Source organism: Ensifer sp. 2TAB8 (genome assembly GCF_052115125.1).
In the GTDB taxonomy this organism is placed as follows: Bacteria; Pseudomonadota; Alphaproteobacteria; order Rhizobiales; family Rhizobiaceae; genus Ensifer.
This window is the reverse complement of the sequence record NZ_JBFRGB010000002.1, coordinates 220,876-335,120: the sequence shown is the minus strand read 5'-3', so window position 1 is coordinate 335,120 and position 114,245 is coordinate 220,876. Positions and strand designations below refer to the sequence as shown.

Annotated in this window: 97 protein-coding genes, 1 other RNA gene and 1 pseudogene (2 of these 99 only partly in view); 62 read left to right on the top strand and 37 right to left on the bottom strand. The window is 63.4% G+C overall.

Features of this window, described 5'->3' with window-relative positions; translation table 11 throughout:
* Together AB4Z53_RS07335 and AB4Z53_RS07330 are read right to left on the bottom strand one after the other, a co-directional pair.
* A protein-coding gene (locus tag AB4Z53_RS07335) for an ABC transporter substrate-binding protein (RefSeq protein WP_113540349.1) crosses the window boundary here: on the bottom strand, positions 1-988 show its 5' portion. It extends 119 nt beyond the left edge of the window; 988 of the gene's 1,107 nt are visible here — the first part of the coding sequence; its start codon is at positions 986-988; its stop codon lies beyond the left edge, outside the window.
* Between the two features lie 204 nt (positions 989-1,192).
* Positions 1,193-2,071 (bottom strand): MurR/RpiR family transcriptional regulator, encoded by an 879-nt coding sequence (locus AB4Z53_RS07330; RefSeq protein ID WP_113540347.1) that lies wholly within the window; start codon positions 2,069-2,071, stop codon positions 1,193-1,195.
* Positions 2,072-2,246: 175 nt separating this feature from the next.
* On the opposite strand from AB4Z53_RS07330, the gene AB4Z53_RS07325 reads away from it, so the two are divergent.
* From AB4Z53_RS07325 to AB4Z53_RS07290, 8 genes are all read left to right on the top strand, one after another.
* Positions 2,247-3,020 carry an N-formylglutamate amidohydrolase gene (locus tag AB4Z53_RS07325; RefSeq protein ID WP_113540458.1) on the top strand — a complete coding sequence of 258 codons (774 nt, stop codon included), beginning with the start codon at positions 2,247-2,249 and terminating at the stop codon, positions 3,018-3,020.
* A 113-nt stretch (positions 3,021-3,133) separates the two neighbouring features.
* The gene (locus AB4Z53_RS07320; RefSeq protein ID WP_223724985.1) at positions 3,134-4,681 is read left to right on the top strand and encodes an amino acid permease; all 1,548 of its coding nucleotides are present in this window, start codon (positions 3,134-3,136) and stop codon (positions 4,679-4,681) included.
* A gap of 194 nt (positions 4,682-4,875) precedes the next feature.
* Entirely contained in the window at positions 4,876-6,240 is a 1,365-nt protein-coding gene (locus AB4Z53_RS07315; protein ID WP_441595404.1) for a glutamine synthetase family protein, read from the top strand.
* An 85-nt stretch (positions 6,241-6,325) separates the two neighbouring features.
* Complete coding sequence (locus AB4Z53_RS07310) at positions 6,326-7,711, top strand: aldehyde dehydrogenase family protein (protein ID WP_441595403.1); 1,386 nt, start codon at positions 6,326-6,328, stop codon at positions 7,709-7,711.
* Complete coding sequence (locus AB4Z53_RS07305) at positions 7,708-8,853, top strand: iron-containing alcohol dehydrogenase (protein ID WP_441595402.1); 1,146 nt, start codon at positions 7,708-7,710, stop codon at positions 8,851-8,853. The genes AB4Z53_RS07310 and AB4Z53_RS07305 overlap by 4 nt, the downstream gene beginning before the upstream one ends.
* Before the next feature lie 236 nt (positions 8,854-9,089).
* A complete protein-coding gene (locus AB4Z53_RS07300; RefSeq protein ID WP_441595401.1) occupies positions 9,090-9,836 on the top strand; it encodes an AAA family ATPase in 747 nt (248 codons plus the stop codon).
* A 188-nt stretch (positions 9,837-10,024) separates the two neighbouring features.
* Positions 10,025-10,744, top strand: coding sequence for an AAA family ATPase (locus AB4Z53_RS07295; RefSeq protein ID WP_441595400.1), 720 nt, complete (start codon positions 10,025-10,027; stop codon positions 10,742-10,744).
* A 367-nt stretch (positions 10,745-11,111) separates the two neighbouring features.
* Positions 11,112-12,632, top strand: coding sequence for a methyl-accepting chemotaxis protein (locus AB4Z53_RS07290; protein WP_441595399.1), 1,521 nt, complete (start codon positions 11,112-11,114; stop codon positions 12,630-12,632).
* Between the two features lie 328 nt (positions 12,633-12,960).
* Here AB4Z53_RS07290 and AB4Z53_RS07285 read toward each other — a convergent pair whose 3' ends face one another.
* Positions 12,961-14,592 carry a winged helix-turn-helix domain-containing tetratricopeptide repeat protein gene (locus AB4Z53_RS07285; protein WP_441595503.1) on the bottom strand — a complete coding sequence of 544 codons (1,632 nt, stop codon included), beginning with the start codon at positions 14,590-14,592 and terminating at the stop codon, positions 12,961-12,963.
* 70 nt (positions 14,593-14,662) lie between these two features.
* Between AB4Z53_RS07285 and AB4Z53_RS07280 the strand changes: the two genes are divergently transcribed.
* Entirely contained in the window at positions 14,663-15,100 is a 438-nt protein-coding gene (locus AB4Z53_RS07280) for a cupin domain-containing protein (RefSeq protein WP_113540760.1), read from the top strand.
* Between the two features lie 186 nt (positions 15,101-15,286).
* Here AB4Z53_RS07280 and AB4Z53_RS07275 read toward each other — a convergent pair whose 3' ends face one another.
* The 3 genes from AB4Z53_RS07275 to AB4Z53_RS07265 all read right to left on the bottom strand — a co-directional run bounded on the left by AB4Z53_RS07275 (position 15,287) and on the right by AB4Z53_RS07265 (position 18,232).
* Complete coding sequence (locus tag AB4Z53_RS07275; protein ID WP_441595502.1) at positions 15,287-15,769, bottom strand: GNAT family N-acetyltransferase; 483 nt, start codon at positions 15,767-15,769, stop codon at positions 15,287-15,289.
* A 265-nt stretch (positions 15,770-16,034) separates the two neighbouring features.
* A complete protein-coding gene (locus AB4Z53_RS07270) occupies positions 16,035-16,565 on the bottom strand; it encodes a dihydrofolate reductase family protein (protein WP_441595398.1) in 531 nt (176 codons plus the stop codon).
* A 377-nt stretch (positions 16,566-16,942) separates the two neighbouring features.
* A complete protein-coding gene (locus AB4Z53_RS07265; RefSeq protein ID WP_441595397.1) occupies positions 16,943-18,232 on the bottom strand; it encodes an NAD(P)/FAD-dependent oxidoreductase in 1,290 nt (429 codons plus the stop codon).
* An 84-nt stretch (positions 18,233-18,316) separates the two neighbouring features.
* Between AB4Z53_RS07265 and AB4Z53_RS07260 the strand changes: the two genes are divergently transcribed.
* Complete coding sequence (locus tag AB4Z53_RS07260; RefSeq protein WP_113540756.1) at positions 18,317-18,586, top strand: hypothetical protein; 270 nt, start codon at positions 18,317-18,319, stop codon at positions 18,584-18,586.
* Between the two features lie 42 nt (positions 18,587-18,628).
* Here AB4Z53_RS07260 and AB4Z53_RS07255 read toward each other — a convergent pair whose 3' ends face one another.
* Positions 18,629-20,077 carry a L,D-transpeptidase family protein gene (locus AB4Z53_RS07255; RefSeq protein ID WP_113540755.1) on the bottom strand — a complete coding sequence of 483 codons (1,449 nt, stop codon included), beginning with the start codon at positions 20,075-20,077 and terminating at the stop codon, positions 18,629-18,631.
* Between the two features lie 164 nt (positions 20,078-20,241).
* Here AB4Z53_RS07255 and AB4Z53_RS07250 point away from each other — a divergent pair, with 164 nt between their 5' ends.
* From AB4Z53_RS07250 to AB4Z53_RS07240, 3 genes are all read left to right on the top strand, one after another.
* Positions 20,242-21,087 (top strand): DUF4432 family protein, encoded by an 846-nt coding sequence (locus AB4Z53_RS07250; protein WP_441595396.1) that lies wholly within the window; start codon positions 20,242-20,244, stop codon positions 21,085-21,087.
* A 76-nt stretch (positions 21,088-21,163) separates the two neighbouring features.
* Positions 21,164-21,502 (top strand): TIGR01244 family sulfur transferase, encoded by a 339-nt coding sequence (locus AB4Z53_RS07245; protein ID WP_113540753.1) that lies wholly within the window; start codon positions 21,164-21,166, stop codon positions 21,500-21,502.
* Between the two features lie 53 nt (positions 21,503-21,555).
* On the top strand, positions 21,556-21,909 hold the full coding sequence (locus tag AB4Z53_RS07240) for a cupin domain-containing protein (RefSeq protein ID WP_441595395.1): 354 nt from the start codon (positions 21,556-21,558) through the stop codon (positions 21,907-21,909).
* Positions 21,910-21,967: 58 nt separating this feature from the next.
* Here the strand turns inward: AB4Z53_RS07240 and AB4Z53_RS07235 are convergent, their stop codons facing one another.
* From AB4Z53_RS07235 to AB4Z53_RS07225, 3 genes are read right to left on the bottom strand one after another with little or no spacing between them, the layout of a single operon-like run.
* Positions 21,968-23,614, bottom strand: coding sequence for a thiamine pyrophosphate-binding protein (locus tag AB4Z53_RS07235; protein ID WP_441595394.1), 1,647 nt, complete (start codon positions 23,612-23,614; stop codon positions 21,968-21,970).
* Between the two features lie 45 nt (positions 23,615-23,659).
* Complete coding sequence (locus tag AB4Z53_RS07230) at positions 23,660-24,613, bottom strand: DMT family transporter (RefSeq protein WP_441595393.1); 954 nt, start codon at positions 24,611-24,613, stop codon at positions 23,660-23,662.
* A gap of 11 nt (positions 24,614-24,624) precedes the next feature.
* The gene (locus tag AB4Z53_RS07225) at positions 24,625-25,560 is read right to left on the bottom strand and encodes an alpha/beta fold hydrolase (protein ID WP_441595392.1); all 936 of its coding nucleotides are present in this window, start codon (positions 25,558-25,560) and stop codon (positions 24,625-24,627) included.
* 185 nt (positions 25,561-25,745) lie between these two features.
* Between AB4Z53_RS07225 and AB4Z53_RS07220 the strand changes: the two genes are divergently transcribed.
* The 4 genes from AB4Z53_RS07220 (at position 25,746) to metF (ending at position 30,657) form a co-directional block, all read left to right on the top strand.
* Entirely contained in the window at positions 25,746-26,528 is a 783-nt protein-coding gene (locus tag AB4Z53_RS07220; protein ID WP_291151172.1) for a ribonuclease T2, read from the top strand.
* A gap of 168 nt (positions 26,529-26,696) precedes the next feature.
* Complete coding sequence (ettA, locus tag AB4Z53_RS07215; RefSeq protein WP_113540747.1) at positions 26,697-28,346, top strand: energy-dependent translational throttle protein EttA; 1,650 nt, start codon at positions 26,697-26,699, stop codon at positions 28,344-28,346.
* A 338-nt stretch (positions 28,347-28,684) separates the two neighbouring features.
* The gene (locus tag AB4Z53_RS07210) at positions 28,685-29,704 is read left to right on the top strand and encodes an ArsR/SmtB family transcription factor (protein WP_113540767.1); all 1,020 of its coding nucleotides are present in this window, start codon (positions 28,685-28,687) and stop codon (positions 29,702-29,704) included.
* A gap of 2 nt (positions 29,705-29,706) precedes the next feature.
* Positions 29,707-30,657: a methylenetetrahydrofolate reductase [NAD(P)H] gene (metF, locus tag AB4Z53_RS07205; protein ID WP_441595391.1), complete on the top strand. Its 951-nt coding sequence runs from the start codon at positions 29,707-29,709 to the stop codon at positions 30,655-30,657.
* Positions 30,658-31,192: 535 nt separating this feature from the next.
* On the opposite strand, the gene AB4Z53_RS07200 is transcribed toward metF, so the two are convergent.
* From AB4Z53_RS07200 to AB4Z53_RS07180, 5 genes are all read right to left on the bottom strand, one after another.
* Entirely contained in the window at positions 31,193-32,098 is a 906-nt protein-coding gene (locus AB4Z53_RS07200) for a DMT family transporter (RefSeq protein ID WP_441595390.1), read from the bottom strand.
* Positions 32,099-32,440: 342 nt separating this feature from the next.
* Entirely contained in the window at positions 32,441-33,670 is a 1,230-nt protein-coding gene (locus AB4Z53_RS07195) for a lytic murein transglycosylase (protein WP_441595389.1), read from the bottom strand.
* Between the two features lie 253 nt (positions 33,671-33,923).
* Positions 33,924-34,709 carry a glycoside hydrolase family 25 protein gene (locus AB4Z53_RS07190; RefSeq protein WP_223724965.1) on the bottom strand — a complete coding sequence of 262 codons (786 nt, stop codon included), beginning with the start codon at positions 34,707-34,709 and terminating at the stop codon, positions 33,924-33,926.
* Between the two features lie 262 nt (positions 34,710-34,971).
* Positions 34,972-35,640, bottom strand: coding sequence for a class I SAM-dependent methyltransferase (locus tag AB4Z53_RS07185; RefSeq protein WP_441595388.1), 669 nt, complete (start codon positions 35,638-35,640; stop codon positions 34,972-34,974).
* Positions 35,641-35,644: 4 nt separating this feature from the next.
* On the bottom strand, positions 35,645-36,895 hold the full coding sequence (locus tag AB4Z53_RS07180) for a DUF3419 family protein (RefSeq protein ID WP_441595387.1): 1,251 nt from the start codon (positions 36,893-36,895) through the stop codon (positions 35,645-35,647).
* 282 nt (positions 36,896-37,177) lie between these two features.
* On the opposite strand from AB4Z53_RS07180, the gene AB4Z53_RS07175 reads away from it, so the two are divergent.
* Positions 37,178-38,629 carry a putative bifunctional diguanylate cyclase/phosphodiesterase gene (locus AB4Z53_RS07175; RefSeq protein ID WP_441595386.1) on the top strand — a complete coding sequence of 484 codons (1,452 nt, stop codon included), beginning with the start codon at positions 37,178-37,180 and terminating at the stop codon, positions 38,627-38,629.
* A gap of 224 nt (positions 38,630-38,853) precedes the next feature.
* A complete protein-coding gene (locus tag AB4Z53_RS07170; protein ID WP_441595385.1) occupies positions 38,854-40,215 on the top strand; it encodes a serine hydrolase domain-containing protein in 1,362 nt (453 codons plus the stop codon).
* Positions 40,216-40,254: 39 nt separating this feature from the next.
* On the opposite strand, the gene AB4Z53_RS07165 is transcribed toward AB4Z53_RS07170, so the two are convergent.
* The 3 genes from AB4Z53_RS07165 to AB4Z53_RS07155 all read right to left on the bottom strand — a co-directional run bounded on the left by AB4Z53_RS07165 (position 40,255) and on the right by AB4Z53_RS07155 (position 43,488).
* On the bottom strand, positions 40,255-41,292 hold the full coding sequence (locus AB4Z53_RS07165; protein ID WP_291151194.1) for a lytic transglycosylase domain-containing protein: 1,038 nt from the start codon (positions 41,290-41,292) through the stop codon (positions 40,255-40,257).
* Between the two features lie 116 nt (positions 41,293-41,408).
* Entirely contained in the window at positions 41,409-42,044 is a 636-nt protein-coding gene (locus AB4Z53_RS07160) for a LysE family translocator (protein WP_441595384.1), read from the bottom strand.
* A gap of 226 nt (positions 42,045-42,270) precedes the next feature.
* Entirely contained in the window at positions 42,271-43,488 is a 1,218-nt protein-coding gene (locus tag AB4Z53_RS07155; protein WP_113540737.1) for a pyrophosphate--fructose-6-phosphate 1-phosphotransferase, read from the bottom strand.
* Positions 43,489-43,907: 419 nt separating this feature from the next.
* Between AB4Z53_RS07155 and AB4Z53_RS07150 the strand changes: the two genes are divergently transcribed.
* From AB4Z53_RS07150 to murB, 18 genes are all read left to right on the top strand, one after another.
* On the top strand, positions 43,908-44,615 hold the full coding sequence (locus AB4Z53_RS07150) for a TerB family tellurite resistance protein (RefSeq protein ID WP_441595383.1): 708 nt from the start codon (positions 43,908-43,910) through the stop codon (positions 44,613-44,615).
* Positions 44,612-45,376 (top strand): N-acetylmuramoyl-L-alanine amidase, encoded by a 765-nt coding sequence (locus AB4Z53_RS07145; RefSeq protein ID WP_113540735.1) that lies wholly within the window; start codon positions 44,612-44,614, stop codon positions 45,374-45,376. The genes AB4Z53_RS07150 and AB4Z53_RS07145 overlap by 4 nt, the downstream gene beginning before the upstream one ends.
* A 224-nt stretch (positions 45,377-45,600) precedes the next feature.
* Positions 45,601-46,128 (top strand): lytic transglycosylase domain-containing protein, encoded by a 528-nt coding sequence (locus AB4Z53_RS07140; RefSeq protein WP_441595382.1) that lies wholly within the window; start codon positions 45,601-45,603, stop codon positions 46,126-46,128.
* Between the two features lie 253 nt (positions 46,129-46,381).
* On the top strand, positions 46,382-47,572 hold the full coding sequence (locus AB4Z53_RS07135) for an NAD(P)/FAD-dependent oxidoreductase (protein ID WP_291151205.1): 1,191 nt from the start codon (positions 46,382-46,384) through the stop codon (positions 47,570-47,572).
* Between the two features lie 107 nt (positions 47,573-47,679).
* Positions 47,680-48,079, top strand: an RNA gene (rnpB, locus tag AB4Z53_RS07130) — RNase P RNA component class A.
* 76 nt (positions 48,080-48,155) lie between these two features.
* Positions 48,156-48,722: a hypothetical protein gene (locus tag AB4Z53_RS07125; RefSeq protein WP_162768947.1), complete on the top strand. Its 567-nt coding sequence runs from the start codon at positions 48,156-48,158 to the stop codon at positions 48,720-48,722.
* Positions 48,723-49,223: 501 nt separating this feature from the next.
* The gene (gene mraZ / locus AB4Z53_RS07120; protein ID WP_441595381.1) at positions 49,224-49,664 is read left to right on the top strand and encodes a division/cell wall cluster transcriptional repressor MraZ; all 441 of its coding nucleotides are present in this window, start codon (positions 49,224-49,226) and stop codon (positions 49,662-49,664) included.
* 14 nt (positions 49,665-49,678) lie between these two features.
* Positions 49,679-50,704 carry a 16S rRNA (cytosine(1402)-N(4))-methyltransferase RsmH gene (gene rsmH, locus AB4Z53_RS07115; protein ID WP_291151211.1) on the top strand — a complete coding sequence of 342 codons (1,026 nt, stop codon included), beginning with the start codon at positions 49,679-49,681 and terminating at the stop codon, positions 50,702-50,704.
* Positions 50,705-50,710: 6 nt separating this feature from the next.
* Entirely contained in the window at positions 50,711-51,097 is a 387-nt protein-coding gene (gene ftsL / locus AB4Z53_RS07110; protein WP_113540729.1) for a cell division protein FtsL, read from the top strand.
* The gene (locus AB4Z53_RS07105) at positions 51,097-52,845 is read left to right on the top strand and encodes a peptidoglycan D,D-transpeptidase FtsI family protein (protein WP_113540728.1); all 1,749 of its coding nucleotides are present in this window, start codon (positions 51,097-51,099) and stop codon (positions 52,843-52,845) included. The genes ftsL and AB4Z53_RS07105 overlap by 1 nt, the downstream gene beginning before the upstream one ends.
* 66 nt (positions 52,846-52,911) lie before the next feature.
* Positions 52,912-54,375, top strand: a complete 1,464-nt coding sequence (locus AB4Z53_RS07100) for a UDP-N-acetylmuramoyl-L-alanyl-D-glutamate--2,6-diaminopimelate ligase (RefSeq protein WP_441595380.1) — start codon at positions 52,912-52,914, stop codon at positions 54,373-54,375.
* 1 nt (position 54,376) lies between these two features.
* Positions 54,377-55,816, top strand: a complete 1,440-nt coding sequence (locus AB4Z53_RS07095; RefSeq protein ID WP_291151219.1) for a UDP-N-acetylmuramoylalanyl-D-glutamyl-2,6-diaminopimelate--D-alanyl-D-alanine ligase — start codon at positions 54,377-54,379, stop codon at positions 55,814-55,816.
* Positions 55,817-56,051: 235 nt separating this feature from the next.
* On the top strand, positions 56,052-57,152 hold the full coding sequence (mraY, locus tag AB4Z53_RS07090) for a phospho-N-acetylmuramoyl-pentapeptide-transferase (protein WP_113540725.1): 1,101 nt from the start codon (positions 56,052-56,054) through the stop codon (positions 57,150-57,152).
* A gap of 7 nt (positions 57,153-57,159) precedes the next feature.
* A complete protein-coding gene (gene murD, locus AB4Z53_RS07085; protein ID WP_441595379.1) occupies positions 57,160-58,551 on the top strand; it encodes a UDP-N-acetylmuramoyl-L-alanine--D-glutamate ligase in 1,392 nt (463 codons plus the stop codon).
* Between the two features lie 97 nt (positions 58,552-58,648).
* Complete coding sequence (gene ftsW / locus AB4Z53_RS07080; RefSeq protein WP_113540723.1) at positions 58,649-59,803, top strand: putative lipid II flippase FtsW; 1,155 nt, start codon at positions 58,649-58,651, stop codon at positions 59,801-59,803.
* 3 nt (positions 59,804-59,806) lie between these two features.
* Positions 59,807-60,931, top strand: coding sequence for an undecaprenyldiphospho-muramoylpentapeptide beta-N-acetylglucosaminyltransferase (murG, locus tag AB4Z53_RS07075; RefSeq protein WP_441595378.1), 1,125 nt, complete (start codon positions 59,807-59,809; stop codon positions 60,929-60,931).
* Entirely contained in the window at positions 60,928-62,337 is a 1,410-nt protein-coding gene (gene murC, locus AB4Z53_RS07070) for a UDP-N-acetylmuramate--L-alanine ligase (RefSeq protein WP_441595377.1), read from the top strand. The genes murG and murC overlap by 4 nt, the downstream gene beginning before the upstream one ends.
* A gap of 2 nt (positions 62,338-62,339) precedes the next feature.
* Entirely contained in the window at positions 62,340-63,314 is a 975-nt protein-coding gene (gene murB / locus AB4Z53_RS07065; protein ID WP_113540720.1) for a UDP-N-acetylmuramate dehydrogenase, read from the top strand.
* A 285-nt stretch (positions 63,315-63,599) separates the two neighbouring features.
* Here the strand turns inward: murB and AB4Z53_RS07060 are convergent, their stop codons facing one another.
* Positions 63,600-64,910 (bottom strand): MFS transporter, encoded by a 1,311-nt coding sequence (locus AB4Z53_RS07060; RefSeq protein WP_113540719.1) that lies wholly within the window; start codon positions 64,908-64,910, stop codon positions 63,600-63,602.
* A gap of 527 nt (positions 64,911-65,437) precedes the next feature.
* Between AB4Z53_RS07060 and aqpZ the strand changes: the two are divergent.
* From aqpZ to ligA, 9 genes and pseudogenes are all read left to right on the top strand, one after another.
* Positions 65,438-66,123 (top strand): annotated as a pseudogene (aqpZ, locus tag AB4Z53_RS07055) (aquaporin Z).
* Positions 66,124-66,431: 308 nt separating this feature from the next.
* The gene (locus AB4Z53_RS07050; RefSeq protein ID WP_113540716.1) at positions 66,432-67,358 is read left to right on the top strand and encodes a D-alanine--D-alanine ligase; all 927 of its coding nucleotides are present in this window, start codon (positions 66,432-66,434) and stop codon (positions 67,356-67,358) included.
* A complete protein-coding gene (ftsQ, locus tag AB4Z53_RS07045) occupies positions 67,346-68,296 on the top strand; it encodes a cell division protein FtsQ (protein ID WP_113540715.1) in 951 nt (316 codons plus the stop codon). Before AB4Z53_RS07050 ends, ftsQ begins: the two co-directional genes overlap by 13 nt.
* On the top strand, positions 68,293-69,624 hold the full coding sequence (ftsA, locus tag AB4Z53_RS07040; protein ID WP_113540714.1) for a cell division protein FtsA: 1,332 nt from the start codon (positions 68,293-68,295) through the stop codon (positions 69,622-69,624). Before ftsQ ends, ftsA begins: the two co-directional genes overlap by 4 nt.
* A gap of 109 nt (positions 69,625-69,733) precedes the next feature.
* On the top strand, positions 69,734-71,524 hold the full coding sequence (gene ftsZ, locus AB4Z53_RS07035; protein ID WP_441595376.1) for a cell division protein FtsZ: 1,791 nt from the start codon (positions 69,734-69,736) through the stop codon (positions 71,522-71,524).
* Between the two features lie 334 nt (positions 71,525-71,858).
* Positions 71,859-72,812 (top strand): UDP-3-O-acyl-N-acetylglucosamine deacetylase, encoded by a 954-nt coding sequence (lpxC, locus tag AB4Z53_RS07030; RefSeq protein ID WP_113540712.1) that lies wholly within the window; start codon positions 71,859-71,861, stop codon positions 72,810-72,812.
* Positions 72,813-72,985: 173 nt separating this feature from the next.
* Positions 72,986-73,852 (top strand): outer membrane protein assembly factor BamD, encoded by an 867-nt coding sequence (locus AB4Z53_RS07025; RefSeq protein WP_113540711.1) that lies wholly within the window; start codon positions 72,986-72,988, stop codon positions 73,850-73,852.
* A 36-nt stretch (positions 73,853-73,888) separates the two neighbouring features.
* Positions 73,889-75,562 carry a DNA repair protein RecN gene (gene recN, locus AB4Z53_RS07020; RefSeq protein WP_113540710.1) on the top strand — a complete coding sequence of 558 codons (1,674 nt, stop codon included), beginning with the start codon at positions 73,889-73,891 and terminating at the stop codon, positions 75,560-75,562.
* Positions 75,563-75,726: 164 nt separating this feature from the next.
* Entirely contained in the window at positions 75,727-77,880 is a 2,154-nt protein-coding gene (gene ligA, locus AB4Z53_RS07015) for an NAD-dependent DNA ligase LigA (RefSeq protein WP_441595375.1), read from the top strand.
* Positions 77,881-77,901: 21 nt separating this feature from the next.
* On the opposite strand, the gene AB4Z53_RS07010 is transcribed toward ligA, so the two are convergent.
* From AB4Z53_RS07010 to AB4Z53_RS06995, 4 genes are all read right to left on the bottom strand, one after another.
* Positions 77,902-78,555: a CatB-related O-acetyltransferase gene (locus tag AB4Z53_RS07010; protein WP_113540708.1), complete on the bottom strand. Its 654-nt coding sequence runs from the start codon at positions 78,553-78,555 to the stop codon at positions 77,902-77,904.
* 202 nt (positions 78,556-78,757) lie between these two features.
* On the bottom strand, positions 78,758-79,168 hold the full coding sequence (locus AB4Z53_RS07005; protein WP_113540707.1) for a VOC family protein: 411 nt from the start codon (positions 79,166-79,168) through the stop codon (positions 78,758-78,760).
* Between the two features lie 305 nt (positions 79,169-79,473).
* Entirely contained in the window at positions 79,474-80,715 is a 1,242-nt protein-coding gene (locus tag AB4Z53_RS07000) for an MFS transporter (protein ID WP_441595374.1), read from the bottom strand.
* Position 80,716: 1 nt separating this feature from the next.
* Positions 80,717-82,123, bottom strand: a complete 1,407-nt coding sequence (locus tag AB4Z53_RS06995; protein ID WP_441595373.1) for an amidase — start codon at positions 82,121-82,123, stop codon at positions 80,717-80,719.
* Between the two features lie 179 nt (positions 82,124-82,302).
* On the opposite strand from AB4Z53_RS06995, the gene gcvA reads away from it, so the two are divergent.
* Complete coding sequence (gene gcvA / locus AB4Z53_RS06990; RefSeq protein ID WP_291154637.1) at positions 82,303-83,211, top strand: transcriptional regulator GcvA; 909 nt, start codon at positions 82,303-82,305, stop codon at positions 83,209-83,211.
* 170 nt (positions 83,212-83,381) lie between these two features.
* On the opposite strand, the gene AB4Z53_RS06985 is transcribed toward gcvA, so the two are convergent.
* Positions 83,382-83,681, bottom strand: coding sequence for a hypothetical protein (locus tag AB4Z53_RS06985; protein ID WP_291154639.1), 300 nt, complete (start codon positions 83,679-83,681; stop codon positions 83,382-83,384).
* 246 nt (positions 83,682-83,927) lie between these two features.
* Between AB4Z53_RS06985 and panC the strand changes: the two genes are divergently transcribed.
* The 4 genes from panC to AB4Z53_RS06965 all read left to right on the top strand — a co-directional run bounded on the left by panC (position 83,928) and on the right by AB4Z53_RS06965 (position 86,903).
* Positions 83,928-84,803 (top strand): pantoate--beta-alanine ligase, encoded by an 876-nt coding sequence (panC, locus tag AB4Z53_RS06980; RefSeq protein ID WP_291154641.1) that lies wholly within the window; start codon positions 83,928-83,930, stop codon positions 84,801-84,803.
* A gap of 1 nt (position 84,804) precedes the next feature.
* Positions 84,805-85,626 carry a 3-methyl-2-oxobutanoate hydroxymethyltransferase gene (gene panB / locus AB4Z53_RS06975; RefSeq protein WP_441595372.1) on the top strand — a complete coding sequence of 274 codons (822 nt, stop codon included), beginning with the start codon at positions 84,805-84,807 and terminating at the stop codon, positions 85,624-85,626.
* A 246-nt stretch (positions 85,627-85,872) separates the two neighbouring features.
* Positions 85,873-86,586 carry an AzlC family ABC transporter permease gene (locus AB4Z53_RS06970; RefSeq protein ID WP_441595371.1) on the top strand — a complete coding sequence of 238 codons (714 nt, stop codon included), beginning with the start codon at positions 85,873-85,875 and terminating at the stop codon, positions 86,584-86,586.
* Positions 86,587-86,588: 2 nt separating this feature from the next.
* Positions 86,589-86,903 carry an AzlD family protein gene (locus tag AB4Z53_RS06965; RefSeq protein WP_113540699.1) on the top strand — a complete coding sequence of 105 codons (315 nt, stop codon included), beginning with the start codon at positions 86,589-86,591 and terminating at the stop codon, positions 86,901-86,903.
* A gap of 82 nt (positions 86,904-86,985) precedes the next feature.
* Here AB4Z53_RS06965 and AB4Z53_RS06960 read toward each other — a convergent pair whose 3' ends face one another.
* The 4 genes from AB4Z53_RS06960 to AB4Z53_RS06945 form a co-directional block, all read right to left on the bottom strand.
* Positions 86,986-88,821 carry an aminopeptidase P family protein gene (locus tag AB4Z53_RS06960; protein WP_441595370.1) on the bottom strand — a complete coding sequence of 612 codons (1,836 nt, stop codon included), beginning with the start codon at positions 88,819-88,821 and terminating at the stop codon, positions 86,986-86,988.
* An 802-nt stretch (positions 88,822-89,623) separates the two neighbouring features.
* Positions 89,624-90,499, bottom strand: coding sequence for a 50S ribosomal protein L11 methyltransferase (locus tag AB4Z53_RS06955; RefSeq protein ID WP_113540697.1), 876 nt, complete (start codon positions 90,497-90,499; stop codon positions 89,624-89,626).
* A 168-nt stretch (positions 90,500-90,667) separates the two neighbouring features.
* Entirely contained in the window at positions 90,668-91,267 is a 600-nt protein-coding gene (locus tag AB4Z53_RS06950) for an SCO family protein (RefSeq protein ID WP_113540696.1), read from the bottom strand.
* A 234-nt stretch (positions 91,268-91,501) separates the two neighbouring features.
* Positions 91,502-91,660, bottom strand: a complete 159-nt coding sequence (locus AB4Z53_RS06945) for a hypothetical protein (protein ID WP_291154647.1) — start codon at positions 91,658-91,660, stop codon at positions 91,502-91,504.
* 365 nt (positions 91,661-92,025) lie between these two features.
* Here AB4Z53_RS06945 and AB4Z53_RS06940 point away from each other — a divergent pair, with 365 nt between their 5' ends.
* The 3 genes from AB4Z53_RS06940 (at position 92,026) to AB4Z53_RS06930 (ending at position 95,144) form a co-directional block, all read left to right on the top strand.
* Entirely contained in the window at positions 92,026-94,125 is a 2,100-nt protein-coding gene (locus AB4Z53_RS06940; protein WP_441595369.1) for a methyl-accepting chemotaxis protein, read from the top strand.
* A gap of 2 nt (positions 94,126-94,127) precedes the next feature.
* Positions 94,128-94,592 carry a chemotaxis protein CheW gene (locus tag AB4Z53_RS06935; RefSeq protein ID WP_113540693.1) on the top strand — a complete coding sequence of 155 codons (465 nt, stop codon included), beginning with the start codon at positions 94,128-94,130 and terminating at the stop codon, positions 94,590-94,592.
* A 249-nt stretch (positions 94,593-94,841) separates the two neighbouring features.
* The gene (locus AB4Z53_RS06930) at positions 94,842-95,144 is read left to right on the top strand and encodes a hypothetical protein (RefSeq protein ID WP_113540692.1); all 303 of its coding nucleotides are present in this window, start codon (positions 94,842-94,844) and stop codon (positions 95,142-95,144) included.
* Positions 95,145-95,288: 144 nt separating this feature from the next.
* Here the strand turns inward: AB4Z53_RS06930 and AB4Z53_RS06925 are convergent, their stop codons facing one another.
* Positions 95,289-95,786 (bottom strand): CreA family protein, encoded by a 498-nt coding sequence (locus AB4Z53_RS06925; protein ID WP_113540691.1) that lies wholly within the window; start codon positions 95,784-95,786, stop codon positions 95,289-95,291.
* Between the two features lie 186 nt (positions 95,787-95,972).
* Positions 95,973-97,217, bottom strand: coding sequence for a diguanylate cyclase domain-containing protein (locus AB4Z53_RS06920; protein ID WP_441595368.1), 1,245 nt, complete (start codon positions 97,215-97,217; stop codon positions 95,973-95,975).
* Positions 97,218-97,616: 399 nt separating this feature from the next.
* Here AB4Z53_RS06920 and AB4Z53_RS06915 point away from each other — a divergent pair, with 399 nt between their 5' ends.
* From AB4Z53_RS06915 to AB4Z53_RS06905, 3 genes are all read left to right on the top strand, one after another.
* Positions 97,617-98,285, top strand: coding sequence for a phosphoribosyltransferase (locus tag AB4Z53_RS06915; RefSeq protein ID WP_441595367.1), 669 nt, complete (start codon positions 97,617-97,619; stop codon positions 98,283-98,285).
* Between the two features lie 170 nt (positions 98,286-98,455).
* A complete protein-coding gene (locus tag AB4Z53_RS06910; protein ID WP_113540689.1) occupies positions 98,456-99,094 on the top strand; it encodes a cysteine hydrolase in 639 nt (212 codons plus the stop codon).
* A 44-nt stretch (positions 99,095-99,138) separates the two neighbouring features.
* Positions 99,139-99,600: a GNAT family N-acetyltransferase gene (locus AB4Z53_RS06905; RefSeq protein ID WP_113540688.1), complete on the top strand. Its 462-nt coding sequence runs from the start codon at positions 99,139-99,141 to the stop codon at positions 99,598-99,600.
* A 27-nt stretch (positions 99,601-99,627) separates the two neighbouring features.
* Here AB4Z53_RS06905 and AB4Z53_RS06900 read toward each other — a convergent pair whose 3' ends face one another.
* The 4 genes from AB4Z53_RS06900 to AB4Z53_RS06885 form a co-directional block, all read right to left on the bottom strand.
* On the bottom strand, positions 99,628-100,878 hold the full coding sequence (locus tag AB4Z53_RS06900; RefSeq protein WP_441595366.1) for an adenylate/guanylate cyclase domain-containing protein: 1,251 nt from the start codon (positions 100,876-100,878) through the stop codon (positions 99,628-99,630).
* Positions 100,879-101,031: 153 nt separating this feature from the next.
* Positions 101,032-103,497 (bottom strand): ATP-dependent helicase, encoded by a 2,466-nt coding sequence (locus AB4Z53_RS06895; RefSeq protein WP_441595365.1) that lies wholly within the window; start codon positions 103,495-103,497, stop codon positions 101,032-101,034.
* A gap of 133 nt (positions 103,498-103,630) precedes the next feature.
* On the bottom strand, positions 103,631-104,038 hold the full coding sequence (locus tag AB4Z53_RS06890; RefSeq protein WP_113540685.1) for a carboxymuconolactone decarboxylase family protein: 408 nt from the start codon (positions 104,036-104,038) through the stop codon (positions 103,631-103,633).
* Positions 104,039-104,161: 123 nt separating this feature from the next.
* Positions 104,162-104,521 (bottom strand): hypothetical protein, encoded by a 360-nt coding sequence (locus AB4Z53_RS06885; RefSeq protein WP_291154664.1) that lies wholly within the window; start codon positions 104,519-104,521, stop codon positions 104,162-104,164.
* Positions 104,522-104,641: 120 nt separating this feature from the next.
* Between AB4Z53_RS06885 and AB4Z53_RS06880 the strand changes: the two genes are divergently transcribed.
* Positions 104,642-104,956: an EthD family reductase gene (locus AB4Z53_RS06880; protein WP_113540684.1), complete on the top strand. Its 315-nt coding sequence runs from the start codon at positions 104,642-104,644 to the stop codon at positions 104,954-104,956.
* A gap of 198 nt (positions 104,957-105,154) precedes the next feature.
* On the opposite strand, the gene AB4Z53_RS06875 is transcribed toward AB4Z53_RS06880, so the two are convergent.
* Positions 105,155-105,976, bottom strand: a complete 822-nt coding sequence (locus AB4Z53_RS06875; protein WP_441595364.1) for a cyclase family protein — start codon at positions 105,974-105,976, stop codon at positions 105,155-105,157.
* 319 nt (positions 105,977-106,295) lie between these two features.
* Between AB4Z53_RS06875 and AB4Z53_RS06870 the strand changes: the two genes are divergently transcribed.
* Together AB4Z53_RS06870 and AB4Z53_RS06865 are read left to right on the top strand one after the other, a co-directional pair.
* The gene (locus AB4Z53_RS06870; RefSeq protein ID WP_441595363.1) at positions 106,296-107,480 is read left to right on the top strand and encodes an efflux RND transporter periplasmic adaptor subunit; all 1,185 of its coding nucleotides are present in this window, start codon (positions 106,296-106,298) and stop codon (positions 107,478-107,480) included.
* Entirely contained in the window at positions 107,477-110,614 is a 3,138-nt protein-coding gene (locus AB4Z53_RS06865; RefSeq protein WP_113536101.1) for an efflux RND transporter permease subunit, read from the top strand. Before AB4Z53_RS06870 ends, AB4Z53_RS06865 begins: the two co-directional genes overlap by 4 nt.
* Before the next feature lie 15 nt (positions 110,615-110,629).
* On the opposite strand, the gene AB4Z53_RS06860 is transcribed toward AB4Z53_RS06865, so the two are convergent.
* On the bottom strand, positions 110,630-111,064 hold the full coding sequence (locus AB4Z53_RS06860) for a DUF1772 domain-containing protein (RefSeq protein ID WP_223724912.1): 435 nt from the start codon (positions 111,062-111,064) through the stop codon (positions 110,630-110,632).
* Between the two features lie 161 nt (positions 111,065-111,225).
* Positions 111,226-111,843, bottom strand: a complete 618-nt coding sequence (tetR, locus tag AB4Z53_RS06855; RefSeq protein WP_441595362.1) for a tetracycline resistance transcriptional repressor TetR — start codon at positions 111,841-111,843, stop codon at positions 111,226-111,228.
* Positions 111,844-111,923: 80 nt separating this feature from the next.
* Between tetR and tet the strand changes: the two genes are divergently transcribed.
* Entirely contained in the window at positions 111,924-113,147 is a 1,224-nt protein-coding gene (tet, locus tag AB4Z53_RS06850) for a Tet(A)/Tet(B)/Tet(C) family tetracycline efflux MFS transporter (protein ID WP_441595361.1), read from the top strand.
* Between the two features lie 201 nt (positions 113,148-113,348).
* Positions 113,349-114,245, top strand: the 5' portion of a protein-coding gene (locus AB4Z53_RS06845; protein ID WP_441595360.1) for an FAD-binding oxidoreductase. The gene runs 510 nt beyond the window's last position; 897 of the gene's 1,407 nt are visible here — the first part of the coding sequence; it begins with the start codon at positions 113,349-113,351; its stop codon lies off the right edge, out of view.

Sequence of the window (114,245 nt, the reverse complement as noted above, 5' to 3'; positions counted from 1 at the left end):
CGTCGATCAGTTCCTGCGGAACCTTGCCGGCCTTGACCATGGCGTTGAAGCGGGTCGGGTGGCAGAAGCCCTTGAGCCAGCCCAGCTGACCTTCGTCGGAGTACAGGTGCTCCATCCACAGCTTGGCAGCGTTCGGGTGCGGCGCGTAGGCCGAGATGCCCTGGACGTAGACGCCGGCGAGAACGCCGCTGGCCGGAACGACGACTTCGGTCGGCGGGTTGCCGTTCAGCGTCTTTGCCCAACCGAGTGCGTTGTAGTCCCAGGCGACGACGATCGGGGTCGAGCCCTGGGCGAGCGTGCCGGACTTGCCGATAACCGGAACGAAGTTGCCGTTCTTGTTCAGCTCGGCGAAGTAGCCGAGACCGGCTTCACCGGCTTCCTTGCCCGACTTTGCGCCCTTGGCGAGGCCGGCGGCGAGAACGCCGAGGATCGCCTGGTTCGAGGCGCGCGGGTCGCCGGCGAGAGCGACCTGACCGGCATATTCCGGCTTCAGGAGGTCGGTCCAGTCCTTCGGTACGTTCTGGACGAGGTCCTTGTTCACGAGGAAGGACATCACGCCGTAATAGTCGCCGTACCAGTAACCTTCGGCGTCCTTGACGCTGTCCGGGATCTCGTCCCAGGTGGAGACCTTGTAGGGCTGCAGCAGGCCTTCGGCCTTCATCTGCGGGCCGAAGGCGAGGCCGACGTCGACAACGTCGGGAGCCTGCGGGCCCTTGTTGTCCTTGTTGGCCTTGACGGCTTCGACTTCGTCAGCCGAGCCGGCGTCCGGGTTCAGTTCGTTGACCTGGATTTCTGGATACTTGGCCTTGAAGGAAGCGATGACGTCGCCATAACCGCACCAGTCGTGGGGCAGGGCGACCGTGGTCAGCATGCCTTCCTTCTTGGCAGCTTCGATGAGCTCGGCGCTCGGCTCGGCAGCGGCAATTGCGGTCGTCGCCAGGAAAATGGCGGTGGAGAGCGAAAGCAGGCGTTGGGTTTTTGAAATCACTGGGGTTCTCCTTATGGGTTTAGTCAAATTCGTGGTGTTTCAGTCGATTTCGGCGAAGCTGTTAAAGAGGTGCGATGAAAGTAATGTGACAGTGGTTTTTCCGTTCGCGCCGCCTATGTCGTTGGAAGAACATTTCTTTTTCGATGCTGGCGGCTCACTGTCGCATAACTGTATGAATTTCCGTGAACAGGTCGGCGAGCACTCCTAGACGGGTTTGCGAAAGATGCGGGTGGAATCGAACAGGCCTTCGAGCGTCTTCATTCGGTCCCGGGTCTCCTCCCAGTTCGAACTCTGTACGGCTTCGATCAGGGCTTCGATCAGGAACAGGATCACGACCGAGCTGTCCCAGGCCGACGGCACTTCGATCTGCGAACGGAACACCCGGGAGGCGGACTTGGCGACCGGCGACGTCCAGCGATCGGTGAACAGGATGATCTCGACGCCGCGCTCACGGGCGGACTTGGCGAGCGTCACCATTTCCTGTTCGTAGCGGCGAATGTCGAAGAGAATCAGCACGTCGCCCTGGCGCATGTCGAGCACATAGTGCGGCCAGGCGCTGGCATTGGAGGCGATCTCGATCACCCCGGGCCGGATGACCTGGAGGTGGGTGAAAAGATAATCGGCAAGGGCGTGGGTAATGCGGCCGCCAAGCAGGTAGATGCTGCGCTTGCGGTCGGCGATGAGGGCCGCGGCTTCGTCGAAGTCCTGCGGCTCGATCTGCGTCAGCGTTTCGCGCAGATTGCTGGTGATCGCATCGGCAAAACGGTTGAGCGTGTGGGTTCCCGGTGCGTTGGCTGCCCAGCGGTCGTGCTTGGTGATCGGATTGGAAATCGTCGCTTCCAATTCCTGGTGCAGCCTTGCCTGAAAATCCGGAAAACCGCGGAAACCGAGCTTCTGCACCATGCGCGCAACGGTCGGTGTCGAAACACCGGCGTTCTCGGCAACGGTGGTGATCGAGCCGAGTCCCGAAACGGGATAGTTGTCGAGAAGTGTCTCCGCCAGTTGCTTCTCCGCGCGGGTCAGCACGGTGAAGTGGGCGTTGATCACATCCGACACCGTTGTGGATGTCGCCTTGCTGCTCAAATTGTCTCCCCTGAACCGATCTAAAGCCGGTTTGTGACAGATTAAACATCGCTGTCACAATTGGAGTCAATCGCAATTTTGAAGAGATCGTTTCAGATTTTGATTGACACTTGCCAATCTCTGAAGAATTCTTTTCATTAACGAACGTCTAACGGGGCAAGAGGGGATGCCGGTGTTGACGCGACTTTTGACAGAAGCAGATGGCGATCCGGTTGCGATCGAAAACGCCTCGGGGAAGGGCGATATCGTGCTCGTCTGCGAGCACGCCTCGCGCCGGGTTCCAGAGCGCCTGGGTACGCTCGGGCTTACGGAGCAGGCGCTTGAAAGCCACATCGCCTGGGATCCGGGCGCGCTTGCCGTCGCCAGGCTTCTCGCCGCCAAGCTCGATGGGGCACTGATCTACCAGCGCTTTTCGCGGCTCGCCTATGATTGCAATCGCCCGCCCGAGGCGGAGGCTGCCATGCCGGTCCTCAGCGAAGTGTACGAGATACCGGGAAACCGGACGATGACCGAAGACGAGCGGCAGGCGCGGGTCGACGAAATCTATCGCCCATTCCACGATTCCGTCGCGCGCTTCGTTTCCGAGCGCAAGGCCGCCGGCAGGCCGCCCGTTCTCGTGACGATGCACAGTTTCACGCCCGTCTACTTCGGCAAGCCTCGGTCGGTCGAGGTCGGTATCCTGCACGACGCGGACAGTCGGCTGGCCGACCATATGCTCGTGGCTGCGACGAAAGGGCAGGTCGCCTTCGATATCCGCCGCAACGAGCCCTATGGCCCGGCTGACGGCGTCACCCATAGCCTGATCGAATACGGCGTCCACAACGGACTGCCGAATGTGATGATCGAGATCCGCAACGATCTCATTCGCAACGAAATCGGCCAAAGGGTCATGGCCGATTATCTGGAAGGATTGCTCCGCAAAGGCGCAGTGGCACTTTCAGCACAATAAAAGACCCTGGGGAGCGGCATGGCCGCGGTCCTGTTCCGGCTCGCCGGGACGGGTGGTTGATGGGACCCAGCCGCAATGGGGCGGCCTGGTCTGAAGAAATCAGGGGAAGAAAAATGTCAGACTACAGTGATTTGGACAAAAAGCAGGACATGAGTGTCTTGCACTCTATGGGCTACGCCCAGGAGCTCGAGCGGCGCATGAGCCAGTTCTCGAACTTCGCGGTGTCGTTCTCGATCATCTGCATTCTTTCTGGCGGTATCAACTCGTTGGCCCAGGCAACGGCCGGCGCGGGGGGCGCCGCGATCGGTATCGGCTGGCCGCTCGGCTGCTTCATTTCCTTCGTCTTTGCCGTCGCCATGGCGCAGATCAGCTCGGCATATCCGACTGCCGGCGGCCTCTATCACTGGGGCTCGATCCTCGGCAACCGCTTCACCGGCTGGCTGACGGCCTGGTTCAACCTGCTCGGCCTCGTCACCGTTCTCGGCGCGATCAACGTCGGCACCTACTACTTCTTCATGGGGTCCTTCGGCACGCCCTATTTCGGGCTTGAAGACACGACGCTGACCCGCATCATCTTCCTCGCGATCATCACCGGCGCCCAGGCGCTCGTGAACCACATGGGCATCGGGCTGACCGCGAAGCTCACGGACTTCTCCGGCTATCTGATCTTCGCGACGTCGATCCTCCTGGCTCTCGTCTGCCTGGTCGCTGCCGACAGCTACGACATCGCGCGCCTCTTCACCTTCTCCAACTATTCCGGCGAAGCCGGCGGCAACGTCTGGCCGGAAACCTCGGGCACCTGGGTGTTCCTGCTCGGCCTGTTGTTGCCGATCTATACGATCACCGGCTACGACGCTTCGGCGCACACTTCGGAAGAAACCGTCAAGGCGGCCCATTCGGTACCGCGCGGCATGGTCTCCTCCGTGCTCTGGTCGGCACTCTTCGGCTACATCATGCTGTGCTCATTCGTGCTGATGATCCCGAACATGGATGAAGCCGCCAAGCAGGGCTGGAACGTATTCTTCTGGGCGATGGAAGCTCAGGTCAATCCGATCGTCAAAGACGTCCTCTATCTCGCCATCCTCGTCAGCCAGTGGCTGTGCGGCCTGGCAACGGTCACCTCGGTGTCGCGCATGATCTTCGCCTTCTCGCGTGACGGCGGCCTGCCGGCCTCCAAGGCGCTTGCCAAGGTGAGCCCGACCTACCGCACGCCGGTTGCCGCGATCTGGACCGGCTCGATCCTCGCCGTCCTGTTCGTCTGGGGCTCGTCGCTGGTCTCGATCGGTGAAACGCCGGTCTATACCATCGTCGTTTCGTGCACCGTCATCTTCCTGTTCTTCTCCTTCGCGATCCCGATCACGCTCGGCCTGTTCGCCTGGGGAACCTCGAAGTGGGACAAGATGGGCCCGTGGAACCTCGGCGAGAGCATGTTCAAGCTGTTCGCAGTCTTGTCGATCATCGCCATGGTGCTGATCTTCATCCTCGGCGTGCAGCCGCCGAACGACTGGGCGCTCTACATCACCGTGGGCTTCCTGGTGCTGACCGGCGCGGTCTGGTTCGGCTTCGAGAGCCGCCGCTTCCGTGGCCCGCCGATCGGTGACGAAGTGGCACGCCGCCAGGCGGAGATCGCCGCCGCAGAAAAGGCCGTCGGCCAGATCTGATCAACGACAGGAGGGCGGAAGCGCGACCGCGACTTCCGCCTTTTCTTTGGGGCCGGAACGAAATCGAAAGACAATGTGCGCGGTTTCCGGCCCGCATCCCGCGCCAAACAATTCGAGCTGATCACGTTCACGCGGCCAAAAAATATCGTGACCTCAAGGGAACGGCCGCGTGACAAAACATGGGATGGAAGTTGATGAGCTATACGTTTGATGAGTTGAAGGAAGACGTCGCCGCCGGCCGCATCGATACGGTGCTCGCCTGCCAGGTCGACATGCAAGGCCGGCTGATGGGCAAGCGCTTCCACGCGCAGTTCTTCGTCGACGGCGCCTGGAAGGAAACGCATAGCTGCAACTACCTGCTTGCGACCGACATGGAGATGGAGACCGTTCCCGGCTACAAGGCGACGAGCTGGGAAAAGGGCTACGGCGACTATACGATGAAGCCGGACCTTTCGACGCTTCGCCGCATTCCCTGGCTCGAAGGCACGGCGCTGGTGCTCTGCGACATGCTCGACCACCACACCCACGAGGAAGTGCCGCATTCGCCGCGCGCAATCCTGAAGAAGCAGGTGGCCCGGCTCGTGAAGATGGGCCTCAAGGCCTATATGGCGAGCGAGCTCGAGTTCTTCCTCTTCGACCAGTCCTATGACGATGCCCGCCAGTCGGGCTATCGCGACCTGCAGCTCGCCAGCGGCTACAACGAGGACTACCACATCTTCCAGACCACCAAGGAAGAGGATGTGATGCGGGCGATCCGCAACGGTCTCCAGGGGGCCGATATCCCGGTCGAGAACTCGAAGGGCGAAGCATCGGCCGGCCAGGAAGAAATCAACGTGCGCTACGCCGACGCACTGACGATGGCCGACCGCCATGCGATCATCAAGAACGGCTGCAAGGAGATCGCCTGGTCACGGGGCAAGGCGATCACCTTCCTCGCCAAGTGGAACTATTCGGCGGCCGGCTCGTCCTCGCATATCCATCAATCGCTCTGGAGCCTCGACGGCAAGACCTCGCACTTCTTCGACGAGGGCGGCAAATACGGCATGTCCGAGATGATGCGCCACTATGTGGCGGGGTTGCTCACCCATGCGAGCGAGATCACCTATTTCCTGGCGCCCTACATCAATTCCTACAAGCGCTTCATGGCCGGTACCTTCGCCCCCACCAAGGCGGTCTGGAGCAAGGACAACCGTACGGCCGGCTATCGCCTGTGCGGCGAGGACACCAAGGCGATCCGCATCGAGTGCCGCGTCGGCGGCTCCGATCTCAATCCCTATCTCGCCTTTGCAGCTTTGATCGCGGCGGGCATTTCCGGTATCGAGAACAAACTTGAACTGGAAGCGCCCTTTGTCGGCGACGCCTATGGCGGCAAGGACGTGCGCGAAATCCCGCGCACGCTGCGCGATGCCACTTCGGCGCTGAGCGAATCCAAGATGCTGCGCGCTGCCTTCGGTGACGAAGTCATCGAGCACTACGCGCGGGCCGGACGCTGGGAACAGGAAGAATACGACCGTCGCGTGACCGACTGGGAAGTCGCGCGCGGCTTCGAACGGGCCTGATGGAAGGTTCTGATCTTCAAACCGGTGGCCGCTCCTGGAAAGGCGCGGCCACCGCATCATTCGCAATGAAAGCAGGAAAACGATCATGAGCATGATCAAGTGCATTTCGCCGGTGAACGGCGAGGTCTATGCAGAACGCCCGGCGATGCCGCTGGAGCTGGCAAAACAGGTGGTCTCCCGCGCCCGCCAAGCGCAGAAGGCCTGGGCACGCCGGCCGCTCGACGAGCGCGTCAACCTGGTGCTGGCCGGCGTCGCCCGGTTGAACGAGATGGTCGACGAAGTCGTGCCGGAGCTTGCCTGGCAGATGGGCCGGCCGGTGCGCTACGGCGGCGAGTTCAAGGGCTTCAACGAGCGCTCGAACTATGTCGCCACGATTGCTGCCGATGCACTGAAGCCGCTGGTGATCGAGGAAAGCGACCGCTTCGAGCGCCGCATCGCCCGCGAGCCGCATGGCGTCGTCTTCGTCGTCGCGCCGTGGAACTATCCCTACATGACCGCGATCAACACGGTCGCGCCGGCGCTGATGGCCGGTAACACCGTCATCATCAAGCATGCGAGCCAGACGATCCTCGTCGGCGAGCGCATGGTGCGCGCCTTCGTCGAAGCCGGCGTTCCCGCCGACGTCTTCCAGAACATTTTCCTCGACCACGAGACGACCGCGGCGCTGATCGCGGCCAAGAGCTTCGATTTCGTCAACTTCACCGGTTCGGTCGAAGGCGGCCGGTCGATCGAGCGTGCCGCCGCCGGCACCTTCACCGGCCTCGGCCTCGAGCTCGGCGGCAAGGATCCGGGCTACGTCATGGAAGACGCGGACCTCGATGCCGCCGTCGATACGCTGATGGACGGCGCCACCTACAATTCCGGCCAGTGCTGCTGCGGCATCGAGCGCATCTATGTGCATGAAAAGCTCTATGACGCCTTCGTCGAAAAGTCGGTCGCCTGGGTTTCCAACTACAAGCTCGGCAATCCGCTCGATCCGGAAACGACGCTCGGCCCGATGGCCAACAAGCGCTTTGCCGCGACCGTGCGCGAGCAGATCGCCGATGCCGTCGCCAAGGGCGCCAAGGCGCTGATCGATCCGAAGCTCTTCCCAGCCGATGACGGCGGCGCCTATCTCGCGCCGCAGATCCTCACCAATGTCGACCACTCCATGGCCTTCATGCGCGAAGAGACCTTTGGCCCGGCGGTCGGCATCATGAAGGTGAAGAGCGACAGCCAGGCGATCGAGCTGATGAACGACAGCCAGTACGGCCTCACCGCATCGCTCTGGACCAGGGATGCCGAGCGCGCCGCGCGCATCGGCGCCGACATCGAGACCGGCACGGTGTTCATGAACCGCGCTGACTATCTCGACCCGGCGCTTTGCTGGACCGGCGTCAAGGAAACCGGCCGTGGCGGCTCGCTGTCGGTCATCGGCTTCCAGAACCTCACCCGTCCGAAATCCTACCATCTGAAGAAAGTCACCGCATGACCATCACCGCCAACTGGAGCTATCCCACCGCCATCAAGTTCGGTGCCGGCCGGATCAAGGAGCTTGCCGACCATTGCAAGGCGGTCGGCATGAAGAAGCCGCTGCTGATCACCGATCGGGGCCTCGCGCCGATGGCGATCACGCAGAACGCGCTCGACATCCTCGCCGCCGCCGGTCTCGGCCGGGCGATCTTTGCGGACGTCGATCCGAACCCGAACGACGTCAACCTTGCGGCCGGCGTGAAGGCCTTCAAGGACGGTGGTCACGACGGCGTGGTCGCCTTCGGCGGCGGCTCGGGCCTCGATCTCGGCAAATGCGTTGCCTTCATGGCCGGACAGAGCCGCCCGGTCTGGGACTTCGAGGACATCGGCGACTGGTGGACGCGCGCGAGCGTCGAAGGCATCGCACCGATCATCGCGGTGCCGACCACTGCCGGCACCGGCTCTGAAGTCGGCCGCGCCAGCGTCATCACCAATTCGGCAAGCCACGTGAAGAAGGTGATTTTCCATCCGAAGTTCCTGCCGGCAGTCACCATCTGCGACCCGGAACTGACGGTCGGCATGCCCAAGGTGATCACCGCCGGCACCGGCATGGATGCCTTCGCCCATTGCCTGGAAGCCTATTCCTCGCCCTTCTATCACCCGATGTCGGCCGGCATCGCGCTCGAAGGCATGCGGCTGGTCAAGGAATACCTGCCGCGTGCCTACAAGGACGGCACCGACATCGAGGCCCGTGCCAACATGATGAGTGCCGCCGCCATGGGGGCCGTCGCCTTCCAGAAGGGCCTCGGCGCCATCCACTCGCTGTCGCATCCGGTGGGCGCGATCTACAACACCCACCACGGCATGACCAACGCCGTCGTGATGCCGCCGGTCCTGCGCTTCAACCGCCTGGCGATCGAGGACAGAATAGTGCGCGCTGCCGCCTATCTCGGCATTTCCGGCGGCTTCGACGGCTTCTACGACTATGTGCTGAAGCTGCGCGAGGAACTCGGCGTTCCGGACAAGCTCGCAGCCCTCGGCGTCGGCACCGACCGGATCGACGAAATGTCGGAGATGGCGATCGTCGACCCGACGGCCGGCGGCAACCCGGTCGAACTGACGCTCGATGCCGCGAAGAAGCTCTTCCGCGAGTGCATCTGACAGGGCATGCTGGCGCCTCGCTTTGTGTGAGGCGCCAAATCCCCTTGGTTTAGATGGGTTGAAAATACCACTTGCCATTGCAGCCGATTTGTCACCTAATTGTCACGCAACTGTCACGTTTTAGGTCCGCCAAGCGTTTCCTTTACGCTTCGTTTACCGCGATCTGAAACGCTTCCATTAGAGCGTGCGTATGTATGGCCCGGGATCTGGGGGCCTGCGTTGAGTAGGGTCGACCGATGGCGATTATTTCCCTCGCGAATGCGAAGGGGGGAGCGGGCAAGACGACGGCAGCGCTGCTGCTTGCCTGCGAATTCGCCCGGCGCGGTGACCGGGTCGCGGTTCTCGATTGTGATCAGCTCGCCTGCATGACCGACTGGTTCCGCCACGGCCGCAACGACAGCAATCTCTCCATCATCTCAGGCGTGACGACGACAACGCTCAGCGATCATCTGCGGCGCCTGCGCGGCCGTGTCGAGCATGTGGTCATCGATCTCTCCGGCGCTGCGGACGTGCTGGTGGCGCTCGCGATCGGCCTCTCGGATCTGACGCTGATCCCGGTGCAGGGATGTGTCATGGACGCGCGCGGCGCCACCCATGTGCTCGAACTCATCCGCTACATCGAGAACAATGCGCGCGCCAACATCAACCACGCGGTGCTGCTGACCCGGGTCAACCCGATCGTGACAACGCGCGCCATGCGCAAGGTCAAGCTGATGCTCTGCGAGAGCCGGATCCGGCTGGTCGATACGCCGCTGGTCGAGCGCACGGCGTTCCGTGAACTTTTCGAGCAGGGCGACACACTATATTCGCTCGACGCGAGACGGGTCAGCAATCTGGCGAAGGCCCAGGCAAACGCGGGTGATTTCGCCAACGACGTGCTGACGCTTCTCAATCCGGCGGGGGAGGCGATGCGACACGGCCCGTTCTCGTCGATGTGCTACCGCTCGGAGCGCACGGCCGAGCCGGTCGTGGTGCCGGCCTGACGCCGCAAAACTAGGCTCTTTCCATCGTTATCGCCGCGTGCTGCCGGTCCTCTGGCCCCCGACTGTCAGGTTTCACGTTCCCGCGTTACCAATTCGTTAACCATGTTCTGAAAGGTTTCGTTAAGCAGCGAACCACCGGTTTTGGCCGTCAGGGTTCAGCGCGGAACACGCACAGAATGAGGAATATCATGGCGGTCATCACTTTCGCCAATGCAAAGGGCGGCGCGGGCAAGACGACGGCGGCGCTGATCCTGTCGACGGAGCTGGCGAGGCAGGGACACCGCGTCGTGGTACTCGATGCCGATCCGCAGCGCTGGATCACGAGCTGGGCCGAAGTTTCCGGCCACATCGCCAATCTCACGGTCATCTCGCACATCACGCCCGGCTCGCTCGAATGTCATATCCGCGAGATGAAGGACGAGGCGGATTACATCGTCATCGATCTCGCGGGCGCTAAAGATCAAATTGTCGCACTGGCACTGGCCGTTTCCGACCAGGTGCTGATCCCGGTGCAGGGCTGCGCCATGGATGCAAAGGGGGCCGCACAGATCCTCGAACTCATCCGACAGATCGAAGACCGCTCCAAGCAGCGCATCAACCATTCGGTCGTGCTCACCCGCGTCAATTCGCTCGTGACCACGCGCGCGCTGCAGACGATCAAGGCCATGCTCGCCGAACGCGGCGTCTCGGTGCTCGATACGCCGATCGTCGAGCGCGCCGCCTATCGCGAAATCTTCGACTGCGGCGGCACGCTGCAGACAATGGACCCGGCCCGCGTCAGCAACCTCGACAAGGCGCGCGAAAACGCGTTTGCGCTGGCAAAGGAAGTGCAGGCGCTGCTGCCGGTCAAGACGCGCCGTTCCTGGGCCGCTCGCATGCCGTCCTGGGCTTCGCGCAACGCGGCCTGACCCGCCAAACTCCAGTCGTTTATTGCGTATCAACCGGAATTGACATTCGTCAGTTCCGGTTGAATCCTGTTTTCATCCTCGCGAAATAGCTGTCGCCCGTAAGGCTTCCTTTACCCTGGCGTCCTAACTGTGCCTTTGGACACAGCTTGCCCGTCGCGAACACCGCAGACAGGCAATCGGCCGCCATGACTGCGGCCATGATCTCAGACGCTTTGCGCCGTCGATCCTGTCTCCATGGTCCACGACAGTGCCGCGCGTCCCGTCGGATGCGCAAGGGTCGCTGTATCACTTTGAACTGCCGCATGTTTTGTCTCTAGATCGAACGGATTTAGCAAGCGTGCAGCAGAGCATGCAGGGAAGTTCGCGCATGAAAACGGAACACACCGCTGCCGGCACGCAGGACGTTGCCGGTCGTCTGAATTTCATGGCGCTCGATGATGCCGCCAGAGCCAGCCTCAAGGCGCTGAAGCCGATCCTCGAGAAGGAGCTGAAGCCGGCGCTGGACAAGTTCTACAGCAAGGTGAAGACGACGCCGGAGACGAAGCGGTTCTTCTCGTCCGACAGCCACATCGACCGTGCCAAGGGTGCGCAGGTCGGCCATTGGGCCAATATCGCCGACGCCAATTTCAATGAGGACTACAGCGCCAAGGTTCGCACCATCGGCCAGGTCCACGCGCGCATCGGCCTCGAGCCGCGCTGGTACATCGGCGGCTACGCGCTGGTCGCCGAACATCTGATTACCGAAATCGTCAAGGCGCACTGGCCAAAGCGTGGCCTGTTCTCGCGCCAGGCCACCTCGGCCGAAGAGCTGGGCGCCATGCTGTCGAGCCTCGTCAAGGGCGTCTTCCTCGACATGGACCTGTCGATCTCCGTCTACATGGACGCGTCCGATGTGGCCAAGCAGCGTGCCGTCCAGGAGGAAGTGCTGGCGGCCGAGCGTGCGCTGATCAGCAAGACGTTCGGCGCGGCGCTGAAGAAGATCGCCGACGGCGACCTGACGGCGCGCATCGGCGCTGATCTGCCGGTTGACTATCAGGAGCTTGGCGAAAACTTCAACCACGCGATCGGCGAGCTCTCGCGCGCCATCGGCGGCATCGAGGCCGGTGCCAGCCAGATCCACACCAGCGCCAAGGAAATCGCGGCGGCGGCCGATGATCTTGCCAAGCGTACGGAGCGCCAGGCTGCAAACCTTGAAGAGACGGCAGCCGCCGTCGAGCAGGTGACGCGTACGGTCAAGCAGACCGCCGAAGGCGCCGACCAGGCGAATTCGACCGTGATTGCCGCCCGCGCCAATGCCGAGCAGAGCGGCGAGATCGTCAGCCACGCGATCGAGGTGATGCAGGAGATCCAGACGTCTTCGGCCAGCATCGCGCGAATCGTCGACGTGATCGACGAGATCGCCTTCCAGACCAACCTGCTGGCGCTGAACGCCGGCATCGAAGCGGCGCGCGCCGGCGAGGCGGGCAGGGGTTTTGCGGTTGTCGCCTCCGAAGTTCGCGCGCTCGCCCAGCGTTGCGCGGAAGCGGCCAAGGACATCCAGGGCCTGATCGCCAAGTCGCGCGGCCAGGTGGACGACGGCGTGAACTCCGTTAACCAGGTGGCCCAGTCGCTGCAGCAGATCGTGGCGCAGGTGGTGGAAGTCAGCTCCGTCTTCGGCGCGATCCGCGCCAGCACCGCTGAACAGGCAACCGGTCTGCAGGAGGTCAACATCGCCATCACCCAGATGGACCAGATCACCCAGCAGAATGCCGCCATGGTCGAAGAGGCCAATGCCGCCAGCCAGGCGCTGACGGGCGAGGCCGAGCACATCGCCACGCGCCTTCGCGCCTTCCGGACGTCCGGTCAGGTGCAGGTCAGTGCCGCGTCAGGCTATCGCGCGGCCGCGTGATCGCGCGCTACGGTTTTAGAGATGGCGCCTTGGGTCAGGGATCCGGGGCGCCTTGCTTTTGGGCTGACAGGCTGCGGAATGGGGGGGCTTCTTTGCGCTGGGTTCCGGTCCAATCCTGGCTCCAGACTCAAATTGGTAGGATGTCACGTTCTCCGCGTCGACAAGGTGAGCCCCGGCACAGGCGCCACTGGAGGAGCCGGGCGCTCTTCAGCACCAGGACTTTCGTGCGGCAACCGGAGAAAGTCGAGACAGGCCCGAGGAAGCTCGCCGAACGAGCCGGAAACCTCGCCTGCCTGCAATCGCGCGTACAGCATTCGTTACGTGCCTATCAGGCTGTCTGCTCACCTGTCGGAAGCTGGCTATCCGGGATTTGCTCCAATAATCCTGCCAATCGTTGCTGCCAATGCGGATTGCGCTGTCTTAGCGGCTCTAAAGCATCGCCCGGAGGGTTCTCCATTTCGCCCATCAACGCGCGCGATGATCGAGCCTCTGCAAGACGCCCGGCAGTCGCATAGCAGCAGGCCAGCGTTTCCTGGACCGGCCGCCATGCGGGCCGCACCTTTTGGGCTTTCACGGCAGCGGCAAGCGCGTTGGCTCCGTCGCCTGCAAACAGGTGGGCCAGCGCCAGCAAGTTCAGCCAAACGAAGTTCTGGGGATCGCTGGGATTCAACGTGAGGCCGCGTTCCAGTGGCGCTATGGCACTAGACGCGCTCCCTCTGAAGAGCTCAGCCATTCCCAACACAAGGTGGCCGAGAGCGAAACTCGGGCTGATCTCGATCGCCCTTTCGGCCGCAAGGACCGCCTGTTCGGGGGCATTCGAGTAGGCGCTGCAGATCGCCAACGCGTAATGTGTGTATGGGTTCTTTTCGTCGAGCCGAACGGCCGCCAAGGCAGCATCCAACCCCTCCCTGATATCTTCGGAAGGATGCTCGCTCCATCCATAGGCGACGATGCCTGCACTCACGCGACCAAGCCAGAGATGGGCTTCCGCAAGTTCGGGGTCGAGCCGACACGCCTCCCTGAATAGCTCTCGCGCCACCAGGTGGGTCTGCTGGCCAACGTGGTGGAAATACCAGGTTCCCTGCCGCACTGTCTCCCACGCCGTCATGTTTCCCGTGTGCCGCGCCGCCGCGGGGAGTGACGCCGTCTTCAGCAGTTCCGGCTCAATCGCACCGGCGACCCTCTCCGCGATGGCGTCCTGAACTGCGAATGCATCTTCCAGTTCCACGTCATACCGTTCGGCCCAGACCTGGCTGGCCGAGGTGGTTTCGACCAGTTGAGTGGAGACCCGAAGGCGACCGCCGGAGCGGCGCACGCTTCCTTCGAGCACATAACCGACACCCAGTTCGTGGCCCACCTGCTTGGCGCTTACGGACTTGTTCCTGTAGACGAAACTCGAATTGCGCCCGATGACCCGAAACCACCGAAATCTCGTGAGCGCTGTGATGACATCCTCGGTGATGCCATCCACCAGATACGCCTGTTGCCTGTCATTGCTCAAATTGGCAAACGGAAGAACCACGATCGATGGTCTGCCGAGGTTCGCAAGCGAACCGGGCAACGCCGAGGGCATATCAGCGGCAGCAGGATGCAGGCTATTCACCCGGCCGGCAAAACGATACCCCGCGCGCGGCACGGTGGCGATCCATGCGCTTCCCTCCGGCTGGGGACCCAGCCTTTTTCGTAAGGCAGCGATCTGAACCGAGAGATTGCTCTCCTCAACGATAGCGGCGGGCCAGGCAGCCTCCATCAGCGCGGACTTGCTCACAACCTGCGTCGACGCGCGCACGAGCGCGTTCAACAGCAACAGGCCCTTATGGCCAATTGCCACGCGCCGCCCTTCACAAGTCAGTGCGCCGCGTTGCATGTCGAGGATGAACGCCCCGAACGCGAACTGTTGCGGCTCGACGCTCCCGGCTACGGCTTCTTTAAAAGAATTCGGGACTTTTCGCCCTCCCATTAAGGACTCCAGTCGGTGTTCTTGCGATCCTTTTGCGTAGGTCGACCAGACTACCATGGAGGAGACCAAAATGACGATTTCAAAAGAACGAACCGATGCGGGCTTCTCGCGGGGCAAAGCCCTGGTCTCCAAAGGGGACGCAGGATACCGAGCTGAACAGGGATCCGATTATCTGCCCGGCATCAGTGCGGAGTCCGTTGGTTCAACCGCACTGTGGCTCGGTATCGCTACGATCCCGCCTGGCAAGCGCACCAAGGCGCATGTGCATGAGCGCCATGAGAGCGCCTTCTACATGTTGAGCGGTGAAGAGTTGGAGCTGTGGAGTGGCGATGAACTCCAGCACCGGGATGTCATGCACCGCGGAGACTATCTTTACATTCCTGCGAACGTATTGCACGTGGCCGTCAATCGGGGAGCTGAACCGGCCGTATTCATCGGGGCGCGCAACGAGCCGACCGCCCAGGAAAGCGTTGTTCTTTATCCTGAAATGGATTCCCGCGTGCCGTGACAGGTGGAAGACTGCTTTGTGCTACCGCGCGGCCGCGTGATCACGCGCTACGGTCTTAAAGATGGCGCCTCGGGTCAGGGATGATCCGGCGCGTCTTGGTTGGGGTGGCAGATCTGCGGAATGCGGCGGCTGCGGAAGGGGCAAGGGCTTCGCTGCGAAGTCTGCGGATCGACCACAAGTGTCCGCCTAAAGCTTGCGAAACATAACGAAGGCGTCGACATAGCCGAGCGAAGGGTGAAGGAATGCTTCCGGAAGCCGACCGACGATCTCAAATCCGAGCGACTGCCACAGCCGCACCGCACGTTCGTTGCTGCTGACGACGAAGTTGAATTGCATGGCCCAGAAGCCCTTTGCGCGCGCATGCGCGAGAGAGTGCTCATGCATCTGGCGGGCCACGCCTCGGCCGCTTGCCTTTGCGTCTGTCATGTAGCCGCAGTTGCAAACATGTTGCCCGCCGCCCGCCCGGTTGGACCGGATATAGTATGTACCTAAAATGGTGCCATTCTCTTCCGCAACGAACGTTTCCCGGTTGGGAGCAATCCAGTAAGCCAGCGCATCGTTTTCGCTAAGGTCGCGGTCGAGCGTATAGGTCTCGCCCGCGCGGATGGTCGGACGGATTATTTCCCAGATGGCGCTTCGATCGTCATTGCTTGCCGCACCGATTATCATTGCTCTGCCTACTGTCGGCATGGACGCACGCAACGCGCTTATCGCAGGCGTGGGAAGCGGCAATCGCCTTCCTCGCGCTGCCGCAGGCGGTGGCTTTCCCCGGCGCAACGCACCTCTCCGGAAAGCGGAGTGCGCCGGGCTGGCTGGCCGCAACCAGATGAGCCTGGCTACACATCCATGCTGTCCTTGCGCCGACGTCCCGCCCCGGACGAGAGCGGTCATGTCGCGTTCGCGCCGAGCCAATCGCGATCGGCAAGTCGTCAGTTTATGCAGGAACGTAGGTCAGCCGTACCACGTCCTCACCAATCCGATCATGAGCGACGAGGCGCAGTCGTGGACGGGGGCCGGCGAAATAGGGGGTGCCTTGACCCAGTACGACCGGGTGCAGGTAGATCCGATACTCGTCGATCAAGCCGAGCTCGGTGAGGCTGTGCGCCAAGACCGGGCCGGCGACTTCGATCTCGCCCACGTGCTCGGCTTTCAACGCCCTGATCGCGCCTTCGAGATCTCTTCCAACGAGGCTGGCATTGGGGCCGACAGACTTTAGCGAGCGCGATACGACCCACTTCGGCTGCTTTCGCCAAGCCGCAGCAAAGGCCCGTCTGTCCGCATCCCACTCAGGATGCTCGTCATCCCAGTAGCGCATGATCTCGTAGAGACGGCGACCGTATAGGCTGCCCGTCTGCTGTTCGGCCTCCTTGATGAAGTGGCGGAAGAGTGTGGGACTTGGCGCAAACTCCATATGGTCGACGTAGCCGTCCAGCGACTGGTTCATTCCGAACACGAGCTTAGCCATGGCCACGTTCTCCTCTTGGCACATTCGCGCGGACCTGATTGCGATATGCAATCGGTGCAGGTTAGATCGACTGATGGTATTTCGCAATCGGTTTCTGGGGGGGCGCATGCGCGCCGCGCGCCGCGTGGCCAGAACGATCTCATTTTCAAGGTGCTTGGAATCGCTGAAACGCGATCGCGATCGGGAGTGAATGTACCGATGGTGGGTTGTTGGTGCAGCCAGAGGAGGGACAGCCGAACACATTGGCCGACCGGCGACGGTCTGCGAAGGCCGGCTGTCGGGACCGACCCGGGGTCGCCGGGCTTTCCTGGAAGGTAACAGAAAAGAAGCCGAGATGACGGACCGGCGCGGCCGGTCCGCTGCATTCTCTGGGGCGCTCAGAAGCGCCGATCGATGAAATGCTTGGCCTGGGCGCCGGCGTGGTAGAAGGCCGACTTCACCGTGCGCCAGGTGTCCGGCGTGACCGGCGTTTCCGCAAGCGGGATCGCCGAGGTTTCACCGGTGACGTGGTGGGCGAGTGCCCGGCCGAAGACCGTGCCCGGCGCGATGCCGCGGCCGTTGTAGCCGCTGACGGAGACCACGTTCGGCGCCAGCGTGTGCATCGCCGGCAGGTTGTTGGTGGTCATGCCGATGCGGCCGTCCCACCAGTATTCGAAGCGGAAATCGCCGATATAGGGGAAGAGCTTACGCACGGAGCGGGTGGCGAAGGCGCGGTGCGTGCCTTCGGCCATCGCGTCGAGCCGGCCGATCGAACCGAAGATCAGCCGGTTCTGCTGGTCCATGCGGAACGACGTCATGACGAGGCCGGTGTCCCAGGTGCCCTGGCGTTCCGGCAGGATGCGGCTTGCGACCACATCGGGAAGCGGATTGGTGGCGAACTGGAAATAGGGCAGGATCGTCAGCTCTTGCGTATGCGCCTGCCACGGGCTCTCGGCAAAGAGGCCGCCATAGGCGTTGGTGGCGAGGATCACGTGCTTGGCGCGCACGACGCCCTTGCCCGCCTTCAGCACCCAGGTGTCGCCCTGGCGCTCGGCGCCGGTGAGCGGCGTGTCGGTATAGATCTCGGCGCCGGCGGCAAGAGCCGCGCGGGCAAGCCCGCGAGCATAGGCGAGCGGCTGGATGGTGCCGGCGCGACGATCGAGCAGGGCGCCCGAGAAGCCTTCGGCGCCGGAGAGCGCGCGCGCCCGCTCGGCGGAAAGCGCCTCGACCGGAGCGCCGCGCTTCTGCCACTGCGCCTCGCGGTCCTTGATCTCCGTCACGCCCTCGCTGCCGACGGCCATGTGCAGCGTGCCGTTGCGGACGGCCTCGCAGGCGATGCCGTGCTTCTCGACCAGGGCGTAGACCATGGACGGTCCGTCGCCGAGTTCGGTGAGCAGTCGGTTGCCGGCGGCCGGACCGAGCGTGGAGATGAGATCATCTGGCTTCACCCACATGCCGGCATTGACCAGACCGACATTGCGGCCGGAGCCGCCGAAGCCGATCATCCTGGCTTCGATGACCGTTGCCTTGATCCCTTTTTCGGCGAGGTGAAGAGCCGCCGAGAGGCCGGTGAAGCCGCCGCCGATGATGGCGACATCGGTCGTCAGGTCACGGCCGAGAGGCTTGGTTTCCGGCGCGGCCGGTGCCGTCGCATGCCAGAGGTTGGGCAGGGTACGCTCCGTCGCCATCGCGGCAATCCTTCAAGTGCGGCCGGATGTCGGCCTTGTAGATCGAGGTTCTCTCGGTGATAGCCGATTGCGGGGAAAATTCTCATGACAATGTATCATGAAGTCATGATGCAAGCCGGTGCGATAGCCACCGAGGGGATGGGCGGTGCGAAACCGGAAAAAAACCGCAGCTGGGTCGTCGGCAGCTGCGGTCTTGGAAAATGTATTCGTCTGAAAAGTCTTTGCCGAAACGTCGTCCCGCTTCGGCGATACAGCTTTAAAAATGCACCTGTCGTGGATGGTCGATCAGGCTTCCCCATCTTCTACGCCGTTCAGCCGAAGTCACTCACCCAATTGGGGGAGGCGAGCAAATAATGCTTTCGGAAGAGCTGGTCAGCCCTGCCGAAAAGCGATGCGTCAATCGACGAATTCTACGGTGACGCCGGGGCTGACCATCTTGGCGAGCTCGGTCGCATCCCAATTGGTCAAGCGCACGCAGCCATGGCTCTGGGTCTTGCCGATTTTGGAGGGTTCCGGCGTTCCGTGAATGCCGTAGGTGGGCTTGGAGAGCGCGATCCACACTGTGCCGACCGGGCCGTTCGGACCCGGCTGCAGGGTGAGAATCTTGTCGTTGCTGCCCTGCTGGAAATTGATCTTCGGATTATAGGTATAACCCGGATTGAGGGCGATGCGCTCGACATTGACGGTGCCCGAGGGAGACGGCGTGTCGGAGGAGCCGATCGTTGCCGGATAGGCGGCGATCAGCTTGCCGGTGTCGTCATAGGCCAGCACCTGCTTGCGCGCCTTGTCGGCGAGGATGCGGGCGACCTTGCCGGTCTTGTTCGCGCCCGGGTTGATCACCTTGATGATGGTGCCGGGAATGGTGAAATCGACGCCCGGATTCAGCTCGCGCAGATAGCCTTCGTCCATATGGAACTTCTCGCCGAGCATTTCGGTCGTCGAGGTGAAGGACATGTGCGGCAGCATGGCCTTGTGCGCGTAATCCTCGGGGATCGATGCGACATAGGGGCCGGCAGCGTCCGCAGCCGTGATCGTGTAGCTGGTGATCGGCATGCCGCCGTTCATGCGCAGCCGCTCCAGAATGTCATCGGTGTTATTGGGATCGAGCGTTTCGCCGGTCGCCTGCTGCCAGGCCTCGATTGACTTGGTGACGTTCGAGCCCATCTTGCCGTCGATCACGCCGGGCGAGAAGCCTTCGCGGTCGAGGAAGACCTGCAGCGCGGTGATCTCGGCGCGCGACTTGCTCTTGACCGTCATTGCCGGCGGCATCGACGGGCGCATCGGCTGGGTGTCGTTCGGATCGATCGAGGCTTCTTCCGTGCCGTCGATCAGGCCCGGAAGGCTGTTCGGCAACTCGTTGCCGTCTGTCGATGGCGGCACGACGTCGCGGTAGTCGGGGATGGAGCCGGTGACTTCGCCTGGCTCGGAATAGCCGTAGCCGCGCTCGGTGTCGCGATTGCGCCGGTTCGAATAGATGTCGACGTCGCCCTGGCGGCGATAGCCGCCATAGCCACCCTGGGAGCTGCCGTAGCTATCCCGGCGGGCGCGATTGGGCACCACGGTCGCCACCACATTGCCCCAGCTATCGATCAGCAGCGTGCGTCCGCGGCTGTCGCGCATGGTCTGCACCTCGTCGGCGCGCGGTACATAGTCGAGGATTTCGCCATCGGGCGTGACCAGCATGACGTCGTCGCCATAGCGATTCCTGCCGCGATAATCCTGCGCGAAAGCGCTCGCCAAATCCACGGCGAGAAAGCCGGCTGCGGCGAGAAGCGAGAGGCCGATGCGGGTCGCTGACGTCACGTGAGAACCTGTTTTCATTGTAGTGAATGTGGCGCGGTACATTTGGATTTCGACGTTAATGTGAAAAAAATGAATTCATCATGAACAAGCAGTTAAATTCTATCTAAGCGGGGCAATCCCGGGCTTCAACCGGTGAAATGCATCTCTCCTCAGCTATCATCTCTTTGTGATTGCAGTGATTCTGCGGCCGATTTGAGGAAGAGCAAATGCTGAGGACGCTGGATGAGCCTGCTGACAGGCAGGAGAATCATGTGTTGTACGATCGCCTCTCGGCGCTCGACATCGCCGCTTTCGTCGTCGATGGCGTCGACCTGTCGCCGGGTGCGGCGATCCCCTCCGATGGCGATGCCAGGATCGACCGGGCGCTGGCCGGTTTCCTCTTTACCTGCGGGCCGGAACATATCCGCCACCCGGAGCCGATCGAGGGCGGGGCGGAAGGCGCGCGCTACCCGCTGCACGGGTCGCTTGCCGGGACTGCCGTCGGCCGCACTGAGATGGCACCCGACGGAGCCGAATGTACGGCGACGATCGAGGTGGTGCTTGCGGGCGGCGGGCAGGCGCGGGTCGAGCGGCGCTGGCAGATCGATGCCGTACGGAACGAAGTCGTGCTCGAGGATCGCGTCGTCAACGCAGGCGCCTCCGCCTTTCCGCCGATGATGATGTATCACCTCAACATTGGCGGCCGGTTGCTCGGGAACGAAGCCCGTATCGTCAGCGCTTCGCTCGAGGGCGGCGAACGTGGCTGGCGCTTTGGCGATGGCGAGAGCGCGCATTTCTGCCTGCCGGCGGCCGCCGGTGCCGATGGCTGGTCGGACGTCAGCCTTGCAGGACTTGCCGGTCTCGGCCACCGAAATCTCACCGTACGGTTTCGGACCGACACGCTGCCGTTCCTGCAGATGTGGCGCTGCCAGCGTGGTGCGGCGGATGTGATCAGCATCGAGCCGGTGTCGCACCGTATCGCCAAGCGGCCGGATCTGGCGGCGGCCGGAGAATTGATACCGCTTCTGCCGGGCGAGGCGCGCAGCTACGCGATCGCGTTTGCCGTTGCCTGAGCCACGGCTTTTGAATTGACGCGGAGAAGTGCTGCGCCTACATCAGAGGCCACCACATTTCCTGAGGAAGACGACCATGGACATCCGCCAGATCAACGACGAATACTCGGTCTCCGGCCAGATCACCGTCGAGGATCTCGACCAGATCAAGGCGCTCGGCTTCAAGTCCATCGTCTGCCACCGCCCCGATTTCGAGGCGCCGGATCAGCCGACCTTCGATTCGATCGCCGCACGCGCCGAAGAGCTCGGCATCGAAACCATGCACATTCCCGTGGGCCCGATGGGTGTGACCGCCGATGCCGTGAAAAGCATGGTCGACGCGCTCGACGAGTTCCAGCGCCCGATGCTCGGCTATTGCCGCTCCGGCGCCCGCTCGACGGCCGTCTACCAGCAGACCCAGCATATCCGCGGCTGAAACCAAGCTCTCGCGCTCGGCCGTATCGTTCCATCTGACAGTGGAGGACCGGCATGGCCGAAGCGCATCTCATTTCGCGCGAGCAATGGGCGGATGAGCCCGAGGCCTGGAAGGGTGAGTTCGAGGGCGGCGCCTATGGTGCGGGCCTTTCGGTGATCTTCTTTGCCACCGACGAGATCGGCGACGGGCCGAAGCTGCACCGCCATCCCTATCCCGAGACCTTCATCGTGCGTGTCGGCCGCGCCCGCTTCACTGTGGGCGATCGCACCATCGACGCCGAAGCCGGCCAGATCGTCGTGGCGCCGGCCAATGTGCCGCACAAGTTCGAGAACCTCGGACCGGGAAGGCTTGAATCGATAGACCTGCATGCGGCCGGCACGTTTTCGACCGAGTGGCTCGAGGAGTAGGGCAAGTCGTCGTTTGCGACCGCCGCAATGAGCAGCGGTCGCAATCTTTTCTGATAGATCAGCCGTTGCGAATGTCCGTCAGCGTGCGCGTCGGGGTGATCGCTTCGGGATCGAGCTTGATCTCGATGATCGACGGCTTGCCGCTGGCGCGGGCGCGCAGGAACGCGTCGGCGAACTCTTCCGTCTTCTCGACCGTCTCGCCATGGCCGCCATAGGCGCGGGCGAGTGCTGCAAAATCCGGGTTGGTGAGGTCGGTCGCGCTGACGCGGCCGGGATACTCACGCTCCTGGTGCATGCGGATCGTGCCGTAGATGCCATTGTTGACGACGACGGTGATGATCGGCAGGCGGTAGCGAACGGCGGTCGCGAATTCCTGCCCGTGCATCAGGAAGCAGCCGTCGCCGGCAAAGCAGATGACTTCGCGATCCGGGTGCAGCTGCTTGGCGGCGACTGCGGCCGGCAGGCCGTAACCCATGGAGCCGGAAGCAGGCGCTGCCTGCGTGGCGTAACGGCGGAAGCGGTGGAAGCGGTGCACCCAGGTGGCGTAGTTGCCGGCGCCATTGGTGAAGATCGTATCCTGCGGCGTGTTCGCCTCGATCCAGTTCATGATCGGGCCCATCTGTACTGCGCCCGGGCCGGTTTCCGGCGTGGTCGACCACTTGAGATAGGCGGCGTGCATGATCTCGGTGCGCTCCGACCAGGTCGGTTCGCTTGCGGGCGCAAGGCCTTCGAGGGCGGCGACAAAGTCGCGCGGGCTTGCAGCGATCGCCAGTTCCGGCCGGTATACGCGGCCGAGCTCGGAACTGTCGGGATGCACATGGACCAGCGTCTGGCGCGGGTAGGGGCTATCCATCAGCGTGTAGCCGGACGAGGGCATTTCCGAGAAGCGGCCGCCGATAAGCAGAACCAGATCCGCTTCCTTGACTTCCTTGGCGAGCGCCGGGTTGATGCCGATGCCGACATCGCCGGCGTAATTCGGGTGGAGGTGATCGAAGAGCATCTGGCGGCGGAAGGAGCAGCCGACCGGCAGCTTCCAGCGTTCGGCGAAGCGCTGGAATTCAGCAACGCTTTCCGCCGTCCAGCGGGTGCCGCCGAGAATGGCGATCGGCCGCTTGGCGTTGCCGAGCATTTCGCCGAGCCGCTTGATCTGTGCCGGACCTGGATGACCCTCGACCGGCTGGTAGGCCTTGGCGGCGGGCGCCTCGGCGCTGCGCGTCAGCATGTCCTCGGGCAGCGTCAGGACCACCGGGCCGGGGCGGCCGGAGGTGGCGACCGCGAAGGCGCGAGTGACGAATTCCGGAATGCGGGCGGGATCGTCGATTTCACCCACCCACTTGGCAACCTCGGTGAAGGCGCGGCGATATTCGATTTCCTGGAAGGCTTCGCGCTCGCGCGCTTCGCTCTGCACCTGGCCGATGAAGAGGATCATCGGGATCGAGTCCTGCTTTGCGACATGGAGACCGGCCGAAGCGTTGGTCGCGCCCGGGCCGCGGGTTACCATGCAGATGCCCGGCTCGCCGGTCAGCCGACCCCAGGCATCCGCCATCATCGCAGCGCCGCCTTCCTGGCGGCAGACGACCACGTCGATGTCGGTGTCGTAGAGCGCATCGAGCACCGCCAGGTAGCTTTCCCCCGGCACGCAAGCGATACGTTTTACGCCATTGGCGACGAGTGCGTCGACGACGAGCTGGCCTCCAGTTTTCATGATATTCCTCCCGATGGTCTTTCTTTTGTAGTCAGAGTGTTGTTGTCAGATGGCTGGCGACACCGGAGCGACGCTCGTGTCCTTGTGAATGCGGCGCTCGCGCCAGATGATGTAGAGGCCGGAGCCGATGATGATGGCGATGCCCAGCCACTTCAGCGCGTCAGGCAGGTCGCCGAAGACGAGCCAGCCGAAGATCGTCGCCGAGACGATTTCCAGATATTGCAGTGGCGCCAGCACCGACGCCGGAGCGGCGCGATAGGCATAGACGCCGAGCACGCCGGAGATGGTGGCGGTGACACCGACACCAAGCAGGTAATACCATGTGACGCCCTGCGGCCAGACCGGATCGAAGATGCCGGAACCGGTGCCGTCGCCGAAGTAAAGCAGGACAAGACAGAAGAGCGCGCCCCAGACGCCGGCGTGGAACTGCATCGACCAGGGGTCTTCGTTCTGCGCGACCATGCGGGTGACAAGCAGGAATACGGCAAGGCCGAAGGCGGCGACGATGGGCAGAAGCGCGATCGGCCCGACTTCCTGCATGCTCGGCTGGATGACGAGCAGCGCGCCGAAGAAGCCGACGCCGCAGGCGGTGTAACGCCGCCAGCCGATGGTCTCCTTCAGGAAGATGCTGCCGAGGATCGTCAAGATGATCGGCTCGACGAAGAAGATCGCGATCGCATCGGCGACTTCCATCACTTTCAGCGTGGTGATGAAGGAGAGCATCGATACAACGAGCAGGCCGCCGCGCAGCGCATGCAGGCCGGTCTTGCGCCAGGTGAGATCGAAGAGGCTGCCGCGCACCAGCGCGATCGGCAGGATGAAGACGACCTGCAGCACGAAGCGCACGGCGGTGATTTCGGCCGAGGGCACGGTCGCGATCGCCAGCTTTGCAAAGATGTCGATCAGCGGCGAAAGCAGCACCGCAATCACCATCAGCGTCAGCCCGAAGGAGATGCGGTTGTAGTCCGTGGCGATCTTGGGAAGGGACATGTCGGCCATGATATTTCCGGTCAGCGCTTGCCTGCGATGGCGCGCAGGCACCAGGCGGCAAAGTCTGCCGTCGCCTGTTCCCGGCCGATTTCATTCAGGGTTTCGTGGCGCATGCCGTCATAGACGGTGACGGTGACGTTGCTCAGGCCGGCGGCTTTCATCCTGGCGCCGAGCCAGCGGACGGCACTGCCCATCTCGGTCGACGGGTCGGCGCTGCCGCCGACGAGGTGGATGGGCAGGTCTTTCCGAAGCCGCGCCAGCCGGTCGGGCCGGGCGCCGCCGAAGGACAGGCGGAAGAGATCGAGCCAGAGCGAGACGGTGGCATCGAAGCCGCAGAGCGGGTCGGCGGCGTATTTAGCCACTTCGGCATCGTCGCGCGACAACCAGTCGAGATCGGTCTTGCGATCCTTGATCGCGCCGCCCCACATGCCGAAGGTGAGCTTGGTCAGGAGCGGGCTCGGCACGTCAGAACCCTTCAGCGCCTTCTCGACCTTCAGGATGACCTGGCCGCCGCGGCCGGCAAGGCCGGGACGAAAATTGGAATTCCAGACGGCGAGCGCGTCATAGAGGCCGGGATCGGCCTCGGCAGCGTTGAGCGCAATCAGCCCGCCCATGGAATGGCCGAAAAGGACGACCGGCAGATCCGGATGGGTGCCCGTCGCGATTGCGTGAATGGCCCTTATATCGGCGAAGACCTTGTCGAGCCCCTCGCGGCTCGAAAACATGCCGAGCGGTGCGTCCGGCGCGCGCGTCGCACCGTGGCCGCGATGGTCGTGGGCGTAGACGTGGAAGCCGTGCGCAGCCATGGCCTCGGCAAAGCGGGCGTAGCGGCCTGAGTGTTCGGCAAGGCCGTGGCTAATGAGGAGGATGCCGCGGGCGTCGGCGGTCGCGGGGAAATGGCGCCAGCTCAAGGTGGCTCCGGTCGGGCTTTGATGTGTCTTCACCTGCCCGAACACGATTTCCCCCGGCTACAACGACAGACCAATCCGATATCAAATCGATTTGCAAGGCAAAGGCAATCGCCGCTTGTTGCTCGTTGCGCATGAGGTCACAAGCGAATGTGCGCTCATCTTAATTAAGAGTTGCAATTTTCCCGTTTTGAGCGATATTCGTTCCTGTTTTGTTTCCGCAGGAGGATGTCATGGTTAGTTTCTGTAAGGCGATATCGGGTCCGATGGCAGGAATGCTGGCGGCATTGGCGCTGTTTCTTGCGCCGGCTGCCTTTGCTGCCGGCGAGGAAATGTCGGATCAAGGAGCCGCCAAAGACGCGACCGGCCGCACGGAGTACGTTCTGGCGGTGAGCTGGCAGCCGGGCTTCTGCGAAACGAGGCCGCAGCGCAAGGAATGCGAGAGCCAGACGGCGGAGCGGTTCGACGCGACCAACCTCTCGCTGCATGGTCTTTGGCCGCTGCGCAAGAGCTATTGCGGTGTAGCGGCCGAGGTGCGCGCGAAGGACCGCAAGGGCAGCTGGCTGGAACTGCCGAAGCTTGCCATGGCCGATGACACTGCAGCGCGGTTGCTCATCGCCATGCCGGGCGTTCAATCCGGGCTCGACCGTCACCAGTGGCTGATGAGCGGTACTTGCCAGAGCGGTTCGGTCGACGACTATTTCTCGGTGCAGCTGCGCATGCTGGAGGAGCTCAATCGCTCGGCGGTCGGCGCATTGTTTCGCCAGCGCATCGGTTCCGAGCTCGACGAGGCGACGGTCAAGCAGGCCTTTGACCAGAGCTTCGGCGCTGGTGCGGGGGATCGGGTGCGCATGCGCTGCCAGACGGTTCAGGGCCGCAGTGTCATCACCGGGCTGACGATCGGGCTGACCGGCGACGTCCTGAAGGCGTCGAGCCTGGCGCCGCTGATCCAGGCGGCGGGGCCGACCGAGTTCAAATGCGCCAAGGGTATTGCCGATACGGCCGGGCGCAGCTGACCGACCTCGCAGACACCGTACTTCGGCCGCGAGAGCGCTTTCGATGCAGGGCAGCCGCAAGGGATAGGTTGGGGGGACAAGCCGGGGCGAACGCCTTTGCTCATTGCCCCCTTCCTATAATTCGCCTACATAGCGGGCAAATTTCCTTTCCCTGCGGAGCATTCCCTCATGGCACGTCAGTTCATCTATCATATGGCCGGACTTAATAAGTCCTACGGCGCGAAGAAGGTTCTCGAGAACGTTCATCTGTCGTTCTACCCGGATGCAAAGATCGGTATCCTCGGCCCGAACGGCGCCGGTAAGTCGACGGTGCTCAGGATCATGGCCGGCCTCGACAAGGAATTCACCGGCGAAGCCTGGGTCGCCGAAGGTGCGACGGTCGGCTACCTGCCGCAGGAGCCGCAGCTCGATCCGACGAAGACCGTGCTCGAAAATGCCATGGAAGGCGTTGCCAAGAAGAAGGCGATCGTCGACCGCTACAACGAACTGATGATGAACTATTCCGACGAGACGGCGGAAGAGGGCGCCAAGCTCCAGGACATCATCGACAGCCAGAACCTCTGGGATCTGGAAAGCCAGGTCGAAATGGCCATGGAAGCGTTGCGCTGCCCGCCGGGCGACGCGGAAGTGACCAATCTCTCGGGCGGTGAAAAACGCCGTGTCGCGCTCTGCAAGCTGCTGCTATCGCAGCCGGACCTGCTGCTGCTCGACGAACCGACCAACCACCTCGACGCCGAAACGATCGCCTGGCTCGAAAAGCACCTGCGCGAATATCCGGGCGCCGTGCTGATGATCACCCACGACCGCTACTTCCTCGACAACGTCACCGGCTGGATCCTCGAGCTCGACCGCGGCCGCAGCATTCCCTACGAAGGCAACTACTCGGCCTATCTCGTTGCCAAGGCCAAGCGCATGCAGCAGGAAGGCCGCGAAGAGGCTTCCCGCCAGAAGGCGATCGCCCGCGAACAGGAGTGGATCGCATCCAGCCCCAAGGCCCGTCAGGCCAAGTCCAAGGCGCGTATCCGCTCCTATGACGAACTGGTCAACGCGGCGGAAAACCAGCGCCCCGGTGACGCGCAGATCATCATCCCGGTCGGCGAACGTCTCGGCCAGGTGGTCATCGAGATGGAAGGCGTTACCAAGGGCTATGGCGATCGCCTGCTGATCGACGGCCTGTCGCTGAAGCTGCCGCCGGGCGGCATCGTCGGCATCATCGGCCCGAACGGCGCCGGTAAGACGACGCTCTTCCGCATGATCACAGGCCAGGAGCAGCCCGACAGCGGCTCGATCCGCATCGGCGAGACCGTGCATCTCGGCTATGTCGACCAGAGCCGCGACGCGCTCGACGGCAACAAGACCGTCTGGGAAGAAATCTCCGGCGGCGCCGAAGTCATCAAGCTCGGCAAGCACGAGATGAACTCGCGCGCCTATTGCTCGACCTTCAACTTCAAGGGCGGCGACCAGCAGCAGAAGGTCGGCAACCTCTCGGGTGGTCAGCGCAACCGCGTTCACCTCGCCAAGATGCTGAAGGCCGGCGGCAACGTCCTGCTGCTCGACGAACCGACGAACGACCTCGACACCGAGACGCTGGCGGCACTCGAAGTGGCGCTCGAAAACTTCGCCGGCTGCGCCGTCATCATCAGCCACGACCGCATGTTCCTCGACCGCCTGGCAACGCATATCCTCGCCTTTGAAGGCGACAGCCAGGTCGAGTGGTTCGAAGGCAACTTCGAAGACTACGAGAAGGACAAGATCCGCCGCCTCGGCCCGGACTCGGTCAACCCGAAGCGCGTCACCTACAAGCGCCTGACGCGCTGATCTGTGATCGTCGCCGCCATGTGTGCGGCGCCCATTGCCTCGCAACCGCTCGCGCAAACAGGCGGTGCAACTTGACTTCACGAAACGGGCGAAGCGCAGGCTTCGCCCGTTTTCCTTTGCCGCTCGGACGGCGCAGGCGCCCAGCAAAATCGAGAACGGATTGAAATAGCGCGGCTGGGACCCAGCGATGCGCCGTTGAACGCGTCGCTTGCGGCGCACGCGCCCCCGAGCGCAAAGCCTGTCTTGTGCGCGCCATTGTTCGGCCTTTCCACGCAAATCCGCTTGCGCCGATCTCGCAAATCACATAAACATATCTTTATGTGTTGATGGGGATCGCGATGGCTGCTCAGAGAGAACTGGGTCTGGATGCGCTGGTGGACGTGCTGAAGGCGGCGGGAGAGCCGACCCGCATGCGTCTCGTCGCTTTGCTCGCCGCGGGTGATCTCACCGTTACCGATCTTACCGAAATTCTCGGGCAGTCGCAGCCGCGTATTTCGCGGCACCTGAAGCTGCTTGCCGAGGTCGAGCTCATCGATCGTTATCAGGAAGGCGCCTGGGCCTATTTCCGCCTGAGACAGGACGGCGCGCGCGTCGGGCTCGTTCGCGCCATGCTGGCGGCAGCATCCGCCGACGACGCGGTGCTTTCGCGCGATGCGGCGCGGCTGACGACGCTCAAGAAGGCGAGGGCCGAAAAGGCACAGGCCTATTTCAGCCGCAACGCCGCCGGCTGGGACGAGCTTCGCCGCCTGCATGTCAGCGAGCGCGACGTCGAGGCGAAGCTGCGCGAGATGGTCGGCGACGAGCCGGTCGAGAGCCTGCTTGACCTTGGTACCGGTACCGGGCGCATCCTGCAGCTGTTTGAAGGGCTCTACCGCCGCGGCGTCGGCGTTGACGCCAGCCGCGACATGCTTGCCGTTGCGCGCTCCAATCTCGATCGTGCCGGCATCACCAAGGCCTCGATCCGCCACGGCGACATTTTCAATCTGCCGCTCGACGGGCAGGCCTTTGATCTCGTCACCATTCACCAGGTGCTGCATTTCCTCGACGAGCCGGAGGCGGCGATCGCGGAAGCTGCGCGCATGCTGATGCCGGGTGGCCGGCTGGTCATCATCGACTTCGCGCCGCACGGGCTCGAGCATCTGCGCGACGAACATGCGCATGCGCGCCTCGGTTTCTCGCACCAGGTGATCGCCGATTGGCTCGCCAAGGCTGGCCTGGTGCTCGAGAAAACCACGGATCTTTCGCCGGAAGGCGCCGAGGAAGAAAAGCTGACGGTGACGATCTGGCTGGCGCGCGACCGGCGCGCCGTGAATGAGAATGAAACGCCGCGGCCGCGCATCCATGCAGGGGGAGTTTGAGAATGACGGAACAGACGCTTTATCCGGCCGAGCGAGGCAATCTGAGGCTCTCTTTCGAATACTTCCCTCCCAAGACCGATGAAATGGAAGCGCAGCTCTTCCAGACGGCGGAGGACCTCTCGGTTTTCGGTCCCGCTTTCCTTACGGTCACCTACGGTGCTGGCGGCTCGACCAAGGCGCGGTCGCTGACGACGGTACGGCGGATGATCGAGGAGAAGGGCTTTGCCAACACGGCGGCGCACCTGACCTGCGTCGGTGCACCGAAGGCGGAAGTCGATGCGGTCATCGACGAGTACATTGATTATGGCGTCCGTCACTTCGTGGCACTGCGCGGCGACCCGCAGGGCGGCATCGGCAGCACCTATGCGCCGCATCCGGATGGTTATGCGAGCAGCACCGACCTGGTGCAGGCAATTCGCGCCCGGGGCGACGATATCGAGATCTCAGTCTCCTCCTACCCGGAGAAGCATCCGGAGAGCCCTGACGTGGCCGCCGATATCGACATGCTGAAGCGCAAGGTCGATGCCGGCGCCACCCGCGCACTGACCCAGTTCTTCTTCGACAACAACGATTTCGAGCGTTACCTCGAACGCGTGCGCCGCGCCGGGGTCAACATCCCGATCGTGCCGGGCATCCTGCCGATCAACAATCTGACGCAGGTGCAGAAGTTTGCCGGCCTCTGTGGCGCCACCGTGCCGGAGGCGATCGTCACGCGGCTCGTGCATCTGGAAGAGCAGGCGGCCGAGCGCTTCAAGGAGGCGACGCACATCGCCGCCGAGCAGATTGTCGATCTCGCCCGTCGCGGCGTGCGCGATTTTCACCTCTACACGATGAACCGTTCGCCCTTGGTGACGGCCGTGCTGGACCTTGTCGGCTTCGAGCGGGTCGCAGCGGAGCCGAGCGCGGTGCTCCCCGAAGTGCGATTCCAGGCGGCGGCGGGGGCGGCGGCCTGAGTTTCACAGGCGCACCGGCCGTGGGCGCCTTTGACTGACAGATATCCGAAAATGAGAAAGCGCATGAAGGTTGACCTTCATGCGCTTTCTTTTCTGTCGCAGCGTTTAGACCCTGTGCTCTCTTGGCGGTCTAGCTTGCTTGGTGCTGCAGAATGGATTTCCGGAAATTAAAGTCCCTATTCGGTTTTGGACTCTCAGCGGCCGCTCATCAGATGAAAAGCATCGTGGCCACGAATACGAACGCTGCACTGATCATGAGGACATTCAGCGAATGTGTAAGGCCCATGGATGACCCTCCCTGCGTTAACGCGTTAAAACATAGGGCGAAATCACGAAGTGTTAAAGCGAAACTTGTGCTGCAGTGCGAAATCCGTGAGGGGGAGTGGCCTTATTCACAGGGTTATATAGTTGAAATATCTATCATTTTATGTCTGCCACATTTTTTTCACAATCGCTTCCGCAAGGTTAATATAAACGCTTGTAACCGTGCGTGAGCGCTTCGGAAGGGGACGAAAAGGGCGGCTCGATTCCCCGTTCAGGCAGCCCGTGTGAGCCGTAGAAGCCGTCCGTCAAGCACGGCGAGACCGAGGGCGATCAGCGCCATGCCGGCGATGTCGGCCGCCTGCAGCGTTTCCCCCAGGAAGAGATAGCCGAGCAGAATCGCGCTTGGCGGCACCAGCAAGGTGACGAGCGAGGCGTTGGTGGCGCCGGCTTCCGCCATGATCCGGAAAAAGAGAATGTACCCATAGGCGGTCGAGACGAGCGCGAGCCCGAGGATCGAAAGCGTCGCCTCGATCGGCGGCATCGGCAGTGTCCAGGGCGCATCGGAGAACGCGGCAACGGGCAGCATCATCAGGGTCGAAGCGGTGAGCTGTCCGGCGGCCGTCACCGGTGGGGCGAGATTGCGAAAGCGCTTGCCGTAGGTCGCCGCGAAGCCATAGCTGACGGCGGCCAGCACCGGCAGGACGAGCGCCCAGAGTGGGATGCTGCTGGTCGTGCCGAACAGGCCGGCAAGCGCACTCGGCCCGATCAGAACCACGGTGCCGGTGAGCCCCAGCAGGCAGCCGGCAATCTTGGCGGAGCTCAGCTTTTCATCCTCGGTCGCCATGTTGGCGATGATGACGGTCCAGACCGGCGTCGTGGCATTGAGGATTGCCGCGAGCCCGGCGCCGATCTGTGTCTGGCCGAGGAAGATGAAGGCATGCGGGATGGCGTTGTTGATCAGCCCCATCAGCGCGAATTCGCGCCAACGTCCGGCAAGTGCCTGATAGATGCCGAAGCGGCCGCCGATATAGAGGTGCAGGGCAATTGCTGCGAGGCCCAGGCGCAGGACCACCAGCGTGAACGGCGGCACGTGGGCAACGGCCACGCGGGCAAAGAAGAAGGACCCGCCCCAGATGAGACCGAGCAGCGCCAGCAGCATCCAGGTTCTAACGCTCATCTGATGGCCGTCGATTGTGGTTCGCGCATTCATGGTGATGCCCCGTCCGTGCTGATCGCCTTGTCGTCCGTCAGCCTCATCCAGGCGGCGAATGTACGTATGGCGCAAAGGCTGCGTCCGGTACCCGGGCCGGTTGTGATCTGACCCCTATTTCATAGCCCGGCGTCTTGGCGCATGCCACCCGGTTCTTGCCGACTGATCGAGGGAAGGGCAACGCTTCGAGATGCGCCGTGCGTGCCTCCGGGGTGGACCTGCATCTCGGATAAGGAAACCCCGGGAATCGCTTCCGATCCCCGGAGTTCTGGCTGCTAGGCCGAGCCGCATCCGTGGCCCGAAGTTCGCTTAGAGGGCGTTCAGGAGTTCCAGCGTCGCCCAGCCATCCGCCGGGCGTCCGAGGCGGAGCTGTTCCTTCTGAAGGGCGGCGCGGGTGCCGGAGCCGAGGATGCCGTCGACCTTGCCGACGTCATGGCCGAGCGTCTGCAGCTTGGTCTGCAGCGCCTTCATACCGACATCGTCGAGGCCCGGTTCCGGGTTGCCGCCCTCATAGGTCGGCGCGCCGGCGAGGCGGGTGGCGAAGTAGGCGGCCGACGTCGTGTAGATGAACGACTGGTTCCACTCGAGATAGACGTTGAAGTTCGGGTAGGTGAGGAAGGCCACACCCTTGCGGCCCTGCGGCAGCACCAGGGAGGCTTCGAGATTGCCATTGGCGGTGTTGCCGTCACGCGGCGCGACGCCGAGTGCGAACCAGTCCGCCGCCTTCATGCCCGGCTGCAGGCCGGTCTTTTCCCAGGGGAGTTCTTCGGGAACGCTGACTTCCTGGATCCAGGGCTGGCCGGCCTTGAAGCCGAGGCTCTGGATGAACTTGGCCGCGGTGAGGATCGCGTCGGGCGAGCTCTTCTTCAGGTTGACGTGGCCGTCGCCATCGCCATCGACGCCGTAGGCGATGATGTCTTCCGGCAGCATCTGCACCTGGCCGATCTCGCCGGCCCAGGCGCCGGTGGTCGTTGCCGGGTCAAGGTCGCCGTGCTGCACCATCTCGATGGCGGCGATCAGCTGCGGACGGAACATTTCAGGGCGGCGGCAATCGTGCGACAGTGTCACCAGTGCATCACGGGTATTGAAGTCGCCCTGGACAGCGCCGAAGTCCGTTTCCATCGCCCAGAAAGCGGTGATGACAGGGGCGGGCACGCCGAATTCCTTCTCGGCGCGGGCGAAGACGTCGGCATATTCCTTCATCTTCTGCTGGCCGATATCGAGGCGCGCCTTGCTGACCGTGCGCTTGGAGAACTCGGTGAAGGTCTGCTTGAAGACACCCTGGGCGCGGTCGCGGCTGAGGACCTTCTCGTTGATGGCAGCACCCGCAAGCGCCCGATCGGCGACATCGGCGGGAACGCCCTTGGCGACTGCTTCGGCCTTCACGCCCTGGAGGAAGGCACCGAGGTCGCCGCCGCAGGCGACAGCCGGAGCGGCGCCCTGGGCGCCCGTCTGGGTCGCGGTCTGTGCAAACGCGGTGGAGGCGGTGAGCGCCAGGAGGGCGACGGAGGCCAGGGCGTGCCGGGCAGTGCGGTTCATCATAATTCCTTTCTGTGGCCGCGGGGTGAGGGAGACACCGCACGGGCAGCCAAATTATTGGATTCGCTGCATAAATCTCCAGATCGCGATCGACCCAAGGATGTCTCATGCAGCGGTTCAAAAATGTTACAGCGGCGTTTGCGCGTCCTTGGGGACGTGCGGCACTGTAAATCTGCCGTTGCTCTTTCAGAGCATTATGACCGAAAGAAGAAAATGGGGTTCCTTGCCGCACTTGCCGGCAAGAATGCCGGCCTTACTTCGGCTGCGAGACCGCTGCGACCCAGTTCTTCCAGTTTTTCGCCGAACCGGCGAAGACGTTGATATCGGTGCTGCCGTCGATGCCCGGGATCACGCCGGTGCTGGTGTATTGCCAGAAGGCCCAGCGGCGCTCGACATAGACCTCGCCCGGATGCTTGGCGACCGAGCGCACCCAGAAGTGATGCTCCTTGAACTGGTCGACGAGATTGTCGCGGTGGAAGTCGACCGAGGTGTAGATGATCGGGCGTTTGCCGTAGTGCGCTTCGAGGCGATCCATGAAGCGCTTCATCTCGACGCGCACTTCATCCGGCGTCGGGCGGTGGCGGCAGGTCTTCGATTCGCCGTTCCACTCGACGTCGAGCACCGGCGGCAGGTAGACTGCGGTCTTCGGCACATTGGCGATGAACCAGTCGGCCTGTTCGTCGGCGGTCGAGCAGAAATAGTAGAAGTGATAGGGCGCATAGGGGATGCCGGCGGCACGCGCCTTTTGCCAGTACTCGTTGAAGCGGGTGTCGACCCTGTCCTTGCCTTCCGTCGCCTTGATGAAGGCGAAGGAGACACCGGAGTTCTTCACCTTCATCCAGTCGATATCGCCATTCCATTTCGAAACGTCGATGCCGTGAATGTTGTGATGCTGCGGGGTGCGCTCGCCGAAGTCCTGTGGGTCCTTATCCTGGAAGCGCGGCGGGATCGATGCCGTCTGCATCAGGTCGTAATCGGTCGACGAACAGGCGGAAAGGAGGGTGGCAATGGGCAGCAGAGCCAGGAGAAGCCGGCGCATGAGGTACCTGTCTAGAGACGAGCGACGATCCTGCCTCACACGATGGCTTTCATATCGGTGATTTCCCCCGCGAGGCGTGAACCTCATCTTCACCATATCATCGTAAAAATTGGGTTAGCTCAAGCGGGAATTGCGGGCGAGGCAGGAGCGTCCCGTTTTCTACTGCAACGCGAAAGCGCCGAACTCCCACGGGGGATTTCGGCGCGCTCTGGCGAAGTGAGATGAAGACGACCACCCGCCGGCTGCACGACGGGTCGCGGTCTCAGGCGGCGATTGCGACGGCCGGGCTGTGATAGACCGCAAGCCAGGCATAGCCGCGGCCGATCGCGCGGCGTTCGAGATCGGCGCCATTCTCCCGGGCCTTCACGCGCAACACGTCGAAAAGGCTGGCGCGCGGCGTGACGTGGAAGCGATCGAGCCAGCCGTGCAGCGCCCGGCGGAAGCTCGTCGGCAGGCGTTCCTGCTGGCCGAAATCGGCAATGTGCAGGGAGCCGCCCGGATTGAGTGCGGCAATGGCCGCATCGATCGCCTTTTGCCAGTCGGGGATCATCGACAGGGAATAGGAGATGAGAATGTGGTCGAAGCCGCGTTCGCCGAAGACCTTGGGGTCGAAATCGGTGGCGTCGGCGACCTGAAGCTCGGCGCGGCGCCTGCTGCCACGGTTGAGCTTCGCGTCGGCGGAGGTCAGCATCTCCTGGGAGATGTCCAGGCCGAACAGCCGCGCCGAGGGGAAGCAGTGGCCGATGAGAGCGAGATTGCGCCCGGTGCCGCAGCCGACCTCGAGCACGGAGGCGCCCGGCGCCGGGTGCATCTCCCGGATCAGCGTGTCGCGTCCAAAGAGGTAATACTTCCGCGTCAGATCGTAGAAGTGCCGCTGGTAGCGGTACATGTGATCCATGCGCCGCGCGTGGGAAATGCCGGCCTCACGCATCGGCTCAAGCCTTCTTCCGGTAAATGTGGAAACCGCCATAGATGGCGGAACGGTCTTTCGCGCCGAGCTTGAGCGATGTTTCGGCATCGTAGTGCCACTGATCGAGCAGCGCCGAGGAGACGCGACCGGGGAGGATGCTGTCTTCTGCGGCGGTGCGGAAGATGACGACCGCACCGGCATCGGCCGTACGGGTGATCTCGGTCCAAAGATCGTTCAGCTGTTGGTCGTTCATCCAGTCCTGGGCATCGAGCAGGATGTAGCGGTCGACCGATGCGGCAGGCTTGTTGGCGAGAAGCTCGGTGTAGCTTGCGTGATGGACCTCGACGCGCTCGGCATTGTTGCGGATCGCTTCATAGGCAGCGGCATCGAGGTAGGGCGGAAGATCGCCTTCATGCGGCAGCGGGTAGCGGCGCCCGAAGGCCTGCCAGGCGAAATAGTTCTCCCGCAGCGGGAAGTGACAGGTCAGTTTTTCGAGGCGGTGGCGCAACACGGCGGCGAGCGACTTCTCGCTGCTGAGGCTTGCCAGTTCGTCGAATTGTTGCGGCGGGATGCCGAGACCGAAAAGCGAACTCTTGCGGCCGGTGATCCAGCGTATGGCGGGACGATCAAACAGCGGCGCAAGACGCTCGTCGAAGAACTGCCGCTGCTCGCGCATGGAACCGGCCTGGACGAACTCGGCCGGGTCGACGCCGTGCAGGCGGGCGAGCAGGTGGCTTGCGGCAATGAAGCGGCCGAGCAGGCCGGTGCGATAGATGTTGCGGCCGAAGACCCCGATGCGGCGGCGGCCGGTCAGGTCACGGCCGTTCCAGTAGCTGCGTGTCGCCGTGTCGAGCTTCGGCGAAATGAAGAGGTCGAAGGCCTGGACGTTTGTGGCGGTGCCCTGGGTCGCCAGGAAGCGCGTCACGTCCTTGTGGCTTGGCAGATGACGGAAGGCTGCGAGCTTCAGGCGGTTCAGCGCGATATGGTGCGGGTTGAGGTCGACGACGTCTATTCTGCGCGGGCCGACAGACAGGTAGGTCAGCATGTTGCAGCCGCCGGAGCCGATGGTGACGATCCGGTGTTCAGGACCGAGCTGCATCGCTTCCATGTCGACGATCGGGTCTTCCCAGATTTGCGGGTAGACGAGACCCGAGAAGAGCAGGCCGAAGAGACGTTCCGAAAGGCCGGCAAGGGAGAAGGTCTTGTGCTGGAGCAGCGCTTTTTTCAGCTTCGGATTTTTTCTGCCAAAGCCAACGTCGGGGGCTAGTTCGGTCATCTCTGCCGGTCATCCAGTTGAAACTTAGCCGCTTCTAAATTGACTCGGCTACACTTTGATGACGGGGTTTCCACAGCCAGAGGGCGCGCGCCCGAACCAGTGCACTACAATTTTTCACCCATAAGAATTCATTAAACCCTAGCGTGCTAGCACCGCCTCATATTCGGGGGCGTCGACATGATGTTAAGAACGTTTCTGCCGAAGCCCGAGCAGCGATTTGCAGCTGTCGGCGCGGCATTGGGGGCTCTGGTTTCTGCGGCGTTGCTGGCGACGGAAACAGTCTTGCTTGAACAACCGACAGCCCATTTGGACGTCTCCGCCATGCTGGCAGCGGGCGCCATGCCGTTTCTCCTCGGCGGTTCGTTCTATCGCTGGCGCTACTCGCGCCGGTTGGAGCACGAGTTGCATGCGGCGCGTCGCGCAGAGCGGCGCCTGCGCCACGAAGTCCACCGCGACAAGCTCACCGGGCTTGCCAACCGTGCGGCGCTGGAGGCGGATATTCGCCAGGCACTCTGCACGGAAGGGCCTGCCTTCGAGCGCAATGCCCTTCTCCTTCTCGATCTCGACCGGTTCAAGGCGATCAACGATACCATGGGGCACGACGCCGGCGACCGGTTGCTCGCGCTCTTCGGCGCCCGCCTGCGGCGCGCCTTTTCCGGAGAGGCGACGGTCTACCGGCTGGGGGGCGACGAGTTCGTGCTTACGGCCGGCGGTGCCTCGTCGCAGGCCGAAGCCGAAATGCTCGCAGCGCGGGTAAAGGCGCTGTTCGAAGCGCCGTTCGATCTCGGCGAAGCGCAGGTCGCTTCCGGCTGCAGCATCGGCATCGCCTTCGTCGAGCGCACCGATACGGCAACGGGTGAGGTGCTGAAGCGCGCGGACCTGGCGCTCTATGAGGCGAAGGCTGTGAGCGGCAACAGCCATGCCTTCCATTCGGAGATACTGACCCATGCGGCACAGCAGCGGGCCGAGGCCGAGCGCGATGTGGCGCGGGGGCTGGAGAACAGCGAATTCTTCCTCGAATTCCTGCCGATCGCCGGTGCGGCAAGCGGAGCCATCCGCGCTTTCGAGGCGTTGCTGCGCTGGCAGCATCCGCTTCGCGGGGTGATCGGCGAGCAAGCCTTTATCGAACCATCAGAGCAGAGCCCCGGCACGCGCTCGCTCGGCTACTGGACACTTAAGGCTGCCTGCACCGAGGCCGAGCGCTGGCCTTCGCCGACAGGGTTGACCGTCGCGCCCTTTGCGCCGCAACTCAAGGAGCGGGACTTCGTCGAGCAGGTCCGGCAATGCCTGGGCGAAACGGGCCTGCCTGCGGGACGCCTGACCATCGAGGTCACCGGAGACTTTTCGACCGAGGATCTCGCGCTGATCGCGGACAATCTGAAGGGATTGCGGGCGTTGGGTGTCCGGATTGCGCTTGGCGGCGGTGCCGGCTCATCCTTGCCCTTGAATTTGATCGCGGAACTGCAGCCTCACCAGGTGACGATCGATCTCACCGCCATCCGGGCGACCCACGGCAGCGAGCGCAGCGTCGCGCTGCTTTCCTGCCTCATCAAGACCGGGCAGGTGTTGCGGCTGGCGATTGCCGTGCGCGGCATCGAAAAGGAAAGCGAGGTGGATTGCGCGCAGGCCAGCGGCGCCGTCGAAGTCCGTGGTCCTTGGATATCACCGGCGCTCACGGATGTAACGGCCCTGCTCAAAGCAGGCGCAGCTACGGATTTGCGACGTTCGGCCTAGACGGCGCAAACCGGCGTGCACTTGGGGTTCCGATCTCCCCGGAAATTGGAAACTTGCCGTTTCTAGGCTTTTCCTGTGGGCGAAATGCTGGTTCTCTCTGCAACTCGGCGGCGACCGTGCGTCCCAGCGGACAGGCTTTGCCGCCGTAGCACTTTGAATTGCTGCATGTTTCTGTCCGTGGTCGGCTCGGCTTCCAGGAAACATGAGGCGGCCGGAGGGAACGCATGAGACGCATCAGACGCATATTGAGGATTTCCGGTGCGACGTTGGTACTGGGCATTGTCGCTCTCTTCGGCTGGCTTGCGATCGCGCCGCCGGAACTGCTCAAGGTCGGCGATGGCTACGCCGCCAAGATCGTCTGTTCCAACGTCTTCATCGCGAAACGCGACGCCCAGTCGGTGCTGGCCGACGACGTCCAGGCGCCGGGACACCCGCTGCTGAAGCTGGTGAGGGTTGCTGTCGATCCGGAAAGACAGGTGGTGACGGCGCGGATCCTCGGCTTTGCTGCGGCGGGCTACGCGGCCTATCGACCGGGAATGGGATGTGCGAGCCTGCCGGATGGCGATGGCGCGGGCTTGCCGCCGGTCAACACGGCGGCGACTGCAATCACGCCTGCGTCGGAAGCGGCCTGGCCGGAAGGCGAGGGCGCCGAGATCGATCCCGCCTTGCAGAAGCTGATCGAGGATACCGATCTTGCCGGTCCGGGCGCGCGGGCCATTGCCGTCATTCGCGATGGCCGCCTGGTTGCCGAAACCTACGGTCGAGGCTTTGATAGCTCGACACCCTTGCTCGGCTGGTCGATGACGAAATCGGTCACGGCGGCGCTGATCGGCATGCGCGTCGCGGAAGGTCGAATGGATGTGGCACGCGCCGGGCTCCTGCCGGAGTGGGCAAGCGACGAACGTGCAAAAATCACGCTCGCCGACCTCATGGGAATGCAGAGCGGCCTGGAATTCAACGAGAACTACGGCAACGTCACCGACGTGACCCGCATGCTCTATCTCGAGAAGGACATGGCGGGCTATGCGGCCACCAAACCGCTGACGTCCAATCCGGGTGCGACGTTCAGCTATTCCAGCGGTTCGACCACCTTGCTGTCGCGCATCTGGATGCGGACATTCGACGATCCGGCGGCCGCAATTGCCTTTCCGCGTGATGGGCTGTTCGCCCCCTTGGGCATGAAGAGCGCGGTGCTTGAAACAGATGCGAGCGGCACTTTCGTCGGCTCGTCCTATATGTACGCCACGGCGCAGGACTGGGCGCGCTTCGCGCAGTTCCTGCTGCAGGACGGCGTGTGGAAGGGGAGGGCGATGCTGCCGAAGGACTACGTCGCCTTCATGCGAACGCCAACCAAGGCGTCGGGTGGAAAATACGGCCAGGGCCAGGTGTGGCTGGAGGAAAACGGTGTCCGCGCCGGATCCGGCAGCTTCCCGGCGGATAGCTTCTGGATGCTCGGCCATGACGGGCAGGCGATCATGCTGGTGCCGTCGCTGAAGCTCGTGGTGGTCCGGCTGGGGCTCACGCCCTCGCGTCTCGGCTATGACGTGCAGAAACTCAACGCCAAAATAATAGAGGCGCTCGATTGAGCGCCTCGCAAAACAAGCTGAGCTGTCGGCTGAACAGGCTCACTTCATGCCGAGGTCGTCGAGAAGACCCTTGCGCTTGGCATGGTAGTAGTAGCCGCTGGCATAGAGCTTGACCGCGCTGTCGTGCTGATTGTCGGCCACCATCCAGGCGCCGTGCAGATACTTGGTCGCGTATTTGAGGTTGGTTTCCGCGTCGAACAGACCCTCCGCCGGACCGTCATAGCCGAGGCCCTTGGCGGTGTTGTAGCGGATCTGCATCAGGCCGTAGTTGCCCTTGCTGTAGGCGCGCGGGTTGTAATTGCTTTCGCGCTTGACGACGCGGTGCACGAGCTCGACCGGAATGCCGTTGAGGTCGGCATAGTACTTGATCATCTTGTCGAGTTCGGGACGCGAACTGGTCGGCGTCTTGGAGAACTTCATCGAATCCGGAATGACGCTGGCAACGGCGGCCACAGTCGAGCCGATGACGCCGGTCTTCGGGCGCTCGGTCGGCACGATCATGCGATTTGCGACCAGGTTTTCGAGGCCGACGGGTTCGCCGGTGTCGAAGTCCGATTCCATTGCAGCGGCGACGGCGAGGGTCGAAATCGGAAGGTCCTGGACCCGGCCCGTCTTGGCCGCAACGTCCGCAGAAGTCGGCGCCGGTACTTGCGAGGCGTCGGCGGAAACCTGGGTAACGGCCGCGGTTGCCGTTTCGGCACTGGCGATGGCAGGCGTGGTCGGGGAAACCATGGCAAGCGCCATGGTGCTGCCCGGCTTCGACGCCGGAACCGCAACCATCGCAGGGGCGGCTTCGGCGCCCTGGGCGAGATCGGTCGCGACCGGATAGGTGGTGGCGACGCCGGCTGTCTGGGCTGCGAGGGCGGCGCTTGCCACGGTGGCTGCACCGTCAGGCGTGGGCAGCGCGTAAGCCGTCATTTCAGTGCCGGGCTTTGCGAGCGGGGTGACCGTCTGCACGGCCGTCAGTTCTTCGAGCGACGTGTGCTCTACCGTTGAGCATCCCGAGACGATGGTCGCGGACAAGATCGCTGCCACGCCAAACGTCTGTTTGGAAAGGGAAATACGGTACTTCGCCATTCTGTCACTTTCGTGCTTCTGGGCCCCGTAGCCCCTGCAAATCAGCGGTTGCCAGCCGCCAAGCGTGAATCTCCATTAACCTATGAGGCATCCGGCGGCAAGCGCAGGCGGCAATTTCACGCCGTGGCGCGCTTCATCGTCGCCGTCAGGAGCCCGGCTCCGATGAGCATGGAACCGCCCGCGCGGTTGACGATCCGTCGGACATTAGGCTTGGAAATCGTGCTGCGGGCAGCCGTCGCAAGGGCCGCATAGAGGCTGGCATTGAGGATCGCGAGCGTCAGGAATGTGAGCTCGAAAATCGCCATCTGGGTGAAGAGCGGCTGGCTGAGATCGAGGAACTGCGGCAGGAAGGCGACGAAGAAGACGATGCTTTTCGGGTTCAGTGCAGTCACCGCATAGGTGTGAAAGAAGATGCGCAGCGGACGTTCGCCGGAAGTCGATTCGACCTCAGCGTCGCCGCCGGCGGCCACCGGTGCGCGCCAGAGCTTGATGCCGAGCCAGATGAGATAGGCGGCACCCACCCATTTGAGTACCGTGAAGATCGCCGCGGAGGTCGCAAGCAGCGCGCCGAGGCCGAGCATGGAAGCGGTCATCGCGGTGAAATCACCAAGCGCAACACCGGCGACGGTAGCGCCTGCGGTCTTGCGGCCGTGTCCGAGCGCATAGGAAATGACGAGAAGAATGGTGGGGCCGGGAATGGCGAGCAGCACGGCAGAGGCTGCGGCAAAGGCAAACCAATGTTCAAAGGACATGAAAGGGCTCCGCGTTCCTGCATGTGTCCTTAAATCGCGATCGATTTGAGGACAAATCACGCAGCGGTTTAAAGTCCTACAGCGACCTTGGCGTGCCTTGACGCGGTGGCGCCGTAGAGATTCTCGGCAATGAATTGGCCGAGCCAGCCATGGAAACGCGGAGCCGTCAATCTCTAAATCAGGCGTTGTCGGCGGGCGGCATGCGCGCCCGCCGGGAAGCGGAAAATCAGTGCTTCTGGGCCTGCCACTTCTGGCCGATGACGTCCATGACTTCGCCGAACCACTTCGTCGAGGTGTCGAAGTGCTTGCCGCCCTTGATGCGCGGGAACTCGATCGTACGCAGCTTGCCGCCCTGGTCTTCGTCGTGACCGGTGACACCGGAGACCTTGTTGAGCGCGCTTTCGACGGCAAGATCGACCATGCCCTGGATCAGGCGCAGGTCGTCGCCGTTGGCAGGGGCCGAGCGGGCGTAGTAGCCGGACTTCTGCACCATCGAGCGCTCGGCGCCGAGAAGGGCTGCGAACTGCTTGGAGAACCAGTTGCCGACATTGATGGTGTCGATCTTCACGTGGCCGAAGGCATCGCGCTTGATGGTTTCGCCCGCCGCTTCCCGCTCGGCGACGATCGCATCGAGGCAGGCACCTTCGCTGACGAACAGCGTCACGAAGCCGGTGCGGTCCATGACTTGGCGCAGACGTTCGGCTTCGCCCTGCAGGTCGAACTTCATCTCCGGCAGGTAAAGACCGTCGATGTTCTTCATCTGGCGGTTCATCATGAAGCCGTCGACGAATTCCTTGTCGTCGGTCATCTGGATGTAGGAGCGGGCGGTGGCGGCCGTCAGCCAGCCGCTATGGCGACCCATGACCTCGTGCACGACGAGCGTGCGCGGGGCGGCGCTCTGCTCGTTGCTGACATTGTCGAAGAAGCGGGCGCCGTATTCGGCGGCCGTCCAGGCGCCAAGCGTCTGGCGGATCGGCACGACATCGTTGTCGACCGTCTTCGGCAGGCCGACAACGGTCAGGTTGTAGCCGTTGGCGCCGAGATAGGCGGCAAGGTCGGCCGCCGTCGTGTTGGTGTCGTCACCACCGATCGTGTGCAGGATCGAGATGCCGTCATTGGCAAGCCGCTCAGCAGCGATGCGCAACGGGTTCTCGCCGTCCTTGACGAGGCCGCGCTTGACGCAGTCGGCCGCGTTGGTGAGCTTGACGCGGCTGTTGCCGATCGGCGAACCGCCGTGGCGATGCAGGATATGCGCCTTCTCGCGCATGTCGCGGGTGATCTCGATGCGGTCAGCCAAGAGCAGGCCCTGGTAGCCGGAGCGGTAGGCGACCAGCTCATACTCGGGCGCGACGTCCGTATAGCGTTCGATCAGGCCCCCAACGGCGGATGACAGGCAGGGTGCGAGCCCGCCGGCCGTCAGCATTGCGACTTTTTTCTTGGCCATGTTTCCTCCTCGGGACTTTGGCATGCGATGGGTGGGGCCTCCATAACGCAAATCAGATGGAAATTAAATGACGGGCCTGTGGATGTTGTGTCGAGACGATGCCGTGAGGCGCCCTGGAGCGCCGGATTGGCGAGGCGAGGCAGCGGCGCGCGGATTGTCGCAGGGCGTAAGCCCGGCCTGCGCTATTGCGAACGGCGCGATTACCGGTTTTGCGGGCCCTGACGACATCTCACTTTTATTGGATGGCTGTTCCCGTGGGAACAGCTTTCCGTCGGTTGGCTGTCGCAAGTTCCAATCGATGGATTGACAATAGTGAGGGGCCATCACAAATTCGTCATCCTCGTGGTTCGGGCCGCCCACCGCTTGCAATTTGCCACCACATTGGTCCATGCTATAGAGTGAGAGACAGGGAACCTCGCATGTCATTTTGGGACAGCCTCCTCAGGATCGTTACCGCCACCGGCAATGCGCTTGCCGGTGTGGTCGAGGCCGTGCGCACCCTGTTTGAGGGTGATCCGGAAACGCGGCGCAAGGTGGCCTTCTCCGTCGCCATGATCGCGCTTTCGGCCAAGATGGCCAAGGCCGACGGCGTTGTGACCGAAGCCGAAGTCGCCGCTTTCCACGATATCTTCCAGTTTCCGCCGGACCAGGCCCAAAACGTCGCGCGTCTCTATAATCTGGCGCGCCAGGACGTCGCCGGCTACGAGGCCTATGCAGAGAAGATGGCGTCGCTGTGTTCGTCCTGCGAAAAGAACTGCCCGATCCTTGAGGATATCATCGACGGCCTGTTCCACATCGCCAAGTCGGACGGCGCGGTGCATGAGCGCGAGCTTGCCTTCCTGTTGCGGGTGGCCGACATCTTCGGCATGGACGAGGGGCACTTCAGCCGGATCATGGCCCGCCACGTGCACGGCGATGGTCGTGACCCCTATCAGGTGCTCGGCGTTTCGCGTAAGGATGATTTCGCCGATATCCGCAAGCGCTACCGTGTGCTCGTTTCGGAGAACCACCCGGATATGCTGGTTGCGCGCGGCGTACCGCAAGAATTCCACGCGATCGCCAATGATCGCATGGCGGCGCTGAACGCCGCCTATGAGGCGATCGAGAAAGAACGCCGAGCCGCATGACCTCGAAATACTGCGACTATCCGGGTGCACGCTTCATGCCGTCGCCCAATTTCGGTGACCGCGCCGACCTGCGCGCCCCGGATATGATCGTTCTTCACTATACCGGCATGTCGACGGGCGCTTCGGCGCTCGAATGGCTTTGTCGCGAAGAAAGCCAGGTCTCCAGCCATTACTTCGTCCACGAGGACGGCCGCGTCGATCAGCTCGTGCCGGAGGCGCGTCGCGCCTGGCATGCCGGCAAGAGCTACTGGAAAGGCGAGACCGATATCAACTCCTGCTCGATCGGAATCGAGATCGCCAACCCGGGTCACCCCGGCGGGTTGCCCGACTTTCCGGAAAAGCAGATAGCGGCAGTTGTAGAATTGTGTCGGGACTGCGGCGATCGCTGGTCGATTGCGCCCGAAAGAGTGCTCGCACACAGCGATATCGCCCCCATTCGCAAGGTCGATCCGGGAGAAAAATTTCCCTGGCACGTTCTTCACCGCGAAGGCGTCGGTCACTGGGTGGAGCCGGCCCCGATCGGCGGCGGGCGCTTTTTCCAGCGCGGTGACCAGGGGCAGCCGGTGGAGGCCATCCAGTCGATGCTGTCACTCTACGGTTATGGCATTGATGTGACAGGCGAATTCTGTGAAAAGACCGAAGGCGCCGTGGCCGCGTTCCAGCGGCACTTCAGACAACAAAGGGTCGATGGCATCGCTGACATCTCAACCCTTGATACGCTGCACCGCCTGCTGTCAGGCCTGCCGCAATTCACCGCCTGACGTGGAAGAATTTTTCGTCTAAACGGCACTTCTGCAGATATTCGTGGCATGTTTTTTTAGCTTTGCCACATGTTTACCATGATGCGGCATTCATTTCCCGCCCCATTGGAACTGCAGGAGCATCAGGGCGCAACGCTCACTTCCTGTGAATGAAACGATCGGGAAGTGAGGTTCGAAGCGGGGTGCGCTTCGGTCCATTCCCCAGACCGGAGAATTCAAACTACATGAGAATTTCGTCTGTTGCTGCGGTGGCGGCATGCCTTGGCATGTTCTTCGCCGGGATGGGTACGTCGTTTGCGGGGAGTGTCGACAAGACCATCAAGACCTCAGCCATCCAGTCCGTTACCCGGACAACGGGCTTTCCCAAGCCCGACGTCATGCAGAACGTGGCGTACACATCGCTGATCAAGTCCTACGCCAAGCAATACGGCGTTCCGGTCGATCTGGCGCATGCGATCGTCAAGGTCGAAAGCAACTTCAACCCGAAGGCACGCGGCAGCGCCGGAGAAATCGGCCTGATGCAGATCAAGCCAGCCACGGCGCGCATGCTGGGCTATTCCRGTTCTTCCAAGGGTCTCTACGATCCGGAAACCAACATCAAGTTCGGCATGAAGTATCTGGCCATGGCGCATGAACTGTCCGGCGGCACGACCTGCGGCACGGTTCTCAAGTACAATGCCGGCCATGGTGCCAAGCGCATGAACCCGGTTTCCAAGCGCTATTGCGGCAGGGTCCAGGACATCATCGATTGATCGATCGGATGAACTGATCGATCGCATGACAAGCGCCGGCGCGTTCTTTCGCTTGGCGCGTCATCTCGGATCAAGTGCGTTCCGAGAAGCATGCAATCAGCGAAGAGCTTCATCCGCCAGCCGTATCAGGTGATGGCGGATGCTCCAGCCGGACAGGTCTCGCGTTCCGGCGCATACGGAAAACCACCACAACCACCGTGCCATACCGGCGCCGGCATGCTATCTCCCCTTGAGCAGAGGGACGGGGACAGACATGTCGGAGAACTTTGATTTCATTGTCGTCGGCAAGGGCATGATGGGGGCTGCGGCCGCCCGCCACCTGGCGCTTTCGGGCGCCAAGGTCGCGCTGGTCGGCCCGGATGAGCCGATGGACTGGGCCAACCACGCCGGCGTCTTTTCCAGCCACTACGACAGTGCCCGCATCACCCGCACGATCGACGACGATCCGGTCTGGGCGCGGCTCGCCCGGCGGTCGATCGAGCGCTACGGCGAAATCGAAGGCGAGAGCGGCGTCACCTTCTACCACGAAGTCGGCTGCCTGATCGCCGGACCGGCGCCGGGCGCTCCCTACGATTATATCGAGCAAGTCGAGAAGGCACGCGACGCGCTCGGCGTCGAGGCGCCGCTCTACGATGGCGAGGCGCTGTCGCAGCGCTTTCCCTGGTTCCACTTCCCCCATGGCACGGCCGGCGTCCACGAAAGGCGCGGGGCCGGCTACATCAATCCGCGGGCGCTGGTCGCTGCACAGACCGTTTGCGCCGAGAAGGCGGGCGCACTGATCGTGCGCAGCGAAGTTGCGGCCGTATCGGAAGAGCGCGACCGAGTGATCGTCACGACGGTCGACGGTGAGCATCTCGCGGCAGGGCGGGTGATCGTTGCCGCCGGCGGGTTCTCTATCTCTACGGCGCTGCTGCGGCGGCCGATCGATCTCACCGTCAAGGCGCGAACCGTATTCTTTGCCGAGGTGGCGGACGGCGATCTCTCCGGTTTCGAGGGCATGCCCTCGCTGATCGGCGCAGCGCCCGAGCAGGAGAAAAGCTACTACCTGCTGCCGCCGGTCGGCTATGCGGACGGAAAGCACTATATCAAGATCGGCGGCGATCCGACCGACAGGATTCTCGATGGTGAAGCGGCGGTCCGACAATGGTTCCGTGGGTCAGGTGGCGCGACGGCGGCCGAGCACCTGCGCGGGCTGCTGGCGGAGGTGATGCCAAGTCTCCAACCCGTTTCCACTCACTTTTCTCCCTGCGTCACCTCGTTCACCCGACACGGGTTGCCCTATATCGGTTTTGCCGAGGGCAGCCGTGTCGCCGTTGTCACCGGCGGCAACGGCCAGGCGGCGAAGAGCTCCGACGAGATCGGCCGCCTGGGCGCGGTCCTCCTGCTCAATGGGCGGATCGACGAGCCCGAATACGATGCAGATTTCTCCGTCGCCTTTCGCTAGGTGGCGGCAACATCCGCCAGGCTTCAGCCGATCTGCCCTGTTGGTGGCTCGAAAAACCCTGCCGTTTTTTCTGGCGCCGGGCGGGGGCTTGCGTTAAGGAGCGCCTGCCAGTTGGCCGGGCAGCCGCTCTCCGCAAGTGCCGAAAGGCCGCGGGGGGAGGAAAGTCCGGGCTCCACGGAAGCACGGTGCCGGATAACGTCCGGCGAGGGTGACCTCAGGGAAAGTGCCACAGAAAGCAAACCGCTCCGCTTGCGGAGTAAGGGTGAAAGGGTGGGGTAAGAGCCCACCGCGGACATGGCGACATGGACGGCACGGCAAACCCCACCGGGAGCAAGACCGAATAGGGATGACGCGGACGCGCAAGCGCCCAGCCTGTTTCCGGGCCAGTCATCCGGGTGGGTTGCAAGAGGCTGCGTGCAAACGTAGTCCCAGATGAATGGCTGCCACGTTCCGTTGCCTTCGGGTGGCGGGGCCATACAGAACCCGGCTTACAGGCCAACTGGCGATTTCTCTTTATGGTGGAACCGCGTCTTTACTACTTGGTTGTACCAGTGGTGTCAGCGAGTGCTGACAGGGGGCGCAGGTGACAGTCGCAAAAGCTTTCGGAAAATGGTGCGGTGTCGGTCTGGCGCTGCTTGTGCTGGTGCCGGCAGCCGTTGCTCCCGTTTATGGCGAAAATCTGCCGGACCTTTCGCCGAAGAGCTACCCTGCCGCCAAGGTCTACAAGGGCAAAGTAAAACTTCCGGACTTCAACGGCCGTGACAAGGATTTCCGCCTCTTTCGAACGACGATCGCCAAGGAAATGCTGGAAGGGGTGAACTTTGCCGGCGAGTACCGGGTGAACCAAGTCGGTTGCGGTGCGCAGTGCACTTTCGTCGTTGTCTCGAGCAACCGAACCGGGGAGGTCTTTGATTTCCCTCGGGGCGGCGACGACAACCTTCTGATGACGCTTGGGTTCGGGCTTGATAGCAGGCTGATGATGGCGCAATGGGGCTCCTACGAGCCAGACCGATGCGTGCTTGAATACCTGGTGTTCGATGCTGGTCGTTGGAAAGAGCTCTACAGCCGCCAGGTCGGTACGTCCGAAGCGTGTCACAACTCGATCGACGAGAATGTTGCGCAGTCCGACCCCGGGCGGAAGGCGCCCTAAACTTGATCTGAGGCGCGTCGTCGCGGGCATCTCCGCGATGCGAAGTTGCGTTCGCGGCGGCGGGTGGCCGGCGCCTGCTGCGTCGGTTTTTTTGCCGGTTGGGTTCCGCGCGATTGCGCCCGGCGGTGGCAATGCGCATGTTCCTGCGCTTTTTCTCACATTCTGATTTTTCAACGATTTGAAGCCGTTCGACCGTCGCATTCCCGCACGGAGGGGGTCTCTTCGTAACCCTTCGTTAAACTTAACAACCTATCAATATTTGATCAGCCCGACGGCTGTTTACGATCCATTCCCATTGACGCCCATATGGTCCCATGATATCCCATAATGGCACTGCGCAGGGGCTGCTTCGCGGCCCAACATCGCAAGATTCCAGTGCCTTCCGGCTTCGGAGGGTGGTCGGACATTCCACTGTTCGGCGGGGCTGTCTTGCGTGCGGAGTGACGTGTTCTCGCGGGTCGATGATCGTGGCCCGTCAGTCTTGGGCGGCCGTTTCGCGTTATGAACCGCTTCTTGTCACATGCCACCAATCGGATCGATGCGAAGGGGCGGGTCTCCGTTCCCTCGGCGTTTCGCTCCGTGCTGTCGGATGGGGGTGTTCGGGAGCTATACTGTTTTCAGGATTTCGTCTTTCCGGCGGTCAGCGTCGGCAGGCCGGAGCTCCTGGATCGGTTCGAGAAGCAGATGGCGGCCGAGGATCCATTTTCTCCGGAAGCCAACGAGATGTCGCTGCTGGTTCACGGGGGCGGCGTCTTCGTGAAGCTCGATCCGGAAGGCCGGTTGATGATGACGGATTTCATCCGCGACTTCACCGGGATCTCGACCGACGTGATGTTCGTCGGGCGGGGCGATTATTTTCAGCTCTGGGAGCCGCAGGCCTTCATGAAGGCGCAGGCGGTGGCCCGGGAAGGGCGCAAGTCACGGGGGTTGCGTCCAGACTAGAATGGAGAGAGGGAATGGTGACGGAACAAGGCGGAGGTATTCCTGAAGCCGAAGGCGGACCGGTTCGTCACATTCCTGTCCTCTTGCCGGAGGTTCTTGCGGCCCTCGAGCCTGCGCCCGGCAAGGTCATCCTCGATGGCACCTTCGGTGCCGGTGGCTACAGTTCCGCAATCCTCAAAGCCGGTGCCGACGTGATCGCGCTCGACCGCGACCCGACGGCGATTGCTGCCGGCCAGGCGCAGGTCGCCGAGTGGGGCGGCCGGCTGAAGCTCATTCACGCACAATTCTCCGATCTTGCCGCCCATGCGCCCGAGGGCGGGCTTGATGGTGTCGTGCTCGATATCGGCGTTTCCTCCATGCAGATCGATGAGGCCGAGCGTGGCTTCTCCTTCCAGAAGAAGGGGCCGCTCGACATGCGCATGTCGGCTTCGGGCGTTTCGGCTGCGGATGTCGTCAACCGCGCCAAGGTCTCCGATCTCATCCGCATCTTCGGCTTCCTCGGCGAAGAGAAGCAGGCGGGCCGTATCGCCCGCGCCATCGAGAAGCGCCGGGCCGAGCAGCCCTTCGAGACAACCCGCGATCTCGCTGGCCTGATCGAGGTGGTGACGCCGCGCAAGGCCAAGGACAAGATCCATCCCGCGACCCGCGTCTTCCAGGCGCTTCGCATCTTCGTCAATGACGAGCTCGGCGAACTGGCAGAGGCGCTGTTTGCTGCCGAGCAGTCGCTGAAGCCCGGCGGCCGGCTTGTGGTGGTGACCTTCCATTCGCTCGAAGACCGGATCGTCAAGGCTTTCTTCCAGGATCGCTCCGGCAAGGCGAGTGGCTCGCGCCATCTGCCCATGGTTTCCGCGCGTGCCGCAACCTTCACGCCAGTTGGCAAGCCTATGGTGGCAGCCAGCGAGGAAGAAGCGTCCCTCAATCCGCGCGCCCGCTCCGCCAAGCTGCGCGCCGGGATCCGCACGCAAGCCGTGTCGCCGGGAAACGATCTGTCCATTTTCAATCTGCCGGAACTGGCAAGCCTTGCACGGCTGGGGGGCTGACAAGACATGCTTCGAACGCTCGACATAGTCCTGATCGTCGTCATGACGGCCGCCGCGACAGTGACCTATACGATCAAGCACCGCGCCGAAAACAAGCTTGAGGAAGTTCGCAAGCTCGATGTGGCGATCAAGCTTGAAGAAGACACGATCGATCTGCTGCGCGCCGACTGGGCGCTGCTGACGCAGCCGAATCGGCTGGAGCGTCTGGTCGGTGCTTTCGGGGCCGACCTGCAGCTTGCGCCGACCCCTTCAACGCAGCTCGCTCAGCCGCAGGAGCTGCCGATGCTGAAGGCGGATCTGCCGGTGTCCGAAGACGAAAAGGCTGCGAAGGACGGTGTCGCTGCCATCATCAACAAGACCGATAACATGGCAACTGGCTCGGTGGCGCGCTGATGTCGTTTCTCTCCCGCATCATGGTATTGAAGAGCAAGGCGCACTTCTCGGCAGGCGGCAACAACCGACCGTCCGAAAGCGGCCTCAACGTCACCTTTCAGGGGACGCGCAAGAAGACCACAAATCAGGCCAAGAACCGCGTCGCCATCGTGATCGCGAGCTTCGGCATCGTCTATGCCGTCATCGGCGGGCGCCTGGTGCAATACGGCATGGCGCAGCCCGAGACGGTTTCCAGCATCGGCCGCGCAGACAACCTGATGGCCTCGCGTCCCGACATTCTCGACCGCAACGGCGAAATCCTGGCGACCGACATCCGCACCGTTTCGCTCTATGCCGAACCGCACAAGATCGTCGATGCCGACGAGGCGGTCGAGCGGCTGGCGACGGTATTGCCTGACATCAATACCCGCGAAATCTACAACAAGCTGAAGTCGAAATCGCGCTTCCAGTGGCTGCGCCGCCAGCTCACCCCGAAGCAGCAGAGCGAGATTCTGGCGCTCGGTATTCCCGGCGTCGGCTTCCGTCCGGAAAAGCGCCGCTTCTATCCGGGCGGCCACACCGCCGCCCACATCCTCGGCCACGTCAACATCGACAACCGCGGCGTTGCCGGCATGGAGCGCTACATCGATAGCCAGGGTCTCGCCGACCTTGCCGCGATCGGCATGACCAGCGACGCCAAGCTCGAACCGGTGAAGCTCTCGATCGACGTGCGCGTGCAGAACATCGTGCGCGATGTCATCGACGCCGGCATGAAGAACTATCAGGCGCTCGCCGCCGGCGCCGTCGTGCTCGACGTGCATACCGGCGAAGTGCTGGCAATGGCGTCCGTTCCCGACTACGACCCGAACAAGCCGGCCGAGGGTGCGGAAGAGGGCTGGATGAACCGCATGTCGAACGGCACGTTCGAAATGGGCTCCACCTTCAAGACCTTCACCATCGCCATGGGCCTCGACTCCGGCAAAGTGACGCTGAACGACAGCTTCGACGCCTCGGCGCCGATCCGCATCGGCGGCTTCACCATCAAGGACTTCCACGGCAAGCGCCGCGTGCTGACCGTTCCGGAAATCTTCCAGTATTCGTCGAACATCGGCACCGCCAAGATCGCCGACCTCGTCGGCATTCCCGGCCACAAGGAATTCCTGACGCGCCTTGGCCTGCTTTCGAAGCTGCCGACCGAGCTGCCGGAAGTGAAATCCCCGAGCCAGCCGCGCGAATGGAAAAAGATCAACTCGGTCACCATCTCCTTCGGCCACGGCGTGTCGACGACGCCGCTGCAGACCGCGGTTGCGGGTGCTGCACTCGTCAATGGCGGCAAGCTGATCGAGCCGACCTTCCTGCCGCGCACCGAGGAGCAGGCCAACGCGGTCGCCACGCCGGTGGTCAAGAAGAGCACCAGCGACGACATGCGCTTCCTGCTTCGCTGGAACGGCATTGCCGGCTCGGGTAAACGGGCGCTGGTGCCGGGCTTCAACGTCGGCGGCAAGACCGGCACGGCCGACAAGGTGGTCAACGGCCGCTATGCCAGCGACCAGAACTTCAACGCGTTCCTCGCGGCCTTCCCGATCGACAACCCGAAATACATCGTGCTGACCTTCATCGACGCGCCGAAGACCGGCGAGGGCGGCGGGCGCACGGCAGGCTCGAACGCTGCTCCCATGGTTCGTGACATCATCAGCCGCTCCGCGCCGCTGCTCGGTGTCGAACCAAAGTTTGGAGAAGACGGTTCTGCCTTGCTTGTGTCTTATTAGACATGAAATGAGAAAGCGGACGATTCGCGATTCTCGCGGATCGAAATCGATGCGAGACGTGCGTTCATGAAGATCAAAGACCTGGCGGGAACGAATTTTCCGGAGCTTTCGGCGCAGCTGAATGGTGCTGCTGCCGATATCGACGTTGCCGGACTGACGGCCGACAGTCGGCAGGTTCAGCCAGGGGATCTCTTTGTTGCCGTTTCCGGCAGCAAGGCCAATGGCAGCGCCTATGTCGCCGACGCCTTGAAGCGCGGTGCGGTCGCCGTCGTCACCGAAGCGGACTCGGACGTGGATGCCCCGTCGGCGCCGGTCCTGAAGCTGTCGGAACCCCGCGCGTTCCTGGCGCGCGCCGCCGCTGCCTTCTACGGCCGCCAACCGGAGACCATGGTTGCCGTGACCGGCACCGCCGGCAAGACTTCGGTCGCCTCCTTCACCCGCCAGATCTGGGCGCATTCGGGCTTCGCAGCGGCGATGATCGGCACGACAGGCGTCATCGCTCCCGGTCGCAACGATTACGGCTCGCTGACGACGCCCGATCCGGTGTCGCTGCATAAGCTCTTGGCCGAGCTTGCCGATGCCGGCGTCACCCATGCGGCGATGGAGGCCTCCAGCCACGGCCTCGACCAGAGCCGGCTTGACGGCGTGCGCCTTTCGGCTGCCGCCTTCACCAATCTCGGCCGCGACCACATGGACTACCACCCGACGGTCGAGCACTACATGGCCTCCAAGATGCGGTTGTTCGATGCGCTCCTGCCGAAGGGCGCGCCGGCGGTGATCTTCGCCGACGACCAGTGGTCGGAGCAGGCGATCGCAGCTGCCCGCAAGGCAAAGCTCGACGTGCGCACGGTCGGCCGCAAGGGCGATTTCATCTCGCTGAAGCGGGTCGAGCACTTCCGCCACAAGCAATCGGCCGAAGTGCATGTCGGCGACGACATCTTCGAAATCCACATTCCGCTCGCCGGCGATTTCCAGGTGGCGAATGCACTGGTCGCGGCGGGCCTTGCCATGTCCACCGGCATCAGCGCCAAGGCTGCCTTTTCCGCGCTTGAAAAGCTGCAGGGCGCTTCCGGGCGCCTCGAACTGGTAGGCCAGACCAGGGACGGAGCGCTCGCCTATGTCGATTACGCCCACAAGCCGGATGCGCTCGAAAACGTGCTCGCCTCGGTGCGCCCGTTCACGACGGGCCGCGTCGTCGTGGTGTTCGGCTGCGGCGGAGACCGCGACAAGGGCAAGCGCCCGATCATGGGCGAGATCGCCACGCGGCTTGCCGACGTGACGATCGTGACCGACGACAATCCGCGCTCGGAAATCCCCGAGGTGATCCGCGCCGAAATCATGACTGCCGCCAAGGGCGCGATCGAGATCGGCGACCGCGCCACGGCGATCCGCACGGCGGTCGGCATGTTGAAGACCGGCGACACGCTGATCGTTGCCGGCAAGGGACACGAGGAGGGGCAGACGATCGGCTCCGTCACGCTGCCCTTCTCGGATCATGCGGAGGTCCGCAAGGCATTGGGAGGCTTGTGATTTGAACTGGCTCTGGACAAGCAGCGATCTCCTGGCCGCGATGAACGGCCGRCCGGTTGGCAATCTGCCCGAGGGCATCTCGGGGATCTCGATCGACAGCCGTTCGATCGGCAAGGGCGAAGCTTTCTTCGCGATCAGGGGCGACCGTGTGGACGGTCACGATTACGCGGGCATCGCGCTGGCCAATGGCGCGGCGGTGCTGGTCGTCAGCGAAGGCAAGCTGCCGGCGCTCGGACGGCTGAATGCGCCGATGATCGTCGTCGACGACGTGCTCGAAGCGATGATCCGTCTCGGGTGTGCGGCGCGTGACCGCAGTGCGGCCAAGATCATCGCCGTCACCGGCTCGGTCGGTAAGACGACCACCAAGGAAATGCTGCGGCATGTGCTGCAGCCCCAGGGGCGCGTGCATGCTTCCGTCGCCTCCTTCAACAATCACTGGGGCGTGCCGCTGACGCTTGCGCGCATGCCTGAGGCAACCGATTTTGGCATCTTCGAAATCGGCATGAACCATCCGGGCGAGATCCGGCCGCTGACCGCCATGGTGCGGCCGCATGTGGCCATGGTGACGAGCATCGCCGCCGCGCACCTCGGCAATTTCGAGAGCCTCGATCAGATCGCCGAAGCCAAGGCCGAAATCTTCGAAGGTGTCGCCAATGGCGGCCACGCACTGATCATTCACGACAGCCCGCAATACAAGCTGCTGGAAAATGCAGCGGCCGCGGCCGGTGTCAGCCACATCCATTCCTTCGGCGCCAATCCGAAGGCGGAATTCCGGCTGGTCGAATTCAGTGGCGGCGCGGAGGGCTCGATCCTCTGGGCCGGCATCGGCGGGCGGACGCTGGAAGTCGCGATCGGCGCGCCCGGACGGCACATCGCGGAGAACGCCGTGGCGGTCCTGGCAGCCGTGAAGCTTGCCGGCGGCGATCTCGACCGTGCGGCTTCGGCGCTTGCAACCATGCAGGCCGAAACGGGCAGGGGCCGACGCCATACGCTCACGATCGGCACCGGCACGCTGAAGCTGATCGATGAAAGCTACAATGCCAATCCGAGCTCGATGCGGGCGGCGATCGCGCTCCTGCGTGACAGCGAGCCGCCGGTCGGCGGCCGTCGCATCGCCGTGCTCGGCGACATGCTGGAAATGGGCGAACACGCCGTCGATGTGCACGCGGCACTCGCACGTCCGCTGGTCGAAGCCGGCATCACCGATGTCTGGCTTGCCGGACCCTTGATGGCACATCTTCGCGATGCCTTGCCTCCCGAGGTCTCGGTCATCTACCGCGAGAGCGTCGAGGAGCTGAAGGCCTATGCGCTGGCCGCGGTCGCGGCCGGCGATGTCGTCATGATCAAGTCATCGAAGGGGACCGGTTGCGCCAAGATCGTGCAGGCGTTGATCGAGACCTATCCGGCAGCGGATGTCGAGGGACCTGAAGCCGAGGGATAAGCCGGCGACACTGCCCATGACGGGCGCGGTGGATACAGCCTGGCGTTAGGTGGGCGCGCCCTAACACTTTCGCATGCAAGCGCGTATCGTTTTTCAGATGATTCTGTTGGACGGGTTTCTGATTTTACGGCGCCGCGGGTCCTTGTAAGACGCGCAAAGGTCGCCGTGGCACTTTAAACTGCTGCATATTTTTTCCTTAGGAATTATGCAGGAAACCTTTGGGGAAAGGTCCCTTATGCTCATTTGGCTCGTGGAACTGGCGGACCACTTTCAGTTTTTCAATCTTTTTCGCTACATCACATTCCGCACCGGTGCGGCGCTTTTCACCTCGGCCATGATCGTCTTCCTGTTCGGCCCCGCGATGATCGCCTCGCTGCGTATCCGCCAGGGCAAAGGCCAGCCGATCCGCGCCGACGGGCCGCAGACGCATTTCAAGAAGGCCGGTACGCCGACCATGGGCGGCCTGATGATCCTGGCCGGCATCGTCGTCTCGTCGCTGCTCTGGGCCGATCTTTCGAGCGTCTACGTGGTCTCGACCCTGCTCGTCACGCTGGGCTTTGGCGCCATCGGCTTCTATGACGATTACCTCAAGGTTACCAAGCAGTCCGAAAAGGGCTTTTCCGGCAAGGCGCGCCTCGGCATCGAATTCGTGATCGCAGCGATCGCCGTGTTCTTCATGATGCAGGCCTCGCTTTCGAGCGGCACATCCGGCTCGACCTTCGGTTCTTCCGTTACCTTCCCGTTCTTCAAGGACCTGATCCTCAACCTCGGCTATTTCTTCGTGCTGTTCGGCGGCTTCGTCATCGTCGGTGCCGGCAATGCCGTGAACCTGACGGACGGCCTCGACGGCCTTGCGATCGTGCCGGTCATGATCGCCGCCGCCGCCTTCGGCCTGATTGCCTACCTTGCCGGTAACGCCGTCTTCGCCAACTATCTGCAGATCCATTTCGTGCCCGGCACCGGCGAACTGGCCGTGATCCTTGGCGCCGTCATCGGCGCCGGCCTCGGCTTCCTCTGGTTCAACGCGCCGCCAGCCGCAATCTTCATGGGCGACACCGGGTCGCTCGCGCTCGGTGGCCTGATCGGCACCGTTGCCGTTGCCGTCAAGCACGAGATCGTCATGGTCATCATCGGCGGCCTCTTCGTCATGGAGACACTGTCGGTCATCATCCAGGTCTTCTGGTTCAAGCGCACCGGCCGCCGCGTCTTCCTGATGGCGCCGATCCACCACCACTTCGAAAAGAAGGGCTGGACCGAAAGCCAGGTCGTGATCCGCTTCTGGATCATTGCCGTCATCCTCGCGATGGTCGGCCTCTCCACCCTCAAGCTGCGGTGAGCGGACGATGATCCCGGTCAGCAGCTTCAAGGGCAGGAAGGTCGCTCTCTTCGGTCTTGGCGGTTCGGGTCTGGCGACGGCACAGGCGCTGGTCGCCGGCGGCGCGGACGTTACCGCCTGGGACGACAATCCCGATAGCGTCGCCAAGGCTGCGGCCGCTGGCGTGCCGACGGCGGACCTGCACACGGTGGAATGGGCAGCCTTTGCTGCCTTCGTGCTATCGCCCGGTGTGCCGCTTACCCATCCGAAGCCGCACTGGACCGTGGATCTTGCCCACGCGGCGGGCGTCGAGATCATCGGCGACGTCGAACTCTTCGTGCGCGAACGTCGCGCCCATGCGCCCGATTGCCCTTTCATCGCCATCACCGGCACCAACGGCAAATCGACGACGACGGCGCTGATCGCCCATATCCTGCGCGAAAGCGGACGCGACACCCAGCTTGGCGGCAATATCGGCACGGCAGTGCTGACGCTCGATCCTCCGAAGGCGGGCCGCTTCTATGTGGTCGAGTGCTCGTCCTACCAGATCGATCTGGCGCCGACGCTGAACCCGACGGCCGGCATTCTCTTGAACCTCACGCCCGACCACCTCGATCGTCACGGCACGATGCAGCATTACGCCGACATCAAGGAACGGTTGGTTGCCGGCAGCGGCACGGCCATTGTCGGCGTCGACGACAGCTTCTCGGCGCTGATCGCCGATCGCGTCGAGCGTGCCGGCACCAGGGTCGTGCGGATCTCGCGCCGCCACGTGCTCGCCAACGGTCTCTATGCGGAAGGTTCGCGCATTCTGAAGGCGGAAGGCGGCACGTCGGGCCTGTTCGTCGATCTCGACGGCATCCAGACGCTGCGTGGTGGTCACAATGCCCAGAATGCGGCTGCTGCCATTGCCGCCTGCCTTTCGGTCGGCGTCAACGAGGCTGAGATCCGCGCGGGCCTCAAGAGCTTCCCGGGCCTCAAGCACCGCATGCAGCCGGTTGGGCGCAAGGGTGCTGTCGTCTTTGTCAACGACAGCAAGGCGACCAATGCCGACGCGGCCGCGCCGGCGCTTTCGAGCTACGAGCGCATCTACTGGATTGCCGGTGGTCTGCCGAAGGAGGGGGGCATCACGACGCTTGCGCCCTTCTTCCCGAAGATCGTCAAGGCCTATCTGATCGGCGAGGCGGCACCCGCCTTCGCTGCGACCCTCGGCGAGGCCGTTCCCTACGAGATTTCAGGTACGCTGGAACAGGCGGTGGCGCATGCGGCGGCGGAGGCCGGCAGGGACGAAGGCGGTCCTTCGGCCGTGATGCTATCCCCGGCTTGCGCAAGCTTCGACCAGTATAAGAACTTCGAAGTGCGCGGTGATGCCTTCGTCGGCCATGTGCGCGCGATCGATGGCGTGACGATGCTGATTTAGTCCGTCAGGCCGGTGCTGAAGGCACCGGTCGAAACGGAAGCGGGTGCAGGTATTCGGACGTGGGGCGCAAGAGGCGCCGGAGAAGGGGACTGACAAGATGGTAAGCCGAGCCGAACGTGGCCCCGTGGCCGACTGGTTCTGGACGATCGACAGGTTCTTTCTGGCGACCTTCATCCTGTTGATGGGGGTCGGCTTCATGCTGTCCTTTGCGGCAAGCCCGGCGGTTGCTGAGCGCATCGGCCTCGACAGCTTCCACTTCGTCAAGCGCCACGCGCTCTTCCTCCTGCCGTCACTGGTGGTGATGGTCGGTATTTCGTTCCTCTCACCGCGCCAGGTCCGGCGTGCAGCGATCCTGCTTCTTGCCGGTTCGCTCGGCATGATGGTGCTGGTGCTCTTCATCGGCGAGGAGGTGAAAGGGTCGATGCGCTGGCTTTCAATCGCCGGCATCTCGATCCAGCCGTCCGAATTCATGAAGCCCGCCTTCGTCGTCGTCTGCGCCTGGCTCTTTTCCGAGCATGCGCGCCAGCCGGAAATCCCGGGCAATCTCTTTGCCATCCTGCTTTTCGGCATCGTCGCCGCTCTTCTCGTCGCCCAGCCGGACCTTGGCCAGACGATCCTGACCACTGCCGTCTGGGGCGGCATGTTCTTCATGGCGGGCATGCCCTGGCTCTGGATCATCCTGCTCGGTGGTGCAGCCCTCGGTGGCTTCTTCGTCGCCTATACGATGCTGCCGCACGTGGCCGCGCGTATCGACAAGTTCCTGACCGGGGAGGGCGATACCTTCCAGATGGACACGGCGCGCGAAGCGATCATCCGTGGCGACTGGTTCGGCCGGGGTCCGGGTGAAGGCATCGTCAAGCGCATCATCCCGGACAGCCATACCGACTTCGTCTTTTCCGTTGCGGCCGAAGAATTTGGCATCGTCTTTTGCATGGTCATCGTGCTGATCTTCGCCTTCCTGGTGATGCGCGGCCTCAACCACGCCTTCCGCGAACGCAACGACTTCAACCGGTTCGCCGTTGCCGGCCTGGTTCTCCAGATCGGCATCCAGTCGATGATCAACATCGGCGTGAACCTCGAACTGCTTCCGGCCAAGGGCATGACCCTGCCGCTGATCTCCTATGGTGGCTCGTCGATGGTGGCGATCTGCGTCACCGCCGGTTTCATCCTGGCGCTGACCCGTCACCGTCCGGAGAAGCGCGCCGTGGAGCGCAGCCTCTTTCGGTCCGGCATTGGCGTGCCGGCGGAGTAAAATATGACCAAAGGCATCATCCTGCTCGCCGCCGGCGGCACCGGCGGCCACCTGTTTCCGGCGGAGGCGCTGGCCCACGAACTGAAGGCCAACGGCTATTCGGTGCATCTCGTCACCGACAGCCGCGCCGAGCGCTATGCCGGCAAGTTCCCGGCCGATGAAGTGCATGTCGTGCCCTCGGCGACGATCGGCTCGAAGAATCCGGTCAACGTGGTGAAGTCGCTTTGGACGCTGTGGATCGGCATGCGTGCCGCCCGCAAGCTGATCGCCCGGCTGAAGCCCAAGGCCGTTGTCGGCTTCGGTGGCTATCCGACCGTGCCGCCGTTGCTTGCCGCCACCGGCATGGGCGTGCCGTCGCTGATCCACGAGCAGAACGCGGTCATGGGCCGGGCCAACAAGGCACTCGCCTCCCGCGTCAAGGCGATTGCCGGCGGTTTCCTGCCGGAGGGCACGGGCGCCTTTGCCGCCAAGACCGTGACGACGGGCAATCCGGTCCGTCCGGCGGTGCTCGCCGCCGCCAATTCGCCCTATGCTGCGGCCAACGGCGACGTGCCGTTCCACCTCGTCGTCTTCGGCGGCAGTCAGGGCGCGCAGTATTTCTCCAAGGCGGTCCCGCAGGCGATCTGCCGGCTCGAAGACGACGTTCGCCAGCGCATCACGGTGACGCAGCAGGCGCGGCCGGAAGACAAGGACGGCGTGATTGCGACCTATCAGCAGCTCGGCGTTCCGGCTGAGGTCTCGCCTTTCTTCACCGACATGGCCGAGCGTATCGCCGGCGCGCAACTCGTCATTTGCCGCTCCGGTGCCTCGACGGTTTCGGAACTTTCGGTCATCGGCCGTCCGGCGATCCTGGTGCCCTATCCCTATGCGCTCGACCACGACCAGGCGGCCAATGCCGCAGCGCTTGCCGCCAAGGGCGGCGCGCGGGTGATCGCGCAGAGCGAGCTGACGGCAGACCGTCTCGCCGGCATCCTCAAGGACGCGATCGGCAATCCACAATCGCTCGCCCAGATGGCCGCAAACGCCCGGGAAACCGGCAAGCCGGACGCAGCAAGCTTGCTTGCATCCCTCGTAGAGGCTATTGCCAGCGGTTTGACAGTCGAGAAATTCAGGGAAACACGCTCATGAAAATGCCGAAAACCATCGGGCTGGTCCATTTCATCGGTATCGGCGGCATCGGCATGAGCGGCATCGCCGAGGTGCTTCACAATCTCGGCCATCGCGTGCAGGGCTCCGACCAGGCCGACAGCGCCAATGTGCAGCGCCTGCGCGCCAAGGGCATCGAGGTCTTCGTCGGCCACAAGGCCGAAAACCTCGGCGAGGCCGAAGTGATCGTCGTTTCGACCGCGATCAAGAAGGACAATCCGGAATTGATCGCCGCGCGGGAGAAGTTCCTGCCTGTCGTGCGTCGGGCCGAGATGCTCGCCGAGCTCATGCGCTTCCGCAATGCGATCGCGATCGGCGGCACGCACGGCAAGACGACGACGACCTCCATGGTTGCGGCACTGCTCGAGGCCGGCAACCTCGATCCGACCGTCATCAACGGCGGCATCATCAATGCCTATGGCACCAATGCCCGCATGGGCGAGGGCGAGTGGATGGTGGTGGAGGCCGACGAATCCGACGGCACCTTCCTGAAGCTGCCGGCTGATGTGGCCATCGTCACCAATATCGACCCCGAACACCTCGATCACTACGGCAATTTCGACGCGGTGCGTGCGGCCTTCCGCCAGTTCGTCGAGAACGTGCCGTTCTACGGCTTCGGCGTGCTCTGCCTCGACCATCCGGAAGTGCAGACCATGGTCGGCAAGATCGAGGACCGCAAGGTCGTCACCTACGGTGAAAACCCGCAGGCCGACGTGCGCTTCCACAACATCCGCATGGAGAACGGCACCTCGATCTTCGACATCGAGATCCGTCGTCGCCGCACCGGCCAGGTGATCGCGATGAAGGATCTGCGCCTGCCGATGCCCGGCCGCCACAACGTCTCCAATGCGACCGCTGCGATTGCGGTCGCCCAGCGCCTCGGCATCAGCCCGGAAGCGATCGCCAAGGGGCTTGCCTCCTTCAGCGGCGTCAAGCGTCGCTTCACGCTTACCGGCGAGTGGAAGGGCGTGCGCGTCTATGACGACTACGGCCACCATCCGGTGGAGATCAAGGCGGTACTGAAGGCCGCGCGCGAGGCCTGCCAGGGCCGAATCATCGCCGTGCACCAGCCGCACCGCTACTCGCGCCTTTCGAGCCTGTTCCAGGAATTCTCCGCCTGCTTCAACGACGCCGACACGATTTTGATCGCGCCCGTCTATGCCGCCGGCGAAGAACCGATCCCTGGTGCTACCGCCGAGGAGCTGGTGGACCGGATCAAGGCCGGCGGCCATCGCGACGCTCGCTACGTCTCCGGTCCGGAGGCAATTGCGCCGGTTGTCAGCAAGATTGCACAGCCCGGCGATTTTGTGGTTCTCTTGGGGGCTGGCAGCATCACCTATTGGGCGGCTGCCCTGCCAAAGGAACTCGCGGATATTTCAGGAAATTGAGCATGAAACAGGTCAACGGTCAGAAACTACTGGAGTCGCTTGGAAGTGGTGTCAGCGCGGTGCGCGGCCGTATCACGCCCGATGCGCCGATGGATCGCGTCACCTGGTTCCGCGCCGGCGGCCTTGCCGAGCTCATGTTCCAGCCGCACGATACGGATGATCTCATCACCTTCCTGAAGCTTGTTCCGGCGGAAGTGCCGGTCATGGTGGTCGGTGTCGGCTCGAACCTGCTCGTGCGCGACGGTGGCATTCCCGGCGTCGTCATCCGGCTCTCGGCCAAGGGCTTTGGCGATCTCGAACTCGTCGGCGAAAACCGCATCAAGGCCGGCGCCATCTGCCCGGACAAGAACATCGCGGCCATGGCGCTCGATCACGGCATCGGCGGCTTCTATTTCTACTACGGCATCCCGGGTTCGCTCGGCGGCGCGCTGCGCATGAACGCCGGCGCCAATGGTTCAGAGACCCGAGAGCGGGTCGTCGAGGTCCATGCGGTCGACCGCCAGGGCAACCAGCATGTGCTGTCGAATGCCGACATGGGCTACGCCTACCGCCATTCCTCGGCGGCGAAAGACCTGATCTTCACCCATGCGGTGTTCGAGGGCTACGCCGAAGACAAGAACAAGATTCGCACCGACATGGATGCGGTGCGCCAGCATCGCGAGACGGTGCAGCCGATCCGCGAGAAGACGGGCGGCTCGACCTTCAAGAATCCCGAGGGCCATTCGGCCTGGAAGCTGATCGACGAGGCCGGCTGCCGCGGTCTGATGATCGGCAGCGCGCAGATGTCGCCGCTGCACTGCAACTTCATGATCAACACCGGCCAGGCGACCGGCTACGAACTCGAATATCTCGGCGAGACCGTGCGCCAGCGCGTGCTCGAACATTCCGGCGTCCGCCTCGAATGGGAAATCAAGCGCATCGGCAATTTCATGCCGGGCTACGAGATCAAGGAATTCCTCGGCCGCGGCATCGCCTGAGGCTGAACGGGACCGTGCTAGAAAAGGCCGTGGCGGAGACGCCGCGGCCTTTTTGCTTTGGGGCGATGAGAACCGACGAGCGACCCACATCCTCCGTCATGCTCCAGCCGCGACATGGGTTTGCCCTGGGAATGGACCCTCGGGTCGAGCCCGAGCATGACGGTGGAAGGGGCAGAGCGATCAAAGAAACGTCCTTCACGTCGCCAAGCGAAAAGAGCCGCAGCGTTGCCGCTGCGGCTCTTCTCTTCTAGTGGCCGGCTGCGCATGCGGCGCAGCCGGTCGTGATCAGGCCGAAACCTCGTCTTCGGTCGACAGCACCAGGCACAGAAGCGTGATGGCGGCGGCGGCGAGCAGGTAGTAGCCAACATAATCCAGGCTGTAGTTGGTGGCGAGCCAGGTGGCGATGTAAGGCGCCAGCGACGCGCCGAAGATGCCGGCGAGGTTGAAGGTCATCGAGGCGCCGGTGTAGCGCACCGAGGTCGGGAAGGGGGCGGCGAGTGCCGCTCCGATCGGGCCGTAGGTAAGGCCCATGAGGCCGAGGCCGATGATCGAGAACAGGAAGGCGCCGCCAAGCCCGCCCGAGAGGAGCGGGGCCATGAAGATGCCGAAGATGCCGATGCCGATGGTCGTCAGGATGAGGATCAGGCGGCGGCCGAAACGGTCCGACAGGATGCCCGCAACCGGGATCATCAGGCCGAAGAAGACGACACCGGTCATCTGCACGACCAGGAACTGCTCACGCGAGTAGCCGAGCTTCGCCGTGCCCCAGGACAGCGAGAACACCGTCATCAGATAGAAGAGCACGAAGGTCGCGAGCGCCACGAAGGTTCCGAGCACCAGGCTGCGCTTGTGCGAGCGGAAGATCTCGGCGATCGGTACCTGCACGCGCTCGTGCTTGTCGACGGCCTTCTGGAATTCCGGCGTTTCGGTGATCTTCAGACGGACATAGAGGCCGACGGCGACCAGCAGGATGCTGGCGATGAACGGCACGCGCCAGCCCCAGGCGAGGAAGGCTTCGTCGCTCATCACTTCGCCGAGGATGAGGAAGGTGCCGGCCGAGAGGATGAAGCCGATCGGCGCGCCGAGCTGCGGGAACATGGCGTACCAGCTGCGCTTGCCCTCGGGCGCGTTCTCGGTGGCGAGCAGGACGGCGCCGCCCCATTCGCCGCCGAGGCCGAGGCCCTGGCCGAAGCGGCACAGTGCCAGCAGCAGCGGGGCTGCGACGCCGATCGTCGCATAGGTCGGCAGGAGGCCGATGACGACGGTGGAGATGCCCATGGTCATCAGCGCCGCCACCAGCGTCGCCTTGCGGCCGACCTTGTCGCCGAAGTGGCCGAAGACCACGGCGCCGAAGGGACGGGCGAAGAAGGCGATCGAGAAGGTCGCGAAGGATTGCAGCATTGCCGAGGTCGGGTCGGCGCCGGGGAAGAAGAGGTGCGGGAAAACGAGAACCGCGGCGGTGGCGTATACGTAGAAGTCGAAGAATTCGATTGTCGTGCCGACGAGGCTTGCGAACAGCACTCGGGCAGGGGAGTTCACTGCCGCGTGCTTCGACGCATTGTTCTTCGGCGACAGGGTGGTTGTCGCGTCTGTCATTATCATAATTCCTGATATGGATGTGAGGCCGTCTTGGGAGGCGGTCATGGGCGTCTTAACGCAAGTTTCGGCATGACGAAACCCTAATATCGTAAGATATGCGAACGATCTCGGCGTCGTGCGCAGCATTGTTCCGCTCATGCGTGGCTGCCCGCGCGTTGGCCGAGATTGCCTCTGTTGCAAGCTGTCCGGCACGGCGAACATTGCGACCCACCGGCGCGACAATAATGGTCTCAGCTGGTTCAAGCCGGCGGCCAGGGATCATCTGGACAAGGCCTTCGCAGTCGCCGCGTTGCTCACGCGACATGGCATTGTCATTGAGATCTAGAAAGCCGCAAGGATTGGCTATGTCCTCTATGAGGACGGCCATCAGATCGAAGCCGAGGCCTTTGCGGACTTGTGAATTTGAAGCCAATCTCATCTACAGCGGGTATTGTGGCGAGCGCTCAACCGCTCTTGACCGGAATCGAATTGTGGCAAGCTCTCGAAAACCGAAGCGATCGGCTTCGTTTTTCAGGAGCGAATGCATGTTCAAAAGGCTTTCAGCGGAATTTCTCGGTACATTTTGGCTCGTTTTCGGTGGTTGCGGCAGTGCGGTCCTGGCGGCCTCCTTTCCGGAGGTCGGTATCGGCCTGCTCGCGTTTCCTTTGCTTTTGGTCTAACCGTTCTCACCATGGCCTATGCGGTCGGCGGCATTTCAGGCGGGCATTTCAATCCGGCCGTCTCGGTGGGCTTGCTGGTCGCCGGCAAGTTTCCGGCACACAAACTCGCCGGTTACGTCATAGCCCAGGTACTGGGTGCGATCGCGGCCGCCGCCATGCTCTATCTGATCGCGAGCGGCAAGGCCGATTTCCAGCTCGGCGGCTTTGCGGCCAACGGCTATGGCGCGCATTCGCCGGGCGGCTATTCGCTGACTGCGGCACTCGTCGCCGAAGTGGTGCTGACCTTCTTCTTCCTGTTCATCATTCTCGGTTCCACCCATGGCCGTGTGCCGGCCGGCCTTGCGCCGATCGCCATCGGCCTGGCGCTGACCCTTATTCACCTGGTCTCGATTCCGGTAACGAACACCTCGGTCAATCCGGCCCGCTCGACGGGGCAGGCGCTCTTCGTCGGTGATTGGGCGCTGGCGCAACTGTGGCTTTTCTGGTTGGCGCCGATCATCGGTGCGGCGATTGCCGGCATCGTCTGGAAGATCGTCGGTGACGACGACTAAGCGCTCGTCACACCATCAGACGTGAACCCGCCGTCTCCTTTGCGGCGGGTTTTTTCATTTTTTTGCTTGTTATGCATTCGATTCAGGATCGCTCCGCAACCCTTTGATCTCCCGCTAAAATGCCTTGCCGCACTTGCGCTTGCGCGTACCACGCGTGTTTCGTTTCCCGACTAAGGTTAACGAAAGTAAACGGTTCGTTAACCATAATGCCGTTCTAGTGACCTCAATGGCGCCGGTGACTCGCGAAAACCGGAATCAGCCAGACGCAAGGAAACCTTGCGATAGTGGCGTATTGTCTGGGGGTTCGAATGAGCGGCAAGCATGTGGCTGTCCTGATGGGCGGATTTTCTTCGGAGCGACCGGTTAGCCTGTCGTCCGGGGCTGCCTGTGCGGATGCCCTCGAGGCTGCCGGCTACCGCGTCACCCGAATCGACGTCGATCGCAATGTTGCAGAGGTGCTGGCGGCGCTCCGCCCGGACGTCGCCTTCAACGCCCTTCACGGTCCGTTCGGGGAGGACGGTACGATCCAGGGCATCCTCGAATATCTGGAAATTCCCTACACCCATTCCGGCGTGCTCGCCTCGGCACTCGCCATGGACAAGGCGCAGGCAAAGCACGTTGCTGCCGCCTCCGGCATTCCGGTCGCCGACGCGCAGGTGATGGATCGCCACGCTTTCGGCCCGAAGCATCCGATGAAGCCGCCCTATGTCGTCAAGCCGGTCCGCGAGGGTTCGAGCTTCGGCGTCGTCATCGTCAAGGAAGATCAGTCACACCCGCCGCAGGTGGTGACGTCGAGCGAGTGGCGCTATGGCGATCGAATCATGGTCGAGCGTTATGTTGCCGGTCGCGAGTTGACCTGCGGTGTCATGGGCGATCGTGCGCTGGGCGTGACCGAGATCATTCCGCAGGGTCATGCCTTCTACGATTACGACTCCAAGTACGTAAAAGGTGGTTCTAGCCACGTCATTCCGGCACAGATTTCACCAAATATTTACCAAAAAATACAAACACTCGCTCTGAAGGCGCATCAGGCAATCGGTTGCCGCGGCGTCAGCCGATCCGACTTTCGTTTCGATGACAGTTCCTCCGGTGAGGGCGAGCTGATCTGGCTGGAAATCAACACCCAGCCCGGCATGACGCCAACCTCCCTGGTGCCCGAAATGGCTGCGCATGCCGGCTATGGTTTCGGTGAGTTTTTGAGTTGGATGGTGGAGGAAGCGTCGTGTTTGCGCTGAGGGGCAGAAGAGGCAAGAGGGTTCGTCACCTCGACGGTGATGCTGCCGTCGACGTGGACGGTGGCCGCGTGCTGCCGCGTCCGCTGCGCCGCGCCGTTCGATTCCTGGTCAGCCTCGGGGCTGGCCGCATTCGCTTCCCCGCCCATACGGGCACGATCTCGGCGCTCGCATTCTTTGCGGCCACCGGTTTTTACGGCATGTCGCTTGGCGGGCACACGCAGAACTTCGCCCAGGCATCGACCACGGCCGCCGGTTTCGCGATCGAGGACGTCAAGGTTTCCGGCAACGACCAGACCTCGGAAATCGATATCCTGCAGCAGCTCGGCCTCGATGGCACGACGTCGCTGGTGGCGCTCGATATCGCCGAGGCGCGCAAACTGATTGCCGAAATGCCCTGGGTGCAGGGCGTCACCGTTCGCAAGGTTTACCCCGGCACGATCGAAGTCAGCCTCACCGAGCGCAAGGCGTTCGGCATCTGGCAGCACGGCTCCGACCTTTCGTTGATCGAAAGAAGCGGCAGCGTGATCGCGCCGCTGCGCGACAACAAGTTTGCGGCGCTGCCGCTCTTCGTCGGCCGAGACGCCGAGACGGCGGCTGCCGATTTCTACGACGAGTTTTCCCGCTGGCCGGAGATCCGCTCGCGGGTGAAGGCCTTCGTCCGCGTCGCCGGTCGCCGCTGGGACCTGCGTCTCGACAACGGCATCGTCGTCAAGTTGCCGGAGCATGACGTTGCCCGGGCGATGCAGGTGCTCTCCGACATGGAAAGCCAGCACCAGCTCCTCGAGCGCGACATCGCTGCCGTGGATCTGAGACTGCAAGATCGAACCACAGTTCAGTTGACGCCGGACGCAGTGACCCGGCGCGAAGTTGCCTTGAAGGCGAGGGACAAAATGCTGAAGGCGCAGGAGACCGAGAAGAAGAAAGAGGGGCGGATATGAGTTTGTTCGGGTCCTCCAGCTTTGGCCTGCCGCGCCTGAAGCCGCTTTCTTCGAAGCGGTCTCATGTCGTCTCGGTGCTGGATATCGGGTCGACCAAGGTGGTCTGCATGATCGGCCGGCTGACGCCGCGCGCCGAAAGCCAGATCCTGCCCAACCGCACCCACAACGTCGAAATCATCGGCATCGGTCATCAGAAGTCGCGAGGCGTCAAGAACGGCGTCGTTGCCGATCTCGATGCGGTCGAAAGCGTCGTGCGGCTCGCCGTCGATGCGGCCGAGCGTATGGCCGGCCTTACCATCGACAGCATGATCGTCAACGTTTCGGCGGGCCGTCTGCAGAGCGACGTCTACACCGCGACGATCGATCTCGGCGGCCAGGAAGTCGACGCCAATGATCTGCGCAAGGTCCTGTCGGCCGCCGGCCAGCAGTCGCTGCGCTCCGACCGCGCCATCCTGCACTCGCTGCCGACGGGCTTCTCGCTCGATGGCGAACGCGGCATCCGTGATCCGCTCGCCATGTTCGGCGACGTTCTCGGCGTCGACATGCATGTGCTGACGGCCGAGCGTGCGGCGCTCAAGAACCTGGAACTCTGCGTCAATCGCGCTCACCTTTCGGTCGAGGGCATGGTGGCGACGCCCTATGCCAGCGGTCTTGCCGCGCTCGTCGACGACGAAGTCGAGCTTGGCTGCGCGGCGATCGACATGGGCGGTGGCACGACGACGATCTCGGTCTTTGCCGAGGGCAAGCTGGTTCACGCCGACGCCGTCAGCCTTGGCGGCCATCACGTGACGACGGACCTGGCGCGTGGTCTTTCGACCCGCATCGAGGATGCCGAGCGGCTGAAGGTCGTGCACGGCTCGGCGCTGCCCAACAGCGCCGACGAGCGCGACATCGTCTCCGTCCCGCCGATCGGCGAGGACGACCGCGATCAGCCGACGCATGTGCCGCGCGCGCTCGTTTCGCGCATCGTGCGCGCCCGCATCGAAGAGACGCTGGAACTCATCCGCGATCGTATCCAGCGCTCGGGCTTCAGCCCGATCGTCGGCAAGCGCATCGTTTTGACGGGCGGCGCAAGCCAGCTCACGGGCCTGCCGGAAGCGGCGCGGCGCATCCTCGCCCGCAATGTTCGCATCGGCCGTCCGCTCGGGGTTTCCGGGCTGCCGGCGGCTGCCAAGGGCCCGGCCTTCTCCACGGCGGTCGGCCTGATGATCTATCCGCAGGTCGCCGACCTCGAGACCCATGCCTCCCACGGCGGCATGTTCTCGGCGCTCGGCGCCGGCAACGGCCGCATCGCCCGCATGGGCCAGTGGTTGAAAGAGAGTTTTTGAGTAGAGCTGCCCGGCTCCGACAGGGACGGAACCGGGTGAATACAAACTAGGACTTTGAAAGATTTGGTCGGCTCGGCAAGGCGACCAGAAAACAGAAGGAACGGGTACAATGACTATCAACTTGCAGAAGCCGGATATCACGGAGCTGAAGCCCCGCATCACCGTCTTTGGTGTGGGTGGCGGCGGCGGCAACGCCGTCAACAACATGATCACCGCAGGCCTCCAGGGCGTCGATTTCGTCGTCGCCAATACCGATGCTCAGGCCCTGACCATGACCAAGGCTGAGCGGATCATCCAGATGGGCGTCGCCGTCACCGAAGGTCTCGGCGCCGGTTCGCAGCCGGAAGTCGGCCGTGCGGCCGCCGAAGAATGCATCGATGAGATCATCGACCACCTCAACGGCACCCACATGTGCTTCGTCACCGCCGGCATGGGCGGCGGCACCGGCACCGGTGCAGCCCCGATCGTCGCTCAGGCCGCCCGCAACAAGGGCATCCTGACTGTCGGCGTCGTCACCAAGCCGTTCCATTTCGAAGGCGCGCGCCGCATGCGTCTCGCCGACCAGGGCATCGCCGAACTGCAGAAGTCGGTCGACACCCTGATCGTCATCCCGAACCAGAACCTCTTCCGCATCGCCAACGACCGCACGACCTTTGCGGACGCCTTCGCGATGGCCGACCAGGTTCTTTATTCCGGCGTTGCCTGCATCACCGACCTCATGGTCAAGGAAGGCCTCATCAACCTCGACTTCGCCGATGTCCGTTCGGTGATGCGTGAGATGGGTCGCGCGATGATGGGTACCGGCGAAGCTTCGGGCGAAGGCCGCGCACTGGCCGCTGCCGAAGCCGCGATCGCCAACCCGCTGCTCGACGAAACCTCGATGAAGGGCGCCCAGGGCCTGCTGATCTCGATCACCGGTGGCCGCGACCTGACGCTGTTCGAACTCGACGAAGCTGCAACCCGTATTCGCGAAGAAGTCGACCCGGATGCCAACATCATCCTCGGCGCGACCTTCGACGAAGAACTTGAAGGCCTGATCCGCGTCTCGGTCGTCGCCACCGGCATCGACCGTACGGCTGCGGAGGTGGCGGGTCGTTCCGCCGACTTTCGTCCGGTAGCAGCCAAGCCGGTCGTTCGGCCGTCCGCCGCCATTCCGGCCCAGCAGCCGCAGCCGGTTGCCCAGCATCAGCCGGTCCCGGTTCACCAGCCGGTGATGCAGCAGCCGGTCGCTCAGCCGGTTCAGCAGCCGGTGCAGCAGCAGGCAACTGCCGACCAGATCGCAGCGGCCATCCGCGAAGCCGAAATGGAGCGGGAACTGGATATCGCGACCCGCGCTGCCCAGGCACAGGCCCAGGCTCCGGTTCAGCCGATGCACGAAGAGAACTTTCGCCCCCAGAGCAAGCTTTTCGCCGGCGCAGCACCGGTAGAAGCCGCTCCGGTCATGCGCCAGCCGCAGCCGCAGATGCAGCCGGTTCAGGTCCAGCCGCAGCCGCAGCCGGTCATGCGCCAGGAGCCTGTCGCTCCGGTCATGCGTCAGCAGCCGGAACAGGTGCGCATGCCGAAGGTCGAAGACTTTCCGCCGGTCGTAAAGGCCGAGATGGACCGCCGCGCCCAGCCGGCAGCTCCGATGCAGGAAGAGCGCGGCCCGATGGGTCTGCTCAACCGCATCACCAGCTCGCTTGGCCTGCGTGATCGCGAACAGACCCCTGCAGCCGCCGACATGACGGCGTCCGCTCCGACCGCTGCTTCCCAGCAGCGCCGGCCGCTCTCGCCGGAAGCGAGCCTCTATGCGCCGCGTCGCGGCCAGCTTGACGATCACGGTCGCGCTTCGCAGCAGGCGCGCCCGCACGAAGATGATCAGCTCGAAATCCCGGCGTTCCTGCGCCGTCAGTCGAACTGATTGGAAGGCCCGTTCCTTCACCTTGCCGAATGCCCGGGCAACTGCCCGGGCATTTTTGCATTTTCTTCATCATTTCAGATGTTTGATCCTGTGTTACGGACCGTCGCAAATACGTAACAAAGCGAAACGAACAGTGATTTGGAATGGTGCCTCCAAACTCTTATTTTCAGACTCGAAATTGGGGACGCATGCGATTCGATCAAGCGCTGTCTGTTCGAAACGCAGAGGATCGGACTTTGCTCCGAGACTCTCGGGTGCCTTGCTCGTGCCCTGAAGATTGCTGCGTTCACCGGCAGGTTTTGGCCATCGGCCACAAGTATTGAAAGTGACGAGAATGGGAATCGAATTGCTCGGGTTTCAGACGACGATTGCAAGCCCGGTAACGCTGAAGGGTATCGGCGTTCATTCGGGTGCGGAAGTGTCGATCACCTTCCACCCGGCCGAAGCCGATGCGGGCATCGTTTTCCAGCGCATCCAGGCAAACGGCCGGGTCAGCGAATACAAGGCGGTTTCCTCGCAGGTCGGCAACACTGATCTGTGCACCGTTCTCGGCATGTCGCCGGCCACCTCGATCGCCACGATCGAACATGTGATGGCTGCCATCTACGCGCTCGGCCTCGACAACCTGACGATCGAAGTTCATGGCGCTGAAATGCCGATCATGGACGGCAGCTCCGAACCCTTCATCGACGCGATCGAGCTGGTGGGCGTTCGTGCCCTTGCGGTCAAGCGTCGCTACATCCGCATCGTCAAGCCGGTCCGCATCGAATCGGGCGCCTCCTGGTCGGAGTTCACGCCCTATGACGGCATGCGCTTCGAGGTCGAGATCGACTTCGATTGCCCGCTGATCGGCCGCCAGTCCTGGAAGGGCGACATGACGCCGTCGGTCTTCAAGCGCGAGCTGTCGCGCGCCCGCACCTTCGGCTTCATGCGCGATGTCGAACGCCTCTGGGCCGCCGGCTTTGCGCTCGGCTCCTCGCTCGAAAACTCGGTCGTCATTTCCGACGACAACGCCGTCATCAATGTCGAGGGCCTGCGTTACACGGACGAGTTCGTTCGCCACAAGACGCTCGATGCGGTTGGCGACCTCTCGCTCGCCGGTGCCCCGTTCATCGGCTGCTACCGCTCCTATCGCGGCGGCCACAAGATGAACGCCAACGCGCTGAAGGCGCTCCTCAGCGATCCGACGGCCTACGAAGTCGTCGAAACGGCGACCCCGCGTCAGCGTACCCGCGCGCGCGATATGGTTGCCGTTGCAGTTCCGGGCTTCGCGCCTTGGTCCGCATAACAAAAAAAGTTACAATCTCCTCCAGTCGCCGGCCGAAAGGCCGGCATTTTCATGATAGGGCCGCCACAAATTTGCATGAATCACCGATCATGACGTTGCGGTCTCAAGGTAACTTGCTCTAAAAGCGCATGTCTGGCGGGGTCCAAGCCCGCAGAATGGAACGGGAATATCCGATGGTTCTTGCAGTTTCTGTTGATCTGAGAAAGTCTGCGCGCGTGGCGGCCGTGATTGTTGCGGCCATTGCCGGCAGCGCCCTGATTACCGCTTGCCAGAACGATCCCGATATCGACATCACCAAGCTGACGGCGGAAACCGATCCACCGGAAGTGCTCTATAATCAAGGTCTTGCCAACCTCAACGCCGGCAAGACGACGGAAGCGTCGCGCAAGTTCGAAGCGCTCGACCGCCAGCATCCGTTCTCGGAATATGCCCGCAAGGCGCTGGTGATGAATGCCTTCGTTTCCTACCGCAACGGGCAGTACCAGGAGGCGATCAACGCCACCGGTCGTTACCTCAATCTCTATCCGCAGTCCGAAGACGCGGCCTATGCGCAGTACATCCAGGGCCTGGCCTATACCAAGCAGATCCCGGCGGTAACGCAGGACCAGAAGCCGGCAATGCGGGCGATCGAGGCCATGCAGGCCGTCGTCGATCGCTATCCGGACTCCGAATATGTCGACGACGCCAAGTCGAAGATCCGTTTTGCCCGCGACCAGCTGGCCGGCAAGGAAATGCAGGTCGGCCGCTACTATCTCGAGCGCAAGGAATACCTTGCCGCCGTTTCGCGCTTCCGCGTCGTGATCGAGCAGTATCCGAACACCAACCAGGTGGAGGAAGCGCTGGCGCGCCTGACCGAGGCCTATTACTCGATGGGCGTGACCCAGGAGGCGCAGACCGCTGCCGCCGTTCTCGGCCACAACTATCCGGACAGCCAGTGGTACTCCGATTCCTTCAAGCTGCTGCAGTCGGGTGGCCTCGAGCCGCGTGAAAGCGGCAACTCGTGGATTTCGCGCGCCGCCAAGAACCTCATCGGCGCCTGATTTCGTCAGCGCCCGTCAAGGAAGATTTAACCCCGGATGCTCGCCCAGCTTTCGATCCGCGATATCGTCCTGATTGAACGGCTTGATCTGGCTTTTGACGCCGGGCTCTCGGTGCTGACCGGCGAGACCGGTGCCGGCAAATCCATCCTGCTCGATAGTTTGTCGCTGGCGCTTGGCGGCCGTGGTGACGGCTCGCTGGTGCGCCACGGTTCGGACAAGGGGCAGGTGACGGCGGTCTTCGACGTGCCGGCCGGTCATTCGGCGCGGCTGATGCTCGGTGAAAACGGCATCGACGACGACGGCGATCTGATCTTCCGCCGCGTGCAATCGGCCGACGGCCGCACCAAGGCCTATGTCAACGACCAGCCGATCAGTGTGCAGCTGATGCGCCAGCTCGGGCAGACGCTTGTCGAAATTCACGGACAGCACGACGATCGTGCGCTCGTCGATATCGACGCGCACCGTACGTTGCTCGATGCTTTCGGCGGCACCGCCGACGAGGCGCAGCATGTCGGCAACCTCTTCCGGGCCTGGAAGGACGCCGAGCGCGGACTGAAGAAGCACCGCGAGCGCGTCGAGGCGGCCGCGCGCGAGGCTGACTATCTGCGGTCCTCCGTGGAAGAGCTGGAAAAGCTTAGCCCGCGCGACGGCGAAGAAGACGAGCTTGCCGAGAACCGGGCGCGGATGATGAAGGCCGAGCGCATCGCCGGCGACATCAACGAAGCCTCGGAGTTCCTGAACGGCAATGCTTCGCCGGTTCCGCTGATCGCCTCGCTGGTGCGCCGTCTCGAGCGCAAGAGCCAGGAAGCGCCGGGCCTGCTCGAAGAAACGGTCGAGTTGCTCGACGGGGCGCTGAACCAGCTTTCGGATGCGCAGATGTCCGTCGAGCGGGCGCTGCGCAACACCGAATTTGACCCGAAAGAGCTGGAGCGGGTGGAGGAACGCCTGTTCGCCCTTCGCGGCGCCAGCCGCAAATACTCCGTGCCGGTGGCCGAGTTGCCGGCGCTGGCTGCGCGCATGATCTCCGATCTGGCCGATCTTGACGCAGGCGAAGAAAAGTTGAAGCAGCTTGAAGGGCAGGTCGGCGTCGCCAGGTCAGCCTTCGACGCGTCGGCGCGCTCGATTTCGGAAAAGCGTCACCGGACGGCATCCGCCCTTTCCGCCGCCGTCATGGCCGAACTGCCGGCGCTCAAGCTCGAGCGCGCGCGCTTCATGGTGGAAGTGCAGAGCGACCCGGCCCAAGCGACGGCCGAAGGCATCGACCTCGTCGAGTTCCACGTCCAGACGAACCCCGGCACCCGTCCGGGGCCGATCATGAAAGTGGCCTCCGGCGGCGAACTCTCCCGCTTCCTGCTGGCGCTGAAGGTGGCGCTTGCCGATCGCGGCTCGGCGCCGACTCTCGTCTTCGACGAAATCGACACCGGCGTTGGTGGTGCTGTGGCCGACGCCATCGGCCAGCGGCTGAAGCGTCTTTCGGGCACCGTGCAGGTGCTTTCCGTCACCCACGCGCCGCAGGTCGCGGCTCGCGCGGCAACGCACCTATTGATCTCCAAGGGGCCTTCGGCCGAAAAGTCGGAGATGATCTCGACCCGCGTCGCCCGTATGGACGACAAGGCCAGAACCGAGGAAATCGCCCGCATGCTTGCCGGTGCCTCGATCACCGAAGAGGCAAGGGCGGCTGCCGCCCGACTGCTCGCCGGTAACGGCTAGCCGCTAGCTCTTTTCTGTTGCAGTGGTTGCTTACGGCGCCGCGCGCCCAAAGGACGCGACGAAGGTCGCTGTGGCACTTTGAATTCCTGCATGATGTTGTCCAAATCGATTCCGATTTAAGGAATCATGCAGTAAAAACGACTCCGAATCCGGAGTCCTTGCGTATGTCCAACGAACTGAAACCCGTCGAAAACCTCACCGAAACGGAAGCGGCGGCGGAGCTCGCCTTTCTCGCGGCCGAACTGGCCCGGCACGACGCGCTCTATCACGGTCAGGACGCGCCGGAGATTTCGGATGCCGACTACGACGCGCTGAAGCGGCGCAACGATGCGATCGAGGCGCTCTTTCCAGCACTCGTGCGCGAGGACAGCCCGTCTCGGAAGGTGGGGGCGGCGCCGTCCGTCACCTTCCAGCCGGTCGTTCACGCCCGGCCGATGCTGTCGCTCGACAACACGTTTTCCGACGAGGACGCCCGCGATTTCGTCGCCTCGGTCTATCGCTTCCTCGGGCAGCTGCCCGATAATTCGATTGCCTTTACCGCCGAGCCGAAGATCGACGGCCTCTCCATGTCGCTGCGCTACGAGAACCGCCGGCTGGTGACGGCGGCGACCCGTGGCGACGGCACGACGGGCGAAAACGTCACTGCCAATATCCGCACCATCGGCATGATCCCGCAGACGCTGCCCGCCGCTGCGCCTGACATCGTCGAGGTGCGCGGCGAAATCTATATGGCGAAATCCGACTTCGCCGCTCTCAACGCCGAGATGGCGGCGCTCGGCAAGCCGCTCTACGTCAACCCGCGCAACACGGCTTCCGGCTCGCTCCGCCAGCTCGACGCCAGGGTGACGGCGAGCCGCAAGCTGCGTTTCTTCGCCTATGCCTGGGGCGAGATCTCGGAAATGCCGGCGGACACGCAGATGGGCATGGTCGAGGTGTTCAAGAGCTGGGGCTTCCCGGTCAATCCGCTGATGCAGCGCCTCTCCTCGGCTGATGCGCTGCTCGAGCATTACCACCACATCGAGCGGGAACGGCCGGATCTCGACTACGACATCGATGGCGTCGTCTACAAGGTCGACCGGCTCGACCTGCAGGCGCGCCTCGGCTTCCGCTCGCGCTCGCCGCGCTGGGCGACGGCGCACAAGTTTCCGGCCGAGCAGGCCTTTACCCGGCTGACGGCGATCGACATCCAGGTCGGCCGCACCGGCGCGCTGACGCCGGTGGCACGGCTCGAGCCGATCACGGTCGGCGGCGTCGTCGTCACCAATGCGACGCTGCACAACGAGGATTACATCAAGGGGCTTGGCAATTCGGGCGAGCCGATCCGCGAGGGCAGGGACATCCGCATCGGCGACATGGTGATCGTCCAGCGTGCCGGCGACGTCATCCCGCAGATCGTCGATGTCGTGATGGACGAGCGCAAGGAAGGCTCCGAGCCCTATCGTTTCCCGACCACATGCCCGGTCTGCGGCAGCCATGCGGTGCGCGACATCAACGAGAAGACCGGCAAGGTCGATGCGGTGCGCCGCTGCACCGGCGGCTTCGTCTGCCGCGCGCAAGCCGTCGAGCACTTGAAGCACTTCGTCTCGCGCAACGCCTACGACATCGAGGGCCTCGGCTCGAAGCAGATCGAGTTCTTCTTCGAAAGCGAAGACCCGACGCTGATGATCCGCACGGCGCCTGATATCTTCACGCTGGAGAAGCGCCAGGAGGCGTCGCTCACCAAGCTTGAAAACATCGACGGCTTCGGCCGCGTCAGCGTGCGCAAGCTCTATGACGCGATCAATACGCGCCGCTCCATCGCACTTCACCGCTTCATCTACGCGCTCGGCATCCGCCATGTGGGCGAGACGACGGCGAAGCTGCTGGCGCGTTCCTACGGCAACTACGAGCATTTCGGCACGGCGATGAGCGAGGCGGCGACCTTTTCCGGCGACGCCTGGAACGAGCTCAACAGCATCGACGGCATCGGTGAGGTCGTCGCCCGCGCCATCGTCGAATTCTACAAGGAGCCGCGCAACCTCGAAGTGGTCAACCGGCTGCTTTCGGAAGTGACGCCGGAGGCGGCGGAGGCGCCGGTCGCGAGCGACAGCCCGGTCGCCGGCAAGACGGTGGTCTTCACCGGCTCGCTCGAAAAGATGACGCGCGACGAGGCCAAGGCCAAGGCCGAAAGCCTGGGCGCCAAGGTGGCAGGTTCGGTATCGAAAAAGACCGACATCGTCGTTGCAGGCCCCGGCGCCGGCTCCAAGCTCGACAAGGCCCGCGAACTCGGCGTCCAGACCATGGACGAAGACGAGTGGCTGGTGCTGATCGGCGGGTGATCCCGCCGATCCGTGTTGTCGTCAGGCCCGCTTGGTATCGTAGGCTTCTGACGCAGCCTTCAGGGCGGCGATATCGTCGGCGCAGATGAAGCGACGCAGCGCATCGAATTTCGGCTTGTCCCACCGGTAGATGCCGAGTGCGAGCAGCGTCTCGACATCGGCCGCGGGGAAACGCTGGCGGACGGGGCGAGCAGGGTTTCCGGCAACGATGGTATAGGGCGCCACATCCTTCGTCACGATGGCGCCCGATGCGACGACGGCGCCTTCACCAAGGGTGACGCCCGGCATGATCATGGCGCGCATGCCGATCCAGGCGCCGTCGCCGATGATGGTGTCGCCCTTGCCGATATAGGCTTCGCCGATCACGTCGAGGAAGGGATAGAGGCTCACCCAATCGGTGCGATGGGTGTGGTTGCCGCCCATGAGGATCACGGCCTCGGCGCCAATCGCGACATAGTCGCCGATCCGCAGCTGGTCGATCGGCCATTGCGGCTCCCAGGCCTTGAGGCTGTAGTCGTCACCATAGAGGTAACGAACGACGCTCTCCTCGAAGGATCCGGTCCAGGCGTTGCTGTAGTAGCTGTTGGTGCCGTGCACATGGATGTTCGGGTTGCGCACGGTCTCGTGCAAAAGCTCGACCTTGGACCAGTGCTTGGCTTCGACCTTCGTGGACATGGGATTCCTCATTCTCAATGCTGCAAGCGAAGCTGCGCGGCGCTCGCCATTCGTATCCCGTCCCAACTATCGGATTTACCGGCCGCTTTCTTCTCAAATCGGGCGCCGACCGGAAGCTTTGGCCGGCACTGCGATCATTCCATCACACAAAAACGCCCGCCGCTTTCGGCGGCAGGCGCAAGGTTCGGGGCGCTGCCTGGGATCAGGAGGCCTGCTGCTGGGCTGCTTCCTGGTCCATCCACATGAACTCCCAGACGTGGCCGTCGAGGTCCTGGAAGGAAATGCCGTACATGAAGCCGTAGTCGAGCGCCGGCTTCCACGGCTTGGCACCGGCGGCAAGCGCCTTGGCCAGCATGTCGTCGCATTCGGCGCGGCTCGCCGCAGAAAGGGCGGTGATGACCTCGGTGCCTTTCCTGGCGTCGCTGATCTCGCCGGTGATGAAGTCGCGGAACTTCGGCTCGGTCAAAAGCATGACGAAAATATTGTCCGAGATCACGGTGCAAGCGGCCGTGTCGTCGGAGAACTGCTCGTTGAAGGTGAAGCCGAGCGCGGCGAAGAATGCACGCGAAGCCTTCAGATCCTTGACCGGCAGGTTTACGAAAATCATGCGCATGAAATGCTCCTTGGTATGGATTTGTGTTTTACGCTTCGGGTCATTTCACGCCATCGTGAAAGAACCCAATTCCTGGAAATTGCTCAATTCCGGGGGAGAGCCGTTTCATCGCTTTCCTGGAACTGCCCTAAGGACGAATGCCGGTCGACGATCCCGACATCGGCTCAAAGATTTTTTGAACCGGGCTGATGTGGCGCGCAACCGGAGGTTTTCAAGGACGAGCCGACCAAGGCCGCCGGCGAGATGTGTTGCAGACCGATGCGATCGTCGCGCCTCTCGCCGGTGGTTCTGGATGCGAACTCCGGTCAGCTTGCAACGATCGCGCGTCTCGGTGCGCGCACGGTCGCGATCGCGACGATTGCGGCGAGGATGTTGGCTGCGGCTCCCGCGAGGATAGGCAGTGTATAGCTGTGGCTGAAATCGAAGGCGAAACCGGCGGCGCTTGGGCCGATGAGCGTGCCGATCGCGACGCTGGTGTAGAGCGCGCCGATGATGCCGCTGACATGGCGCCCGCCGAAATAGTCCATGACCACGGCCGGCAGGATGGCGACCCAGCCGCCGTAGAAGACCCCGAAGACCAGCGCGAAGATGGCGAGCGGCCAGAAGCTGCCTGCAAAGGCCCAGATAAAGAGCGAGGCGGCCATGCCGGCAAACATGGCGACGAGGAAGACCTGTCGCCCCTTGCGGTCGGCGAGGCTGCCGAGCAGGAAGCGCCCGAGCGTGCTGCCGATGCCGATGGCGACGAGCAGGAGGACTGCGGAAGCCTGATCCAGGCCGTGGTCGAGTGCATAGGGCACCAGATGCACGAAGGGGACGAAGACGCCGAAGGCTGCGAGCAGGCAGGCGGCGTAAAGGCCGATGAACTGCGAGGTTCGGACGGCCTCGGCGACCGTCGCTCCCGAGGCGGGTTTTGCCGTGGCACGCGTGTCGACGGTGGTCCCGTCGGGACCGGTGCCGCGGTCGCGCGGATCGTTGACGAGCAGGGCGGACATAGCGACGCCGACCAGGGCTGCGAGCAAGCCGAGGACGAGATAGGCGTCTCGCCAGCCGAGGCAAGCGATCAGCCAGGTGGCGAGTGGCGGCATGACCAGGGTTCCGACGCCGATGCCGCTCACCGCAAGGCCGGACGCAAGGCCGCGACGCGCCACGAACCAGCGCTGCACCGTGCCGATCGCCGGCACATAGGCAAGGCCGACACCAAGACCGATGCCGATACCGTAGGCGGCGTAGACCTCGACGATGCTGCGGGCCTGGCTGGCTAGGGCAAGGCCAAGGCCGACGAAGAGCATGCCGAGCATGGCAAGCGGCCGCGCGCCAAAGCGGTCGGCAAGCGGGCCGGAGACGATACCGAGCCCGAAATAGAGGAAGCCTGCCAGTGAGAAGACGAGCGCCACCGAGCCGCGCGAGGCGTCGAGATCGCGCTGCAGCGGCTCGACGAAGGCGCTGAAGGTATAGGCGCTGCCGAAGCCCACGAAGGTGATGCTGAAGGCGGCAGCGACCACCGCCCAGCCATAGAAGACGCTGTCGTTTCGCGCATGAGGGTGCATGTCAGATCCCCGGATGTCTGTGATGCCAGAAGGTGGCGGACTGAAAGGCGGCGCCGCCGCGCACGAGGGTCGCCTCATTGAGGTGGCCGGCCACGAGTTGCAGCCCGATCGGCATGCCGGCGTCGCTGAAGCCGCCGGGCAAGGTGAGCGTCGGGTGCCCGCTCATGTCGAACGGGCAGGTGTAGCGCTGCAGCATAGTAATCAGCTCCGGTTGCTCGCCAAGCGTCGCGACGGTTTTCAGCGTCAGCGGCGCAAAGGGCTGAACCGGCGTCAGCAGCAGGTCGATCGACGAAAACAGCGCATCGACCTCGCCGCGAAACGCCGCGCGCCTGAGCAGGATCTTCTGGTAGTCGGTGCCGGAGAGGTTCTGGCCGGCTTCGATGACGCCGGCCAGAACCGCACCATATTGATCCCTGTGCGCAGCAAAGCTTGCCTCATGGGCAACAGCTGCCTCGACCGCACAGTTGGGCACCCAGTCTGCGACAATTCGGGTGACGTCGGGAAACCGGACTTCGACGATCTCGGCACCCAGATCGGCGAACACGGCGAGGGCCGCAGCCAGCGCAGCCTGTGTTTGCGGATCGACATCGGCACCGTTCCAGGCCGGGTCGATGCCGATCCTGAGCCCTTGTCCACCGATCCTGGCGGCAGCGGAGTAATCCGGGACCGGATCGAGGAGCGCGGTCGGGTCGCGCGGGTCGGAGCTGGCAATTGCGGCGAGCATGGCGGCCGCATCGACGGTGCTGCGCGCCATGGTGCCCACATGATCGAGCGAGGGGGCGAGGGCGAAGCTGCCGTGTCGGCTGATGCGACCCCAGCTGGGCTTCAGGCCGGTCACGCCGGTTGCCGCCGACGGCCAGCGGATGGAGCCGCCGGTGTCGGAGGCTAGCGCGCCGTAGCAAAGCCCCACCGCCGTGGCCACGCCTGAGCCGCTCGAGGAGATGCCCGGCCAGTAATCGCCATCCCAGGGGTTCCGCGGCGGCGTCACCGAGGGGTGGTGGTCGGAATAGGCGCCTTCGGACAACTGCGTCTTGCCGATCAGCACCGCGCCGGCTTCGCGTAGACGCCGCACCACCGTTGCGTCTTCGTCCGGCACGAAGGTCCGGTGGACCGTGGTGCCCGCCGCAGTCGGCTCGCCCTTCAGCCAGAACAGATCCTTGACGGCAATCGGCACGCCATGGAGCGGGCCGCGATACCGTCCTGCCGCAATTTCGCTGTCAGCCTCGTCGGCTTGAGCCCGGGCCGAATCCTCAAGCACGAGGACGTAGCTCTTGAGCTCCTTATCGAGTGCCGCAATACGCCGAAGCTGGGCTTCGACCACGTCTCGCGAGGTGAGAGCCCGATCGCGGATCAAGGCTCCGATCTCCGTCAGCCCAAGATAGGCAAGCCCAGTGGTGTCGGCCGTCATCGCGGTTGATCCTCCCGGCACGGTGGGATCGAGACTGCTTTCTGACATTAGCATTATAATTCCTCACTCAATTACCGGGGCCTGTGCGATGACACCGGTTGCATGAAGCCTTATATTCCGGTTATTTTGGCAGGGACAAACCATAAATAATGCGGGATTCAGGTTAGAATTTCTAAACGATGGATTCGAAGCTCCCACCCCTGAACGCACTGCGCGCCTTCGAGGCTGCTGCCCGCCACCTCTCGGTGAAGGCTGCGGCCGAAGAGCTGTGCGTGACGCCGGGCGCAGTCAGCCAGATGTTGAAGGTGCTGGAACAGCATCTCGGCGTCAGGCTATTCGTTCGGGTGAATCGCGGCATCTTCCTGACGGATGCGGGGCGGGATTACCTGCCGCCGGTGCGCAACGCTTTCCGTCAGATCACCGAGGCATCGAAGCGTGTCGCCAATTCGGCCGACAACGGCGTGCTCACGGTCAGCGCCACGTCGTTCTTCGCGTCCGCTTGGCTCGTTCCGCGCATGGCGTCGTTTCGCGATGTCCATCCCGAGATCGACCTGCAGATCGTCACCAGCAACGCGCTGGTCGACTTTTCGCGCAGCGGCATCGACGTCGCCTTTCGCCATGGTCATGGCCGCTATCCGGGGCTGCGCAGCGATCACGTGCTTTCGGTCGAGATGGTGCCTGTGGCTGCAAGGGCATTGGTCGAGCGCCTGGGACTGCCGACGAGTCCCGCGGATTTGGCCTCCTGGCCGAAGGTGCAGGACGCCGACCGGAAAGGGTGGAGCCTCTGGCTGCAGGCGCAGAATCTCGCAGAAACGGTGCTGCCGCTCGGACCTTCTTTCGATGACACCGGCCTTCTGTTGCAGGGCGTGATCGCGGGGCTTGGGGCGGGCCTGCTGCCAGCAGCGATGGTGGTGCCGGACATCGAAGCGGGGCGGCTGCTCCAACTGGCCGAAGAAACGCATATCGAGGCTTTCGCCTACTATCTCGTCTATCCCGAGGCGAACGCCGCACAGCCTAAGATCGCAGCCTTTCGCGAATGGGTTCTCGACGCGATCCGCACAGACCCGAGTGCAGCGCCGCGGGGCTGATCACGGGACAGTCGCGCGGCTTCGTTGCCGCTCGCCACCGTTCGCGAGGCTTTACGCACGTGCGAACACGTTCGAGCGCCGGGACGGTCAACGCCCTTTGCCGCTTTTGGTGCGGTCGGATTTTCGATCCGGGTCGTAGCCGTTCTCGGTCGCCGTCGGGTTCGTGCGCCCTAGTTCAGCGTGCAGACGCCGTTGGCACCGCCTTTGCCGGTGTAGGAGACGCTTGGTGATCCATCGGGATTGATGCTCAAGGAGATGGTAACGCCAGCGCCATGCGCCTCGTAGTAGTTGTCGTTGAATATCTTGAGCTTGGCTTCCTTGCCGTTGATGTAGACCGGCCCGCCCTCATCGGCGTGAACCTCGATCTTGCCGGGGCAGGTGGCGTTGACGAGCGGAATCTTGGCTTCGGCCGCACCGGCGAAGGCGAGCGCCGGCAGCAGGATCCCAAGGGCGCGCAGGCAGGTCTTCATCTCTTTCTCCAGCGTGAGTTGCAGTCGCGTCGAGGGCCAACCGTGACAGGCTGTCGATGGAAGTCAAGCGCGGCACGGCGTCACGAAGCTGTCATCAATCCGATTGTTTTTTTGCGCTGCACAAGATAGAGGATTGCAGCCGAAATTTGTGCAGATGCCCACTGACGCAGCAGGCTTGCCGCTTGCCGCAGGGCAGGGCGCCGCTACCCTTTCGGGTCGGGCGTTCGCGGATTGGAGGGTCCGGAGATGAAGACTTTCACCACCATCGCCGAACTGCGCTTTGCGCTTGCGGAACATCGCCGCGCAGGCAAGTCGGTCGGCCTGGTGCCGACCATGGGCTACCTGCATGTCGGCCATATGGAACTGATGCGCCGCGCGCGCGAGGAAAACGACATCGTCGTCGCCAGCATCTTCGTCAATCCGTTGCAGTTCGGCGCAAACGAAGATCTCTCCAAGTATCCGCGCGATCTCGCCCGCGACCAGGCGATGCTGGAAACGGGCAGCGTCGACTATCTCTTCGCGCCCGGGGTTGACGACATGTATCCGCGGCCGATGGAAACGGTGGTCGACGTGCCGACACTCGGCAGCGAGCTTGAAGGGTCGGTCCGCCCCGGCCATTTCGCCGGTGTCGCCACGGTGGTCACCAAGCTCTTCAATATCGTCCAGCCGGACCGCGCCTATTTCGGCGAGAAGGATTTCCAGCAATTGCAGATCATCCGCCGCATGGTGGAAGACCTCGCCCAGCCGGTGACCGTCATCGGCGTGCCGACGGTGCGCGAGGCCGATGGGCTCGCCTGCTCGTCGCGCAATGTTTACCTGACGCCCGAAGAGCGCCGCGCCGCGGCGATCGTGCCGAAGGCGCTGGAAGAGGCAGAACGGCTGGTTGCCTCCGGCGTCAGCGACGTCGCGGCACTCGAAAAGGCGGTTGCCGCGTTTCTGGCCAGCGAACCCTTGGCCAAGCCGGAAGTCGTTGCCGTCAGGGATCCGGAGACGCTGGAGACGATCGAAACGATCGGCGACCGTCCGGTGCTGCTGCTGCTCTTTGTGCGCTTCGGCACGACCAAACTACTCGACAATCGCGTGATCGCCCCGAAATCCGCGCATTTTGCAAAGGTTGCCTGACATGAGCGTGCAAACCGCCAAGCGCCGGCTCAGCCCCGCCAACATCGAAGCGCTGAAGGGCGATCGCCCGATCGTCAGCCTTACCGCCTACACGACGCCGATTGCCCGGTTGCTCGATCCGCATGTGGATTTCCTGCTGGTCGGCGATTCCGTCGGCATGGTGCTCTACGGGCTGGATACGACCGTCGGCGTGACGCTGGAAATGATGATCGCCCATGGCCAGGCGGTCATGCGCGGCTCGGAGCGCGCCTGCGTCGTCATCGACATGCCTTTCGGCTCCTATCAGGAATCGAAGGAACAGGCGTTCCGCAGTGCCGCGCGCATCCTCAAGGAAACCGGCTGCAGCGCGGTGAAGCTCGAGGGTGGCGCGGAGATGGCCGAGACGGTCGAGTTTCTCGTCAGCCGGGGTATTCCGGTTCTCGGTCATGTCGGGCTGATGCCGCAGCTCGTCAACACGACAGGCGGTTATCGCTCGGTTGGTCGCAATGACAAGGAAGTGGCAAAAATTCGCCGCGACGCCAAGGCGATTGACGATGCCGGCGCCTTTGCGATCGTCATCGAGGGCACGGTCGAGCCGGTCGCCCGTGACATCACCGCTGAGCTGCGCTCGCCGACCATCGGCATCGGCGCGTCACCCGCCTGCGACGGCCAGATCCTCGTCTCCGACGACATGCTCGGCCTCTTCAACGATTTCAAGCCCCGCTTCGTCAAGCACTTCGCCGAGCTCGCACCGGCGATCTCCAAGGCGGCAGAGGCCTATGCGGCAGAGGTAAAGGCGCGCAGCTTCCCGGGCATCGAACATACGTTTCAGGCGAAAAAGTAAGGGCCAGGCGAAGACCTAAGGCCCAGGCGAAGCAAGGGCAGCGGTCCCCACGGGCCGCTGCTTTGTGCAGGCAAAGCGCAGCGATTTTTCGTGCGGTGCGCATTTCGTTCAAGCCTGCCGCCGTCAGGCATCATAAAATTCAATCATTGTATCAGCGCATTTGAATTGTTGCCGGGGGCGTGAGCGCCTATCAGTCCGGCACCGGCCGCACGGCGCACCTCATCGCCTCGGCCGGCGGAGGTTTCCATGAAAAAAGATGAATTCTGGGAAGGGGTCCGCGGCGGCTTTCCCATCATGCTGGCGGCGTCGCCCTTCGGTGCGCTGTTCGGCGCGCTTGCGGTGGACAACGGCTTTACCATCGCGGATGCCGTGTTCATGAGCGCGACGGTCTATGCAGGTGCCAGCCAGATGGTCGGCATCGAGCTCTTCGGCAATCACGTCCAGCCCTGGCTGGTCGTGCTCTCGGTCTTTGCCGTCAACTTCCGCCACGTGCTCTATTCGGCCTCGATCGCCAAATATGTCCGGCACTTCACCTTCGGGCAGAAGTTCCTTGCCTTCTTCCTGCTGGTCGATCCGCAATATGCGGAGACCGAGAAGCGCGGCGAGCGTGGCTTGCCAATCACCTTTGCCTGGTACCTCGGCTTCGGCCTCGTCATCTATGTTCCCTGGATCATCAACACGCTGGTCGGAGCGATCTTCGGGCAGATGATCGGCGATCCCAAGGCGATCGGCCTCGACGTGCTGCTACCGGTCTATTTCATGGGGCTGGTCATGGGCTTCCGCAAGCGCGACCGCTTCCTGCCGATCGTTGCCGTCTCGGCGCTGGCGTCGGTTGCCGGCATGCATTTCGTCGGCTCGCCCTGGCATGTCAGCATCGGCGCGCTCGCGGGCATCTTGCTTGCCGCCATCCTGCCGCCAAGCGGACAGGCCGCGGCGCCGGTTGTCGAGAAGGAGGCTTGAGCATGGACCCGCAACATCTCAATCTCATCTACCTGATCATCGCGGCGGCCGTCGCGACCTTCCTGACGCGCTTCGGTGGCTACATCCTGATCACCCAGATGAAGCAGATCCCGCCGCGGCTGGAAGCGGCGCTGAACGCCGTTCCGGCGGCCGTGCTGACGACGCTGGTGGCTCCGGCCTTCGTCTATGGCGGGCTCGACGTGACGATCGCCATGTTCATCGCCTTTGCCATAGCGCTCGGGCTGAACCTCTCGACGCTGCGCATGCTCGTTATCGGCTGGGTCGTGGTGATGGTGATCCGGCACCTGGTGATGTAGGGCTCGCAGCATCCGATATGGGAAAAGCAAAACGCCGCGCCCAGAGAGCGCGGCGTCATCGTTTTTGCAGTGACTGCCTGACTCAGCGTGAAAGCGCTTCCGTCGCGGCCTTCAGCCAGGCGCGGGTGTCGTCGCTGGCAAGCAGCGGCGTGAGTTTCTCACGCGTCTCGGCGTGATAGGCGTTGAGCCAGTCGAGTTCCTCGTCGGTCAGCAGTGCCGGCAGCACCAGGCGGCGGTCGATCGGGCAATAGGTGATCGTGTCGAAGCCGAGCATCGGCAGGTCGCCACCGTCCACCATTGCTGCCGGCTGCACCACGATGAGGTTTTCGATGCGGATGCCGAAGGCGCCGGGGCGGTAGTAGCCGGGCTCGTTCGAAAGGATCATGCCGGGCAGAAGCTCCTGCGTGGAAAGCCGGGCGATACGCTGCGGGCCCTCATGCACCGAGAGATAGGAGCCGACGCCGTGGCCGGTGCCGTGGGCATAGTCGGCGCCTGCCTTCCAGAGCGCGATACGGGCCAACGGATCGAGGTCCACGCCGCGCGACCCCTTGGGGAAGCGAGCCGTGCTGATCGCGATCATGCCCTTCAACACCAGCGTGAAGAAGCGCTTCTGTTCCTCAGGTACCGCGCCGATCGCCACCGTGCGGGTGATGTCGGTGGTGCCGTTGATGTACTGCGCGCCGGAATCGATCAGGAACATGGTGCCCGCTTCGATCGCCTGGTCGGTGGCCGTGGTGACACGGTAGTGCATGATCGCCGCATGAGCGCCGGCACCGGAGATCGTGTCGAAGGAGATGTCCTTCAGCGGGTTCTGCATGCGCTCGCCGACGGTGGCGCGGGCAGATTCGAGCTGGTTGGTGGCGCCGATCTCGGTGACCGTGCCGGGCTGCTGCTTGTCCAGCCAGGCGAGGAACTCGACCATGGCAGCGCCGTCCTGCAGGTGGGCACGGGTCGAGCCGTCGATCTCGGCCTTGTTCTTCTGGGCACGGGGCAGGCGGGCCGGGTCGACCGCTTCGACCACCTTGCCGCCCTTGGCGCGGATCAGCTCGGAGATGGCGAAGGAGGCGAGGTCCGGATCGAGCATGACTGCGGCACCGGCGGTGCCCAGTGCGCGCAGGCGGTCGTCAAAGGTCGAAGGCGGGACGATCTCGGCGATCTGGGTGAGATAGGCTTCCTGCTCGATGCCGGTCTTGCGCTTGTCGAGGAAAAGCTCGGCGCGGCCGTCGGCGTGAATGATCGCGCGGGCGAGCGGATGCGGCGTATGCGGTACGTCGGACCCGCGGATGTTGAAGGCCCAGGCCACGGAGGAGGGGTCCGTCAGCACCACGGCGCTCGCGTCGGCCTTGGAAAGGCCCGCAGCGATTCTTGCGATCTTGTCCTTGGCGAGTTCGCCGGCATGCTCGATCGGCTGGATGGTGACCTTGCCGAGCGGGGCTGCGGGGCGGTTCGCCCAGATCTTGTCGAGCGGGTTGTGATCGAGGAAGACGAGCGAGCCGCCGAGCGTCGCGAGCGCCCTTTCCAGCCGGCGCACTTCCGCGCCAGTATGCACCCAGGGATCGATGCCGAGCTTGAAGCCCTTGGATCCATGGTTTTCCAGCCAGAGATGCGGCGGTTCGCCGATGAGGTCGCCACCGGTAAAGACGGAGCCGTCGACCTGCTCCTTCAGCTGGGTGACGTAACGGCCGTCGACGAAGACGACGGCTTCATGCTTGGTGATGAGGGCGACGCCGGCCGAACCGGTGAAGCCCGTCAGCCACGAGAGGCGCTCGGAGGAGGCGGGCACATATTCACCCTGGAACTCGTCGGCGCGCGGCRCGAGAAAGCCGTCGATGCCGAGAGCTGCGAAGGACGCGCGCAGGGCTTCGGTGCGCTCCTTGCCGAATTGCGGCGTGGAGGTGACTTCAAAAGACTGAAACATGGGGGAATTCCGGTAGATTGAGCGGCAAACCGCGGGAAAAGATGGGCCATGTTAGCGGAAATGGCCCTTTGGAGGAAAGAGGCGATATCCTGCGGGGCGGCCTGATCCCCGCTCCGTGCAAAGCTGGAGTTGTGCTGCGATACGAGAGCAATTGCCCATTTACCATACATATGCGCTCAGCGCATGGCACCCATGCTCAGAAATCCCTTTCTCTATCGGAATAATGGTTTATAAGCCGCCTCAACGAACACGGACGAACATCCGGTGGTTCAAAAAGCTGCGGTTCCGAGAATAGTTGGTCACTCTGTTCTCCTCCTCCCTCAAGGGTGGTCAGCTTCGGAACGGTAGACGCCCGCTCGAGCACTCCTCCTCCTCAGGCTCGCGGGCATGGTTGGCCACAAGCCAACCAGCAGGCGATGCCACTGGCATCGCCTTTGTTTCGAAAGGCCGCCCGTCATGATAGACGCGGCGGCCTTTTCGTTTTTTCCGGGTTTGTTGTTTGACGCTCCGTTTGCCGTCCCGTCCGTGCTCGTTGCCTTCACAGAGCATTGTCGAAACATTGGCACCGCTGAATTTCTTTGAAGATTACCCCTCAACCCAACCCTCTCCACGCAGGCGGGGCGAGGGGACGGGCCGGAGGCCCGGGACACAGTTCGGCATGGCTTGGCGACAAGCCGGCGGTGATGATTGGGCAAAAGAGCGCCGCGATGACCCTTCGCCCCGCCTGCGGGGAGAAGGTGCCGACAGGCGGATTAGGGGCTGTCACATCAACAATGAAGGCAGTCCCAGGCGCCCGTTCGCCTCACTTCTCCAGATGAATCGTCACCCAGCCGTTGCGCCAGATGGTGCGGACGTGGCGCAGGTGCTGGCCGTTGTAATGGGCGAGCACCTTCCAGCGCTGTTCGGCGAGAATGCCTGAGAGAATGACCGAGCCGCCGGGGGCGAGGTTGGCGACGAGCTGCGGCGCCATCTTCATCAGCGGGCGGGCCAGGATATTGGCGATGATGAGATCGAAGGGGCCGTTGGCGCTGAAGGCGGTGGAATGAAAGCCGGGGGCGGTCGCAAAGGTCATGCCGGTGACGACGCCGTTCACCCGGGCGTTTTCTTCGGCGACGCGGGTGGCGATCGGGTCGATGTCGGTGGCAAGCACCGGTACGTGCATCAGCTTCCAGGCAGCGATTGCGAGCACGCCGCTGCCGGTGCCGAGGTCGAGCACGTTGCGCACGGTGCGGGTCCGCGCGACGGTGGCCAGCACTTCGAGGCAGCCGGCTGTCGTGCCGTGGTGGCCGGTGCCGAAGGCCTGGCCGGCGTCGATCTCGATGGCGATTTCGCCGGTCTTCACCTTGTCGCGGTCATGCGAGCCGTGCACGACGAAGCGGCCGGCGCGCACCGGCGCCAGGCCTTCCAGCGACTTGGCGATCCAGTCGATATCCGGCAGCACTTCGCGCTCGATCGGAAGATGGGCGAAATCTGCGGCAAGCGCCTCGGTGAGGCGTTCGCTCACGCCTGCCTCGTCGGCGATCATCATGTAGATCGAGGCTTCCCAGACGTCACGCTTTTCATCGACTTCCGTCGTGCCGATGGCAAAGTCCTCTTCGCCGAAGACCTCGCTCAGGCGGTCGAGGACGGCTTCTGCCTGCTTCTCGGTGGTGGTGACGAAAAGTCTGATCTCACTCAAGGCTCTGTCCTTCGGGCTGGCAATCCACGCGTCCCGCATCGAGCCATGCCGTAAAGGCGGCGCGCTGGGCGGCGGCAATCGTGTGCTGTGCGCTATCACGATTGCCCCTCAAAGGCAAAGCGCCGGACAGGGCCGGCGCTTGCAACTTCACGTCACGATAAAAGGGGCTTAGCCCTTGGTCAGGTTTTCCAGCTTCTTGACCGCCGTTTCCGGGTTCTCCTCATAGGCGATCGTGCCGGAGAAATGGCCGTTGGCGTCGAGCAGGAAGACGGAGGCCGTATGGTCCATGGTGTAGTCGCCATTCGGCTGGGCCGCGTCGACCGGTACCTTCTTGGCATAGACGCGGAAGCCCTTGACCATCTCCATGACCTTGTCGGCCGGGCCGGAAATGCCGGTGATACGCTTGGAGACGTTGGAGACGTACTGGCCGAGGATTTCCGGCGTGTCGCGCTCGGGATCGACGGTGATGAAATAGGCCTGCAGCTTGTTGCCTTCGGGATCGACCTTTTCCAGCCAGCCGTTCAGTTCGAACAGCGTCGTCGGGCAGACCTCGGGGCAATGGGTGAAGCCGAAGAAGAGGGCGGTCGGTTTGCCGGTGAAGGCCTTCTCGGTGATTTCCTTGCCGTCCTGGGCGACCAGCGTGAAGGGAACGCCGAAGGGGCCGGATGCGGCCTGCTGCTTCGACTGGGTCATTTCATAGGTCAGCCAGCCCAGAATGCCCGCCATGACGACGACGGCGGCCCAGAGGACGATGCGGATGGTTTTCATGCGTGCTACCGATTTAGTTGGGGCCAGCGATGGCCATGTCCGGTTGATCGCTTCTTGATACCGCCTTCACCGGGGGCGCGCAAATGGGACAATTGCCGCAGGTTGTGGTGAGTAACCTCGCTCGTTACGGACCGCCGCTCATTCCGCTGCGGCGACCTTCTCCCCGCATGCCGGGAGAAGGTTAGTCCTCGGGTTAAATCCGAGGAGAGGGCAAGTCACAGGATTGTGGTCGCTCTAAAAGCACCAGGAAAGGCCGGACTGGGCAAGCGCCAGGAACATCTCGGCGCCGTTCTCCATCCAGCCGCGGAAGGCAAGCAGCATGACAACAGCGACCCCGGCCGCAAGGCTTGCGGCAAGGGGAAGGCGGATCGAGCGCTGGGTCTTCGTGTTCATGGCGTCATCATAGCAGTTCACGGGGCAAGGGGAAGGCGGGCCGTTTTCCAAGTGTCTTCGGGGATCGGTAGTCGGGCGCCCGAAAATGGTGGAAATGGTTCCGGAGCTCCGAACGATTGTGTCTGCAAGTGCTGGAAAACCAGGGCTTGCAGCGCATATGCGCAAATATTGAAATAGCCGTTTTCCCTGGGGATTGGGCGCCCGCCTTAGCGAATGTTTAAGGTCTGTTTGACAGTGTTTTTCCACGCGGGAGGAGTGTTCGCTCTCCGATATGACATGAGGTCAGCCGGCTTTATCGGCCCCGGTTTTCCGTATCGATCGTAGGAGGACTCCGCAGCACGCGGATCCGTGACCATGGACTCCCTATGACTGCCACATCTCCCTCCCTGAAACGCAATCTTTCCGTGAGCCAGCGGCTGGCGACGCTTGCCGGCGCCGCTTTTGTCGGCTTTGGCTCCGTGCTCGGGGTTGGCTGGTATGAGGGCAGTCGTGCGAATGACGCATTGCACGGTGCGATCGCGGCGCAGAACGGCCTGACGACCGTCGACGAAATCCGCCTTGCGACGACCAATCTCGTGCTCAATGCGATGGACAGCATCATCGATCGCGACGAGGGAGCAATCCAGCCGGCGCGTGCCGCAAGCATTGCCGGCATCCTGAAACTGCTCGAAACGAAATCCGCCGATATCAAGGCGCTTGCCCAGCTGCTCGGTCGCACGGATGCGCTTTCGACCTATGACGCCGATGTCGCGGAACTGCGCCGGGCGATCGGCACGGACCTGAAGATGCTGATCGAAGGCAAGGCTTCGGCCGACGACTTCGGCAAGATCGACGATGCGATCGATGGCGCCGGCGAACGGGTCGCCACGGCATTGACCGGACTTTCCGAAGCAGCGACCGCATTGGTGCAGGCGCGCGTTGCCGAGGCGCGCACGGTGTCCGACCAGGCGTTCCAGCTTCAGGTGGCCGCGGGACTGCTGGCGATGGCGACGCTGCTTTATCTGCTCTGGTTCCACGGCAGCACGCTCCGCACCGGCATTCTCAACCTGCGCAATGGCATGCAGCAGATCCAGAACGGTGATCTTGCAGCCAAGGTCGAGGCGCTCGACCGCGGCGACGAAATCGGCGCCATGGCGCGCTCTGTCGATCTCTTCCGCCTGTCGGCGATCGAGAAGCAGTCGCTCGAACAGAGTGCTGCACGCAGCCGGCGCGAAATCGAGAAGGAGCGCGAGGAGCAGCAGAACGAGCGCGAGGAGGCGGTGCGCCGCATCCAGGCGGCGATCGACAATCTCGGCCGTGCCCTGACGCAGCTTGCCGATGGCGATCTCGCCGTTGCGATCGACCGGCCCTTCGACGGCAACCTCGATCAGCTCCGCCAGAATTTCAACCAGACGGTCGAACGGCTCCGTGTCGTGCTTTCGAGCGTCAAGGAAAATGCGCTCTCGATCGAATCCAACGGCCGGCAGATGCGCAGTGCTGCCGACGATCTGGCGCGCCGCACCGAGCGGCAGGCCGCTTCGCTGGAACAGACTTCGGCGGCACTCGATGAAATCACCGTGACGGTGCGCACCGCGACCCAGCGCGCCGAAGAGGCAAGCCGCATGGTCGGCGAGACGCGCACCAATGCGGAAGAATCCGGCCGTATCGTCGGCGAGGCGATCGCCGCCATGGCGCGCATCGAAAGTGCTTCGAACGAGATCGGCAAGATCATCAACGTCATCGACGAGATCGCCTTCCAGACCAACCTTCTGGCGCTGAACGCCGGCGTCGAGGCGGCGCGAGCAGGCGAAGCCGGAAAGGGCTTCGCCGTGGTCGCGCAGGAGGTGCGCGAGCTGGCGCAGCGCGCCGCCGGTGCCGCCAAGGATATCAAGGCGCTCGTCAGCCGCTCCGGCAACGAGGTCGGCAGCGGTGTCAAGCTCGTCCGGGCGACGGGCGAGGCGCTTGGCCGGATCGGCACCGACGTGGCGCGCATCAACGAACACATGACCTCGATCGTCATGGCGGCGCGCGAACAGTCGACCGGTCTCAACGAGATCAGCACCGCCGTCGGGCAGCTCGACCAGATGACGCAGCAGAATGCGGCCATGGTCGAGCAGACCAATGCATCGAGCCATACGCTGGCGCAGGACGCCGAGCGCCTCACTGGCCTCGTCGGCCAGTTCCGCGAGGGCCACACGATGCAGCGTGTCATGCCCACCCTGGCGCCGGCGCCGGCAGCGCCATTGGCAAGGACGGCCGCCCCGGTGCAGGCGAAGATATCTCCGGCTTCGACCGTTCAGCGGCCAGCCGCCAAGGGCACCAGCGAAGCGGTGCCGCTGCGCAAGATCGGCACCGCCAAAATGGCGTCGTTTCCAACTCCATCTCCCGCAAAGGCCCTGATGGGCAAGCTGGCGGGCGCATTCGGCAACAAACCGGGCTCCGTGCCGTCGACGACGGCCTCCGGTGAGAACTGGGAAGAATTCTGACCATGACAAACGCAATCAAGCAGTCCGGCGCCTATCTCGAAATCGTATCGTTCCATCTCGGCGACCAGGAATTCTGCATCGACATCATGGCGATCCGCGAAATCCGCGGCTGGGCGCCGGTAACCCCGATGCCGCACACGCCGCCCTACGTGCTCGGCCTCATCAACCTGCGCGGCGCGGTGATCCCGGTCATCGACATGGCAGCGCGCCTCGGCATGAAGATGACCGAACCGTCGGAGCGCTCGGCGATCATTGTCACCGACATCGCCGGAAAGCTCGTCGGCCTGCTGGTCGAGCAGGTCTCCGACATGATGACGATCAAGAGCGAGGCGCTGCAGCCGGCGCCGGAGATCATTCCGGAAGCACAGCGCGCCTTCTGCCGTGGCATCGTCGCATTGGAAAAGACCATGGTCTGCTTCCTCAACCTCGACACGGTCATCGCCGACGAACTGGCGCAGGCAGCCTGAGTTCGACTGCCGGTAGAATTGACAAGTACCCCGGTGGCATCGCCACCGGGGTACTTTGCGTTTCGGCTCTGCTCGGGCAGTTTGGGGGAGTCTCCGGTCAAGTTAAACTTCGGCAATGATCTTCACGCTTGGGCGATGCCATTGTGACAAAACGTCATGTGGCTGGCAGCAATACTTGTACTAATTTAGCGGTGTTGCTGGGTGCCCGAATGGAGGCCGGGTGCCTGTCCCCAAACAGGAGTTGAACTCATGACAATCTCTGTCAGGAAACTTTTAGTCGCGTTCTCCGTAACGATGTTGGTAGCCGGGCCGGCTTTGGCCGATAGCTATTATCCGGGCATCGACTCCAACAATCCTCCCGGAACGCAGAACATGCACAAGACCACGCCGATGACGAAGCACTACGCTGCGCCGGTCGATACGATGGCGACGGGCAGCATCAGCAGAACCTCTACGCCGACCCCGATCTATCGTGAACGTCAGCCGTTCGGCGGTTATCAGGGCGGTGATGGCGACTACTATCAGGGCATAGTCCCGCCGACGTCCTATTGAGCACGCAGATCCGGGACGAGGTGCTCCCACACACTTCGCCTCGTTCCGCTCTGACGAGGTTCCGGAAGCGTCCGTGAAGGGGCGGGCGCTTCACACCTCCATGACGGATTGCCTTGCAGGCTGATACAGGCGGCAGGGCCGCTGCTACTGCGGCTTTCCGTTCTGCCAGGTTACCGTCTGTCCGTAGAGCGGAATGGTGGTGATCGACATCTTGGCCGAGCCGTCGGTCAATTCACGTGAATGCGCGAGATAGATCAACGTATCGTTCTTGCGATCGTAAATCCTTGTGACCAGCAGGTTCTTCCAGACGAGCGAAAGCCCGGCGCGAAACACTTCCTCGCCTTCCCTTGAGAGATCGATGTCGCCGATTTCGATCGGACCGGTCTGCCGGCAGGCGATCGAGTTGTTCGACGGGTCCTCGAACCAGTTGCCGTTCTTCAGCCTGTCGATGACGCTGCGGTCGAAATAGGTGACGTGGCAGGTGACGCCTTTGATCTTCGGGTCGGTGACGGCATCGACCATGATATCGTTTCCGAGCCAGTCGACACCGACCTCGCCGACCGTTTCGGCGCGCGCGGGCAGGGCGGTCGCCGTAAAGGCGGCGAGACCGGCAACGAAGAGAGCGCGAACAGCACGCAACATGATTTTCCTCCTGCAGCGGCGCGCGTCCCTCAGACGCGTGAGAGGTCGCCTTGGCGTTTCGAATGGCCGCGTGTGTCGGTGAACCGGTTGCGGTCCGGGGAGACATGACTTGGCCAAGCTCACATAGGTTTAGGACGCGGCATTACAAGCCGCAGGGGGGACGGGTCGCAGGGGCAGGCCACAGGGTCAGCCGGTATCGCGCAACAGCCTCGGCTCGAAGCTGCGGCTGTCGGCCGCGCGCAGTTGCGCGGCTGCACCAGCGAGCGCCCGCGCGCTGGCATCGGGCTGGAAGCGGCCGGCAATCGTGCAGCGGTCGCGCCCGTCGGCCTTGGCGTCGTAGAGCGCCATGTCGGCGCGGATCATGATGTCGCTGATCGTGTCGCCCGGCACGGCCTCGGCAAGGCCGATGCTCACCGTCAACCGGATCGGCCGATCGAAGCGGCCGATCGGCGTGTCGCGCACCACGCGGCCGATCTCCTCGGCGAGCGTGAAGGCCTTATCTTCCGTGTGATTGGGCAGGACGATGCCGAACTCTTCGCCGCCGATGCGCCCCAGCGTGCCACGGCCGGTGAGGCAGGCAGCCACGGTGCCCGCAAAGTGGCCGAGCGCAGCGTCGCCGACCGCATGGCCATAACGATCGTTGATCTGCTTGAAGTAATCGAGATCGAGCAGCAGGAAGGACACCGGCTGTTGCCGTGCGAGACTGGTGGCAAGCGCCCGCTGGCCAAGATCGAGCAGGGCACGCCGCGACAGGGCACCCGTCAACTCGTCGCGCGCGATCGCCGTCTTGAGGTCGGCGATCACCCGGTTCTGGATCATCAGGATCACGCCAAGGAAGAGCGCCGGCAGGTAAAAGGAGCGCATCACGGCGCACGCAAAGTCCCAGCTGACGGGTTGAGGTGGAACTGATGCGGCCACATGGGCGGCTGGCGAAAGCACGGTGACCGCAAGCAGCGTCGAACAGCCGGTTGCCGCGCAAGCGATGACGCAGAGCCGCTCCACCGGGCCGGGCGCCTGGCGCCGGTGCTGCGAACAGACGGCGATGATCAGCACGAAGGCGGCGACGATGCCGATGACGGAGAGCGCATGCAAGGTGGTGCTCCGTGCGCCGAATGCCGCGATCAGCAGCGCGACGACTGCCAGGGACCCTGCTGCGACGAGGGCTGTCGAGGTGCGTCTTTGCACGCCGAGCGCATGATGAAAACCGCAGAGCACGAGCAGGCAGGCGCCGGCCAGAAACACGAGGCCGATCAGCGACAGCGGCTGCAGCGTCGGAAACTCGGAGAGCAACATGAACAGGGTCGCGGCGCTTGCAAATGCGCAAGCCGTGGCGAAGTCCGTGCCGCCCTCGACCATCGAGGCCCGCAACGAAATAAGGACCGGGAGCATCGCCAGAAGAGCGATGATCGATATGGCAGGGAGAAAGCTCATTTCGAAACGGCCTGTCGTGCTAAAATCAACAAAGGCGGCTTGCGTCTCAGCCAGATATGCGAGGCCAATTGGTAGCGAGGGCGCCTTAACGAAACCCGGCGAAATCCGTTGCAATTTTACCGATTGGTCAGGATTGGAACGGTTGTTCACAAGGGCACCCGGGCAACCGATGGATGGTGGATCGCTCCCGTCTTCTTGCGTGCCTTGTGGCAGCTGCGCAGATGTCCCTGGACTGGGCAGGGGCGCGCGAAACGGCATGGAAAGCGGGCCTGAAAGCAAGGGCCGGACATCGCGGAACCCGACCGGGTCTTCTCGTTGCGTTTCTGCGGGACCAAATGCCTCCTTGTGCGTTGAATGGGATCCGACCCGCGGCGACGGGCGCAGTCTGGGAGAGGTGAGGTGTTTACGGGAACATGGCTCTTCGAAGACAGGACGGACGCCGGACGGCAGCTCGCCGAGACGATCGCGGGGGAGACGCTGACCAACCCGCTGGTGGTGGCGCTGCCAAGGGGCGGCGTGCCGGTCGCCTATGAGATTGCCGTTCGCATCGGTGCGCCACTCGATATCCTGATCGTGCGCAAGATCGGCGCGCCCGGGCATGCGGAATTCGGACTTGGTGCCCTGGTCGACGGCGAGGAGCCCGAGCTTGTTCTCAACCGCCAGGCCATCCTGCTCGTGCGCCCGGCAAAGGGCTATGTGGAGGCGGAGACCGGGCGCCAGCACGCCGAAATCCTGCGCCGCCGCGCGCTTTATTTCGGCGATCGCCAACCGCTCTCGCCGAAGGACCGCGACGTGATCCTCGTCGATGACGGCATCGCCACCGGCGGCACCGTGCGCGCGGCGATCAAGGCCTTGCGCCGGGCACAGCCGCGCCGCCTGCTGCTGGCGGTTCCGGTCGCGCCGAAAGGCGAGCTCAACGAGTTGCGCAGCTCCGTCGATCGCATCATCTGCCTCGCCACACCCGCCGCCTTCCGCGCCGTCGGCCTGCACTACCGCGACTTCGAGCAGACGAGCGACGAGGAGGTGATCGCCTTGATGAAGAAGGCGCGGCGGGAGGATGAGGCTTGAATGGCTCTTGGAACAGGCCGGCGCGTCGGTTGCCGCAATTGCAGACACCCATCCGAATAGTTGCATGAAGCGCATTGCGCCGTATTGCAACTGCGGGACACGCGCGCCACATTCCCGGCGCGAGATGTTGGCGGAATGGGCGCCGGAGGAGGCGACCCCGAGGAGAGGCTATGACCGCGAAGCTGGAAATTGGAAAGACGCTTGAGGATTTCTGCCGTCCGGAGCGCATGGCGCTCGTCGTCTACGACATGCAGGTTGGCATCACCGGACAGATGAAGAATGGCGCCGCGATTACCGAAAAGGTGCTGAAGGTTCTTGAGGCGGCGCGGGCAGGCGGGTTTCCGGTGATCTTCCTGCGGCATCTGTCGATGCCGAAGCCGCTGATGGGTGCCTTCCAGATGCGCCAGGCGATGGCCTGGCAGCGGACGGATGATCCGGACGCCGTGCATCCGTGGTTCCTGCGCGGCACACCGGGCTTCGAGCTGGTGCCGGAGCTGCAGCCTCGCGCGGACGAGGCTATCCTCGACAAGATCACTTTCTCTGCCTTTGAAGGCACGCCGCTCGCCATGATCCTGCGCGACCTCGGGCTCACCTCCTTTGCGATCTGCGGCATCGCCACCGAGATCGGCATCGACCCGACCGTACGCCACGCAACCGATCTCGGCCTCGTGCCGATCGTCGTGCGCGATGCCTGCGGGGCCGGCCATCACGAAGCCGGGGAGCGTTCGATGGAAAACATCGTCTTCATGGGCGACGCGGTCATGACCGACGTTCAGGCGATCACATCGGCGATGACCAGGCGGCGATGACCAGCCGCCAGTGCCCCTTCACCTCATCTACCACAGGACCAAAAATGACCGACAACCTCCGCATCCGCCCGATAGCCCGGACAGACTACGAACAGTGGCTGCCGCTCTGGGACGGCTATAACGCCTTTTACGGCCGTTCCGGTGAAACTGCGCTCGACCCCGCGATCACTGCCATGACCTGGTCGCGTTTCTTTGATGCCTATGAGCCTGTTCATGCGCTGGTGGCCGAGAGCGAGGGGCGGTTGATCGGGCTCACCCACTATCTTTATCACCGCAACACGACAGCGATCCAGCCGAACTGCTATCTGCAGGACCTCTTCACGAATGCAGAGGCGCGCGGCAAGGGTGTCGGGCGGGCGCTGATCGAGGGTGTTTACGAGGCGGCGCGCGCAGCCGGTTCGCCGCGCGTCTATTGGCAGACGCACGAGACCAATGAGACGGCGATGGCGCTCTATGACAAGGTGGCGGAGAAGTCCGGGTTCTTGGTGTACCGCAAGATGGTTTGAGGCGTGGCTGGTCCGGCGAGCCGCACTTCATGTTTCCGCCTCCGCCCGGCTGCCAGCCACGCTTCCATCGCGGTTCGGCAACTGCATGTCCCAGATTTCGGTCGGGCCGAAGCCTTTGATGTCCTCATGGCCGCAGCTGGAAAACGCGAAGCGGCCGTTTAGCCGCTGCCTGACCTCCGCGGTCGTGGTTATGCAGCCGGGCTTGCCGATCGCTTCCAGGCGCGCGGCAAGGTTCACGGGTGCACCCCAGATATCATAGGCGTATTTCGCTCGCCCAAGCACGCCAGCCGTTACCGATCCCGAGGCCATGCCAGCGCGCAGCTTGAGGACGACGCCATGGCGTTCGCCGATCTCGCGGGCCGCGGCGATGGCGCCGAAGCCGAACACTGCCGCCGCCTTCTCGGGCGTGGGGTGCCGGGCGGGCACGCCCGCCACCGCAAGATAGGCATCGCCGATGGTCTTGATCTTTTCGACACCGGTTGCTGCGGCCAGGCGATCGAACTCGCTGAAAAGCTCGTTGAGCAGGTTGACCGTCCGTTCCGGCCCCAGGCTGTTTGACAGGGCCACGAACTGGACGATGTCGATCAGGACAACAGTCGCATGCTCGAATTCGTCGATGATCGTTTCACGCTCGTTCCTCAGCAGGCGCGCCACGATCTCGTCCGGCATGATCGACGTCATCAGGCGGGCGAGCCGCCCCTGCGCCTCTCTCGCCAGGTGGAAGGCATAGTAGATCGTTGCGAAGCACATGAGCGTGAGCGTGATGATCGACGACGAATGGAGGAGTTGCAGGAAACGGGTGTCGTCATAGACACCCGACCGCGCCTGAGGAAACGCGATGGATGCGGCGATGACCGTGATCGTCGTTACGGCGCTCAAGACCGCCACCAAGGCGATGTTCTGAAACCCGAGGATCGCGAAGGCGACCGGCGTCACGCCGAGCAGGGTCAGCAGCACGCCGGAATCTCTGCCGACATAGGAAGCGATCCACACCAGGATCACGACGCAGATCCCGAATTCCCAAAGCCCTGACGCGACGCGCCCGAACCGATGGAAAAGCGGCGTCAGCGCGGCCGCGACCGCCAGGGCGAGATTGGCGTAGACGAGCGGCACCAGGCTTGGTTCGCCGTAGAGCGCGTAGATGAGCGCAAAGCCGGTCGTGGTGACGACGATCACGCAAGCCGCGACATTCGCGACGAGGATGCCTTCGCGGTCACCCTCGGCGACATTTGCCGCGCCCAGCTCCAGCAGGCCGCGAACAGCGCTCGTCCAGGACATGTCTCCATCCACTTCGCGTCGAGGGAGATCGGTACAAGGTTTCGTTCAAACGCGAGAATTGTGCCTGTAATTATTAGTGCACTTCGCTGGTTTGCGCCATGATATCGACGGTGCGGGGATAATGGGGGATGCACGTGAGGAGATTTGGCCTCCTTACACCTTCTCGACAAACCCATCCAGAACACGCTTCTGGCCGGCGCGGTCGAAGTCGATGGTGAGCTTGTTGCCTTCGATTGCGGCGATGTTGCCGTTGCCGAACTTCATGTGGAAGACGCGGTCGCCGACAGAGAAGCGGGAGGGTTCCGTGGCCGTCGATTTTGCCACCAGTTCACCGTCGATGGTGCGGCCCCGCGGGCCGCTTTCGCCGTAGCCGATGCGTTCGACCGCATGGCCGGAGCGCGTGCCCCAGTTGTCGCGGGTGGCATCGGAGCGGTGCTGCTGGGCGCGCTTCCAGCCGGGTGTCGAATAGTTGTTCTGGAAGGGATCGGCCTTATCGAAGCGTGACTGGCCGTAACCGCCGCGGCCATAGCCGCCATAGGACTGTTCGTTTTCGGCCACGTCCACATGGGCGAGCGGCAGTTCGTCGAGGAAGCGCGACGGCATCGTCGACTGCCAGAGGCCGTGGATTCGGCGGTTGGAGACGAACCAGATGTGGCAGCGGTGCTTGGCGCGGGTGATGCCGACATAGGCGAGGCGCCGTTCTTCCTCGAGGCCGGAGCGACCACCCTCATCGAGCGCGCGCTGATGCGGAAACAGGCCTTCCTCCCAGCCGGGCAGGAACACCGTGTCGAACTCCAGGCCCTTGGCCGAGTGCAGCGTCATGATCGAGACGGCATCGAGGTTCTCGTTCTGCTCGGCATCCATGACCAGAGCGACGTGTTCGAGGAAGCCGCGCAGTGACTCAAACGCTTCCATCGAGCGGATGAGTTCCTTCAGGTTTTCCAACCGTCCGGGAGCTTCTGCCGATTTGTCGTTCTGCCACATGGCGGTGTAACCGCTCTCGTCGAGGATCTGCTCGGCGAGTTCGGTATGGACCGTCGTCTCAAGCAGGCTCTGCCAGCGGCGGAAATCGGTGACGACATCGAACAGGGCTTTCCGCGCCTTCGGCTTCAGCTCATCGGTCTCAATGATCTCGGAAGCTGCCGCCAGCATGGGCACATCACGGGCGCGGGCATAGTCGTGCAGCGTGCGCACGGTGGTATCGCCAAGGCCGCGCTTCGGCGTGTTGACGATGCGCTCGAAGGCGAGGTCGTCGGCCGGCTGGCAGACCAGGCGGAAATAGGCCATGGCATCGCGGATTTCGAGGCGCTCGTAGAAGCGCGGGCCGCCGATGACGCGGTAGTTGAGGCCGAGGGTCACGAAGCGGTCTTCGAACTCGCGCATCTGGAACGAGGCGCGCACCAGAATCGCCATGTCGTTCAGATTGTGCTTCTGGCGCTGGAGCTGCTCGATCTCCTCGCCGACGGCGCGGGCTTCCTCTTCGGAATCCCAGGCGGCGTGCACCTGCACCTTTTCATCGTCCGGATCGGTACGGTCGGTGAAGAGCGTCTTGCCGAGGCGGCCTTCGTTGTGGGCAATCAGATGACCGGCAGCGCCGAGGATATGTTCGGTCGAGCGGTAGTTGCGCTCGAGCTTGATCACCTTGGCGCCCGGGAAGTCCTTCTCGAAGCGCAGGATGTTATCCACTTCCGCGCCGCGCCAGCCGTAGATCGACTGGTCGTCGTCGCCGACGCAGCAGACGTTCTGCGGCACGCCCTTGGGGCGCTGGGCGAGGAGCCGCAGCCACATGTACTGGGCGGTGTTGGTGTCCTGGTACTCGTCGACGAGGATGTAGCGGAACTTGTCGTGATAGTCCTTCAGCACGTCGGCGTGGTTGCGGAAGATGCGGATCGGGTGCAGCAGCAGGTCGCCAAAGTCGCAGGCGTTCAGCGTCAAGAGCCGGTTCTGGTAGGCGGCGTAGAGTTCGCGGCCCTTGCCATTGGCAAAGGCGCGGGCGTCGCCCTCGGGGATCTGCGCCGGATCGAGGCCCTTGTTCTTCCAGCCGTCGATCATGCCGGCGAACTGCTTGGCGGGCCAGCGCTTGTCGTCGATGCCTTCGGCCTGGATCAGCTGCTTGATCAGCCTGATCACGTCGTCGGTGTCGAGAATGGTGAAATCGGAACGCAGGCCGACGAGCTCGGCGTGGCGACGCAGCAGCTTGACGCCGATCGAGTGGAAGGTGCCGAGCCAGGGCATGCCTTCGACCGCATGGCCGACGAGCACGCCGATGCGCTCCTTCATCTCGCGCGCCGCCTTGTTGGTGAAGGTCACCGCCAGGATCTGCGAGGGGAAGGCGCGGCCGGTGGAAAGGATATGGGCGATGCGTGTGGTGAGCACCCGGGTCTTGCCGGTGCCGGCGCCGGCCAGCACGAGAACCGGTCCATCGAGCGTTTCGACCGCTTCGGACTGTTCCGGGTTGAGGCCGGAGAGATAATCCGGGCGCGGCTGGGCGCGGTCACGCGCCGCCATGGCGCGCGCAGCAATACCTCCGGCGGCTGGAATACCTCCAGGGGCTGGCGACTGCTTGCGCGGCGCCGGCTCCTCGTCGAAGAAAGGAATATCGTCGAAACCACTCATCATGCGGCTCAATGTAGTGATTCGGTGGGGAAAGGCCAGAAAGGATGTTCTTCTTTTATTCCGTTTTCTGCACCGGACGCACCAAGCCTGTGGAAAGACAGGCGATTTCGAAGCCGCTTATTCTTGGTCGCGCGGTTTATTCCGTGGCTTTGTCGAAGACGGCATCGACCGGCACCTGCAGAGCGGTCGCAAGCTGGTTGGTGCGGGCGGCAAGCGAGATCACCCGAAGCAGATCCGCGTGCTGGGCATCGCTCATGCCTTTCGCCTTCGCTGCCGCCGTGTGGGAATGGGCGCAGTAACCGCAGCCATTGGTGACGGAGACGGCGATGTAGAGCATCTCCTTCACCAGCGGATCGAGGGCCGAAGGTGTTGCCATCACGGCCTTGACGTCGCGCCAGGTCTGCTCCAGCAGCTCCGGGTCGAAGGCGAGCCACAGCCACATATTGTTGATGAAATCGGATTTGCGCGTGGCGCGAATGTCGTCGAACACGGCTTTGACGCGTGGGTCGGCTTCCGGGTTTCGGGGCGGGGTAACGGTGCTCATGGGTGTCCTTCACTGTTGTCGCTGGTGGCGGCACGCGGGCGGGCCGGTCGCTTGATGCGATGACGATAGCCAAGGTCGCAGCGATTGCCAGCGTTGCGTTTGGGGCAGCCGTCGTCGATGCGTTCAATTGGGGATTTCGTTGCAGGGTTGGTTGTTCGCGCCGAATGGTCCTGATGTAAACAGCACGCCTTTGCTCGAACCCTGATAGGCGTTGCCGTTCTGCGTGACGATGAAGACCTTGGGGCCGCAGAAGCCCGTCGGCCGTGCGGCAACCACGCGTGTCTGGCCGCTGGCGTCAGTGACGGTCTTGGGGTTGCAGGCCCCGTAAGGCGTGTCGGCCATGCGAATGGTTGCGGTCGAGGGGCGGCTGAGCGGTGTGGAACTACCCGGCGGGAACGTACCCGAAGCCGTGCCTGCAGAGGCCACGGCCGATTGCGTGATCTGAAAGTCTGCGGTGCCGTCGTCACCCGCTTCGAAAAGCACAGCGAAAACGACCTTGCGCTCGTCAAACGTGTTTCAGCCAAAACTTGGTTGTGCTCCATAGGTCGGTAACCTAGAAGTAGCTTCGGACGCTCGAAGCGGCGTTCAGGCAGGAGCCCGATCATGATCAAGATGAGCGTCTACTATCCGGCCGATGGCGGCTCGAAGTTCGACCACGACTACTACCGCACCACCCACATGCCCTTGCTCGAGGAGCGGCTCGGCGATGCCTGCCTGCGCTACGAGATCGACAGGGGCGTTGCCGGTCGCGAGCCTGGAAGCGCGCCACAGTTTGTCGCGGCGTGCCACGTCTACTCGCCGAGCCTCGAGACATTCCAGGAGGCGTTAGGTCCGCACCGCGCCGAGATCTCCGCGGATGTCGCCAACTATACGGACATCACGCCCATCGTTCAGATCAGTGAAGTCGTTGGAGGGTAGGGTGCCTTGGCGCGTCAGGCGTAGCCGTTGACCTTTCCGCGATCGGCGTCGTGCTGGCGCACCGTGATTCATGGTGACGCAGCCGGTGCGGAACTGGTCGACGATCGGCAACATGTGGTTGCCGTGGAAGCGAAAACGACCTTGCTCCCGTCAAACTCGCTTCAGCCAAAACCTGGGTGTGCTCTATAGGTCTGTGACCTAGGCCAGCGCGAAGACGCGCGCCGGGCCGCCGGTGCCGCCGCGGTGCTTCGGCGCGCCGAGAATGAGCGTCGCGCCCTTGGCCGGCAGCTTGTCGAGGTTGGCGGCAGCCTCTAGCCCCCAGCGTCCTTCGGGTAGCCAGGCATAATGGGTGGCGAAATCGGGCGAAGGGCCGTGATCGAGCGACAGCGTATCGACGGCGATGCCGGCCGCCTTGCTCTCTTCGATGAGATACTTCGCCGCCTCGACGTGAAAGCCGGGGAAGTGCAGTTTGCCGCCGCCATCGGCATTGCGGAACTTGTCCGTGCCCATATGCGCGCTCCAGCCCGAATGCATGGCGACGCAGGCATTTTCCGGGATCTCGCCATTGGCGGCGACCCAGGCCTTGAGGTCGTCCGGCGTCACCTGGGCGTCCGCGTCCGATGCGGCCTTCGCGCGGATGTCGACGATCACGAGCGGCACGACGAGCTTGTCGACCGGCAGTTCGGCAACGGAAAGGCCATCGGCGGAAAAGTGCAGGGGCGCGTCGACATGAGTGCCGGTGTGTTCGTTCACCCTGAGCTCGAACATGTTGAACTTGTCCTTGGCGTAGTTGAACTTCTCCTCGCGGAAGAACTGCTGCTGGCCGAAGAAGGTCGGGAAATCCTCATGCAGTTCGTGGGTCAGGTCCGTGACGCTGCCATGTCCCTGGGCGAGCGCGGGAGGTGCTGCGCCGGTGCTCGCCACGGCGAGGCCGGCGGTTCCAATTGCAGCGGCTTTGAAGAAGCTGCGGCGCGAGAGCATGCGCTCCTTCACCGTTTCCATCACACAGGCATCGCACATCGTTCTTGCTCCCCTTCAAGAAACTGAAAAACCAGACGGCGAAACCGCTCGGCAAAAGCGGCCAGCGGTTGCAGGATAGCGCGGCCGAAGCCGCTGTAAATGCCGGCTTGCGCAGCAAAGTGCGATTCACGCCGGAAGCTGCGGTGCAATCGCTCCGCGCGTCATCATCCCGCCAACAAATTCGCTTTTATTACAATTGCGTAATGATGGCATTCCGTCATTGCCCCGACACGCGCGAACAGGGATACTCCGCGCTATCGGAACGAACCGCCGGACGTGCCGCGCTGGGGCGTGTTTTTTGCTTAATTTGGAGACTTGAATGCGGGTTTGGAAACAGCTTGCGGTGAGCGCCGCTGTGCTTCTCGTGGGCGCAACCGTCTGGGTGCGGTTCGTGCCCGGCGCAGGTGAAACGCTCGCCGCCATCGGCGTTTCTCACCCGCTGATCGATGCCTTGTCGAAGCCCACGACCGGCGGTGGCCAGGGTGGCGAGCGCGGCAACGGCCGCGGTCAGGGCGGCAATGCGGCCATTCTGGTGATGGTTCGTCCCTCGGCAACCGCCGTCGTCAACGACCGGCTGAATGCCATCGGCAACGGCGAGGCGATCCATTCCGTCACAGTGACGCCGACGGCGACCGGAAACCTCACCGAAATCCTCGTGAGCTCCGGCGAGAAGGTGGCCGAGGGCCAGGTGATCGCCCGGCTCGACAGCGACGACCAGAAGATCGCCGCCGACCAGGCGCGGCTGAACCGCGACAGCGCCCGTGAAAAGGTGGAGCGTTACCGTAATCTCAGCACCGCCCGCGCGGTGACGGCCGTGGACGTGCGCGACGCAGAAATCGCGATGCAGACCGCCGAACTGGCGCTGAAGACCGCCGAACTTGATCTCAAGCGCCGCGACATCGTTGCGCCTTCGAAGGGTGTGGTCGGTATCATCACCGTCAATGTCGGCGACTATGTCACCACCACGACGCCGATTGCCGTCGTCGACGACCGTTCGGAAATCCTCGTCGACTTCTGGGTGCCGGAGCGGTTCGCCAACAAGATCGTCGTCGGCCAGCCGGTTACCGCCTTTGCGATCGCCCAGCCGGGCAACCAGCTCGATGGCGTAATCCACGCGATCGACAACCGGCTCGACCAGGCAAGCCGGACGCTGCGTGTGCGCGCGCGACTGGAGAACCCCGAGGACAGGTTGAGGGCAGGCATGTCCTTCTCCGTCACCGTGGCCTTTGACGGCGACACCTATCCGACGGTCGATCCGCTGGCGATCCAGTGGAGCTCGGAAGGCTCCTATATCTGGCGCGTGTCGGGCGACAAGAGCGAGAAGGTGCCGGTGAAGATCATCCAGCGCAACCCGGACAAGGTGCTGGTCGATGCGGCGCTTTCGGAAGGCGACGAGATCGTGACCGAGGGCGTGCAGCGCCTGCGTGACGGCGGCGAGGTCCGCATTGCCGGCCGCGAGCGCAAGCAGGATGCAGCGCAGAAGGTTGCGGAGGAAACCAAGTGAGCGGGGGCGAGGGGCACAGCAAGCCATCCGCCCGCGAACGCGGCAAGACCGGCTTTACCGCACTCTTTATCCGCCGGCCGATCTTCGCGCTCGTCGTCAACACGCTGATCGTCGTTGCCGGCCTTGCGGCCTGGAACGGAATCGAGATTCGCGAGTTGCCGCAGGTCGACCAGCCGGTCATTTCGGTGACGACGACGCTCGATGGCGCAGCACCTGAGACGATGGACCGCGAGGTAACCTCGGTGGTCGAGGGCGCCGTCTCGCGCGTTCAGGGCATCCGCGACATCTCCTCGACGTCCTCCTTCGGCCGCAGCCGTGTGACGCTGCAGTTTTCCGACACCACCGATATCGGCCAGGCCTCCAACGACATTCGCGACGCGCTCGGCCGGGTGCGCAACCAGCTGCCCGACAATGTCGACGAGCCGAGCATCGTGAAGGCCGATGCCGACAGCCAGCCGATCATGCGCCTGGCGCTGACCTCCGACACGATGTCGATGGAAGACATGACGCTGCTCGTCGAAAACGAGATCAGCGACCGGCTGGCGGCAGTGGAAGGCGTGGCCGACGTCGCCGTCTATGGCGACCAGGAGAAGATCTTCCGCATCGATCTCGACCAGGCGAAGCTCGCCGGGCGCGGGGTGACGGTCGCCAACCTCAGGACCGCGCTCGCCAACGCCTCCTACGACGTTCCGGCCGGCAAACTGACCAGCGCCAGCCAGGATATCTCGGTGCGCGCCACGGCCGATCTGCAGACGCCGGAACAGTTCGAAAACCTGATCCTCGTGAACAACGTGCGCCTGCGTGACGTCGCCACCGTGACGCTCGGCCCCGATACGGGCACGACGGCGCTGCGCTCCAACGGCCGCCAGGGCATCGGCCTCGGCATCATCCGCCAGGCGCAATCGAACACGGTCGATATTTCCGAGGGCGTGCGCAAGGTCGTCGACACCATCCAGACGCAGATCCTGCCCGAGGGGACGCAGCTTCGGATCACCAGCGACGATGCCGTCTTCATCAACGGCGCCATCCACGAGGTGGAGATCGCGCTTCTCGTCGCCGTCTTCATCGTGACGCTCGTCATCTACATGTTCCTGCTCGACTGGCGGGCGACGCTGATCCCGACGATCACCATGCCGATCGCGCTGATCGGAACGGTGGCGGCGATCTATCTCGCCGGCTTCTCGATCAACATCCTCACGCTGCTTGCGATCGTGCTTGCGACCGGTCTCGTCGTCGACGACGCGATCGTGGTACTCGAAAACATCGTGCGGCGACGGGCCGAGGGCCTGGGTCCGCGGGCAGCCGCAGTGCACGGCACGCTCGAAGTGTTCTTCGCGGTGCTGGCTACGACAGCGACGCTTGCCGCCGTCTTCGTGCCGCTGTCGTTCCTGCCGGGGCAGACGGGCGGCCTCTTCCGCGAGTTCGGCTTCGTACTTGCCTTCTCGATCCTGCTTTCCTCCTTCGTGTCGCTGACGCTTTGCCCGATGCTGGCCTCGCGCATGCTGACGAAGGAGAAGCACACAGTGCCGGGGCCGATGGCCCGGTTCGGCGCGCGCGCCGCCGGCTTCTACCGGGTGACGCTGCGGGCCTGCCTGAATTCGCCGCTGATCGTCTTTGTCGTTGCCGGCTTCTTCACAGTCATGGGCGCCGCCGGCTTCCTGACCCTGAAATCGGAGCTGACGCCGAGCGAAGACCGGTCGCAGGTGATGATGCGAATCAATGCGCCGCAGGGCGTCTCGCTCGAATACGCCCAATCGCAGATGCGCCGCATCGAAGACGGGCTGCAGCCGCTGGTCCAATCCGGCGAGATCGACAACATCTTCTCGATCTCCGGGCAGGGCGGTTCGGTCAACAGCGGCTTCATGGTGCTGACGCTCGCCTCCTGGGAGAAGCGTGACCGCACGCAGCAGGAGATCGTTGCCGAGATCAACAAGGTGACGGCGCGCATCCCCTCGGTCCGCGTCTTCGCCATGCAGCCGAACAGTTTGGGCATTCGCGGCGCCGGCAGCGGCCTGCAGGTGGCGCTCGTCGGCAACGACTACAACAAGCTCGGCGATGCGGCGGCGAAGCTCGTGCGCCAGATGGAAGATTCCGGCCGCTTCGAAAACGTCCGCCTCAACTACGAAGCCAACCAGGCGCAGCTTTCGATCACCATCGACCGCGAACGTGCGTCCGATATGGGTATCGATATCGGCGGCCTTGCCTGGGCGCTGCAGGCCATGCTCGACGGCAACAGCGTCGTCGACGTCTATGTCGACGGCGAATCCTATCCGGTGAAGCTCCTGTCTTCGACCAACCCGGTCAACGACCCGACCGACCTCCAGAACATTTTCCTGAAGGCCGGCGACGGCAAGATCGTGCCGATGTCGACGATCGCCAGCGTCGAGGAGAAGGCGGTGGCGCCGCAGCTCTCGCGCGAATCGCAGCTTCGCGCCGTGTCGCTCTCGGCCGGGCTCAAGTCCGACCTCGCGCTCGGCGAGGCGCTGACCATGGTCGAGCAGATGGCCGAGCCGCTGCTGCCGCCGGGCTCACGCATCATGCCGCTCGCCGAAGCCGCAACACTCAACGAAAACGCCAATGGCCTGTTCGTGACCTTCGGCTTTGCGATCGTCATCATCTTCCTGGTGCTGGCGGCGCAATTCGAAAGCTTCGTCAGCGGGCTCATCATCATGTCGACGGTGCCACTGGGGCTTGCCTGCGCGGTGTTCGCGATGATCATGACCGGCAATACGCTGAACATCTACAGCCAGATCGGCCTCGTCATGCTTGTCGGCATCATGGCGAAGAACGGCATTCTGATCGTCGAATTCGCCAACCAGCTGCGCGACCGTGGCCAGGACGTGCGTTCGGCGATCGAGAATGCCGCCAACATCCGGCTGCGTCCGGTCATGATGACGATGATCGCCACCATCGTCGGCGCGGTGCCGCTGGTGCTGGCAAGCGGCGCGGGCGCGGAAGCGCGGATCGCGCTCGGCTGGGTGCTGGTCGGCGGCTTGGGGCTGGCGGTGATCGTCACGCTCTACCTGACGCCGGTCGCCTATCTGGTGATTGCGCGCTTCACCAAGCCGCATGCGGACGAAGAGCGCAAGCTGCACGAGGAAATGGAAGCGGCAGCGGCGCTGGAGACGCACTAGCCGGTCTCTTCGACGCTATATTTCGAGCCAGGCGGCAATGAGAAAGATCGTTGCCGCCAGCCCGCCGAGCGCGGTTCGCCCGGCATGGAGCCTGCCCCAGCGCTTGAGCAGGGTGCGGCTTTCTTCCCCGGCTTCATCTGGCCGCGTTGTCTCCAGCTTGCGATTGACCGGCATGACGAAGAGCAGCGTATAGGGCCAGTTCAGGATGATGATCGCCGCTCCCATGCCCCAGAGCACGTGGCCGGTCCTTCCCCAGGCAGCAGCGCCGAGCAGGCCCGAGATCAGGGCGAGTGTCGCCTGCATCTCGAAGGCGCGGCGGTAGGAAGGTACCCATTGCGCGAGGGCCGCGCGATCGTCGAGATGGAGCCTTGCGGGCTGYTCGACCAGATTGATGTAGACGGCGGCGCCGAAAAAGATCGACGCGGTGAGCAAAGCGGTGAGACCCAACATTGCCTCTCTCCCTTCACCCCGACATGATAATCCAACGCCCGCAATTGAGCAGGTGTTTTCTTCCGTTTTGCCCTCATAGGTGGGCGCGGATCCTCCAGAACTGATTCCGGTTTCGGTGGCAGCGCCTTGAAATAGAATCGCTTTCTCGCCGGGTGGATCTCCTAGCGTTCGCGCCGTTGTGCCAGGCCTTCGACGATCGTGGTGAGGCCGTATTCGAAGCTGGCGTCGGGTCCGCTCTCGTCGAGCGCCCGCATCGCGGCGGCCAAAAGCGGCGCCGTCTCGTCAGATGCCGTTTCGCCGTCGGTCCTTTCTTCGGTTGCTTCCAATGGGGTCTGCTGTTCCAGCACCGAGCCGACGACATAGTGGCTGATCAAGAGCAGGGCGGAAGCGGCTTCGGCCGGGGGGAAGCCTTGCGCATGCAGCAGGCGGATCTGCGCTTCGACGGATGCCATCTGCGGTGCGCTCGGCCGGGTGCCGGCATGAATGCGCGCCCCGTCGCGATAGGCAAGCAGGCTCCTCCGGAAGCTTCGGGCATTGGCCGTGAGGAATGCGCGCCAGTCCTCGTCGGGCTCTGGCACGGAGCGATCATGGTTCTCGGCCATCATCGCCTCGGCAAGCGCCGCAATCAGCGCCTGCTTGTTCTTGAAGTGCCAATAGAGCGCCGGCTGCTGCACGCCCAGCCGCTCGGCAAGCCTGCGGGTCGTCAGGCCGTCCAGCCCCACCTCGTTCAGCAGTGTCAGCGCGGCGCGCACCACCGTGTCCCGTTGCAGCTTCGTCATCGTCGTCTCCATCCGTCGCTTGACAATTTATCAGCGATAAGTTTCCCGTGCATTAATTTATCAATGATAAGGAATCGGCGATGACCCTTGAAAAGACGGATGAGGCAGTCCCCTGTGTGGGCGACGGCACCAGGGCAGGGCGCAAGGCGCTGTGGGTGCTTTTTGCGGCGGTGGCGCTCGATGCATTCGGCATCGGCCTCGTCATGCCGGTGCTGCCGGGCCTCCTGCGCAACCTCACCCATGCCGATCAGGTCGCCGGGCACTACGGTGTCCTGGTCTCGCTCTATGCCGTCATGCAATTTGCCTTCGCGCCGGTGCTCGGCTTCCTCTCCGACCGATATGGTCGGCGACCCGTTCTGCTCGTCTCGCTCGCCGGTGCGGCAATCGACTATACGATCATGGCAACGGCGCCGACGCTCACGGTGCTCTACCTGGGGCGCATGATCGCCGGCATCACGGGAGCGACGGGCGCCGTTGCCGGTGCGGCCATTGCCGATACGACGGAAGGTGAGGCACGGGCGCGGCACTTCGGCACGCTCGGGGCCTGTTTCGGTGTCGGCATGATCGCCGGGCCGGTCGCGGGCGGTCTGCTCGGCTCCATCGGCTTGCACGCGCCCTTCGCCGCTGCGGCTGTCATGAACGGCTTCGGCTTTCTCTTCGCCTTGTTGTTCCTGGCGGAGAGCCGCAAAGATGGCCCGGCGAATGCGCCCGCAGGCGGGCTCAATCCCTTGGCAGGGCTGCGACAGACCCTGCACGGTCCGCTCCTCCTGCGGCTCGTAACCGTATTCTTCGTCATGCAGCTGGTCGGCCAGGTCCCGGCCGTGTTGTGGGTCATTTTCGGCGAGCACCGTTTCGGCTGGGACGCACGCATGACGGGCCTGTCGCTAGCCGCCTTCGGCCTGCTGCATGCCGTGGCGCAAGGCGTGATCGCCGGGCCGGCGGCGGCGCGGCTCGGCGAGCGACGTGCAGTTGAGCTCGGCATCGTGCTCGACAGTCTCGGTTACGGGCTGCTGGCGCTTGCCAGCGCAAGCTGGATGGTGCTGCCGATCATGCTGCTGCTTGCCGCCGGCGGTATCGGTTCGCCGGCCTTGCAGGCGCTCCTGTCTCGCGCCGTCGACGAGGAAGGGCAGGGCAGGTTGCAGGGGGCGTTGGCAAGCCTCACCAGCCTCGCGTCGATCGTCGGGCCGCTTCTCTTCATCGGCCTCTATTCGCTGACGCTCGCTTCCTGGGACGGCTGGGTGTGGATTGCCGGCATCGGGCTCTATCTTCTTTGCGTGCCGGCGCTGAGACGGTTGCCGCGCTGAAAAGCCCGTTGTTTTCCACGCTGTCGTACAGTCTTGTGACACTCCGGTCTCACGTCAGGCGTTTTCCTGCGCTAGGCTCGCGGCCAAGAGCGCGAGCGTCTGGACAAAATGATTCCGATTTGCACAGTAGCGCCTTGAAATGACTGCGCTTCCGAAGCACCGCTTCGGCAGGGAGCGCATGCAACAGGAAGGGCGTTTTCCGTGGCATTGAAGGCGATCAGAGCTGGCGAGAGAAACGAGGCCGGCATCACGGCGGCGAAGCAGGAACTGGCCGCCCGCTTCGGCGACCGGCTCCAGACTGGCGAGGCGATCCGCGCCCAACACGCCCACACCACCACCTATATCCCGGCGCAGCTTCCCGATGCGGTGGTATTTGCCGAAAGCGCCGAAGACGTGCGCGAGATCGTCCGGATCGCCGCCCGGCACAAAGTGCCGCTGATCCCCTTCGGCACCGGCTCCTCGCTCGAGGGGCATATCAATGCCCCCAATGGCGGTATCTCGGTGGATCTCGCCCGCATGAACAAGGTGCTGGAGGTCAATGCGGAGGATCTCGACTGCCGGGTGGAACCCGGCATCACCCGCGAGGAGCTCAATACCTATCTGCGCGACACCGGCCTGTTCTTCCCGATCGATCCCGGCGCCAATGCCTCGATCGGCGGCATGGCCTCGACGCGGGCGTCGGGCACCAATGCGGTGCGCTACGGCACCATGAAGGACAATGTGCTGGCCTTGACGGTGGTGACCGCTGACGGGCGCGAGATCCGCACGGCGCACCGGGCGCGCAAGTCCTCTGCCGGCTACGACCTGACGCGGCTTTTCGTCGGCGCCGAAGGCACGCTCGGCATCATCACCTCGATCACGCTCAGGCTGCAGGGCATCCCGGAGGTGATTTCCGGCGGCGTCTGCCCGTTCCCGACGATCGAAGACGCCTGCAACGCGGTGATCCTCACCATCCAGTCCGGCATTCCGGTGGCGCGCATCGAGCTTCTCGATGCCCTGCAGATGAAGGCCTGCAATGGCTATTCCGGCCTTTCCTATGCGGAGACGCCGACACTCTTCGTCGAATTTCATGGCAGTCCCGAGAGCGTCGAACTGCAG

Bases quoted from the DNA above. Each gene is read 5' to 3' on its own strand.
- panB (WP_441595372.1), top strand. From the start codon at position 84,805: ATGAGCGTGCAAACCGCCAAGCGCCGGCTCAGCCCCGCCAACATCGAA.
- ftsL (WP_113540729.1), top strand. From the start codon at position 50,711: ATGCTTCGAACGCTCGACATAGTCCTGATCGTCGTCATGACGGCCGCC.
- AB4Z53_RS06880 (WP_113540684.1), top strand. From the start codon at position 104,642: ATGATCAAGATGAGCGTCTACTATCCGGCCGATGGCGGCTCGAAGTTC.
- AB4Z53_RS06925 (WP_113540691.1), bottom strand. From the start codon at position 95,786: ATGTTGCGTGCTGTTCGCGCTCTCTTCGTTGCCGGTCTCGCCGCCTTT.
- AB4Z53_RS07190 (WP_223724965.1), bottom strand. From the start codon at position 34,709: ATGCGCCGGCTTCTCCTGGCTCTGCTGCCCATTGCCACCCTCCTTTCC.
- AB4Z53_RS07250 (WP_441595396.1), top strand. From the start codon at position 20,242: ATGCTGAGGACGCTGGATGAGCCTGCTGACAGGCAGGAGAATCATGTG.
- AB4Z53_RS07050 (WP_113540716.1), top strand. From the start codon at position 66,432: ATGAGCGGCAAGCATGTGGCTGTCCTGATGGGCGGATTTTCTTCGGAG.
- AB4Z53_RS07220 (WP_291151172.1), top strand. From the start codon at position 25,746: ATGGTTAGTTTCTGTAAGGCGATATCGGGTCCGATGGCAGGAATGCTG.
- AB4Z53_RS07135 (WP_291151205.1), top strand. From the start codon at position 46,382: ATGTCGGAGAACTTTGATTTCATTGTCGTCGGCAAGGGCATGATGGGG.
- AB4Z53_RS06930 (WP_113540692.1), top strand. From the start codon at position 94,842: ATGACAATCTCTGTCAGGAAACTTTTAGTCGCGTTCTCCGTAACGATG.
- AB4Z53_RS07300 (WP_441595401.1), top strand. From the start codon at position 9,090: ATGGCGATTATTTCCCTCGCGAATGCGAAGGGGGGAGCGGGCAAGACG.
- AB4Z53_RS07265 (WP_441595397.1), bottom strand. From the start codon at position 18,232: ATGGCGACGGAGCGTACCCTGCCCAACCTCTGGCATGCGACGGCACCG.
- AB4Z53_RS07270 (WP_441595398.1), bottom strand. From the start codon at position 16,565: ATGGCTAAGCTCGTGTTCGGAATGAACCAGTCGCTGGACGGCTACGTC.
- AB4Z53_RS06900 (WP_441595366.1), bottom strand. From the start codon at position 100,878: ATGTCCTGGACGAGCGCTGTTCGCGGCCTGCTGGAGCTGGGCGCGGCA.
- AB4Z53_RS06970 (WP_441595371.1), top strand. From the start codon at position 85,873: ATGAAAAAAGATGAATTCTGGGAAGGGGTCCGCGGCGGCTTTCCCATC.
- AB4Z53_RS07160 (WP_441595384.1), bottom strand. From the start codon at position 42,044: ATGTCCTTTGAACATTGGTTTGCCTTTGCCGCAGCCTCTGCCGTGCTG.
- mraY (WP_113540725.1), top strand. From the start codon at position 56,052: ATGCTCATTTGGCTCGTGGAACTGGCGGACCACTTTCAGTTTTTCAAT.
- AB4Z53_RS06920 (WP_441595368.1), bottom strand. From the start codon at position 97,217: ATGAGCTTTCTCCCTGCCATATCGATCATCGCTCTTCTGGCGATGCTC.
- AB4Z53_RS06950 (WP_113540696.1), bottom strand. From the start codon at position 91,267: ATGAAAACCATCCGCATCGTCCTCTGGGCCGCCGTCGTCGTCATGGCG.
- AB4Z53_RS07210 (WP_113540767.1), top strand. From the start codon at position 28,685: ATGGCTGCTCAGAGAGAACTGGGTCTGGATGCGCTGGTGGACGTGCTG.
- AB4Z53_RS07245 (WP_113540753.1), top strand. From the start codon at position 21,164: ATGGACATCCGCCAGATCAACGACGAATACTCGGTCTCCGGCCAGATC.
- AB4Z53_RS07145 (WP_113540735.1), top strand. From the start codon at position 44,612: ATGACCTCGAAATACTGCGACTATCCGGGTGCACGCTTCATGCCGTCG.
- AB4Z53_RS06940 (WP_441595369.1), top strand. From the start codon at position 92,026: ATGACTGCCACATCTCCCTCCCTGAAACGCAATCTTTCCGTGAGCCAG.
- gcvA (WP_291154637.1), top strand. From the start codon at position 82,303: ATGGATTCGAAGCTCCCACCCCTGAACGCACTGCGCGCCTTCGAGGCT.
- murD (WP_441595379.1), top strand. From the start codon at position 57,160: ATGATCCCGGTCAGCAGCTTCAAGGGCAGGAAGGTCGCTCTCTTCGGT.
- AB4Z53_RS06870 (WP_441595363.1), top strand. From the start codon at position 106,296: ATGCGGGTTTGGAAACAGCTTGCGGTGAGCGCCGCTGTGCTTCTCGTG.
- AB4Z53_RS07200 (WP_441595390.1), bottom strand. From the start codon at position 32,098: ATGAGCGTTAGAACCTGGATGCTGCTGGCGCTGCTCGGTCTCATCTGG.
- AB4Z53_RS06945 (WP_291154647.1), bottom strand. From the start codon at position 91,660: ATGAACACGAAGACCCAGCGCTCGATCCGCCTTCCCCTTGCCGCAAGC.
- AB4Z53_RS06875 (WP_441595364.1), bottom strand. From the start codon at position 105,976: ATGTGCGATGCCTGTGTGATGGAAACGGTGAAGGAGCGCATGCTCTCG.
- AB4Z53_RS07310 (WP_441595403.1), top strand. From the start codon at position 6,326: ATGAGCATGATCAAGTGCATTTCGCCGGTGAACGGCGAGGTCTATGCA.
- ftsW (WP_113540723.1), top strand. From the start codon at position 58,649: ATGGTAAGCCGAGCCGAACGTGGCCCCGTGGCCGACTGGTTCTGGACG.
- AB4Z53_RS07255 (WP_113540755.1), bottom strand. From the start codon at position 20,077: ATGTACCGCGCCACATTCACTACAATGAAAACAGGTTCTCACGTGACG.
- panC (WP_291154641.1), top strand. From the start codon at position 83,928: ATGAAGACTTTCACCACCATCGCCGAACTGCGCTTTGCGCTTGCGGAA.
- AB4Z53_RS07180 (WP_441595387.1), bottom strand. From the start codon at position 36,895: ATGACCGAACTAGCCCCCGACGTTGGCTTTGGCAGAAAAAATCCGAAG.
- AB4Z53_RS06965 (WP_113540699.1), top strand. From the start codon at position 86,589: ATGGACCCGCAACATCTCAATCTCATCTACCTGATCATCGCGGCGGCC.
- AB4Z53_RS06995 (WP_441595373.1), bottom strand. From the start codon at position 82,123: ATGACGGCCGACACCACTGGGCTTGCCTATCTTGGGCTGACGGAGATC.
- metF (WP_441595391.1), top strand. From the start codon at position 29,707: ATGACGGAACAGACGCTTTATCCGGCCGAGCGAGGCAATCTGAGGCTC.
- AB4Z53_RS07100 (WP_441595380.1), top strand. From the start codon at position 52,912: ATGAAGATCAAAGACCTGGCGGGAACGAATTTTCCGGAGCTTTCGGCG.
- AB4Z53_RS07230 (WP_441595393.1), bottom strand. From the start codon at position 24,613: ATGGCCGACATGTCCCTTCCCAAGATCGCCACGGACTACAACCGCATC.
- murB (WP_113540720.1), top strand. From the start codon at position 62,340: ATGAAACAGGTCAACGGTCAGAAACTACTGGAGTCGCTTGGAAGTGGT.
- AB4Z53_RS06935 (WP_113540693.1), top strand. From the start codon at position 94,128: ATGACAAACGCAATCAAGCAGTCCGGCGCCTATCTCGAAATCGTATCG.
- AB4Z53_RS06895 (WP_441595365.1), bottom strand. From the start codon at position 103,497: ATGATGAGTGGTTTCGACGATATTCCTTTCTTCGACGAGGAGCCGGCG.
- murG (WP_441595378.1), top strand. From the start codon at position 59,807: ATGACCAAAGGCATCATCCTGCTCGCCGCCGGCGGCACCGGCGGCCAC.
- recN (WP_113540710.1), top strand. From the start codon at position 73,889: ATGCTCGCCCAGCTTTCGATCCGCGATATCGTCCTGATTGAACGGCTT.
- mraZ (WP_441595381.1), top strand. From the start codon at position 49,224: ATGAACCGCTTCTTGTCACATGCCACCAATCGGATCGATGCGAAGGGG.
- tetR (WP_441595362.1), bottom strand. From the start codon at position 111,843: ATGACGAAGCTGCAACGGGACACGGTGGTGCGCGCCGCGCTGACACTG.
- AB4Z53_RS07025 (WP_113540711.1), top strand. From the start codon at position 72,986: ATGGTTCTTGCAGTTTCTGTTGATCTGAGAAAGTCTGCGCGCGTGGCG.
- AB4Z53_RS07060 (WP_113540719.1), bottom strand. From the start codon at position 64,910: ATGACAGACGCGACAACCACCCTGTCGCCGAAGAACAATGCGTCGAAG.
- AB4Z53_RS07005 (WP_113540707.1), bottom strand. From the start codon at position 79,168: ATGCGCATGATTTTCGTAAACCTGCCGGTCAAGGATCTGAAGGCTTCG.
- AB4Z53_RS06910 (WP_113540689.1), top strand. From the start codon at position 98,456: ATGACCGCGAAGCTGGAAATTGGAAAGACGCTTGAGGATTTCTGCCGT.
- AB4Z53_RS07155 (WP_113540737.1), bottom strand. From the start codon at position 43,488: ATGGCCAAGAAAAAAGTCGCAATGCTGACGGCCGGCGGGCTCGCACCC.
- AB4Z53_RS07150 (WP_441595383.1), top strand. From the start codon at position 43,908: ATGTCATTTTGGGACAGCCTCCTCAGGATCGTTACCGCCACCGGCAAT.
- ligA (WP_441595375.1), top strand. From the start codon at position 75,727: ATGTCCAACGAACTGAAACCCGTCGAAAACCTCACCGAAACGGAAGCG.
- AB4Z53_RS06985 (WP_291154639.1), bottom strand. From the start codon at position 83,681: ATGAAGACCTGCCTGCGCGCCCTTGGGATCCTGCTGCCGGCGCTCGCC.
- AB4Z53_RS07315 (WP_441595404.1), top strand. From the start codon at position 4,876: ATGAGCTATACGTTTGATGAGTTGAAGGAAGACGTCGCCGCCGGCCGC.
- AB4Z53_RS07280 (WP_113540760.1), top strand. From the start codon at position 14,663: ATGACGATTTCAAAAGAACGAACCGATGCGGGCTTCTCGCGGGGCAAA.
- AB4Z53_RS07105 (WP_113540728.1), top strand. From the start codon at position 51,097: ATGTCGTTTCTCTCCCGCATCATGGTATTGAAGAGCAAGGCGCACTTC.
- AB4Z53_RS07320 (WP_223724985.1), top strand. From the start codon at position 3,134: ATGTCAGACTACAGTGATTTGGACAAAAAGCAGGACATGAGTGTCTTG.
- AB4Z53_RS07305 (WP_441595402.1), top strand. From the start codon at position 7,708: ATGACCATCACCGCCAACTGGAGCTATCCCACCGCCATCAAGTTCGGT.
- AB4Z53_RS07000 (WP_441595374.1), bottom strand. From the start codon at position 80,715: ATGCACCCTCATGCGCGAAACGACAGCGTCTTCTATGGCTGGGCGGTG.
- AB4Z53_RS07195 (WP_441595389.1), bottom strand. From the start codon at position 33,670: ATGAACCGCACTGCCCGGCACGCCCTGGCCTCCGTCGCCCTCCTGGCG.
- AB4Z53_RS07295 (WP_441595400.1), top strand. From the start codon at position 10,025: ATGGCGGTCATCACTTTCGCCAATGCAAAGGGCGGCGCGGGCAAGACG.
- murC (WP_441595377.1), top strand. From the start codon at position 60,928: ATGAAAATGCCGAAAACCATCGGGCTGGTCCATTTCATCGGTATCGGC.
- ettA (WP_113540747.1), top strand. From the start codon at position 26,697: ATGGCACGTCAGTTCATCTATCATATGGCCGGACTTAATAAGTCCTAC.
- AB4Z53_RS07235 (WP_441595394.1), bottom strand. From the start codon at position 23,614: ATGAAAACTGGAGGCCAGCTCGTCGTCGACGCACTCGTCGCCAATGGC.
- AB4Z53_RS07290 (WP_441595399.1), top strand. From the start codon at position 11,112: ATGAAAACGGAACACACCGCTGCCGGCACGCAGGACGTTGCCGGTCGT.
- tet (WP_441595361.1), top strand. From the start codon at position 111,924: ATGACCCTTGAAAAGACGGATGAGGCAGTCCCCTGTGTGGGCGACGGC.
- ftsA (WP_113540714.1), top strand. From the start codon at position 68,293: ATGAGTTTGTTCGGGTCCTCCAGCTTTGGCCTGCCGCGCCTGAAGCCG.
- AB4Z53_RS06905 (WP_113540688.1), top strand. From the start codon at position 99,139: ATGACCGACAACCTCCGCATCCGCCCGATAGCCCGGACAGACTACGAA.
- AB4Z53_RS07285 (WP_441595503.1), bottom strand. From the start codon at position 14,592: ATGGGAGGGCGAAAAGTCCCGAATTCTTTTAAAGAAGCCGTAGCCGGG.
- AB4Z53_RS06890 (WP_113540685.1), bottom strand. From the start codon at position 104,038: ATGAGCACCGTTACCCCGCCCCGAAACCCGGAAGCCGACCCACGCGTC.
- ftsZ (WP_441595376.1), top strand. From the start codon at position 69,734: ATGACTATCAACTTGCAGAAGCCGGATATCACGGAGCTGAAGCCCCGC.
- AB4Z53_RS07165 (WP_291151194.1), bottom strand. From the start codon at position 41,292: ATGGCGAAGTACCGTATTTCCCTTTCCAAACAGACGTTTGGCGTGGCA.
- AB4Z53_RS07170 (WP_441595385.1), top strand. From the start codon at position 38,854: ATGAGACGCATCAGACGCATATTGAGGATTTCCGGTGCGACGTTGGTA.
- AB4Z53_RS07010 (WP_113540708.1), bottom strand. From the start codon at position 78,555: ATGTCCACGAAGGTCGAAGCCAAGCACTGGTCCAAGGTCGAGCTTTTG.
- lpxC (WP_113540712.1), top strand. From the start codon at position 71,859: ATGGGAATCGAATTGCTCGGGTTTCAGACGACGATTGCAAGCCCGGTA.
- AB4Z53_RS07275 (WP_441595502.1), bottom strand. From the start codon at position 15,769: ATGATAATCGGTGCGGCAAGCAATGACGATCGAAGCGCCATCTGGGAA.
- AB4Z53_RS07185 (WP_441595388.1), bottom strand. From the start codon at position 35,640: ATGCGTGAGGCCGGCATTTCCCACGCGCGGCGCATGGATCACATGTAC.
- AB4Z53_RS07260 (WP_113540756.1), top strand. From the start codon at position 18,317: ATGACAATGTATCATGAAGTCATGATGCAAGCCGGTGCGATAGCCACC.
- rsmH (WP_291151211.1), top strand. From the start codon at position 49,679: ATGGTGACGGAACAAGGCGGAGGTATTCCTGAAGCCGAAGGCGGACCG.
- AB4Z53_RS07240 (WP_441595395.1), top strand. From the start codon at position 21,556: ATGGCCGAAGCGCATCTCATTTCGCGCGAGCAATGGGCGGATGAGCCC.